The sequence below is a fragment of the Arthrobacter rhamnosi genome (assembly GCF_054510855.1).
Genome location: NZ_JBTNDT010000010.1, coordinates 1 through 101499, shown reverse-complemented (window position 1 = coordinate 101499; position 101499 = coordinate 1). Strand labels below are relative to the sequence as shown.

The window sequence follows — 101499 nt, the reverse complement described above, 5'->3', positions numbered from 1 at the left end:
CGGCACGGCGGCCGTCGTCGTGCACCCGGCGCGGCGGCCCCGATCGGCCGTACCTGCGCCACGGCTCTGCGCACCCGGCGCGGCGACACCGATCCGAACGGCACGGCGGCCCGGAGCGGACCCGATGTAACCGAACCGAAACGCGACCGGAGTAGCCTAGGTGGATGCGTGAACTCCAGGCACAGATCATTGAGGAAATGGGCGTCCAGCCCACCATCGACCCCGCTGCGGAGGTCCGCCGCAGGGTCGGGTTCCTGAAGGACTACGTCCGGTCGTCGGGTACCCGCGGGTTCGTCCTCGGCATCAGCGGCGGACTGGACTCCACCCTGGCCGGCAAGCTGGCCCAGCTCGCGGTCGACGAACTGCGGTCCGAGGGCATGGACGCCGACTTCATCGCGATGCGCCTCCCCTACAACGTCCAGAAGGACGAGGAGGACGCGCAGGCCGCCCTCGCCTTCATCCAGCCCCGCACCTCGAAGGTGTTCAACGTGGCCCCCGCCGTCAACGGCATCCAGCATGAGTACGCGGACACCACCGGTGAGCCCATCTCGGACTTCACCAAGGGCAACACGAAGGCCCGTGCCCGCATGGTGGCACAGTACGCCGTCGCGGGGCAGCACAACCTCCTCGTGATCGGGACGGACCACGGCGCCGAGTCCGTCACCGGCTTCTTCACGAAGTTCGGCGACGGCGGAGCGGACATCCTGCCCCTCTTCGGGCTCAACAAGCGCCAGAACCGCGCCCTGCTCCAGGAACTGGGAGCGCCGTCGGCCCTCTACAACAAGATCCCGACGGCGGACCTCCTGGACGACCTTCCCGGCCGGGCCGATGAACACGAGCTCGGGCTCACCTACGAGCAGATCGACGACTACCTCGAGGGGCGCGAGATCGATCCCGACGCCGCGAAGTCGATCGAACACCGCTACTGGATCACACGGCACAAGCGGACGGCGCCCGTGACCCTGTTCGATTCGTGGTGGCGGGAGTAAACACCGCCGTTGGTAACGTAGGGTCCGTGAAGATCGCCACCTGGAACGTCAATTCCCTCCGCGCCCGCGCCGACCGTGTCGAAGCCTGGCTGAACAGGTCCGACGTCGATGTCCTGGCCATCCAGGAGACGAAGTGCAAGGACGACAACTTCCCCTGGGAGTTGTTCGAGAACAGCGGCTTCGAAGTGGCGCACTTCGGCCTCAGCCAGTGGAACGGCGTCGCGATCGCCTCCCGCGTGGGGCTCGACGACGTCGAGCGCACCTTTCCCGACCAGCCCACCTTCGGCAAGCCCGGCACCGAGGCGGTGCAGGAAGCACGGGCCATCGCCGCTACCTGCGGAGGTGTCCGCGTCTGGAGCCTGTACGTCCCCAACGGGCGGGCCCTCGACGACCCGCACATGCCGTACAAGATCGAGTGGCTCGACACGCTCCGTGGCCACGCCCGGCAGTGGATCACCGAGGACCCGCAGGCGCAGATCGCCCTGATGGGCGACTGGAACATCGCCCCACAGGACGAGGACGTCTGGGACATCGACCTCTTCGTCAATGGCGGCTACACCCACGTCAGTCCGCCCGAGCGCGCCGCGTTCCAGGCCTTCCTCGATTCCGGGTTCGCCGACCTCGCGCGTCCGTTCACGCCCGGGCCCGGCTCCTACACCTACTGGGACTACAAGCAGCTGCGGTTCCCCAAGAAGGAGGGTATGCGCATCGACTTCGTCCTCGGCTCGCCCGCCCTGGCCGCCCGTGCCGCCAACGCCTTCGTGGATCGCGAGGAGCGCAAGGGCAAGGGTGCCTCGGACCACGCCCCCGTCGTCGTGGAACTCAGCGAGCCGTGAGCCGGATGGGCGGTGGTGCCCGGCCGTTTCCCTACGTCTCCTATCTCCGCGTCTACGAGCCCCTCGACGCCTTCTCCGATTCGCAGCAGCTCGCCATCCTGGAACAGCGCGGGCGGGAGCGCGAACTGACCGAGGCGATCGAGCACGAGCAGTCCCTGCGGCGCATTCTGCGCACGGTGTCGGATCCGTTCCCGCACCATGAACCGGACCTCGTCCGGGTGACGCACTTCCCCAGCCTGAACGGGACGACGGCGCCGTACTACTGCCCCAACCAGCTGGCCGTCCGCACCACGCTCGCCGCCGAGTCACTCGACCACAGCCTGCGCGGACCCCTGATCGATGTCCTCGTTCCCGACGTGGCCCGCGAGGCCCACCAGGCGAGGCTGGACCCCGACACGTTCGCCGATTCCGTCGCGAAGCTGCACACGCGATCAGCGACGTGGGGGGTGCCGTTCGCCTGGTTCGCGCTGATCCACGAGGACGACCTCACGGAGGTCGTCGAGGATGACGGCCGGGTCTCCACCGTGCGGATCACGGCGAGGATCGGCGACTGCATCGACCGTGGACGGCGCTCGGTCGCCCAGCTCGCCATCGGCGCACCGGAGATGGACCTGCTCGATGAGCTCACCGAGATCGTCGAGTGGCTGGAGGCCTTCCGGCGCGACGCCGTCGTGGAGGTGGACTACGGCCCCGTGGCGGACAGGGTCTTCCCGGACGATTCGCCGATGGACGTCCGGCTGGGCATCGAGAGCCTCGCCGAAGCGGACATGATGGGCGCGGCCGCGTCCTACCGCCGCCTCGCGTCACGGTGGATCCCGATCCGCCAGCTCGCGCGCGCCTCCTGACGCACGGGGCGGCCTGCTCCTCCTGAGCAGGCGGAGCCCGCTGATCGACCCGGGCCGCTCAGCCCCTGGCCGGTCCCGTCGAGTGCCGCTCGACGAGCAGGTGCGGCCGCGGGGGCGGGTAGTCGGCGGGCTCGTTGCGCAGCAGTTCACCGAGCAGGAGCTCGGCTGCGTACGCCCCCTGGTCCTCGGGGTCCTGCCGGATGGTGGTCAGGCCCATGGGCTCGGAGAATTCGTGGTCGTCGATGCCGATGACCGACAGTTCACCGGGAACGTCGATGCCGAGCTCCGCCGCGGCCTTCAGCACGCCGAACGCCATCTCGTCGGACGAGCAGAACACCGCCGTCGGCCGGTCCGCCGGGTCGGCGAGCAGCGCGAGCGCGGACACGCGCGACGTGGCGAACCGGAAGTCACCGAAGGCCGACCAGTCCTCGCGCACCGGGAGCCCGTGGTCGGTCATCACCTGCTGGAAGGCCTGCTGGCGGATCCTCGGCACCTGGAAGTCGATGTCGAAGGAGCCGCCGCCCCGCATGTGCGCGATCCGCGTGTGGCCGAGGCCGATCAGGTGCTCCACGGCGTCGCGGGCCGCCTTCGCGTCGTCGATGCCGACGTGCCGGACACCCTCCACAGCGCCGCCCACCACGATGTTGGGGTACTCGAGCTGCTGGACGGCCTTCCGCTCCTCGTCCGTCAGGTGCATGGACATCACCAGCAGGGCGTCGATGCGCTTGCGGAGGATGGAGCGGTGGAACACCCGGTCCCGGTTCACGCCGTCGCCGCCGAGGCTGAACAGGATCAGGTCGTACCCAGCGGCGCGCAGCTGGCGGTCGACGCCCTCGAGAACGGCGGAGAAGTACCAGCGGTCGATCACCGGGACGAGGACGCCCATCGCCATGGTGCGTCCGGAGGCGAGTCCGGAGGCGGACGACGACGGCACGTACCCCAGCTCCTTCGCGGTCGCGTTGACCCGCGCGCGCGTCTCCTCGGCCACCCCCGGCAGCCCGCGCAGGGCGCGGGACACGGTGGCCGTGGAGACACCGAGGTACGCAGCGACGTCGTCGATGCTGGTCATGCTCTCAGCCCTTCAGGCCGCCGGCCAGCAGACCCCGCACGAAGTAGCGCTGCAGACCGAAGAACACTGCCAGCGGAACGATGATGGACACGAAGGCCCCCGCCGTCAGACGCTGCCACTCCCCGCCGCGGGAGCCCTGGATCTCGGCCAGACGCTGCGTGATAGGCGCGACGTCGGCCCCACCACCGGAGAACACCAGCGCCACGAGGAGGTCGTTCCACAACCAGAGGAACTGGAAGATCCCGAAGGAGGCCAGCGCGGGCGTGGCGAGCGGAATGATGATGCGCCAGAAGATGGTGCTGTGTCCGGCCCCGTCCACGCGGGCTGCCTCGATGACCTCGCCCGGGATCTCCGCGATGAAGTTGTGCAGGAGGAAGATGGCCAGCGGCAGTCCGAAGATCGTGTGGGCGACCCAGAGCTGCGCATAGGTACCACTCGGCAGTACCTGGAAGTCGCCGAACTTGAGCACCTTCGTGAACAGCTGGAGGAGCGGGATCAGGGCCATCTGCAGGGGGACGATCTGCAGGGCGAAGACGAAGATGAACAGGCCGTCCTTCCCCTTGAACCGGCCCCACGCGAACATGTACGCCGCCATGGCGCCGAGGACCAGCGTGAAGACGGTCCCGGGAATGACGATGGCCAGCGAGTTCACGAAATAGGAGAGCAGGTTGGGCGACTGACTTCCTCCGGGGCTGAGGACGTCGGCGTAGTTCTCCAGCGTGAACTGGCGGTCGATGAGGACGTTCCACCAGCCGTTGCCCTTGATGTTGTCCTCGGGGCGGAAGGACGAGATCAGCAGTCCGAACGTCGGGACGGTCCAGATTACGGCGATGCTGATCGCCGCGGCAGTGGCGCGCCGCGACGTCAGCCGCTGCTTGACCCGTTTCTGCATGGTGGGCCGCCCCTGGGTCGCGTCATCCTTGACGTCCGGCAGGAGCCCGTTCGTGTTGTCCAGCGGCACAGTGCTCATCGGATCTCCTTCTGCTTGCGGAGCAGCCGGGCGTTGTAGACGACCACGGGCAGCACCATCAGGAACAGGACCAGCGCCAGCGCGGCGCCCCTGCCTGGCTCACCTGCCCGAAACGCCTGGGTGTACATCTCGTTGGCGACCACTGACGTCTCGTACTGGCCTGCGGTCATGGTCCGGACGATGTCGAAGACCTTGAGGGTCCCGATGGTGATGGTCGTGATGACGACGATCAGGGAACCGCGGATGGTGGGGATGGTGACGTTGCGGAACTGCTGCCAGGCGCTGGCGCCGTCGAGCCGTGCGGCCTCCACGATCTCCGTGGGGATGCCCTTGATGGCCGCCGACAGCACCACCATCGCGAAACCCGTCTGGATCCAGATCATGACGGCGATGAGGAAGAAGGTGTTCTCCGGGGCATCGAGCAGGAACTGCTTGGGCTCCTGGCCCGCCCAGACCAGGATCTGGTTGAGGAGCCCGATCTGGTCCTGCTCGGCGCCCTTGTAGGCGTAGACGAAGCGCCAGATCACGCCGGCACCGACGAACGAGATGGCCATGGGCATGAAGACCAGCGCCTTCAGCGCCTTCTCGCCGCGCGCGCGGTCGATGAACACCGCGTAGGCGAGTCCGATCGAGGAGGCGAGCAGCGGGACGAGGACCACCCAGATCAGCGTGTTCCTCAGGGTCACCAGCGCCTCCGGCTGCGTGAACATCCAGACGAAGTTGTCCAGTCCGACGAACTCCCCCTTGGGGTTGGTCAGGGAGAGGTACGACGTCTGGAGCGCCGGGAACACGAGCCCGGCCAGCAGCAGGATCAGGGCCGGGGCGAGGAAGGCTGCGACCTGGACCTTCTCGCGTCCGGATTTCGGCGCCCGGTCCACGACCAGCATGATGAGTCCGATGATGGCCGCGAAGATGGCGAGCCCCACCACCACCTGTAAACCTTTGTCAGCAAAATCTTCCACAGCCCAGCCTCCTTGGTGCGCGTGATGAAAGTGATCTCGGGGAAGCGCGGAACCGCAAGGCCTCGAAGGGGTGCGGCCTGCAGTACCGACGGCGGCTGGTGCCACCACCTGTCGTCAGGGCGGTGGCACCAGCCGTCAGTGCATCAGGACGCGGGCCAGCTGTCCTCGACCGTCTGCGTGACTTCCTCCGTGGAGGAACCGTTGATCCAGTTCACGATGCCACTCCAGAAGGAGTTGGAACCGACGGCGCCCGGCATCAGGTCGGAGGCATCGAAGCGGAACACCGTGTTGGGATCCTGCAGCAGCTCGATGGACTGGCGGTCGAGGTCCGATCCGGCGAGCTCGGGGTCCAGCCCCTTGTTCGCGCTGATCGCACCACCCTGGGATACGCGGGCGTTGGCGAACTCGGCAGTGGCGAGGTACGTCTGCAGTGCGACGACCTCGGGGCGGTCCGCGTACGCACCGATCATTTCACCGCCACCGGTGATGGCGGTGCCATCGGCCGGGTCGACGGGAGGGGTCATGAAAGCCCAGACGTCTCCGTCTTCGGCGACGTTCGTTCCTTCGGGCCAGTTGGCCGCCTGGAAGGATGCCTGGTGGTGCATGGCGCACTGGCCGTCGAGGACGGGCTGACCGGCCTCGGCGAAGGCGGTGGAGAGGATGGAACGGGAGTCCCCGAAACCGCCGTTGACGTAGTCGTCGTTCTTGAGGATGTCGCCGACGCGGTCGAACGACTTGACGATCTGCGGATCGTTGAACGGGATCTCGTGGGCAACCCACTGGTCGTAGACCTCGGGGCCGTTGTCGCGGAGCACTGCGTCCTCGACCCAGTCGGTTCCCGGCCAGCCGGTCGCTTCACCGGATTCGAAGCCTGCACACCAGGGCTTGATGTCTTCTTCCTCGCTGGCGATCTTCTCCGTCAGCTCGGTCATCTCGTCCCAGGTGGTGGGGACTTCCCAGCCCTTCTCCTCGAAGGTCGCGGGGACGTACCAGACGTAGCCCTTGATGTTCGCGAGCATCGGCGCGGCGAAGAAGGTGCCGTCGACGGTGCCGTACTTCTTCCAGTCCGCGGACCAGCCCTCGTCCACGAGATCGGAGACCTCCTGGGGGGCCGGCTTCAGGTTGCCCGCCTGGGCTGCCAGGAGACCCGGCTGCGGGAAGATGGCGAGATCCGGTGCGGTGCCACCCTGCGCGCGGACGCCGATCTGGGTCTCGAACTCCTTGGACCCCTCGTAGGCGACCTCGATGCCGGTGCACTCGGAGAAGTCGGCCCATGAGTTCTCGAGCCGCTCGGCCTCGACGTCGACGATGGTCGAGTACACGCTGACCTCGGCGTCCTCGAACGTCCCGTACGACTCGTAGGCGGCGCAGTCCGCATCCCCCGATCCGCCCGCGCTCTCCGAGCCGCCTGATCCGCACCCGGCGAGCGCGAGGAGGGAAACACTGAGTGCTGCAGCGGGCAGCACCAACTTCCGTGAGCGAGTTTTCGCCATTGAAACAGACTCCTTTGTCCAGCGGCCCCCAATGCTTCGGATCCACGGCGAACGTCGCCGTGGACCAGGATTGTGCCGCCTCACTGTATGGGTATCGCAACAGTAAGCGCTTACATGCACCGTCACAAGCTTCGCGCCCTGCTTCCGGCATTCGATACCGAAACGTGACACGGCTGCTGGTCAGGTGACGCGCTCGACCCTCGTGAAGCGCACACGGGCACCGGATCGGATGCTGATGAGGACCGGGGTGCGGTATCCCGTGACCACGTCCAAGGCCTCGACGAGCCGGGAGACCTCGGCAGCGGTCGCGTAGGGCGGCACGCCCTTCCTCGGGAACACCCGGACGCGCAGTCCCGGGACCCCACGGACCTCCCAGGTGCTGACGGAGGCGCCCGCGAGGTCGGTGCGCTCGAGCAACGCGGCCTTCAGGGCCTGCTCCACGGCTGCGGCCGTGATGACGACCGAACCCGCCGTCCCGCCGTCGCCCGTGTCCCGGCCGCCCGTACCCCGGCCGCGAGCGTCCCGGCCGCCGGAAGAACTACCGGCGCGCCCGTCGACGGACGCGAAGAGTCCTGTCCTGCCCCTGCCCTGCGCAGCGATCCACAGTGCGAGCAGCACGATCAGGACCAGGAGTGCGGCCGCGAGCGCGAGCCACAGCCACGTGTCCGACTGGCCTTCGAGCGTGGTTGCCCGCCGCACCCGGTCGATCCCTCCGCCCACACGGGGAGCGGTGGACCCCCACCAGGCGGCGACGGCGGGCAGCGTGAGGACGGAGAGGCCTGCGGCCCCTGCGGCAAGCAGAAGGAGTCCGATGACGGCGAGGACGAGTCGGTTGAGCAACCGCGGCGTGGTGTTCACTGCCCGATCACCCCCGATTCCGCCACGGCGACGATGATCCTCGGTGCCGGCTCGACGCTCGAGAGCCGCAGGTCGTCCGCGACGGCAGTGCGGACGGCCTCGACGTCGACGGGGACACCCGAGGTCGGCCGGACCTGTACCCGCACCGAGGCGCGGCTGATCGTCACCAGGACCTGTTCCGGTGCCACTCCTGCCGCAACCCGCGCCCGGCGCGCCAGCGAGGACGCCACGACCTCGGCGTCGACGACGATGGCGGCCCGACCGTCCGGGATGGTGTAGCGGGCCTGCCTGCCGGGCAGGACCGCGAGGAGGAGAAGCAGGGCGCCGAGGACGAGCAGGAGGACGGATCCCGCTCCGAGAAGGGAGGCGGGTGCCGCGCCGGGCAGGGCGCCGAGCCAGGCGGCCGCAGCTTCGACGTCGAGCAGGAACGGCTCGTCCCCCACGCCCTTGAGGATGGCCTCGAACAGCAGGACCAGGCAGGCCGCGATCAGGAGGGCACCCGTCACCACCGACGCCACGGCCCGCGACGAATACAGTTCCCGGCGGACGAGGCGGGCCGTGGATGCCGGCGTCGACCGGTCGAGCGGATCGGGACTCACTGCACCCTCACCCCCTTGGTGACGGTGCTGCCGATGATGCGGATGTCCACTCGGCTCAGGCGCGCTCCCGTGAGCTCCTGGACGCGCTCGAGGATCGGCATGCGCGCGGCATCGGCACGCGCCCAGAGCGGCCCTCCGAACGACTCGACGATCCCGGGGTCGTCGAGGACCCGGGTGAGCGGAGGCACCGGCAGCGGCAGTGCGAGCAGGAGCGCAAGGAGCCCCCGGTCGTCGGAGAACGAGGCCCGGATCTGGGCGGGCTGCACCCCGAGTACTTCCGCGGCGGCGGCCTGCGCCGTGCTGGTGAGGGCCTGGGTGGTGATGCGGTTGTGCCCCGACGTGGCGCTCGGGGGCAGGGGGGCGGCCGTCATGCGCGGACAGGAGGGAGGGACTCGGCTGTCACGAGGACGAGCGTCGGCCGGAGAGGGCGTCGACGACGCCGCGCAGGTCGAGCTTGCCTTCGAGTGTGCGCCCCACGAGGGCTCCGCAGAGCACCAGGACGAGGGTCAGCACGAAGCCCCAGAATCCGAAGATCAGGGCCGCGAAGGCGAGCACCGCTCCTGCGGCCATACCGATGGTGGTGGGAGTCATGAGTACCTCACTCGGCTCGGTGCTGGACCTGGGAGGAGCCCGTAGGACGGACGCGTTCGATCGTCCTGGGTTCTGCCGGTGGCGGGAGATGCACGTCGAGGACCTCCACGTTGACCTCGATGACCTCGAGCCCGACCAGTTGCGTGAGGGCGTCGTACACGGCAGCGCGGACGGCATCGGCGAGGGCATGGAGTGCATAGCCGTACTCCGCGACGAGGCTGACGTCGACGGCGAGCTGCGTCAGGCCGACTTCGACCTTCACCCCCTGCGAGAGGTCATTGGCTCCGACGGCGTCCCGGATCGCGCCGAGCGCGCGGCCGGCCCCGAGTCCGAGCGAATGGACACCCGGCACCGCCCGTGCGGCGATGGCGGCGATCTTGACCGCGGCCTGGTCACCGATGACGGTCCGTCCGGCAGCCGTGTCCTGCAGGACGGGCAACGGACGTCCCGTGGGTTGCTCGATCATCGAAGAAGGCCCCTTTCGCTTGTGCCCAGCCTAAGCCACGCCACCGGGACCCGGATGGAGCAGCGGGGAGCGGTGCCCCTGCCGGCCGCAGGACGATCAGGAGCGGGTACAGTGCCGGGCGAGCCAGTCCTGCACAGGCACCATGGAATGGCGGAAAGCCTTCTCATCGAAGGTGCCGGACCCCTCGGGCGGCGCCTCCACCGAATGGGCGAGAGTGGTGAAATCGTCGTACAGCTCGGCCGGCACCTTGTCCCGCAGGTCGAGGATCTGCTGCTCGAGGGCGAGGAGTTCCTCCGGATCCGATGTGGAGCGGAGACTCAGGGGGGCGAGCATGGCCGTGGTGACTCCGCCCGCTACGAGAACGCAGGAGGCCGAGGGATCCTGGCCGGCAGCTGCCCCCGTCTCCCGACCCGTCGCCGCGCCCTCCCCCGGCAGGGCGGGGTCCTGCGGCGGTTCGGAGGGTGCATCCGGCTCCGGGGAGGGGCTGGCGGGCATGGTGAGCATCGTCTGGGCCGGTACGGGCCCGCCCTGACTGCACCCTGCGAGGGCGAGGGCCAGCACGCCCAGACAGGCAGCGGTGTGCAGGAGTCTCACGTATGCCCTTTCGTCTCGGTGCGGGGCCGGAGGTTCAACGCTCGGAACCCCGACTAGTATCCCGGGTGGCACCGGGCGGCGCGGGCTTGCCGCGACACCACGGCCCGTCCGCGCGATGCTACGACCTCAACCCCGGCCTTTGCTGGGAGCGGGCGCACGAAAAAACCCCGCGTTCCCTGGGGAACTGCGGGGTTTTCAGCAGTGGCTCCGACCGGCGTCGATCCGGTGACCTTTCGATTTTCAGTCGAACGCTCTACCAACTGAGCTACAGAGCCTTGCGACCATCTTCCGATGATCACCGTATCCAGCCCGGCCGGACTCCCCGAGGGGATCCAGCCGCCTGAGCGACCCTGACGGGACTTGAACCCGCGACCTCCGCCGTGACAGGGCGGCGCGCTAACCAACTGCGCTACAGGGCCTTGCTAACTTCCTTGCTGTTTTGCAAGAGTTCCAGCCTACCAGCACTTTTCGTTCCGGTTGACCGCCCGTGAAGGCGTCTCCTGCGTACCCCCAACGGGATTCGAACCCGTGCCGCCGCCGTGAAAGGGCGGTGTCCTAGGCCGCTAGACGATGGGGGCCTGGACCACAGTTCGGGTTCCTGCGACCTTCCGGAGAGCAAGCATTTCCGGCGGATCATTCCCTGTCGTGGACCTATAAAACTATAGGGGCAGATTCTCGATTCCACAAAATCGGCGGGACCGGGCACGCGGGACGCGGCCCCGCTCCCGACGGGAGCCTCCTGCGGCAGGTCAGCAGGTCGGGCGGTCTGTACGATCTTCTCGTGCCATTCGAGATCCCACGGGAAGAGTTCGACGACGCCGTCGACGACGCCATCGACAGGATCCCCGACGACCTCGCCCGTGCGATGGACAACGTGGCCATCTTCGTCGTCGAGGAGTACGAGCCCAGGCCGGGGGAGCCCGCCGATACGGAGCTGCTGGGACTGTACGAAGGGACGCCCCTCACGGAGCGGGACTCGTGGTGGGACGCGGGGTCCCTGCCGGACCGCATCAGCATCTTCCGCGGGCCCCTCATGCGGCTGTGCTCCACGCGGGAGGAATTGGTGGAGGAGATCCTCGTGACCGTGGTGCACGAGGTGGCCCACCACTTCGGCATCGACGACGACCGGCTCCACGAACTGGGGTGGAGCTGACCCGGCCCGCTCCACGGAGCGGGCCGCCGGGCGTCGCCCGGCCCGATCAGCGGACCGGTGCGATCATCGGACCGAACGAGCTCCGGTCCTCGAGCCGCGGGTCCGGCCTGTCAGGAACCACCAGCACGGGTCCACGCGCGTGATGCAGCACTCCCTGGCTCGTCGACCCCATGAGCATGCCCGCGAAGCCGCCGCGGCCCCGCGTGCCCACCACCAGCAGCTCCGAGGTCGCCGACGCCTCGATGAGCACCTCGGCGGGGGGCCCGTCCATCAGGTCCACCCGGATGTCCACGTCGGGGTAGTGGCTCTTGAGCCAGTCGCGGCCGGCCGCGAGCTGCACCGCGAGGTCCGCATGGAGCGCCTCCCGGTCCACGGGTGCGGGCACCCAGGCGAGCGATCCGTTGAAGGGTGCGACCGAGCAGATCACGCGCAGGGACAGACCCCTGGACCGCGCCTCCTCCGCGGCGGCGAGCGACGCCATGCGGGCCTGCTCCGAACCGTCCACGCCCACCACCACGACCGGTTCAACGGGGGCGGCCGGCTTGTCCTTCCCCGGTTTCCGGCCGAGCTCCGGATGCCCCAGGCGTGCTCCCGTGCACACCGGGATGACCGCCGTCGGGCACTTGGCATGCGCGGGCAGGGCGCTGCTGACCGAACCCAGCAGGCGACCCACGAAACCGCCGCGGCCGCGGGAGCCCACGACCATCAGTTCGGCCTCCTCGGAGAGATCCAGCAGCACCCCGGCGGCGTCACCGGTCTCGATCCGCGGGTGCACGTCCACGGCGATGCCCTCGAGGTGGGCGACCGCCTCGTTCAGCACGCTCTGCGCGCTCTCACGGATGACCTCGTCGTCCACTGTCGCGTAGCCCGCATCCATGCTCGACGCCGCGAACACCGGCACGGTGTAGGCGGTCACGACGTACAGCGGAGCCTTGCGCCTCTCGGCCTCCCGCGCGGCCCACAGCAGGGCGCAGGTGCTCTGGTCGGAGCCGTCCACGCCGACCACGATCCCGTGCTGCGCCAGCCCCTGCGACGATTCTTCTGCGTGCCCTCTGCCCACGGCAGGCCTCCCTCGGTCGCGTGCCCCAGCCGCCCGAAGCGGCCGGTCCCCCATTTGTAGCGCACTGGGGTTCGCCGGTCTATCCACGGTCTGAAAAGTTATATAGGCTTCAGGGACCCGTAGCGGGGGCCGGCCCTCAAGAGCCGGGACACCCCTGTGCGTAGTGCTCTTGACTGACCCGTTCGCAGCCAAGAGTCCGTACGGCCCGGAAGAGGCGCCGGGCCGTACGGGATTCTGCTTCGTGTGGAGGTAACTCGGTGGATTCCTTGCCGCTTGACGCTGTCCGCTCTGCCTCCGCAATGTCCGCGGCCACGGAGCACACGAGCACCGTCGTCATCGGTTCCGGCCTGTCCGGTCTCGCCGTCGCGAGCGAGCTCAGCCGCCGAGGCATCGACTCGATCGTGGTGGAAAGCCTCGAATGCTTCGACTCCGGCGCCATGCGCACGGTCATGACGGATTCCGTCTCCCTCTCGGAGCGCACAGAACTCATGCGGCTCCTCCGCGGCTATGCCGCCGCGCACCATCTCGATGTCCGGCAGACCACGGTCGCGGAACACCTCAGCATCATCGGACACCCGAAGCTGATCACGGGCCCTGTGGGCCGCAAGAAGTGGGCGGTGCAGACGGCCGACGGCGTCCTCCTCGCCGACCACGTCGTGCTCACCAAGTACCCCCAGAACGAGCTGCGGAAGTTCCTGCGCTCCATGGGCATCGCGATCGGCCGCGACTTCAAGACGGCCCTCCGCGCGATCGGGCTGCACCTCGTCGGCGTCGGCGAACTGCTGACGCCGACCACTAGAGAGATCGTGCGCCAGGCGAAGCTCGTGAGTGACGCCATCGTCGAGCAGGGGCCGGCCGCCCTCAACCGCATCACCCCGCCCCGCGTGGCCCTCTCGCCGCTCAGCGCCTAGCCCCCTACTTGCCGGCTCCTACTTGCCGGCGCCGAGCCGCTTCCGGGCCGTCACGGCGAGCGCGACGGTGATCGCCACCAGCGCCACGATCATCAGCAGAATGCTCCAGGGGAAGTCGCTGACTCCGGCCGTCTGCGTCTCTGCGGCCGGAGCGTCCTCCACATCCACCGGGCCCTGCGTGGTCGCGGCGTCCGGAACCGTCGTCGAGCCCTGCTGGGTGGTGAAGGCGAAGGTGCCCTCGATGGGGTGCGAATCCGAGGACACGACGCGCCAGTTGACGGTGTACTCCCCGGCCTGTGCACCCGGGCGCAGGGGCTGGGTGGCCGTCCGGTCGACGATCTGCACGGGCCCGTCGGCCCAGTCCGTGCCGGACGCGTCGAGGACCTGCACCTGGGCGCCGATCCCGGACGGCACGTTCGAGAAGCTGAGTTCCAGGCTGGGCGGCAGCACCTCGATGGTGGCGCCCGACGCCGGATTGCTGCCCGCCAGTTCGTCGTGGGCGTTCGCGGTGGCCCCGCCTCCGAGGAGGAGGGCGAGTGCCAGCAGGACGGCCCCGACGAGGGCTCCGCCCGACAGGGCAGGACGACCCCGTCCGCCGTGCGCGGTCACCGGGTACTGGACGGGCAGAAGAGGAAAGGCAGCCATGAGCCAACCCTACGCGGAGACCCTGATGAGGTGCTGGACCTCCTACAGGAGGCCGGCGGGGAGATGTCCCGTGACGGCCGTCACGGGACATCTCCCCGCTGCATGCTCGGGATAGAATTCATCGCGATTGCTCCCCGACCCTTCCGCCCTAGGATCCCCCATGCTCAAAACTGGTTCCGCGCTGGATCGCTACTTCGACATCACGCAGCGGGGGTCGACGTTCTCACGCGAGATCCGCGGCGGCCTCGCCACCTTCTTCGCCATGAGCTACATCGTGGTGCTCAACCCGCTCATCCTCGCCGGCGCCGATTCCTCGGGCGCTGAACTCGGCTTCGAACGGGTCGCCGCCGTGACCGCGCTGGTGGCCGGCATCCTGACCATCGTCATGGGCGCGTGGGCCAAATACCCGTTCGCGCTCGCCACGGGACTCGGCGTCAACGCGTTCGTGGCCATCACGGTCGCGACCAACCCCGGCCTGACCTGGCCGGACATCATGGGCCTCGTCATGCTCGCCGGCGTCACCATGCTCGTCCTGGTGCTGACCGGGTTCCGGACGGCGGTCTTCAATGCCGTCCCCGAGAGCCTCAAGACGGCGATCGTCGTAGGCATCGGCCTGTTCATCGCCCTGATCGGCCTGGTCAACGCGGGCTTCGTGCGCCGTGTGCCCGACGTCGCCAACACCACCGTCCCCGTCGGCCTCGGATTCGGTGGGGTCCTCATCGGCTGGCCGACCCTGGTCTTCGTCTTCGGCCTCATCCTGACCATCGCACTCGTGGTCCGGAAGGTGCGCGGGGCGATCCTCATCGGCGTCCTGGCCGCGACGGTACTCGCCGTCGTCATCGAAGCCGTCGTCAACGTCGGCCCGAGCGTCGCGCCTGGCCAGGAGCCCAACCCCGCAGGCTGGTCCCTCGTGGTTCCCGAGCTGCCCACCGGTTCATGGGTCGGTGTACCGGACCTGAGCCTGATCGGCAACGTGAGCCCGTTCGGCGCCTTCGGGCACCTCGGCGGGACCGCTGCGATCCTGCTGACCTTCACGATCCTCCTCAGCATCTTCTTCGACGCGATGGGCACGATGGTCGGTCTCGCCAACGAGGCGAAGCTCGTCGACGCCAGGGGGAACATCCCGGGCGTCAACCGGGTCCTCGTGGTCGACGCCCTGGGCGCGGTCGCCGGTGGTGCCGGTTCGGTGTCGTCCAACCAGATCTACGTCGAGTCCGGCGCGGGCATCGGAGAGGGTGCCCGGACGGGCCTCGCGAACGTGGTCACCGGCCTGCTGTTCCTCCTCGCGATGTTCTTCACCCCGCTCATCAGCCTCGTGCCGTTCGAGGCCGTCGCGCCCGCCCTCGTGGTCGTCGGTTTCATGATGGTGTCGCAGGTCGGCCGCATCGACTTCGAGGACTGGGGTGTCGCCCTGCCGGCCTTCCTCACCTTCACGCTCATGCCGTTCACCTACTCGATCGCGAACGGCCTCGGTGCCGGCTTCATCGCCTTCGTGCTGATCCGCGCCATCCAGGGCCGTGCGCGCGAGGTGCACCCGCTGATGTGGGCCGTGGCCGCGGCCTTCGTGGTCTTCTTCGGCATCGGGCCCATCGAGGAACTCCTCGGCATCTGATCGCTACGCCCCGGCAGGAGCGACGACGGCGGCTGGGGGACCGCCGTCGTCGCCCGTTGATGGGGCGCCTGCCCTTCGGGGCGCCTGCCCTTCGGGGCGCCTGACCTTGGCGCGCTGCATTTCAGTGCGCCTGTCCTTCGGCGGCACCGTCACCGTCGGCGGCACCGTCGGGACCGGTGCAGGTCAGCGGGCCGACCAGCCGCCGTCCATGACGTAGGACGAGCCCGTGACCATGCCGGCGTCGTCGCCCGCGAGCCACGCGACCAGGGAGGCGACCTCCTCGGGCTCCACGAGGCGTTTGATCGCGGACTCGGTGAGCATAATCTTCGACAGCACCTCGTCCTCACTGATGCCGTGCAGGCGCGCCTGGTCCGAGAGCTGGTTCTCGACCAGGGGCGTGCGCACGTAGCCCGGATTCACGCAGTTGCTCGTGACGCCGTGCTCCCCGCCTTCGAGGGCGGTGACCTTCGAGAGCCCTTCCAGTGCGTGCTTCGCCGTGACGTAGGCCGACTTGAAGGGCGAGGCTCGCAGGCCGTGGACGGAGGAGATGTTGATGATCCGCCCGAAGCCCCGCGCGTACATCCCCGGCAGCGCGGCACGGATCAGCAGGAACGGCACCTCGACCATGAGCTTCTGGATCCGGCGGAAGTCCTCCGGGCGGAAGTCCTGGATGGGACTGACCGTCTGGATGCCGGCGTTGTTCACGAGGATGTCCGCGTCGAGCGTGAGGTCCTCGAGGGCTCGAGTGTCGAGCAGGTCGACCGCCCAGGACTCCCCCTCCAGCTCCTCCGCGAGGGCCGACGCGCCCCGTGCATCGCGGTCGGCGACGACCACCTCGGCCCCCCGGGCGGCGAGGGCCCGCGCGCAGGCCGCGCCGATGCCGCTCGCCCCTCCGGTGATCACCGCCCGCCGGCCGGCAAGGCCGCCCGCCTGCTGCCCGAGGGTCTCGGAACGGTTGTGCGCTGCAGGACCGGGGCGCGCCGCAGCCGCTTCGTCGAGGCTCATGGCTCTCCTTCCCGTACGTGGTGGCGGGGGCGCTCCCCGCACTCCTCCTGAGTATTCCTGCAGGGCGGGGACCGACCAATGACCACTTCGGCACCCCTCGTCTGCGATACTGCACAGATGGTTGCCCCCAATGCCCAGGATCTCCTCGTCCTGCGGGCCGTCGCCCAGAGCGGGCGGTTCACCACCGCGGCCGATTCCCTGGGCCTGAACCACACGACCGTCTCCCGCAGGATCGCGGCCCTCGAGAAGGCGCTGGGAGGCCATGTCCTCTCCCGCAGCGCGGGTGGGTGGGAACTGACGGACCTGGGCCGGCGCGCTGCCGATGCGGCGGCGGGCGTGGCTGCGGCCGTCGCCGAACTGTCCGGCGACGACGCCGGGACGTTGACCGGCGTCGTGCGCATGAGTGCCACGGACGGTTTCAGTGCCTTCATCGCCGCCCCGGCCTTCGCCCGCCTGCGGGCCGCCAATCCCCGGCTCAGCATCGAGATCGTCGCCGCCACGCGCAGGGCCTCGCAGACGCGCACGGGACTCGACTTCGAGGTGGTGGTCGGGGAACCGCAGGTGCACCGTGCCGAGGCGACGCGGCTCGGCGCCTACGTGCTCGGGCTCTACGCGTCACGGGACTACCTCGAGGCGCACGGCTCGCCGTCCGACCTGGCCGAGGCGGTCACCCATCCGCTCGTCTACTTCATCGACTCGATGCTGCAGGTCGACAGCCTGGACGCGCCGCGGCGCCTGCTGCCCTCCATGCGTGATGCCCTGAGCTCCACCAACGTGTTCGTCCACGTCGAGGCAACGCGGGCCGGCGCGGGGCTCGGCCTCCTCCCGTGCTTCATGGCGAACCGTCATCCGGACCTCGTGCGCCTCCTCCCGGACCTGGTCGCAGAGCAGCTCGACTACTGGCTCGTGGTCCGGCCCGACTCGCTGCGCCAGCCCGCTGTCGCCGCCGTCGTCGAGGCGCTGCGGGAGCGGACGCGGTCGCTGGAACCGCAGCTCCTGGGCCGGTCCGCTTCCACCGGCGCGCCGCACCACTGACGTCCCCGACCCGTCCCGCTCCGCGAATCGCGGGACGACGGACCGCGCGGACGACTAGGACGAACCGCCCCGGGGGCGGAGGCGCGTCTCCTCGACGTCCAGGATGCGCTGGGCCTTCGCCAGCACCCGCGACGAATAGGTCCCGCGTGACCGCGCCGCGAGCAGTGCCTCACGCTCTGCCGCGAGCACGGCGAGCCGGAGATCCCGGTACTGGCGGTGCGGCGAGCGCACGAGCTTCTGCTCCGGCAGCCGGGCCTTCTCCCACTCGAATTCGCTGCGCATGCCCGTGTCCGTCCGCACGCGGTCCAGCACGTCGTCGTCCACCTGGACGTCCTCCCCCATGACGGCCTGCGGATCCTCCAGCACGCGCAGCCCCTCGGTGCGCAGCTCGTCGAACAGCGTCGCCGCCTCCTCGCGGTCGGTGTCGACGTCGATGCCCTCGATCCTGAGCACCCGGATGAGCGCCGGCAGCGTGCTGCCCTGCACCAGGAGCGTGGTGACGGCGACGGTGAAGGCGATCAGCACGAGTTGCTCCCGGTAGGCGAACGACGACGGCAGGGATTGCGCCGCGGCGAGCGTCACCACCCCGCGCATGCCCGACCAGCCGAGCACCGTGGCCCCCTTCCAGCCGAACCCTTCGCGCCGTTCGAGTTCGAGGTCCGCCTGACGGCGGTGGTACATCCTCGTCAGGGCCCGTTTACGGCGCTCCTGCCGCGCATCGAGGGTCCGCTGCTTCTTCAGCCGGCCGAGGCCGCGGCGCAGCTGCAGCGTCCGGCGCTCCGCCCTGCTCGGCAGCCGCCGCATCAGCAGCACGAGGGGGAACACCCAGAGGAACCGCAGGACGATCAGGGCGAGGGTCGCGACGAGGCCGATCACCACCGTCTGCTGCACCGTCAGCAGGGACTCGTCGATGTCCTGCAGCAGGCCCCGGAGCTCCAGGCCGATCAGCAGGAACACGCCGTTCTCCAGCAGGAACTGGACGGTCCGCCAGTTCACGTTCTCGCTGATGCGTGCGCGTGCGTCGAAGTGGCTCGCACTGCGGTGACCCGTGTAGATCCCGGCCACCACGACGGCCAGCACACCCGAGGCGCCGAGCTCCTCGACGGGGAGGAACGCGATGAACGGCACGGCGAGGGACAGCGCGGTGTCCAGGACGGGGTCGTCGAGCTTCGAGCGGACGAACACCGTCACCACCCCGACGGCGTAGCCCACCACGGCTGCCACGGTGACGGCGTAGGCGAAGTCGCCCACCGCGGAACCGAAGCCGGTCAGGGCTCCTGCCGAGGCGGCGATGGCACTGCGCAGGAGGACGAGCGCCGTGGCGTCGTTGACCAGCCCTTCGCCCTCCAGCACGGTCAGCAGGCGGGGCGGCAGTCCGAGCCGCCGCCCGATCGACGTGGCGGCGACGGCGTCGGGCGGGCTGATGACGGCGCCGAGGGCGATCGCCGCGGCGAGGCCGAGGTCTGGCAGCAGGTCATGGAGGAGCAACCCCGTGGCCAGGGCCGAGACGACGACGAGCGCCACGGACAGGCTCGCGATCGGCGTGAGGTTGCGGCGGAAGTCCGTGACGGGCGTCTTGATCGCCGCGGCGTAGAGCAGGGGCGGCAGGACGCCGGCCAGGATCCACTCGTCCGGGATGCGGAAGCTCGGCACCCCCGGGACGAAGGAGAGGACGATGCCGACGACGACGAGGATGAGCGGGGCCGCCACGCCGACGCGCTTCGACAGGACGGCGACCGCCACGAGGACGGCGATTCCGATGATGCCCAGCAGTCCCAGTTCCACCGTGCAAGCCTAGTGGTCGTCGACCCTCGCGAAACCCCGCGCGGCTGCGGGGGCAGCCCTTCCGGGGTGACCGTCAGGGCGCTAGGGACTCCTCGCTGTCAGTCCTCGAGGACCTGCGCGCCCGCGGCGAACGCCCGCACCCTCGCGTCCTGCCAGATCTGCGCGGGCACTCCCCCGCCCAGCAGTGCGCGGGCCAGCCCCGGGTCCTCGCCGAGGGGGGTGTCACTGCCTGCGATGATCACGTTGCCGTAGCGTCTGCCCTTGAGCATCGCCGGGTCGGCGATGATCGCGGTGCACGCGAACTCGGCACCGATGGTCGCGGCTTCCCGCCTCGCCATCGCCAGGTTGGGGCTGTCGCCGCAGTTGACCACGTAGACACCGTCGGCCCCGAGCACGCGCTTGGCGGCGCGCGTGAACTCCCGGGTCGTGAGCGGGACGGGCGTCACGGCTCCGGCGAAGACGTCACGGATGATGAGGTCGCGGCTGCCCTCGCTCAGGGACTCCGTCACGGCGCGGGCCTCGCCGACGCGGATACGCACGAGCGGTGCCCGCGGGAGGTCGAACCACTCCCGCACCAGGTCGGCCAGCCGCCCGTCGAGTTCGACGACGACCTGCCGCGCCTGGGGGTGGGAAGCGGCGAAGCGGCGGGCGAGCGAGCATGCTCCTCCCCCGAGATGGAGCGCGCGGAGCCGGTCCGACGCCGCCCACCGGGAATCGACGAGCGAGGCGATCCACCGCATGTATTCGAAGTCGAGCTGCAGCGGATCGGCCAGGTCGATGTGCGAACTGGGGACACCGTTGATGCGCAGCACCCAGCCGTTCGGGTTGTACGGATCGGGTTCGAGTTCGCACGTCCCGGTGTCGATGGGGAACTCCCCGATCTCGGGCCGCGGGCCCGCGGTCTTCGCCATCAGGACCGGGCCGCCGGCGGGTGACGCTGCTGGGCGGGACGGACGGAAGGCATGGGTTCCATGCTAGCCGCGTGCGGGAACCGGCTGGTCGGGCCGGTGCATGCGGAACATGGGCTTGTAGTGCCAGGTCGGCCCGCAGAGCATGGAGGTGCCGTCCGGGGCGAACCCGTTCCGGACGTAGAACCGCTCGGCCCGCGGGTTGCCGTCGAGGATCCAGAGGTAGGCCCCCCGCCTGCCGATGGCGGTGTCGAGCAGGCGCTGCCCGAGGCCCGTGCCGTGCGTCGACCTCAGCGTGTAGATGTGGTGCAGTTCGAAGTCCGGCCGGTCCTCGTCGCGTCCCGGCCCCGACGTCGCGACCGCCACCGGCTCGCCGTGCTCGTCGAACGCCAGCCAGCTCCGCGCGCTGCCGGGCGTCCGTTCCGCGTCCTCGAACGCCGCCCGCCGGCGCTCGATCATCGCCGGCAGCTCGGCGTCGTAGAACTCGTGGTACTCCCGCGGCATGATGTGCTCGTACGTCTCGTGGAGCGCGGCGACGTGCGTGCGCGCGTAGGCCTCGGCGTCGTCGACGGTGGCCGGCCGGATCAGGTAGGGCAGCGTCAGCAGGGGCTGTGTCACGGCTCCAGTTTAGTGTCCTGGGGCCACCGAGTGGCGGGAGATCCGGAGGTCAGGAATGGCCCTCGAACTGCTGCTGATCCGCGAGCGCCGCCTCGAGCCGCTCCACCTTGCCGGTCAGCTCGCCGGTCCGCCCGGGCCGGATGTCGGCCTTGAGCACCAGGGAGACGCGGCTGCCGTACCGGCCCACGGCCTCGGTGGCGTTCTTGATCACGGCCATCACCTCGTCCCACTCCCCCTCGATGGTGGTGAACATGGAGTCGGTGGAGTTCGGCAGGCCGGATTCGCGCACGATCGCGACCGCGGCGGCGACGGCGTCGTGCACCGACCCGTCGGGGTTCTCGCGGGAGAGGTCGGAGGATCCGGACGGGGCGACGCTGAAGGCTACGAGCATGCTCCCAGTCTGGCACGCGGGCGTCCGCCGCGGGAGGGCAGGTTGCCGCAGACTCGCGGCCGAGGTTCGGTTGCCGCAGACCCGCGGCGGAGGCCCGGACCCGGTGGGGAGAACCAACGGGTCCGGGCACCCGGCGCGGCGGCCCGCCCCGAAGGGGCATGCGCCCCACGAAGGCCGCCGGGCAGCGCCGCGGCCGGACGCCGGGTACCTGCGTCGGATGCCGCCTGCCCTCGCCGAGTACGCCCCGGACCCCGATCCGCGTCGCACGCCGTAACTCTGCGGTCCCGTCCCCCGCCCGTCGGTGGACGCACTAGGTTCTTAAGGGGCACCCGGGCGGGACCGCCCGATGCGTAGGGAGAGAACATGCTGGGAGTACTGGGGGGATTCGCCGTCGTCGGCGCGGTGATCGTCATCGGCTACATCGCTGGACGCCTCGTCATCGGTGGACCGCAGGCCGGGTTCGCACTGAACCAGATGGCGTTCTTCGTGACCAACCCGGCGCTGCTCTTCACCGTCCTGGCCGACGCGGACCTCGGTTCGGTGTTCTCCGAGTACATGCCGATCGCGCTCATCTCCTCCCTGGCCATCGCCGTCCTCTACGTCCTCATCAGCAGGTTCCTGTTCCGCAGGCCGGCGGCCGAGACGGCCATCGGCGCGATGGCGAGTTCCTACGTGAATGCCAACAACATCGGCATCCCCATCGCGCTCTACGCCCTCGGCGATGTCACGCCGGTCGCCCCCGTGCTGCTCGTGCAGCTCCTGCTGCTCGCTCCCCTCTACCTGACGGTCCTCGACCTCACCTCGAGCCGGAAACCCTCGTTCCGGGCCTTCCTGACCCAGCCCTTCCGGAATCCGATGATCATCGCGTCCCTGCTGGGCGTCGCGGTCGCCACCACGGGATTCCGCCCGCCGGGCCCGGCCTGGGATTCCCTGGTGCTCCTCGGCGGCGCCGCCGTGCCCATGGTCCTCCTGTCCTTCGGGATGTCCCTGCCGGGGAGCCGGCCCCTTCGGCGCAGCCCGGACCGCCTGCAGGTCCTCACGGCCACGGCGCTCAAGAGCGCCCTCATGCCTGTGGCCGCCTACCTGACCGCGCACCACCTCTTCGGGCTCGACGGCCACAAGCTGCTCGCCGCCGTCGTCGTATCGGCGCTGCCCACCGCACAGAACGTCTTCATGTTCGCCAGCCGGTACGGCCGCGGTATCCCGCTGGCCCGGGACACGGTGCTGCTGTCCTCCGTGCTCGCGATCCCGGCGCTCATCGTCGTCGCCGCGCTCCTCGCCTGAGCGGACACCCCCGGTTCCCCGGTCGGGGCGAAAGAACCAAGGGGACTGCTTGTCGCGGTCGCCGACGGCATCTACTCTTTTCCCGGTCGCCGTGCACCCACGGCCAGTAGATTGGACAGGCATGAGCAGCAGGATCTCCCCGGACGAACCGTTCCCCGCCGACCTCGGCCGGCTGCGGGACCAGGAGGTCGAGGTCCTGAACAGCAAGGTCCACCGGGAGATCGAGCACGAGTGGGCGGAGGACGGCGACGTCGATCCCGAGACGGCGTCCCGCAAGGACGAGATCACCGATGAGCTCGACGACCGCGATGCGGGGCCGCGCCTGACACTCGTGCCCCGGCAGGACGACGCCGAGGGCTACGGCGAGGACGAGGGCGCCGGACGCGCGACGGCAGCCCTCGCCGGGAGCCCGAACCCCGCCCGCGGCGGGACGGGCGCCGCCGGCGGGGCGTAGGTCAGGACCGGAGGCCTTCCCCGGGGCAGCAGGAATGCCCTGCGTCCCCGCGGTGTTGTTGCAGGAGTCGAAGCCGTCTCTCGGCTTGACTGGAGTATGCCCTTCGGTTTTCAACGGAGCAGCCAGGGCCCTGACCGCCGTAAGACCTCTGATTGGTGTCCCTTGTCTGTTTCCTCCGTGCCGGTGAAGACCGCCGTGCCCTTCCCCTACATCGGGCTGCTGTCCCTTGCAGGGGCGATCTTCGTCTCCGTGACCAGCGAGTTCCTGCCCACCGGCCTCCTGCCGGCGATGGCCCGCGACCTGAACGTGGGCCTCTCGACGGCCGGCTACCTCGTGACGATCTTCGCGGGGACCGTCGTCGTCGCCACCACGCCCCTGGCCGCCCTGACCCAGCGGTACTCACGCAAGTCACTGATCGTCGTCGTGCTCCTCGTGATCGCCGTGGCGAACATCATCGCGGCGATCGCCCCGACCTACGGCGTCCTGGTCGCAGCGCGTATCCTCGGCGGGCTGGCGCACGGGCTCTTCTGGGCCGTCGTCGCAGCCTACGCCGCGCACCTCGTCCCGGCCCACCAGCTCGGCAAGGCCATCGCCATCACCGCCGGCGGTGGCACGGCGGCGTTCGTCCTCGGCGTCCCGGTCGGGACCGCGATCGGCAACGCCCTCGGCTGGCGTACGGCCTTCACCATCATCGGGGTGGCCGTCGCCGCCCTGGCCCTCGTCATCGTGAAGTTCCTGCCCCCGGTCAACCACCACGGAGAGCGGAAGGCCGGCGAGGAGCATGTCCCGCTGCGCCGGGACCCCAGCTTCAGGGCCGTGATCCTGCTGTGCACCGTCATCCTGATCCTGTTGACCGGGCAGAACACCTTCTACACGTACATCGCCCCCTGGCTGACGGACGTCTCCACCTTCGAGCCCGGGTCGGTCGCCCTCGTCCTGTTCCTCTACGGCGGCGCAGGCATCATCGGTCTCGTGGGGGCCGGTTACGCGGCCGACCGCTTCCCCCGCAAGGCGTTCGCGGGCGTCGTCCTGGTGGTCATGGCAGCAGTCCTCACCCTCGCGCTGGCCACCGCCAATACGGTGGTGGTCCTCATCGCGGTCATCGTCTGGGGCGCCGCGTTCGGCGGCATCCCCGCCCTGCTGCAGACCCGCATGCTCCGGACGGCGTCCTTCCGGACCCGCGACCTCTCCGCTGCCCTGCAGACGACGGCGTTCAACGTCGGCATCGGCGGGGGCGCCCTTCTCGGCGGTCTCCTGCTGGACGGCATCGGTCTCGAGGTGCTCCCGTTCGTCATGATCCTGCTCGTCGCCGTGGGCCTCTCCCTCAGCCTCGCCACCGACACCGCCAAGGACCGCAGGGAGCGGCACCGCCTCCGCGCCGACTGACCTGCCGCAGGCCGCCGGGGATCCGGATCCAGCACGCCGTCCGCCCCGCCCGGGTGGGAACTTCGTCACATCCGGCCGCCGGCACTGGTGGGACGTGCGGGCGCCGAACCTCCGGTGTCAGGGAGCGTCACCGGCCTCGGCGTCGGGACTGTCCGCAACCGTGGGAGATCGCCGCCGTTGCAGGGAAGCAGGCGCATCGGGGGTGTCCGCCCGCAGCCCTGGCCGTGCTCCCGCCACGGAGGGCCGGTCCCGCCGGGGAAGGCCCGGGCAAGCGGGATTTCGGGCTGGAATCCGCCCGGACCCGGCGGCGGGCCGCGCGTACCCTAAGCCCTATGTCTAACTCCACCGAGCCCATTGAAGGATCACCACCCGGCGAGGAGACGCCGTTCGAGGCCCCTCCCGGGGAGGCGGCCGCGAAGGCCGTGCTGGACCGGCCGGTCCTCTTCGTCTCGCTCTCCATCGTCATCCTCCTGATGCTGGCCGCGGTCCTCTTCCCCGGGGCGTTCTCGGACGTGACCTCGTCGATGCTGAAGGGCCTCGTGGCCACCTTCGGCTGGGCCTTCGTCGCCACGGCCACCGGATTCGTGGTCTTCGCCCTCTTCCTCGCGTTCAGCAAGTACGGCCGTATCCCCCTCGGCAGGGACGGCGAGAAGCCCGAGTACTCGAGGGTCTCCTGGATCGCCATGATGTTCAGTGCCGGCATGGGCATCGGGCTCATGTTCTACGGCGTCACCGAGCCCATCTCCCACTACCTCACCCCGCCCCTCGACGGGATTCAGCCCGCGACGCCGGAGGCGGCCCGCCAGGCCATGAACTACACGCTGTTCCACTGGGCCATCCACCCCTGGGCCATCTACGCCGTCGTCGGCCTGGCGCTCGCCTATTCGGCCTTCCGCAAGGGCCGTGGTGCGGGCTTCAGCGGTGCCTTCACCGCCCTGTTCCGCGGCCGTCCCGCGCCGAAGGGCCTGCGCGCCATCGACGTCTTCGCGATCTTCGCGACCCTCTTCGGCTCCGCCACGTCCCTCGGCCTCGGCGTCCTGCAGATCAACGGCGGACTCTCGAAGGTCTTCGGCGTGGGCAGCAGCCTGGGACTGCAGATCACGCTGATCGCCGTCCTCACCGTCTGCTTCGTCCTGTCGGCCGTCAGTGGCGTCAGCCGCGGGATCAAGTGGCTCTCCAACGGCAACATGATCCTCGCCCTCGCCCTGCTGTTCTTCCTGTTCGTCGTGGGGCCCACGGTCTTCATCCTCGAGCTCATCCCGGCCTCGGCGGGCAGCTACCTCATCGGTCTCCCCCAGATGGCCTCACGCACGGGCGCCTTCGGCGGCCACGAATGGCTCGCGGCCTGGACCATCTTCTACTGGGCCTGGTGGGTCTCCTGGACGCCCTTCGTGGGCTCGTTCCTCGCGAAGATCTCCCGCGGACGCACCATCCGCGAGTTCGTCATCGGCGTCGTGGCCGTGCCCAGCGTCATCAGCCTCATCTGGTTCAGTGTCTGGGGCGGTTCGGCCCTGACCCTGCAGGACAACGGGGTCGACATCGCGGCCGCGAACGCGGAGAGCCAGGAATCGGCGATGTTCGCCCTCCTGTCGCAGTACCCGCTGGCGTCCGTCACCTCGATCCTGGTGGTCGTCCTCGTAGCGGTCTTCTTCATCTCGGGCGCCGATGCGTCCTCGATCGTGCTGGGCTCACTGTCCTCCTTCGGTGCTGCCGTTCCGCGCAAGTGGCTCACCATCCTCTGGGGCGCCCTGACGGGCGGGGTGGCCGCCGTCCTGCTCTCGGTGGGAAGCCTCGAGGCGCTGCAGACGCTGACCATCATCGCCGCAGCCCCGTTCCTGCTCGTGATGATCGGACTGTGCGTGGCGCTGATGATGGACCTCTCGAAGGACCCGCTCATCACCGGTGCACGCCGCACCGGATCCCGCGCCGGAGTGCAGACCGGAGTGCGCACCCGTTTGCGCACCGGCTCCCGTACCGGATCCCGCACCGGATCCCGCACCGGACTGCAGATCGGGTTGCGCACCGGAGCGCGCACCGGATCGCGCACCGGATCGCGCACTGCCCGGAGGGCTCCCCAGGCGAAGTCCTGACGCCCCCGAGGGTCGGTGCGGCGGATCCGCGGGGCAGAATGGTGTGATGCGCGCTGTCTGCTTCGATGAGTTCTCCGCCCGCCCTGTCCTCCGGGACGTCCCCGAGCCCCTTCCGTCGCCGGGGGGCGTCGTCGTCCGCGTCGAGGCCACGGGCCTGTGCCGCAGCGACGTGCACGGGTGGCTGGGACACGACGACGGCATCACCCTCCCGCATGTCCCCGGCCACGAGCTGGTGGGCACCATCACCGCGGTCGGCGACGACGTCCGGCTCTTCGCCGTGGGCGACCGCGTCACCACGCCGTTCGTCTGCGCCTGCGGGCGCTGCCCGGAGTGCCTGTCCGGCAATGGGCAGGTGTGCCGCAACCAGACGCAGCCGGGTTTCACGCACTGGGGCTCCTTCGCCGACCTCGTGGCCCTGCACGACGCCGACATCAACCTGATCGCCGTGCCCAGTTCCCTCGACAGCGGGGCCGCCGCGCTGCTCGGCTGCCGGTTCGCGACGTCCTACCGCGGCCTCGTGCACCAGGCGCGCCTCGGAGCCGGCGAGACCCTCGTGGTGGTCGGCTGCGGCGGTGTGGGCCTCAGTGCCGTGATGATCGGTGCGGCCCTGGGCGCGGAGGTGGTCGCCGTCGACATCGACGCCGCCGCGCTGGAGCGGGCCAGGAGGTTCGGCGCCGCCAGGACCGTGAATTCCTCCGGCCTGCCGCGCGACGCCGTGCTCGGGGCCCTGCGCGAGACGGCGCCGTCGGGCTTCGACGTCTCCGTGGACGCCCTCGGCCGCGAGGAGACGGCCGCCGTCGGGATCCTCTCGCTGCGCCCGCGCGGCCGCCACGTCCAGATCGGCCTCTTCCCCTCGGACCCCGTTCTCCCCATGGGCGCGGTCATCGGCAAGGAGCTCTCCGTCCTGGGCAGCCACGGCATGCCGGCGCGGGACTACCCCGGGCTGCTCGACCTGGTGGCGGCGGACCGCCTGCGTCCGCAGGACCTCATCGAACGGACCATCCCCCTGGCGGATGTGCCGGACGCCCTCGTGGCCATGGCGGGCGACCGATCGGCGGGCGGTGTCACCGTCGTCGACCTCCGGTTGTGACAGCCGCGCGGGGGCTGCATTACCGCTTGAGTCTCCCGGGTGGGGATACTGGGGCATGAATGCTTTCTCGCCCACCGCGGAGGCAGCGCACTCCGTCACCCTGCGGTTCCTCGCCTCCCCCACCGACCTCGGCCACAGCGGATCGGTCGACGCCGGCACGGTGCTCGAGTGGGTGGACAAGGCCGCCTACGCCGCCGCCGTCGGCTGGGCGAAGACCTACTGCGTCACCGCCTACGTGGGCAACATCCACTTCGCGGACCCCGTGGTGGTGGGCGACCTCGTGGAGGTCGAGGCCACCATCGTCCACACCGGCACGTCCTCCATGCACATCCGGACCGTCGTCTCGTCAGGGTCCGTCTCGGGGAACGATGGCGGACGGCGCAGCGAATGCCTGGTGATCTTCGTGGCGGTGGGGCCCGATGGGAAACCCGTGCCCGTTCCCGCATTCGAGCCCCGGACCGACGCCGAACGCCTGGACAGCGACCACGCCGTGGCCCGCATCGACGTGCGCAGGGAGATCGTGGAAGAGATGAGCCGCCAGGAGTACACGGACGCCGGGACCGCCGAACGTACCGTCCTCCGGTTCCTCGCCGCACCGACCGACGTCAACTGGGGCGGAAAGGTCCACGGCGGCACGGTCATGGACTGGATCGACGAGGCCGCCTACGTCTGCTCCACGCGCTACTGCGGGCTGGACACCGTCGCGGTCTTCTCCGGCGGCGTGCGGTTCCTGAAGCCGCTGCACATCGGCGATGTCGTCGAGGTGGAAGCCCGCCTGGTCTACACCGGGCACAAAGGGATGCACGTGGCGGTCCACGTCCGCTCCGGCAGCCCGCGGTCGCGGGAGATGGCCCTGACCACCACGTGCCTCACGGTCATGGTGGCGCGCGACGACGAGGGCACGGCTGTCCCGGTCCCGCCCTGGGTACCGCGCTCGGACGAGGACCGGCGCCTCCACGAGCACGCGCGGAACCTGCTGCTCATCCGCAGCCGGGCGCCCGGCAGCATCCTGCCCACCCACCTGCGGCCGGAGGCTTCCGGCGCCGCAGGGAGTGTCAGCCGATCGTCGCCGACCGCGCCGGGACGCTGAGGGTCCTGCCATACGCGGTGACGGAGCGCGTGATGGTCGTGGTGTTGACCGCCACCACCTTCCCGTCGGACAGCCGCACCACATTGACTCCGGCGAACCGAAGCGGCGCCGCCGTGGCGTAGGCACCCGACGTCACCGCCGTGGTTAGCGCGGTGACCTGGGCATCGGTGGAGCTGACCGACGCCGTGGTGACCGTCTCGAGGTTCGCGTCGTCGTCCCAGGCGTTGTCCTGGCAGGTGGGCTCGGCCTGCGAGAGGGTCGCCGTCATCCGGAGGGCGCTGCCCGTGCGGGTCTGCAGCAGGTGTCCCAGCGTCATGCGGTGGTCCAGGGTACGTCGGGTCTTCGCCGCGGCGACCACGGATGACCGGGTGCCGAACCCGTCGCGCAGGCACGGGGCGGAGGTCCCGATGTCGTTGCCCTGGCGGTAGGCGGTCGTCGGCAGTTCGCGCAGCGGCACCGAGTAGTCGTGCTCCACCACGGGCATCCCCGCTGCGGTGATGGCCTGGTACGCCGCGCTCGCCTGGTCCAGGTCGATCGCCGGCAGCGGCCGGCCCGTGCCGGTCGCGACGACGTGCTCGCGGAGTGCGAAGTCGACGGATCGGGTGGCCGCCAGCGTTTTGGCGAGGTTCACCTGGTTGGTCCACGCCGGGTAGACGCCGAGGTTCACGGCGACGGGAACGTCCCGGCCCATGGTGCGCGTGAGCGTCGCGTCGAAGCGCTGCACGGCGGCGATCAGGGCGCGGCCGTAGGCGTCGTCGTCGGGCCAGGGGCCCCACTGCCCGACGTCGACCATGTCCTGGCCGTGGGAGGGGGACATGGACGCGTCGTCGAGGAAGATGCCGTCGAACCGGGCGGGGGCCGCGTCGGTGGTCCCACGCTGCGCATCGGTGCTCAGGAGCGTGTGTGCCGTGGCCGCGCAGGCGTCGGCGTACGCCGGGGAGAGGTCGGCGACCGTCAGGTAGGAGAACCCAGGGTAGCTCGCCAGGCCGTCCTCGTTACGGGCCACCCTGGAGTTCGACGTGGTGACCCCGAACTGCTTCCCGGCGTCGGTCGCGGTGTCGGCGCAGGAGTTCTGGAAGACGCCGTTCCAGGACTCGAAGTCCCTCATCGCACCGATGTTCAGGTAGGCGAGGAAGGTGGTCCCCGGGTTGGCTGCCTTCATGTCGGAGAGCGTGCAGTCCCCGGGGGCATCCGTGGTGGCCATCATCGGATCGACGATGGCCACGGAGACCTTGCCCGTGAGTGCCGCTCCCGGGCAGAGCAGCTGGCCCTGCCGGTAGCCCTGCAGATAGGCGGGCAGTTGCTGCCCCGTGCTCGTGGTCAGGCTGCCGGCACTCGCGGGCGTGGCGAGTGAGCAGACGGCGAAGGCGACAGCGAGTGCCGCGGAAACGAAAGTTGCCCCAGCGGCATTCAGTTTCATACCCACATAATGGGGCACTCCCGGGGACGGTCACCCGCCGCGGTCCTGATCGGGTCGAATCCTGCGGAGAACCTGACAAAAGGGCGGTTCCAGCTTGCGGATGGCTGCCGCAAGCCCGCGGCTGACCGCTGCTCAGTCGGGGCGTCGGTAGAGGACCCCGCGCTGCGGCGGGAGCACCACCGACGATGGAGCAGGCCGGCCGTCGGCGTCCACGAGGCCTGCAGGAATCCGCACCTTGCGGCGCCGCCTGCCGTCCCGGTTGAAGTTCACCGCCGCGAAGCCGCCGTCGAACTCCCGCCACCAGGCGTGGTTCCTGCCCTTGGGCTCCGTGCGCGGGGCGCCGAGCTGCCAGTCGAGCTCCGGGGCGTACTGGGTGCGGCTGTAGTCGTCGTGGGCCGTGGCGGAATAGGCGCCCCTGCCCTCGCCGAAGATCCAGAACGCCGACAGCCCGTACGCGAAGTTGGGGTGGCGGTCGTCGCCGTCGGTGGGCACGCGGAGGATGGAGAGTCCCGGGCCTGCCGCCTGTGCGAGCTGCGCCTCGGCGGTCACCGGATCGAAGAGGTCCACCGGACTGTAGCCGAGCCACACCTCCTCGAAGCCCCCACCGTAGGCGGCGTGGGCCTGCCACCTGCCCGGCTCACGGCGCGACTCGGCGATGTTCGGCACGAGGATCTTCCCGACGCCGTTCAGCGCCGCACCCGCGGCGGCCACGAGGTCGCCGAGCGCGGAGCGGAGCGCGGCCATGTCCGCGGCGCCGGAAATGGGCAGCTGCAGCCCGTAGTAGTCCTCGAAGACGTCGTTGTCCGCCATGACGCCGTCGAACGGTGAATCCCGCAGTTCGGTGACCACGTTGTCCACCCAGCGGCGCTGGTACGCGGGGTCCCAGACGCGCATCTGCCAGTGGCCCGCATAGCGCTCCCACTCGATGCGGCTGCCGTCCAGCCGGGTGGCGAACCAGCCGCCGTCCGTCCCGCTGCCGGCAGGCGCGCCGGCCTGCTTCTCCGCCTCGGCATAGGAGACGCCGGAGGTGTAGACCGGCCCGGGCTCATAGCTCCGCGTCGAGGACAGGCACTTGTAGCAGAGCACCGTCATGTCGGGACGGCGGCGCTTGAGCTCCTCCGCGGCGGCGGTCTCCCAGGGCTGCAGGATCGCCACGCGGTAGTGCTCCGCGGCGAACTCGAGCTGCCCCGGCAGCAGCGGGTCTCCGTACCGGATCCACGCGCCGACCCCGGTCATGAGTCGATCCGGCTGACGTCCTCGAACCGGGCCGTGTCCAGGTCGCGGAGGTCGGTGATGTCACCGACGGTCCGGTAGATCTCGTTGTAGGAGGACATGATCTCGTGCATCTGGAAGAACTCCTGCACGCGGGTCCGGGCGTTGGCCGCGTACTCCGCGTAGAGTGCCCGGTTGCCGATCACGGCGCGGATGTTCTCCGCCATCTGCTCCACGTCGCCGGCGACCACCAGCTCGCCGCAGGAGCCCACGGTCCGGCCGTCGGAGGTGTACAGCTCGTCGCCGATCAGCTGGCGCATGCCGCCGACGTCGGTCCCGACCGTGGGGATGCCTGCGGCCATGGCTTCGAGGACCACGATGGGCTGGCCCTCGTTGTAGCTCGGCAGCACCAGGAGGTCGAACTGGTCGAGCATGTCCCGGACGTTGACCGTCCCGTGGATGGTCACGTGGTCGTGCAGCCCCAGGCTCTCGATCTTGGCCAGGCACGCCTCGTAGTACTCGGGTACGTGCTCGGTGGGGCCGAGGACCTCGAGGTGGAGGTTCGGGAAGCCGTGGCGACGCAGGAGGTCCATGCTCGACAGGAGGTCGAGGAGTCCCTTGATCGGCACGACGCGGGCGATGTAGACGAGGCTCCACGTGTGGTCGTCCCCGTGCTGCTCCAGGTGTTCCTGCGCGGCGAGCCGTGCGCGGTACTTGTCATCGAATTCCTCGATGACCATGGCGTTGGGCACGACGACGGCCTTGTCGATGTCGGTGCCGAGGCGGGCGGCCTCGGTGATCGCCGTCGGGTACAGGTAGGTGATCAGGGCGGCGCTGGGGTAGCAGAAGTGCCCCATCTCGGTCCACCACGCCATCCAGGCCCGCTGCTCGGGGGTGACGTCGAACGTCCGGTAGTCCTCGGAGGTGATCGACAGCGCCATGTTGCGGTCCAGCAGCGTGTTGACGGTGTCGCGCACGTAGAGGTTGTGCTCGGTCAGCAGGAACGACGTCCCGTGGTCCCGCGCGGCGGCGGCACCGAGCAGCGAGGCGTAGCCCGTGGTGTGTGCGTGGTAGACGCGCGCCCTCGGCATCGTGTCCCCGAGGACGGCGTAGGCGAGCGAGAGGAAGTTGCGCAGCGTCCAGAAGGAGTCCGCCAGGGACAGGTCGAGCTGGGGCATGCGCACGGAGAGCGCCTCCATGAACTCGCGCGTCCCCAGCAGGGCCCAGAGCGGATAGGTCCGCGTGCGTTCGTTGAACCCCTCGTCGACGAGTTCCCAGAGCGGCTCCACCTCGCGCCGCTCGGACAGTGCGTAGAGCGCATCGAAGAGCCGGTCGGCGAGCGCCGCGCGCTCCCCCGGGGTCATACCGAGGTCCTTCGCGGACACGGCCATGAAGTCGTGCCGGTGCTCCTGCATGCTCAGGTAGACGGGGCGCACCCAGACCACATTGTCGGGCATCCCGTAGAGGTCCTCATGGGGAGCGTCGGAGTCCCAGGTGATGTGGATGATCCCGTAGGTCAGGTCCGGGTTGTGGGTGACGATGTCGTGCACCACGGCGGAGACGCCGCCCTTGAGGTAGGGGTAGGTGGACTCCATGACGATCGCGACGTCGACGTCCTCGTAGTGGCGCTGCCGTGCGGCCTGGGCCGGAGGGACGACGGCGGCGGGTTGCTCGAGTGCTGCGCGGCGGGCCTTCGGGGTCTTGAACACGTACATCGTTCTTCCTTCGTGGGCTGAAAGCGGGTGGAGACTGGCGGGTGTGCGGCGGTGCTACCAGGACGTGGCGTGGCGCCAGAACAGCGTGTACTCGGGCTGCGACCAGTGGCGCTTGTACAGCACCCACGCGACGACGACGAGCACGAGGTCCGCCACCACGAGGGCTCCGTACGCGAGCGCCGCGCCTGTGGAGGTCTGTGTGGCACCGATCAGCAGGAAGGCGCCGGCACAGAGCGCGAGGTGGATCCCACCGAGCACCTGCGGCACGATCTTCTCGCCGATGTAATCCAGTTCGTAGCTGAGGAGCGTGAGGATCATGAACGCCCAGGATGCGACGCCGACGGAGACCGCGAGCAGCACGTTGGTGGGCTGGATTCCCTCGAGGAGCAGGGAGATGACGAGCGTGAGCACCATGCCGACGGCGCCGGTGCTGAGGACGGCGCGGTCCACGGTCCGGCTCAGTCGCCTGGACCGCGTGGCGAGGACGGTGAGCGGCTCCTCGGCGATCGTCCGGTGCAGGGTGGCGACGGCCTTGTCCACCCGCGGGGCGAGGTTCACGAAGTAGTAGTTGTAGGCGACGACGGCGGGCAGCATCGCGAGGAACACGATCACCACCTGGAAGTCACCGTCCGTGACGAGGAACAGCACGAACTTGTCGGCCCAGAGCACGGCCCCGAGCAGGAGCCCGCGGACGAGGTCCGAGGAGAAGTCCCGCGCGCCGAGGCGCCGGCTGAGGCGGACGGATGCCAGTCCGCGACCCATGGCGGCGATCTGCGTGAGCGCCCCGAGCAGCGGCGGAAGCCACCAGATGGTGGGGGCGACGAAGAGGGCGGCTGCGTAGGCGATCCAGGCGATGGCCCAGAGGCCGCGGCGGTCGCCGACGTTCGCGAGGACGAGGGACTGGACGAAGAGCAGGTGGAGTGCGCAGAGGGCCGCGTAGGTGGCGAGGGCCGTGAAGGACCAGCGGGTGGCAAGCCAGAGCGGGAGGGCGAAGACGACGACGAGCGGCAGCGCCTGCACGAACATCGCCGGCCAGGTGGTGCAGAACCGGCGGGTGATGGCGCCCATGTCCCGTTCCGCCATGAGGTCCCCGATGGCCCGGTAGGCCGGGAGGCAGGCGGCCTGCGCGAGCCACGGCACCGTGATCGAGGAGGCGAGCACCACGAGGGTGAGCTGCACGCCCCCGACGTTGACGGCGGCCATGGCCGGGCTGACCAGCGGGTACACGAGGTTCAGGAGGATCACGGGCGAGAGATACAGCAGGAGCCCGGCACCGGGACGCGCACCGCCGTCGGGTACCACCCGCTCGCCGCTGGAGGCGGCGGGACGCGCGAGCATAAGCAGGGTGACCATGACCAGCAGGACCCCGCCGGCCAGCAGGGCGTAGGACCAGCCGGCGGGAAGGATCGTGTCGGCAAGCGGCACGAGGGCCGTCAGGATGAGCGCGACGACGATGACCAGTGCCCGGCGTCGGGCAATGGAGTCCTGAAGGAGGGACTGCAGAGATGTCATGGGTTTTCCTTGGGCCCGCCGGCGCGGCGGGATGAGCCGGTCGGCGGCCTCGTGTGAGGCGTGAGTGAGACAGTGTGGGACGGGATCTTCCAGCTGAGCTGTAGCCGCGCACCTGGGATGCCAGCAGATGGCAGGTCCGGTCGTTGTCCCGCCCGAAGGGCATGGGTGCGTCGTCGCCGGCTCTGCCAGCGAGCACCTCGATCAAGGTATCGGCCGAAGCCGGGCACGGACACGAGTAGGTCCTACCTACCCGTCCGCCGTTCCACTGCCTTGAGCCGACCTGCCTACGTGAAGGAGGGCCTCGCGCTACTCGCTCGGCAGGGCCCTGACTACTTGGGTCCGCTTATCGGCGCGGTTTCCGGGAGATGTCAGGGAGGCACTGGAGGTGACATATTGCACAAGCGTCCCAACCGTGACAAAGAACACCCCCGGAACGGCAGAGCAGCCGATACGCTTCTGGGCTCGCCGGGTGGGTTCTGCCGGCTCGTCGGATCGGTGCGTCCGAGCGGCCGGAGGACCTGGTCGGGCAGCAGGAACGACCGGCGCAGCATCACGAACCATCAACGAACACGCAACGGTTCGACGACGCCGGCAACGGTTCCATTGCGGCTCTGTCGCCTGCACCCGTTCGGGCTCACCATGGAGCGATCCATTCACGATACGAAGGAGTAACCATGGGTCGCCCAGCAACACCAGTACTGCTGTCATCAGGGGCACTGTGCCTCGCCTTGATCATCTCCGGCTGCGGCTCCCCCGAGGCCGGCGCCGGCACTCCCGAGGCCTCGGACGAAGCCCAGCCCGTCACGGCCACCTCCTCCGGGGAACCGGTGCCGTCCGGGCAGTCGTCCGACCAGCCCTCGGAGCAGCCGACCGGGCAGCCCGGCGGGTCCGGAGCTCCGACCCCGTCACCCGCGGGACCTGTACCGTCCGGGAAGCCGTCGGACCCCGCCGCGGACGGGAACTGGGCGACCTACACGACGTCGGACGGGAGCCTGTCCTTCGACCACCCTGCGGACTGGGACGTCTCCGACGCGCCGGAAGCACCCCCTGAGGGGGTGCTGGTCGTCGTCGACGATGCCTCCGGCCGACGACTCGCAACGCTGCGCACGCACCTCGTGACCGGTGCCGTCTGCCCCGAGGAACTCCCCTACTCGCTCCTCGATTCGGAGGTGCTCCCCGCCCTCACCCAGGACTCCGGAACACCGCGCTTCGTGTTCGAGGGACGGACGGATCCCTCCGTGGCCGATCCGGTGGCCGCCTCCACGCTCGCGTACGGGATCACCTCCGGGCCCGAGCCCACGGGCCCGACAGCGTGCCCCATCGCCCACTTCTTCACGTGGCCGCCGTCGGGGGCTGCCTTCGGAGGGACCTATGACCCCTTCGAGATCTACCCGGGGAAGCCCCAGCACATCGACACCCCGCAGGCCTACATGGAGACGGAGGAGTACCAGGACATCAGGGCGATGATCACGTCGCTGCGGCCGGCCGGTTAACCGTCCTGCCGACGATTCAGCCGGGGAACTGGATGATCAACGGGCGATCGCGGCCGAATGCCGGGCTGCCGGCAGGAGGAATGCGGAGATGGCCGCGGCGATCTTCCTGCCGCCCTGGACCGAGGGCTCGATGGGATTCGCGTAATCGCCGTCGTCGTCGCACACCAGGCGGAGGTCCACGACGGATACGCCCCGTGAGAACGCCGCCCGCGTGATGCAGTCGTTGAAGAACGCGAGCGCCGTGCGGATCACCGCGTAGCCCGGTTCCGAGGACGGTGTGTCGTAGATCGTGCAGACCTCCGTGGGCAGGCCCACCGCCGTGACGGCGTCGATCATGGCGTCGTAGTCCCCTGCGAAGTCCTGCTGGGCGGAGGAGAAGGCGAGCAGCGCGTCGGCGACGCCGCGCACGGGCCGCTGCAGCAGGTGCTGGTAGCCGAGCGCATCGTTCCCGCCGACGCTGACCACGAGGTGCGTGGCGTCCGGCGGCAGTGCGCGCAGCTGGCGTACGACGCCCGAGGTGACGTCCCCGTCCACCGCCAGGAGCGTCGCCTTCCAGCCCTGCGGCAGGGCATCGCGGACCTGCTCGACGACGTCGGGCCCGCCATCGACGTACCGCCCGTTGTCGAAGATGGAATCCCCGAGCAGCACCACGTGTCCCATACGGCCTCCTGGTTGGTCGGTCCCTCCATCGTCGCTGCAGCGCGGCTCGGCCACCACCGCTTGCCGCGGTGGCCGAGGAGGGCAAGATGGAGTAGAAGCCTCCGCCGGCACCTTCGGCGTCGGGACCGATCCGAGAGGAGGACACGTGGGTCCAGCCCTCGTCGTCACCGGACCGCAGGACCTCGTGCCACTCGCCCCTGCTCCGACGGACGGCAGGCGTGTGCTGATCGGGATCGTCGGACCGCCAGGGGCGGGGAAGTCGACGGTGTCCCGCGCCCTCGCCGCGCTCGATCCGGGCACCCGGGCGCACGTGCCCATGGACGGCTTCCACCTGGCGGATGCCGAGCTCGCACGGCAGGGACTGCTGGACCGCAAGGGCGCCCCGGAGACCTTCGACGCGCACGGCTACGCCGCCCTGCTCGCCAGGCTGCGGAGCCGCCCGGACCACCGGGTCTATGCGCCGGCCTTCGAGCGCACCCTCGAGCAACCCCTGGCCAACGCACTCGCGGTGGCTCCCTCAATGTCGCTCGTGGTGACGGAGGGGAACTACCTGCTGCTGGACTGGCCGGGCTGGCGCGAGGCACGCCGGCAGCTCGACGAGGTGTGGTTCGTGGACCTCGACGCCGACGTCCGCCGTCGCCGGCTGATCGACCGGCACGTCCGCTTCGGGAAGTCGCCGGGGGACGCCGAGGATTGGGTGCAGCGCGTGGACGAACCGAACGCCGGCCTTGTCGATGCCACCAGAGGCGCTGCCGACCGCATCCTCGACGTCTCGGGCTGGCGGATCGGCTAGCTGTACTGCCCAGGGACAGCTAGCCCGCCAGGAACCAGTCGCGCGCAGGGTTCCCGACGCCGGGTGCGGCGCGGTCGACGCCGGGCTGTGCCACCCAGTCGACGCCGTTGGCGATCACGCGCTGGACCTGGGGATGGTGGTAGACCGGGTACTCCTGGTCGCCGGGGCTGAAGTAGAAGATCCGGCCCTTGCCGCGCGAGAAGGTCACGCCGGACCGGAACACCTCCCCGCCCTCGAAGGAGCTGATGAAGATCAGATCGTCGGGTTCCGGGATGTCGAAGAGCTCACCGTACATCTCCTGCTCCGGGATGACGATAGGACTCGGAATTCCCGCGGCGATGGGGTGGGACGGCTTGACCGTCCACACGAGCTCGCGTTCGCCGTCGTTCCGCCACTTCAGGGAGCACGTGGTGCCGAGGAGCCGCGTGAGGATCTTCGAGAAATGGCCGGAATGCAGCACCACGAAGCCCATGCCACCGAGGACGTGCCGGTGCACGCGGTCGACGACGTCGTCCGACACCTCTCCGTGGGCGATGTGCCCCCACCAGAGCAGCACATCGGTGCCCGCGAGCCGGTCCTCGGTGAGTCCGTGCTCCGGGTCCGCCAGGGTCGCCGTCGTGATGTCCGAGCCCGGAAAGTAGCGGGCGAGGGATTCCGCGATGGCCCCGTGGATGCCCCGCGGATACATGGCGCCGATGGTCGCGGGTTCATTGCGGGCCTCGTGGACGCCCTCGTTCCACACGACGATGGCGGGCGTGCTGTCGAACACCCTGCCGTTCTCCCTGTCGCTCTTCGTGTCGTTCTCCCTGTCGTGTGCCTCTTCGTGTGCCATCAGAGCTGGACCTCCCGGTGCTGGGCTGCGGATGCGTAGCAGGCGTCGATGATGCGGGCCCGGGCGAGCGCGAGTGAGCCGTCGTGCCTGCCCCACTCGGACTCGCCCGCGCGGATGGCGGCGAGGAAATCGTCGACCACTCCCCGGTGGCCCAGGGGCGCACCGATCTCCGGGACGTAGTCGCCGTCCTCCGTGAACACGTGCAGGGTCTCCACGGCGTCGCCCGCCGCACCGGTCCGGGTCATCTCGGCGCCGCCGTCGGTCCCGTAGACCCGGAAATCCATGAGGTCGTCCGCATCGCGATAGGCGGCCCAGCCGGCCTCGACGAGGAGGGTCGCGCCGCCTTCGAGCCGGAGGAAGGCCGAGGCGAAATCCTCCACCTCGAACGCCGAGCCCGCCGCCTGAGCCCCGTAGGTTCCCCCGCCCCGGCCCCGCGTGCCCAGTTCGGCGTAGGTCGACGCCGAGACGGAGAGGACCGTCGGCTCGCCGAGCAGGTACAGCGCGTAGTCGAGCACATGGACGCCGATGTCCACGAGGGGCCCGCCGCCCGCCATCTCCCGATTGGTGAACCAGCTCCCCAGCGATGGGATGCCGGAGCGGCGGAGCCAGGACGCCTTGGCGTAGTAGGGACGGCCGAGTCCGCCGTCGTCGATGATGCGCTTGAGGGCAGAGATGGCGCCCCGCCGGCGGTGGTTGAACGCGACGTCGAGCACGCGACCGGCTCTGCGTGCCGCGTCCACCATGAGCCGGCCCTCGTCTCCGTTGCGTGCGAGCGGCTTCTCGCTGAGCACATGGAGGCCGCGGTCGAGCGCGGCGACCGTGATCGGTGCGTGGAGGAACGTGGGAACGGCGACACTCACGGCGTCGAGCCCGTCGAGCGCGATGAGGTCCTCCCACCGCGCGACCGCATGCGGGATGCCGTACTCGTCACGGAGCTCGGCGAGGAGTACGGGCTCCATACCGGCCACCCCGACGAGCTCGACGTCCTTCCGGTTCCCGTAGGCCGCGAGGTGCTGGCGTCCGGCCCAGCCGATGCCCACCACGCCCACCCTGAGGCGGCGTTGCCCGTGCGGTACATGCTCGTCCACGGATGCGGTCCTTCGCTCTCGGGTCCGGCGGCTACGGCGTGAGCCCCTCCAGTAGTCCTACCGTCCGTCCGCGGGTGCTGTCCACGAGCCCCTGGAACCGGTGGGGCAGTGGCACGGGGCGGCCGGCCATGCCGACGCCCAGGAGGGGACATGCCCGGAAGTGCATCCCGGGAAGGGTTTCGGCCCCCGCCTCGTTACCGCCTGTACACGCACCGAACGGGTGCCGAACAGGAGGACACCCATGACCATCGTCATCACCGGAGCCACCGGACACCTCGGCCGCAAGGTCGTCGAGCAGCTGCTGGCGCGCGGCGTCGACCCCTCGACCGTCGTGGCGGGCGGCCGCAACGAGGATGCGCTGGGCAAGCTGGCCGCATCCGGCGTCCGCACGGCCCGGATCGACTACGCGGACGCGTCGACCCTCGATGCCGCCTTCGCGGGTGCCGGGAAGATCCTCCTCATCTCCGGCAACGAGGTGGGACAGCGCTCCGTACAGCACAAGGCCGTCATCGACGCCGCCCGCAAAGTGGGCGTGGAACTGGTGTACACGAGCGCGCCGAAGGCCACGACGTCGGACCTCGTCCTGGCACCCGAGCACAAGGCGACCGAGGGGCTCCTCGAGGGTTCCGGCCTCACCTACACCGTGCTGCGCAACAACTGGTACACCGAGAACTACGACGACACGATCCGCCAGGCGGCCTCGACCGGCAGCATCCTCACCAGCACCGGCAGCGGCAGGATCGCGAGCGCGACCCGCCAGGACTACGCCGAGGCCGCCGCCGTCGTGCTGCTGTCCGACGAGTACGCGGGCGAGATCCTCGAACTCGGAGGGGACGAGCCCTGGACCTTCGACGAGCTCGCCGCCACCGTCTCCGAGGTCGCCGGCATCTCCGTCACGGTGAACCAGGTGTCCACCGAGGAGCACATCGCCGCCCTGAAGGATCTCGGGCTGGACGGGGGCACGGCAGGTTTCGTCGCGGCGCTCGATGCGAACATCGCCGCCGGGTTGCTCGCCGAGAGCGACGGCACCCTGTCGCGCATCATCGGCCGGCCCACGACTCCGCTGCGGCAGCACGTCCGCGAGCTCCTCGGCACGTAGCCCGACGGCGCCGCCCGCACCTGCGGCATCGTGCACGCGTTTCGGGTGCGAAGTGCGTGTCGCAGGGCAACACGCCGACGGATCGGGCCACCGGGCCGCACAAGCCGTGCACGACGCCACAGGCCGCCGCCGGCGTCGCGGCTACGACGGCGGGAACGCGGACTGCAGCAGGAAGGAGCACGATGGCCGGCGACCAGGACCTCTCCGTGGGACAACTGGCAGCCCGCAGCGGCATGAGCGTCTCCGCCCTGCATTTCTACGAGCGCCAGGGCCTGATCCGTAGCCGCAGGACCTCGGGCAACCAGCGCCGCTACGACCGGTCGGTCCTGCGCAGGGTCGCCGTCATCGGAGCGGCCCAGCGCGCCGGCATCCCGCTCGCCACCGTCGCACGAGCCTTCGCAGAACTCCCCAGCGACGGCGTGCCCGACCAGGAGGACTGGCAGCGGCTGTCGGCCGCGTGGCAGCAGGAGATCCAGGCGCGCATCGCCCAGCTGGAACACCTGCGGGACAGGCTGGGCGGGTGCATCGGCTGCGGCTGCCTGTCGCTGGCGGCCTGCGGCTTCGTCAATCCGAACGACACGGCAGGCTCCAGGGGCGTCCCGTCGACCCTCCTCGACCCGTGAGAGCCGATTTGACCTCAACCTTCGTTGAGGTTCTAGCGTTGACTGCATGACAGCCCCCACCGGCCACGCCGCCCCTCCCGCGGAACTCTTCAAGGATGCCTTCCGCGCCCATCCGGCCGGTATCGCCGTCATCACCGCCCAGGGTCCGGACGGCCCGGTGGGGCTGACGGCATCCTCCGTGTCGTCGGTCTCGGCAGAGCCGCCCGTCCTCGCCTTCTCCGTGTCGACGGCCTCGTCGTCGGCCGCCGCCCTGGTCCGGGCGGACACCCTCGTGGTGCACCTGCTCGGCGCCGACCAGCTCGCCATCGCCCGCCTCTTCGCCACGCAGGGCACCGACCGTTTCGGGGGCGCCGTGGACTGGCACCCGCTCCCCTCCGGTGAGCCACTCCTGACCGACGCTCCCTGGGCCCTGCGCTGCCGCATCCTGCACCGCCTGCCCGTCGGCGGATCGATGATCCTCGCAGCCGAGGTCCTGTCCATCGAGCAGGGCACACAGGACGACGTCGCGCCACTGGTCTACCACAACCGCTCCTACCACCGGCTGGACGACCGGTCGCTGCTGGGCTGACCCGCCAGGATTCGGCTGCGGACGCTCCTCGCGGAAGGGTTTTCGGGCATGGCCGGGCCTCGCCCCCACCCGACCGCGAGGGCGAAGGGCGCTGGTCCTCCGGCACTTGACCCGGTCGGCGTCCCGCCCTAGGTTGGGCAGGACGTGAGGCGTAGATCACACTCCGCACCCACCGGCGCCACTCCTTCTCGTTCCACCCGGGAGAACCTGCGGCGTCCTGAAAATTGAAGCGCTTCAAAGCTGAAGTGTCAAGGAGGACACATGAAGAATCCCACCCGACGCAGGCCGCTCGCGGTCATCGCCGTCGCGAGCCTGCTCGCGTCAGCCCCGCTCGCGGCAGCCGTGCCGGCAGCGGACGCCACGCCCGGCGCACCCTATCCCGCCGACTGTCCATGGATGGACACCTCGCGCTCCCCGGACGAGCGGGCCCGGATCCTGCTGGATGCGAGCACCCTCGGCCAGAAGTACCGGTGGCTCGTCGAGCAGCCCGCCAATGACCCCGCCACCACCTCGTTCAGCGGCGTGGCCTACGAACCGCAGTTGCCCTGCACGCCGCGGGTCGTCTACACCGACGGCCCGGACGGCGTGCGGTTCACGCAGGGGGTCACGGCCTTCCCTGCGCCCATCGCCCTCGGTGCCAGCTGGAACCGGGACCTCGTGTACGAGAAGAGCGCGGCGCAGGGGTCCGAGGCCTTCGACAAGGGCAAGAACGTGGTCCTCGGCCCCGGGATCGCCAGCGGGCGGACGCCGCTGTCCGGCCGGACCGCCGAGTACTTCGGGGAGGACTCGCTCCTCAGCGGATCGCTCGCCGGTGCTGCCATCCGCGGCATCGAGGAGGGCAATCCCGGCAAGCCCGTACTGTCCAACGTGAAGCACTTCGTGGCGAACGAGCAGGAGCTCTCGAGGAACGCGAGCTCCTCGAACATCGACGAACGGACGCTGCGCGAGGCCTACGACCTGCCCTTCGAGATCGCGATCGCCGAGGGCGGCCCGGAGAGCATCATGTGCTCCTACAACCAGATCAACGGCGTGTACGGATGCGAGAACCCGCTCCTGAAGGACACCCTGCGCTCGAAGCTCGGCTTCGACGGGTACGTCATGTCGGACTTCGGGGCCGTGCACTCCACCGGGGCGTCCATCGACGCCGGGCTGGACCAGGAACTGAACCGGCCCATCTACTTCACCCCGAAGCTGCTCGACCAGGCGCTGGCGAGCGGCGAGATCACGGAGGAGCAGGTCGACGGCGCCGCGTTCAACGTCGTCCGGTCCTACATCCGGGGAGGCCTGTTCGACACCCCGTTGCCGACCCCCGCGACCGCGTCGGTCTCCTCGGCCGAGCACAAGGACATCGCCCGCCGGGCCGTCGAGGAGGGCACAGTGCTCCTCAAGAACGACGGCGTCCTGCCGCTGTCCTCGGAGCCGAAGAGCATCGCCGTCATCGGCCCCACCGCCTCCCGCACCACGACCAACGGCGTCAGCGCCCAGACGACCTGCAGCATGAAGTGGCCCTTCGGCTCGCCGAACACGCTCGACTGCTCGCAGGTCGTTTCGATCGAGGACGCGCTCCGCGAGCGGGCGGCGACCGAAGGGTCGACCGTCGTCTTCAACGACGGGTCGGACCCGGCGGCAGCCGCAGCGGTGGCCGCGCAGGCGGATGTCACCGTCGTCGTCGGGTACTACACCTCCGGCGAGTTCAACGACCTGGCGGATCTCCGGCTCGACGGCAACGGCGACGCGCTCGTCCAGGCCGTTGCGGCAGCCAGCCCCGCGACCGTCGCCGTCCTCCAGACGGGCAGCGCGGTGGAGATGCCGTGGCTGGACGACGCGGAAGCCGTCCTGGAGACCTGGTACGCCGGCGAACAGCAGGGACCCGCACTCGCCAACCTCCTCTGGGGGGACGTCAACCCGTCCGGGAAACTGCCGATGACGTTCCCGGCGTCGCTCGCCGACACCCCCACGCGCACCGCCGAGCAGTACCCCGGCGTCTACTCGAACGGCACCACGACGGCGCCCGCCGGCTCGCGGGAGATCCGCCAGGTGAACTACACCGAGGGCCTTGCCATCGGGCACAAGTGGTACGACGCGCAGGGCATCGATCCGCTCTTCGCCTTCGGGCACGGCCTGTCCTACACGGACTTCGACTACCGGAACCTGCGGGTCAGGCCCGTGGTGGACAGGAAGACCGGGACCACGTCGCTGGACATCACGTTCCAGATCACGAACACCGGATCCGTGGCGGGAGCCGAGGTGGGCCAGGTCTACCTGACGCTGCCGGAAGCCTCCGACGAGCCCGGCAAGCGCCTGATGGGCTTCGAGAAGGTGACGCTGAAGCCTCATCAGACGACGCAGGTGCACGTCGTCGTGGATGCCGCAGGTCCTGACCATCCCCTGTCGGTGTGGGACGCCACCCGGGACACGTGGACCGTGCCCGGCGGGACGTTCGGCGTCGAGGTGGGCGGCTCCTCGCAGGAGCTGCCGCTGCGCTCCGCGCTGACCCTTCGCTGAACCCCGGCTGACCACCCCGAGCAAGGCCCCGCGCGTCACCCGTGACGGGCGGGGCCTTGCTGCGTGCGCGGCCGGCCCCCTCCCCGCCGCTGATCGCCCGTCAGGAGTGCTCCCTCCGGAGTCCGGTGTGACAGTTGACACACTCCACCGACGGCCCTACTCTCGGTTATTGAAACGCTTCAAAAACGGGGCGCACACTTTCAAGGAGGAAAACGTGGCCACCATGCGGACCAAGAACCGGATGCTGCTTCTGGGCGTAGGACTCAGCACCGCATCGCTCCTGCTGACCGCTTGCGGCGCAGGCAGCTCGGACAACGGCGGGGGCGGCGGTGAGGCAACGGCCGGAGAGTTCTCCTTCCTCACGAACGTCGAGAACACCACGATTTCCACCGAGCTGGAGACCCTGGCCGGCGACCAGTGCAAGACCGCCGCCGATGCCATGCCACTCAAGGTGGACACCGTCCCCCAGACCAACCTGGACCAGCAGCTCCAGCTGCTCGCCGGACAGGATGCCCTGCCGGTGCAGTTCGCGGCCGGCAACGCCCCCGCACTGACGAAGGAACTGGCGGCATCGGGGAACGTCCTCGACCTTGAGGCAACCCTGACCGACCTGGACGTCCTCGACCAGGTGGAGCCCGCGGCGATCGACACGATCAAGGCCCTGTACGGAGGCTTCAACGTGCTGCCCTACCAGTACAACGTCGAGGGCATCTGGTACAACAAGCAGCTCTTCGCGGACAACGGCATCGAGGTCCCGCAGACCTGGGACGACTTCACTGCGGCCGCCGAGACGCTCAACACCGCCGGCGTCACGCCTCTCTCCGCATCGGGAGAGCAGGGCTGGCCGCTCACCCGCCTCATCAGCGGCTACCTCTTCAGCAACCTCGGCAAGGACGCGCTGCAGAAGGTCGCCGACGGCGAAGCCAAGCTCACCGACCCCGAGTACGTCGAAGCCGCGGCTGCCGTCGCGGACCTCGGCCAGAAGGGCTACTTCGGCGAGGGTGTCGGGTCGATCGACTACGACACCGCCATCAACCAGTTCCTCAACGGCAAGGCCGGCATGCTCTACATGGGCAGCTGGGTGCTCGCCAACTTCAACGACGAGGCAGCCAACCAGATCGGCACGGAGAACATCGGCTTCATGCCGTTCCCCAAGGTCGAGGGCGGCGCCGGGATCGACAACCAGTACGCGGCCAACGTGGGCCTGCCCATGGCCATCTCGCAGAAGGCCTACAACGAGCAGACCGGCGAGTGGCTGAAGTGCATCACCGAGAACTACGGCAGCTCGGCCCTCGAGAACCAGGGCTCGATCTCGGGCTTCAAGGTCAACGAGGAGGTCGACGTCGACCCGCTCACGCAGACCGTCCAGGAGACCATCTCCTCGACCGACGAGAGCGTCCTCTGGTTCGAGGCCCTCTTCGGCACCCAGGCGACGACGGCGAGCCAGACCAACGCCGCGCCGCTGGTGACGGGGAGCATGAGCCCCGAGCAGTTCATGGAGACCGTGCAGTCCGCCCTCAAGTAGGGCCGCCCGCGCCGGGGAGGAGGAGACGGACTCCTCCCCGGCGCACCCCTCACCGCGTCCCCCGCGACGCGGGTCACAAGACGTAGACAAAGGACCACCATGCAGTCAGTACTGGGCGACAAGAAAGCCCTCGCCATCCTCCTGGGCCCAGCACTGCTGGTGTATTCCCTGGTGATGCTCGTCCCCATCATCTGGTCGATGGGCTACACGTTCTTCAGCGGCAACGCGATCTCCGGCTTCACCTTCGCCGGCACGGACAACCTCACCCGGCTGTTCACCGACCCCGAGGTCCGCACGGCCCTCTCCTTTACGGTCCGGTACGCCATCGTCATCACGGTCGGCCAGATCGTCATGGGCTACCTGCTCTCGCTGATGTACGTGTTCATCCTGAAGAAGTCCTCGAACATCATCCGCACCCTCGTGTTCTTCCCCGTGGTCCTGCCGACCGTCGCCGTCGCACTCCTCTTCCAGAAGATGTTCGAGATCGCCCCGCAGAACGGGCTCGTGAACAGCCTGCTCAACGGGGTGGGCGTCGAATCCGTCGACTGGTTCGGCAACGCCTCCAGCGCCTTCTGGGTCATCGTCCTCATGGACATCTGGCGCTCCATGGGCTTCTACGCCGTCCTGCTCTACGCGGGCCTCGTTGACATCCCGGAGGACATGCTCGAATCGGCCCGACTCGACGGCGCCACCGGCTGGCGGCTCATTCGGAGCATCGTGCTGCCGCTGTCCATGCCCGTCCTGCTGTCCTCGATCATCTTCAGCATCAACGGCACCCTCAAGGTCTTCGATTCCATCGTGGCCCTGACCAACGGCGGCCCGGGTTCCTCGACCACCCCCCTGACGCTGTACATGTTCCGCACATCCTTCGCCTTCGGCGACTACGGGTACGGCAGCTCGATCGCCCTGCTGCTGACGCTGCTGTGCCTCATCGTCACCATATTCATCTTCCGGTCCTCGCGCCGCGACCTCACCAAGGACTGAGCCATGAGCACCCAGGTACCCGCCCGCAAGGCCCCGCTCCAGGCGATGCAGCGCCAGGAGCCCCGCCGCTCCCGCTCCCGCGCCGGCAAGCGCCTCGCCAGGCTTCCCATCCACCTGCTGATCGCCCTCCTGCTCGTCGTCGAGCTCTACCCGCTGCTGTGGCTGGTGCTCGGTTCGTTCAAGACGCAGCAGGAGTTCCTCAACGACCCCGTCTGGGCCCTGCCCGGGTCCCTGAACTTCGACAACTACATCGAGGCCTGGACCACCGGCAACATCGCGGTCTTCGTGGCCAACTCGCTCATGGCCACCCTGCCGTCGCTGGCCCTGATCATCGTCCTCGGCGTGGCCGCCGGGTTCGCGCTCGAGGTCATGGTGTGGAAGGGACGCAATGGCGTCCTGCTGATCTTCCTGACCGGCATCATGGTGCCGGGCCAGATGATCCTGCTCCCCCTCTTCTCGGCCTACTTCAAGACCGGGCTGACCGGGACGCTGTGGCCGCTCATCATCACCTACACCGCCACCGGCCTCCCGCTCACGGTGTTCATGATGGCCACGTACTTCCGCGCCGTGCCGCGTGAGGTGTTCGAGGCGTCGACGCTGGACGGCGCGAGCATCATCCGGTCCTTCCTCTCGATCGGATTCCCGATGGTCCGCAACGCGGTGTTCACCGTGGCGCTCGTCCAGTTCTTCTTCATCTGGAACGACCTCCTGATCGCCCTGACGTTCGCGAACAACAGCGACCTCAGCACCATCCAGGTCGGCCTGCTCAACTTCACCGGACAGTTCGGGGCGGTGCAGTACGGCCCGCTGTTCGCGGCCATCTGCATCAACGTCTTCGGGACCCTGGCCATCTACCTCTTCCTCAACCAGCGCGTGATGAAGGGCCTGGCCGCCGGCTCCGTCAAGGGCTGAGTGCCCGCCCCCGTGACACCGCACCATCTCCGCCTGCCCGGCGACCCACACCAGAAGGAAATCTCCATGCCGATCACCGTCAGCCCCGTCTCGTTCGAGCACCACCGCGAGCCCCTGGGGATCGGAGAGCGACGGCCCCGCCTGAGCTGGAAGACCGCGGCGGAGCCCGGCTGGGTGCAGCAGCGCTATGAGATCGAGGTGGTCCACGGCAGCGACACCTGGTCCTCGCTGGTGGTCACCTCCCCCGACTCGGTCCTGGTGCCCTGGCCGGCAGCCGACCTCCCCTCGCGCACGGCGGTCACGGTGCGCGTCCGGGTGTGGGGGGCGGACGACGTCGCACCGAGCGCGTGGAGCCCTGCCTCCACCGCGGAGACCGGGCTGCTCGAGCCGACCGACTGGTCGGCCCGTGCCGTGGCACCGGCGTGGGACGAGGACCCGGAGGCGCTGCGCCGACCGCCCCTCGTCCGCCGCGACTTCCCGGTGGAGAAGGCCGTCCGCGAGGCGCGCCTGTATGTCACGGCACACGGGCTCTACGAGGTCGAGATCAACGGGCAGCGGATCGGCCACGAGGCGCTCGCACCCGGCTGGACCGTGTACGGCCAGCGCCTGCGGTACTCCACCTATGACGTGACCGACGCGCTGGTCCCCGGCAGTAACGCGATCGGCGCATGGCTCGCCGACGGCTGGTACCGCGGCCGCCTCGGATTCCACGGCGGCTACGCGAACCTGTACGGCAGCGACGTCGCCCTTCTGGCCCAGCTGCACATCACGCACGACGACGGTTCCACCACCGTGCTCGGCACGGACGAGACCTGGCGTGCCGGCTTCGGACCGATCCTCAGCACCGGGCTGTACGAGGGCGAGCACTACGACGCCCGGCAGGAGCCGGCGGGCTGGTCCTCGCCCGGGTTCGACGACTCCGCCTGGTCTCCCGTGCGGATCGTCCCCCGCGACCCCGCGACACTCGTGGCACCCGATGGTCCGCCCGTGCGCTGCACCGAGGAACTGTCGCCGATCGCGGTGACCACCTCGCCGTCGGGCAGGACGCTCCTCGACTTCGGGCAGAACCTCGTGGGCCGGCTCCGGCTCCGAGTGTCCGGTCTCGCCCACGGGCAGGAGATCCGCCTGCGCCATGCCGAGGTCCTGGAGAACGGCGAGCTGGGCACGCGTCCGCTGCGCGGTGCTGCGGCGACCGACGTCTACACCGCATCGGGTGACGACGTCGAGTGGGAGCCCCGCTTCACCATCCACGGCTTCCGCTACGCGGAGCTCACGGGCTGGACCGGCGAGAATCCGATGGCAGCCATCACCGCCCGCGTCTACCACACGGACATGGAGCGGACGGGCTGGTTCGAGAGCTCGCACGACGGGGTCAACCGCCTGCACGAGAACGTGCGCTGGAGCATGCGCGGCAACTTCGTGGACATCCCCACGGACTGCCCGCAGCGCGACGAGCGGCTGGGCTGGACGGGCGACCTGCAGGTCTTCGCTCCGACCGCCACCTTCCTCTACGACTGCTCCGGCATGCTCGGTTCGTGGCTCAAGGACGTCGCGGCCGAACAGCTCGAGGACGGCACCGTGCCCTGGTACGTCCCCGTGATCCCCGGCGGGGACGAGTGGACGCCCATCCAGCCGGGCGCGGTCTGGGGCGACGTCGCCGTCCTGACTCCGTGGAAACTGTACGAGCGCTTCGGCGACACCGGCATCCTCGCCACCCAGTACGCCAGCGCCAAGGCGTGGGTGGACCTGATGGCCGAGCGCGCCGGGACGTCCTACCTCTGGAACACCGGGATGCAACTCGGGGACTGGCTTGATCCTGCCGCGCCACCCCACGATCCGGCCGACGCCACCACGGACCGCTACCTCGTCTCGACCGCGTACTTCGCGTGGTCCACCCAGCACCTCGCCGAGATGGCGAGCGTCCTCGGGAACACCACCGACGAGCTCCACTACCGCGAGCTGGCCCGCAAGGTCCGCGACGCCTTCGCCCGCGAGTTCATCTCCCCGTCCGGCCGCGTCGTCAGCGACGCCCAGACGGCGTACGCACTCGTCCTGGCCTTCGGGCTCGCACCCACCGAGGAACAGCGGCGCCGCGGCGGCGAGCGGCTGGCGGAACTCGTGGGCCACGCCGGGAACCGGATCGCCACCGGGTTCGCCGGGACACCGCTCGTCACCGACGCCCTCACGAGCGTGGGCGACGTCGAGACCGCCTACGCCCTGCTGCTCGAGGAGGAGTGCCCCTCCTGGCTCTACGCCGTGGGACAGGGAGCCACGACGATCTGGGAACGGTGGGACAGCATGCTGCCCGACGGTTCCATCAATCCCGGCAACATGACCTCGTTCAACCACTATGCGCTCGGCGCCGTGGCCGACTGGCTGCACCGCGTGGTCGCCGGTCTCGCCCCTGCGGCTCCCGGGTACCGCTCCATCCTGTTCCGCCCGCGGCCCGGGGGCGGCCTCACCTCGGCGAGCGCCCGGCACGAGACGCCGTACGGAACGGCGTCGATCTCCTGGTCGCTCGATGCCGGCAACCTGTCCGTGGAGGTCACCGTTCCCACCGGTTCCACCGCCGTCGTCGACCTCCCGAACCAGGCCCCCGTGTCGGTGGGCTCCGGCACGCACACGTTCACGCACGTGGCTGCCGCTTTGTAGAGGTCGCCTACCATAAGGGAAAACGTGCCGCCCCAGCCGGGGTGGTCCCCCACACCGAAACCCTGATCGAGGTGCCGTGACAGCCGCCCAGCCAGCGAGCGATGACCCCGCCGTTGCTCCCAGCATGAACGACGTCGCGCGCCGCGCAGGCGTCTCGCTCGGCACGGTCTCGCACGTCCTCAACAAGCCGGAGATCGTGTCGGCGAAGACGATCGCCCGCGTCGCGGCCGCCATCGACGAACTGGGATTCGTCCGCAACGACGCCGCACGCTCGCTGGCAGCGGGCAGGAGCAACACGGTCGGCCTGATCCTGACCGACGTCGGCAACTCGCTGTTCGTGGACATCGCACGCGGCGCCGAGGGTGCCGCCAGTACCGCCGGTCGCTCGCTGCTCCTGGCCAACAGCGATGTGACGTTCCAGAAGCAGGAGTCCTACCTCGACATCTTCGACGAGGCCCGCGTCGCGGGGATCATCCTCGCTCCGCTGGACGCCGGACTCGACGGGGTGGACCGGGTACGGCGGCACGGCCGGAACATCGTGCTCGTCAACTATGCCGGTGACCGCACGGACTGCTGCAGCGTGGTGGTCGACGAGGAGCACGGCGGCTACCTCGCCGCGACGCACCTCATGGACATCGGCCGCACCCGGTTGCTGTTCGCAGGGGGCCCGGAGGACCTCCACGCCGTCAACGCCCGCCGCGAGGGTGCGCGGCGCGCCGTGCGGGAACGTGGAAACGGCGTCAGCTTGGAGGTCATCCCGAGCCGCAACCTGAAGAGTGCCAGCGGCCGCTCCATCGCCCGGCAACTGCTCGACGACGGTGCGCTCCCCGACGGCATCCTCGCCCCGGCCGACCAGCTTGCAGCGGGGCTCATCCACGAACTGACGGACGCCGGCGTCTCCGTGCCCGGCGACGTCGCCGTCATCGGGTACGACAACAACCAGTTCGCCTCCGAGGCCGCCATCCCCATGTCCACGGTCAGCCAGCCGGGCCACGAGATGGGAGAGGAAGCCCTGCGCCTCCTCCTCGACGAGATCGACAATCCCCGGAACCACGAACACCGCCGCATCACCCTTGACCCCTCGCTCATCGTGCGCAGGAGCACCGTCTCCCGATAGCCACGGTCCTAACCGAAGGACTGCTGCCGTTCGTCCGTGACGCGGATTAGTTGCTTAGGCGACCTAAGGAGTAAACTGGTCCGTCACCAGGAAAGGAAGTACAGCGGTGCGCGAAGCCCTGCAGCGGCTCGGATCCTTCACGGTCGTCGGTACGGTCGCCTTCATCGTGGACATCTCCGTCTACAACATCCTCGCCTCGGGGTTCGGCATCGGCCCCATCACCTCGAAGGTCGTGTCCGTCACGCTGGCCACCGGCGTCTCCTGGCTCGGCAGCCACTACGTGACATTCCGTCAGTTCGCCGGACGTCCGAAGCACGAGGAGGCCCTGCTTTTCGGCCTCACGAACCTCGTGGGGCTCGGCATCGCCGCGGCGTGCCTCGTCGTCTCGCACTACCTCCTGGGGCTCACGAGCCCCCTGGCGAACAACATCTCGGCGAACGTCGTCGGCGTCCTCCTCGGCAACGTCTTCCGTTATATCGCCTACCGGTTCTTCGTCTTCCGCCCCGTGCTGCAGGAAGCCGCCGAGCCCTCGTTTGCCGCCTGACCGCGCGGGCCGGGGTTTCCCGCCCCTGATATCCCGGGCGGCCGGCAAGGGGGTGTCGGCACGTCACGCGGGACTGGGAACGGGCAGCGCCCCATCGTAGGATGGGGAGCGATAGTCAGCATGCTTCCGACGACTCCCCGTCACCGATGCCGCCGATCCCCGCCTTCCGAAAAGACTCCTCCATGCGTGTCCCCACTGCCCTTCCAGCCCTGGCCCTCAGCAGCGGACTCCTGCTTGCCGGCCCGGGAGCAGCCGCCGCGCTGCCGCCCCTGCCGTCGCTGCGGACCGCAGGGGAGGTAGTCCCGGTCGTCCCCGACCCGGTGGTGGTCGTCCCGCCACCTGCCGAGACGGCACCGCCCGCCCCTTCTCCCGAGCCCCCGCCCGCATCCGACGCGCCCGTGCAGCCTCCGGTGCCGTCCGACCCTCCGCCGCCCGTGGAGCCGCCGCCAGCCCCGTCACCGGCGGACCCGGCACCCTCCGAGCCGCCCATCGAGGAGTCACCCGGCGACGAGCCGGAACCGGCGCCCTCCGCGACCGGTCCGGCGCCCGACGCGTCGCCCTCGGCCACGCCGTCAACGAGTGCCACGGAGAGCAGCCCGGCGCCGGCGGCCCCCGCCCCCGCGGAGCCGTCGACCGGCAACGCAGCCCTCGGCGTGGTCGGCGTGGAGGCGCCGGCGCCTGCGCCCGCATCGACCGATCCGTTCTCCGCGTCCGTCCCGGCAGGGCCGACGGACACCGGCACCGCCCAGCCGCAGGCCGAGGAGGTCCTCGCGCAGACGCCGACCCGGACCGCCGGTGGACCGCCCCTGCGCTACGTGGCCGCCGGCGTCCTGAGCCTCGTGGCCCTCGGGCTGGCGATCGCGATCGCCGTCGTCGCGCAGCCCCGCAGGAGCCGGCGCACCCATTAGGACGGAAAGCAGTAGGACGGACAGCAGAAGGACGGGAACGCAGAAGGAGCCGGGAGTGACCTCCCGGCTCCTTCTGCCTCCAGCTGTCTCCAGCTGGCGGCCCTAGCGGACCTGCAGGGTCAGGACTCCGGTCGAGTTGGACTGGACGACCTCGATCTTCGTCCCGGCGCCGGCCACGACGACGGAGCCCTGCGGGTTCGCGGCGTCATAGTAGGCATTCGGATCAGTATCGTCGAACACGGCGACGCCCGGCCGGGACGGCGCGGTGAGCGTAGCCACGCCCGCCGCAGTCTCCCGGTGGAGGCTCAGCGCATCGGTGGCCTGCTTGCCGAAGGTGGCGTCGAAGCTCTGGATGCGGTTGCGCACAATGGTGCCGTCGGACCAGGTGAGGGCCTTCGGGTGTGCGTCCACGGGCAGGGCCAGACCGGCACCGGGGTGCTGGCGCGTGTTGTTGTTGCGCTGCGCGGTGTTCCAGTAGGTGATGCTCAGGCCGTTCTGGTACGCGTAGTGCTCCACGGTGTCGGGCGCGGTGACGCCCCAGCCGAAGTTGTACGGGCCGGTCGCGAGCGTGGCGTCATACCCTCCGTACACGCGGTTCTCCGCGATGTAGAAGCGGTTGTTGCCCGCGGCGTCCTTGGGGAGGGTGACGACGACGGCCTGCGGGGCCTTCGTGGCGTGGAACGAGGGGCCGATGTTGTGGATCGACTTCACGCCGGCGGTGGCGACGTCGTAATCCAGCCAGCCGAGCTGCAGCTTCTCCCAGGCGCCCATGTTGTTCGGGGTGGTGCCGATGGAGCCCTTCCCGTGGCCGAGCCACGACCCGGAGCTCATGAGGGTCCAGAAGCCGGTACCGTTCTCGCCGCCGCTCGTGTCGTACAGGTCGGGCAGGCCGAGGTCGTGGCCGTACTCGTGCGCGAAGACGCCGAGGCCGCCGTTCTCCGGCTCCGTGGTGTAGTCACGGATCCAGAGGTTCGAGTTGCCGATCTTGATGCCGCCGTAGGGGTTGGCTGCAGGGCCGGCCGTGCCGCGGCCCGCCTGACCTACTGCCCAGCGGTGCGACCAGATGGCCGACGACGCGGCGCCGGCCTCCTCGCCCTCGCCCGCGTGGATCGCCTGGAAGTGGTCGATGTAGCCGTCGGCCTCGTCGAAGTCGCCGTCCTTGTCGAAGTCGTAGCGGTCCCACTGGTCGAAGGTCGCGAGGTAGGCGTCGATCTCGGCGGGCGTCTTGCCCGCCGCGACCTGGGAGTCGTACCAGGCGTTCGCCGTGTCCTGGACGAAGCGGGTCATGTCCGCCTGGCTCTCGGTCTCGCCGTAGCTGGCCGAGTTGTAGGGCACGGTGACCCAGTCGCTGACGTCGCCGTCGACCGTGTACCGGCCGCTCGACATCTCTCCGTAGACGCCCTTCAGCGACTCGCCCTCCTCGCCGAAGAACATGTCGAGGTAGTGCTCGCGGTCGAAGGTGTCGGACCAGTAGGTGGAGTTGTCCACCGCACGGTTCGGTTCCCGAATGGTGTTGTGCGTGGGACCGGCCGTGGAGGTGGGGAAGCGTGGGTCCACCTTGTCGCCGAAATCGACGAGGAAGGACAGGATCTGGTCGCTGTCCTGCAGTCCGTACTGCGCCCACTGGCCGGGGGCGACCTTCACGGCCTTGGAACCGTTGCGGTCCTCAACCTTCGCTTCGCCCGAGATCACCTGCTCCACGGCCTGCTGGTTGATTTCGCGGCGCTCGTCGGCCGCGGGGTCCGAGCGGTCATCGAGCCTCTCCGCAGCGCCGCCCGCGCTGGGCGAGAAGGTGGACGACGACGTCGGAGCCGTCGGTCCGGTGGTGGCCTGCGCGCTCATGGGAGCAAGCACGACGGCGCTGGTCACGGCGAGCGTCATCGCGCACCGCAGCCCCCGGATACGTGGAGTGGAATTCAAGGGTTCTCCTTAGTGAAATGTCCCAGCGAAAATGCAAAGCACGCTCAGGTTAGGTGCCTGAGGTTACGAACATGTTGCCTGAGTCACACGCTCTGGCTGGCACGCTAGCACCGCGCCCGGACACTTCCGAGGATTTGGTTGCATATGGTCAACCATGTCCGGCGTGTCGGCATGACGCGGCCCTCAGGCGAAGGCCGCCAGCACTTCCGCCGCCTCGCCGAGGACCTCAGAGCGGGTGGTCGCGTGCACGGCGAGCCGGATGCGGTCCGGTCCGTGCAGCGTCACGGAGATCCCGGCGGCGGCGAGCGCCGCATGCGCTTCGGCCGCCCGCCCCGGAAGGCCCGCGACCACGATCCCCGCCCGGTCCTCGCGCTCCCGGGGCGAGAGGACCGGCACCCGCGCGGTGTCGAGATGGTCGATCAGTGCCTTCGCGTGCGTCGCGATGATGCCCTCGATGGCCGGCACACCCACCGACTCGATCAGTTCGAGAGCCTCCGCGAACGCCCCGCTCGCGTACGGGGACAGATTCGAGATGGAGAAACGCCCCGCCCCCGGCAGCGGCGGGTGCTCCTCGCCGTCGTACCGGCGCGCATCGGTGACCCCCGTCCAGCCGGTGAGCAGGGGCTCGATGCGCTCGATTCCTTGCGGCGACATGGCGATCCCGGCCACACCCCAGCCGCCGCGGACCCACTTCTGGGCGCCAGCGATGAGCACGTCGGCGAGTGTCCATTCCAGGTCGGCGACACCGAAGCCCTGGATGCCGTCGACCACGAGGAGGCGATCGGCGCCGATCACCTCACGGATTCCTGCAAGATCGGCCCGGTAGCCGGTACGGAAGTCGACGGCGCTGACGCTCACGGCAACGGTGTCGTCCGTCAGGTGGCGGGCGACGAGGTCGGGCGTCACCGGGGTGCCGGGTGCCCCGATCAGGTCGACGCGCGCACGGCCCACTGCCCCGGTGCGCAGCCAGGGGTAGGTGTTGGACGGGAACTCGCCGGCGCCGACGAGCACTGTTCCACCGGACAGGCCGAAGGCCACCTGGAACAGGCCGAGAGATGTACTACCGGTCAGTCCCACCTGGTCGAGCGGAAAACCGCTGAGCCGGGAGAAGGCCTCCCGCGCCCGGTTGTCCTCGCCCTCGAGCGTGCCGCTCGCGCCGACGGCCGCCTCGCGGGCCGTCTCCAGGAGGTGCGCCACATGGTCACGAACCGCGCTCGACGGCGGGCCGAAGCTCGCGAAGTTCAGGTACCCGGGAGCCTCCGAGAAGGACGACTGGTAGGCGGTGAAGAGTGCGGCGTCGTTCTCGGTGGCTCCCATGCAGCTCACCCTACGGTCCGCGACGACCGGAAGGCGCGCGTCAGCGTCGCTTCTTCCTGCCCTTCAGGAGCGCGTTCGTGCTGTTCGTCGCGATCCTCGTCGACGCGTCGGCATCCATACCGGCGGTGGTTCCACGGTTGGAGGAACCGAGCCCCCGGCCGCTGCCGACCGACGCAGCCCCGTCGGCACTGCTGGCGATGCGCTCCTTGCGCACTTCCTCCCGCACGGTGGTCCTGCCGGTCACCTCGACCGTCTTCATGCTCACGCGTTCGACGGGCACCGTCTCCTTGCTCAGGACGGCGAGTTCCTCGCGTGCCACGAGCTCCACGGACTGCTCCTGGAACGGCACGTCTTCGGCCTCCAGGCGCACGGGCGACGAGATGGGCTCGACCTCGATCCGGAGCTCCTCCCGCTTCAGCGGGACGGTCATCGTGGCCTCCTCGGTCACGACGTACTTCCGGAGACGCACGCGTGCGGCCTCGTACTGCTCGGTCCCGACGCGCAGTCGCTCCTCCGAGCGGACCACCCAGGGGGTGCCGCCCTCGTCCTGCGAGTGCGTTCCGCCCTGCGTCGGGGCGGTCGCGGGCGTCGGCGTCGCGTCGGACGATCCTGCCGTGTGCATCCCGCGTGCTGCGGTCTCCCCCGTCGCCGCCTCCGGAGCAGCCGACGAAGCAGCCGACGGAGCGACCTCCGGAGCAGGCGGCGTCGTGCGCGCGTCGGCGTGTCCGGTTGCCGGCTCGGCGGTGGCGGGCCGAGGGACCGGAGCCACTCCGCGCAGCCCGTAGTGCCGGTACAGCGCGGCCTCGTCCTCGGGGCTCAGGTGGCCGTCACGGTCGACGGACGGCGCGTGCCTGATGAGGTCACGCGGATAGGCCACCACGAGGTCGTGCCCCTGCACCGATGCCCCCTCGAGGGGCACGAATGACTCCCGGGTCCCGAAGAGGCCCGTGTGGACGGTCACCCACGACGGCCGGTCATCGGCATCGTCGAGGTACACCACGCCCACCGTGCCCACCTTGTCCCCCTCGCCGGTGACCACCGTGCTGCGGCGCCTGAGCAACGGGTCGAGGTCGTTCATCGTGAGCATGCGGAGTCCTGTCGTCGGTATCGGCCGCGAGGAGCGGGTGAACCTCAGGGTAGGACCGGCGCACCCGCTATAGCAAGCATGCTTACTAATCGGCGTGGCGGTGGACACCTCCGCGGGCGAACGGGCCACGGCGCCTCCGGAACGGGACAGCACACCAGTTCGACTCCGGGCAGCGCCGTCACCATGGGGTCGAGGAGGGCTAGGCGGCCGCGAGTTCCGCGAGCAGCTCATCGGACGCGGCCTGCCCCTCGAGATCGAATGCCCCGCCGCTGACCAGCAGCTCGTCGGCACCCGTGCGCGCCTGGAGCTCCGTGAGCTGCCGCGCCACGTCCGCCGGAGTCCCGTGGACGGCGCTGGCGAGCGAGTCCTGGACGAATCCCTCTTCCCGGGCCGAGAGGGGTTCGTCTCCCACGGCCTCCAGCGGCGGGAAGTGTCCTCTGGTCCGCGAGACGGCGAGCGCGCGGGCTTCGGGCAGCAGCAGGTGGCGTGCCTCGGACGTCGTCCCTGCGACTGCGATGTTCACCGACACCAGCACCTTCGGCCCGTCCCACCACGGGGACGGACGGAACTGCTCCCGGTAGCGCTCGAGCACGGGGATCCGGTCCCGGAACAGCACGGGCCCGCCGAGCACGACGGCGAGACCGGAGCGGGCCGCGATGTCCACACCCTGGCCGGTGGCGAGGACGAAGACGGGCGTCCGCCCACCGTCCTGGGGACGAGCTGTCACGGGAGCGGTACCACCGAGGAAGGCGAGCAACTCGGCGATGTCCTGCTCGAACCGGCCGGCGTCCTCCTTCCCGGTCCGCAGCGCGGACCGCACGGCCTGCGTGAAACCGAGCGAGCGGCCGATTCCCAGGTCGAAGCGGCCATCGAACAGGGCACCGAGCGTGGCGGCCTGCTCGGCGACGACCAGGGGCTGGTGGTTCGGCAGCATGATCCCGCCCGTGCCGACGCGGATCGTGCTCGTGCGTGCGGCAACCGCGGCCGCCAGCACGGCGGGTACCGACCCCGCGATGCCGGGTACGCCGTGGTGCTCGGCGACCCAGAACCTCCGGTACCCGAGCCGCTCGGCCCGCTGCGCGCGCTCCCCGACGCGCTGCAGCGTGTCCGCCTCGGAGGAGCCGAGCCGGGACTGTGCGCGGTCGAGGATGGACAGGCCATCGAAAGGAAGGGACATACTCCGTGGAACTCCTAGGGGGCGGGCGACATTCCGGGTACTCTTGCGGGACGGACGGCGGCGTCGCCGTCCGAGTCTGCCGAACAACGGGGTCCGGCGGGCCGAGAACACCACCGGAGCATCATGAGGATCTTCACCGGAATCCGCCGTCGCAGGCAGCAACCGTCCGCACCCGCTCCTGGCCGCGTGCCCGTGAGCGAGCTCGACACCCTCGCCGCCAGCATCGCCGATTCCCAGGCACGCCTGCTCATGATCGCCGATCGTGTTGCCGACGGCCGCGCCCAGCCCGGCGACGAGAGCCGGCTGCGCATCCAGCGACAGATGACCGCCAGTTTCCAGAAGCGCCTCGAGAAGGTCGCGCTGCCCGTCGGCACGGGCGACGACGCCGAGGCCTGGTTGCGCTCCGTCACCGACCCTTCCGGCCTGGGCACCCGGCAGAAGGACTCGCACTAGCAGTCCTGCGAGGGGCGGGCTGCCGGCTTCCGAATAATGCACTTCGGATGATGGCATTCGAATAATGACAGTGGCGCGCGTCAGGATGAGGCTCTGCCGCCGGTTGGACACCCGCAGCCGGCGTGGTCTCACCGAAAGGACTTCCCGTCATGATGGGCGCCCACCATGCTGCCTGCGGCGCTGCCGCCTGGGTCGCTGCCACCACCCGGATCGAACTGGGGACCGGCCCCCTGGCCGCCGTACTGCCGGCCCTGCCGGAGTCCGTCACCCTCGGATTCGGTCTCCTCGATGTCAGCCCCGTGGGCGTCGTCACGGGAGCCCTGGTCACGGCGGGCGCCGCGCTCCTGCCCGACGCCGACCATCACAGCGCCACCATCGCCCATTCGCTGCCGCCGCTGTCCAACCTGTTATGCGCCGGCGTGGGCGCCATCTCCGGCGGCCACCGGCGCGGCACCCATTCGCTGCTCGGCGTCGCCGCGTTCGTCGCCGTCGCGTTCGTCGCGGGGCTCTGGACGGTCGAGACCGCCGCTTTCGGCACCATCTACCCGGGTGCGGGCCTGCTGACGGTTCTCCTCGTCTCCTTCGCCGCCAAAGCCCTGAAGATCATCCCGGACAGCATGCGCAGGTCCCCGTGGGCGGTCGGTCTGACCGCCGGGGCGTTCGTCACCGCGTTCGCGCCGGAGGAGCAGTTCTGGTTCCCCCTCGCCGTCGGCGTCGGCGTCGTGGTCCACATCCTCGGCGACATGCTCACGACCGGCGGGTGCAACCCCGTCTACCCGTTCCGGCTCCGGCGTCCGCGCAGCCTGGCGAAACTGCCGGTGGTCGCGCAGGTGTGGCGGCCGAACGGCAACATCGCGGTGCCCGTCCTCGGCAATGCCGGTTCCCTCCGCGAGTGGTGCCTGCTCGTGCCGGTCTCGCTCTACGCGCTCGGCGGCATCGGCTGGGCCGTTCTCCGGATCGACGACGGCGGGGCGGCGGTCGCACACCTGCCCGGACTGGGGTGAGGGAGAGTGGGAGGCGAGCCGAGGGAGATACGAAAGAAGCCGGAAACACAGCCGCGCTAGTGTCGGAGCTGACACCGGAAGCTGGAGGAGTTTCTATGCATCGCGACGGTTTGTTCTTCGATCCCCTGCAGGACGAGGCGGACGTCCCGCCCGCGGCACCCGAGCCTGCGCGGCACCGCCGGCCGAGCGCCGAGGAACTGCAGGTCCAGCGTCAACGCGAGCTCGCGCGCGTCCAGGACGAGCTGAAGCGGATGGCCCGGGGGTCCGGACGCCGCTGACGACGGCGGGACTTGAGCCCGCCGGCGTCGTCCAGGACCACCGTCCAGGACCTAGCACTCAGGGCCTACTGCCCAGTTGTGCCGTTCACGGGCCGAGGCCTAGCAGCCGTCGGGACCGCAGGCCGGACCGTCGGCGGAGGGGGTGAGCGACACCAGGGGGTGGGACTCCTGCCATGCCTGGTCGAGGGCCTGCCGGAACAGCTCGGTCGGCTGGGCGCCGGAAATCCCGTACTTGCGGTCGACCACGAAGAACGGCACGCCCTGCACGCCGAGGGTCCGTGCCTCGTCGATGTCGCGCCGGACGTCGTCGGCGAAGCGGTCACCGCCCACGGTCTCGCGGACCTCGTCCTCGTCCAGACCGATGCCCGCACCGAGGGAGACCAGGACGTCGACGTCGGACGTGTCCAGTCCCTGCTCGAAGTGGGCGGACATGATGGCTTCCTTAGCGGCGTCGCCCCGGCCGTGGGATTTCGCGAGGTGCAGGAAGCGGTGTGCCGTGAAGCTGTTGCCCACGACGATGCGGTCGAAGTCGAAGTTCAGGCCCTCGCCTGCGGCCTGCTGGCCGAGGTGCTGCCACATCTGCCGGACCTGCTCGGGGGCGATCCCCTTGCGCTCGGCGAGGTACTGCTGCTCGGTGCCGTCGTAGTGGTCGGGCAGACCCGGGTCGAGCTGGTAGCTCTTCCAGGTCACCTCGACACTGTCCCGATGGGGGAAGTCCGCGAGGGCCTTCTCGAAACGGCGCTTGCCCACGTAGCACCACGGGCACTTCACATCGGACCAAATCTCAATCTGCATGCCTGATGCAACCGTGTCGGGCCCGGGTCCTATTCCCCGAAAGGCAGGACCCGGGCCGCGCCGTCACCGCCGGTTGAGGAGGCCGCGCAGCATCCTGCCGACGCCGCCCGAGCCGGATGCCGGCGTTCCGGTGGTCCGCCCCCGCGTGTTCATGCCGCCGGCCCTGGTGCGTCCGGTGGCCGACGTGGTGCCGGTCCCGGACCTGCCGAGGTAGCGGCCCGCCGCGTTCTTGACCATGTTGCTGATGCCCATGATGATCTCCTTCGGTCTCGCCTCTGCACCCGAAACATCAGGTGGCTTATTACTTTACTCTGGCCACCCTATGCCGACCAGAGCGGGCCCAGGGTCGGGCTAGACCGTCCCCGGAGGCTCGACGGTCAGGCCCGACCGCCGAAGCAGCGCGTACGTCTTCGGGTGCTTGGGCCGGAAGAAGACCTCGTCCGGCGTCCCCTTCTCGACGATGACGCCCTGGTCCATGACCACGATGATGTCCGCGATGTCGCGGGCGAACTGCATCTCGTGCGTGACGATCACCATGGTGGTGCCCTGGGCGGCAATGGACTTGATCACCGCGAGGACTTCCTCCACCAGCTCCGGATCCAGCGCCGACGTGGGCTCGTCGAACAGCATGACGCTCGGATCCATGGCGAGGGCCCGGGCGATCGCGACACGCTGCTTCTGCCCGCCGGACAGCCTCGACGGATAGTTGTCCTTCCGGTCCAGCAGCCCGACCCTCTTCAGGTTCTCGAGGGCGTGCTGCTGCGCCTCCTCCCGGGACATCTTCTTGACGTCCTGCAGGGGCGCCATGACGTTGCCCAGGGCGGTCTTGTTCAGGAAGAGGTTGAACTGCTGGAAGACCATGCCGAGGTCGGTCCGCTTCTTCGCCGTGATGGAGGCCTTCTCGTCCACGAGCTTCCCGCCGCGCTCCTCATAGCCCACGAGGTGCCCGTTGACCAGGATCCGGCCGTCGTCGATCGTCTCGAGCTTGTTCATGCAGCGCAGCAGGGTGCTCTTGCCGGATCCGCTGGAGCCGAGGATGACGACCGTCTCCCCCTTGTGGACATCCAGGTCGACGCCCTTGAGGACCTCGATCCGGTTGACCTCCCGCCGCTGTCCGCGGAGTCGCTGCAGCAGGCTCGGGGTCTTGGTCACCACGAACGTCTTATGGACGTCCCGGGCACTCACGATCACTTCGTCAGACATGGACCCTCGCTCTCTTCTCCAGGGCACTCACGATGCGGGACAACGGGAGGCTGATCAGCAGGTACAGCAGTGCGGCCGCCGTGTAGACCTGCGTCGTCTCGAACGTCTGCGCGTTGATGACGTTCGCCGTCTTCAGGATCTCGGTCACGGCGATGACCGAGGTCAGGGCCGTGTCCTTCACCATCGCGATGAAGTAGTTGCCGATCGGCCCCAGCGACACGATGAAGGACTGCGGCAGGACGACCTTCCAGAGGGCCCTGCCCGGCGTATAGCCGAGCGACAGTGCCGCTTCCGTCTGGCCCGCCTCGACCGCGAGGATGGCCGAGCGGAACACTTCCGACAGGTAGGCCGCGTAGTTCAGGCCCAGACCCAGGATGCCCGCGGGCACCGGATCGATGTTCACCCCGATGGCCGGCAGGACGAAGAAGATGTAGACCAGCTGCACGAGGAGGGGTGTCCCCCTCATGACCTCGACGTAGACCAGGGCTATCCCGCGCAGGACCCTCGACTTGGAGATCCTCGCGAGGGCCAGCAGCATGCCGAGGACGAGGGCCAGTGCCATCGCTCCCAGGGCGAGTTGGATGACGATCGGCGCTGCCGCCAGCAGCCGGGGGAAGTAGCTGAGCGTGCTTGTGATGAAATCGATGGCCGGACCTTCCTTTCAGCGCAGGAACAACGGGGAAGGAACGGTCAGTCGACGGCGTTGCTCTCGGTCAGCCCGTACTTGGTGAGGATCTCCATGTAGTCGGGAGAGGCCTTCAGCTCCGCGAGGCCGGAGTTCAGTTCGTCGAGCAGTTGCGTGTTCTCCTTCGGCACTGCCGCACCGATCAGGCCGGGGAAGTAGGGCTCGTACGGGTCCACGATCTTGATGGCGTCGTTCGGGTTCTGCACGAGGCTGTACGCGACGACGGCCGCGTCGGTGAAGACGACGTCGACCTGCTTGTTCTCCACGGCCTTCAGCAGTGCCGCCTGCGAATCGAAGTACTTGATCTCCTTGGGCTCCAGGGACTCCGCCAGCTCGATGAAGGTGGTGCCGGTCTGGACGCCGATCACGGTGCCCTTCGCGTCGTCGCGGCTGGTCATGGTCGAGTCTCCCGGGACCACCATGCCCTCACCCTGCTGGTACCAGGTGTCCGTGAAGTTGACCTCCTCCTTGCGGACGTCCGTGATGTACATGGCGTCGACGACGGCGTCGGCCTTGCCCGCCTTGATGGCGGGGATCAGGGTGGCGAATTCGGATACGAAGACCTCCACCTCCCAGCCCTTCTTGTCCGCGATCCAGTTGATCATCTCGCCGTCGATACCCTGCAGGTCGCCGGCGTCGTCGGTGAAGGAGAAGGGAGCGTCGTTGGAGGTCGCGATGGTGATCTTCTCGATCGCCTCACCGTCGCCCCCTCCGCCCTCACTGCCGCCGGAGTCCCCTCCGCCGCACGCGGTCAGTGTCAGTGCGATCCCCAGTGCACCGGCTGCGAAGGACGTGAATGCGCGCCTGCTGTTCATGGTTGCTCCTTGGTCGATGCTGATTGGTTCTCGAATCGGGTGATGCGGAGGTCGGCCGTCCGCTGGTGCGCCTCCATTGCCTCGTAGGCGGAGATCTCGGACACGAGGGGGGCCAGCTGCATGGTCGCCGAGCGGTCGATGCGCTGGAAGGTGAGGGGTTTCAGGAACCGGGCGACGGACAGGCCGGCCGACGAGCGCGCCCCGCCGCCGGTGGGCAGCACGTGGTTGGTCCCGGTGATGCCCTTGTCGGAGTACGCGACCGTGGACCAGGGCCCCAGGAAGAGCGACCCGTAGTTGGTGAGGTTTTTCTGGAAGTAGTCGTCGTCGGCGGTGATGACCTCCAGGTGCTCGGGCGCGAGCACGTCCATCAGTTCGACGGCGGTCGCGTTGTCCTCCGCGAGGTACACGGTCCCGTAGTCCCGCCAGGCCGCGCCGGCGATGTCGCGGGTGCTGAGGTCCACGAGCTGGCGGTCCACCTCGGCGATCACCGCGACGGCGAGGTCCCGCGACGTCGTGACGAGCGCGGCGGGCGACTGCGGGCCGTGCTCGGCCTGCCCGAGCAGGTCCGCGGCGACGAGAACGGGGTCGGCTGTGTCGTCGGCGATCACGGCGACCTCCGACGGCCCGGCAAGCAGATCCATGCCGACCCGGCCGAAGAGCTGCCGCTTCGCCTCGGTGACGTAGGCGTTGCCGGCGCCCACGAGCATGTCCATCGGTTGTTCCCCCAGCAGCCCGAAGGCCATGGCGGCCAGGGCCTGGACGCCTCCGACGACGAACGCCCGGTCGACGCCGGAGAGGTAGGCGGAGTAGAACACCGCCGGGTTGCCCGCGGTCGGCGAGGTGGGTGGCGAGCAGGCGATCACCGTGGGCACGCCCGCCGTCTTCGCGACACCGACGGTCATGAACGCGCTCGCGAGGATGGGGAACCGTCCGGCCGGCAGGTAGGCCCCGACGCGCTGGACCGGGATGTACCGGTGGCCCACCACCACCCCGGGCATCACTTCGGCCTCGAAGTCCTGCAGGTGCCGGAGCTGGAGTCCGGCAAATTTCCGGGTCCGTTCCGCCCCGGCCTCGAGAGCCGCGCGCAGTTCCGGCGTCAGCGCGTCGCCGGTCCTCCGGAGGGAGTCGGAGTCCAGCTCGACGTCGCCGCCCGCCCAGCCGTCAAGGACCCTGGAGTACTCGGCGACGGCGTCGCGCCCGCCCTTCTCGATGGTCGACAGCATCTCCGACACCGTCTCGACGACCTTCGGCAGCCGCTGCGCCGGTACGCCGCCGATCTCGGCACTCTTCAGGCATTCGTAGGACCCCCCGATGAAGGAGGCGTACTGGGCATTCAGTTCCATGGGGGAAGCCTAGGACCGGACGCAGCATAGGGGAACCCACCCTTTCCCGACAGAAGATATAGGTTTGCCCTATGACGCTGAACCAGCTCCGGGCCTTCCTCGCCGCCTACAGCTGCCGGTCGCTGAGTGCTGCCGCGAAGGAGCTCGGCATCAGCCAGGCGTCCGCGTCCGAGCTGATCTCGCGGCTGGAGCAGGAACTGGGCTCTCCCCTGTTCACCCGCACGTCCAGGGGCCTCTCCCCCGCCCCCGCGGCCGAGGAGCTCCATGCCCACGCCCTCGACTGCGTCAACTCGGCCCGGCGCGGCGTCGAGGCCGTGCGGGCCCTGCAGACGCTCAGCGGCGGGGTGTCGACCTTCGGCGTGCTCCGGTACGCCGCCAACTACGACCTCGCGGACCTCGTGGTGCAGTTCCACCAGCAGCACCCGGAGGTACGGGTGCGCATGATCGGGCTGAACTCCCACGTCGTCGCCGCGTCGGTGGCGAGCGGGGAGATCGAGTGCGGCCTGGTTGTACTGCCGGTGGACAGCGAGAACCTCGAGGTCCGGCAGCTCGCGCGGGACGAGGTGTGCTTCATCTCGTCCACCCGTCCCGCGGACGCGGGACCGGTGAGCATCCAGGAACTGGCCGCCGCGAAACTCGTCCTCTACGACGCCCATGCCGGCTGGAAGGATCCCACGCGCCGCCAGCTGCTGGACCGGGCGAACCTCGCGGGCCTGTCCATCGAGGCGGACATGGAGGTGGAACACGCCGAGACGGCCTACAGCCTCGTGGCGGCGGGAGCCGGCGATTCCTTCATGGCCAGCGGCATCCTCGAATCCCTGCGGCGCGACGACGACGTCAGGAGTTTCCCGTTCGCCGAGCCCCTCTACGACACCATCGCCCTCGTGCAGCGGAAGCACGGCTATCTCTCGCCCGCGACGCGCCGGTTCTCCGCCTTCGCGGAGCGTGCCGTGGCCGCGCAGGGCGGGCTGACCAGCCTGGTGTGATCAGCCCGCCCTGTCCGGCTACGAGGCCGCGATGTCCGCGCCGGTCAGGAGCGGAGCCAGTTCTCGGCAGCGGACGGTTCAGAGGTGGGTGGTGAGGTCTCCATCCAGTGCGGCGCGGGGGTTGTGCGAGTGCCGGACCCCCACCGTGAAGGCGCCGAGCTCCCTGCCCAGTGCGAGGTAGGCGTCGCTGTCCTCCAGCACCACGCACGGGGGCACGCACAACTCACGGAACAGGGCTTCCTTGTCGCGGCCGGCGTCGCGGCGTGCCACGCGCACGAACGGGTCGAGGCCCCACTTCCCGAGCAGCGCCGCGATGAGGTCCGGGTCGCCGTTGGAGACCACCACCTGCTCGGCGGCGACCTCCGCCAGCGCCGGCATGAGGCGGGCGGCGAGCCAGGACGGCGAGAGGCCCTTCAGGGCCGAGACGGCGACGACCTCGCCGCGTTCCCTGTGGAGCGCGGCGATGTCCTCCTCCGCGGCAGGGAATCCTTCGGAGATCACACGCTCCCAGATCCACTGCTCGGTGTGCCCCACGAGGTTGCCGAAGAAATCGGGGCCGAAACGGTAGCTCCGGCGTTCCGCCAGGTCCCGGTAGCTGGCCTCGTGCAGCGGTTCGGTATGCCCGACGACGCCGTCGAAGTCCCAGATGACGCGCGCACCTGCCGCCTCCTGCAGCACCCTCTCCGCCAGTCGTGCCGCGTCATCGCCGTTCACCATTGGACCCTTATCCCTGGACCACCCGTGCCAGCCGGAAGGCGGCGCCTGATGTCGGCCATCCTAGGGTGACCGCCGCGAGTCGGCCAACCAGGCATTGCGCAAGCGCGTCATGCACGGCCCGGGCCGTGCCAATGCCGCAGCCGCCGGGCGTACGGTGGAGAGATGAGCGTGCCTACAGATTCCAGGGTCACTTTCGACGGTCGCTTCGCACGGGAACTGCCGGAGATGGCGGTCGCGTGGCAGGCGGACGAGGCTCCCGAGCCGCAGCTGCTCGCCCTCAACGACCAGCTCGCCGCGGAACTCGGCGTCGATCCCGGGTTCCTCCGGTCCCCTGAGGGCCTCGCCCTGCTGATCGGCACCTCGGTGCCGGACGGCGCGACGCCGGTGGCCCAGGCCTACTCCGGGCACCAGTTCGGGAGCTTCAACCCGAGGCTCGGCGACGGGCGCGCACTCCTCCTCGGCGAGATCACCGACACCCAGGGGCGCCTGCGCGACATCCACCTCAAGGGCTCGGGCCGCACGCCCTTCGCACGCGGCGGAGACGGGCTCGCCGCCGTCGGGCCGATGCTCCGCGAGTACATCCTCAGCGAGGCCATGCAGGCGCTCGGGATACCGACGACGCGCTCCCTCGCCGTCGTCGCGACCGGGCGCGCCGTGCGCCGCGAGACGATGCTGCCCGGTGCCGTCCTGACGCGCGTCGCGAGCAGCCACCTGCGCGTGGGCAGCTTCCAGTACGCGGCGGCCACCGGCAACCAGGACCTCCTCAGGCGCCTCGCCGATCACGCCATCAGCCGGCACTACCCCGAGGCCGCCGCCGCCGAGCGCCCCTACCTCGCCCTGTTCGAGTCGGTCGTGTCAGCGCAGGCCTCGCTTGTAGCGCAATGGATGCTCGTGGGGTTCATCCACGGGGTGATGAACACCGACAACATGACCATCTCGGGCGAGACCATCGACTACGGACCCTGCGCCTTCATGGACGTCTTCGACTACTCCAGCGTCTACAGCTCCATCGACCACGGCGGACGCTACGCCTATGCCAACCAGCCACTCATCGCGGAGTGGAACCTCGCACGCCTCGCGGAGACCCTGCTGCCGCTTCTCCACGACGACCAGGAGCAGGCGGTCGCACTCGCCGTCGGCGTGCTCGAGACCTTCCGCCCCCGGTACAGCGGCGCGTGGCTCACCGGGATGAAGGCCAAGCTGGGACTGCCGGAGGACACCGCCGACGACGTGGCGTCGCCCCTCGCCAACGACGTGCTCACCCTCCTGCAGGAGAACCACGTCGACTACACGTCCTTCTTCCGGGGCCTCAGCTCCGTGGTCCGCGGTGACGTGCGGCCGGCTCGCGACAAGGTGCTCGACGTCGCCGCCTTCGATGCCTGGACGGCCCGGTGGCTGCCGCTCGCCCCCGATGCCGACGCCATGGACCGCGTCAACCCCGTCTACATCCCGAGGAACCACCTCGTCGAGGAGGCGCTCGCAGCCGCGACGGCCGGCGACCTCGAACCGCTGGACCGGCTCGTCGACGTCGTCCGCGCACCCTTCGACGAGCGACCCGGCCTGGAGCGCTACGCTGCGGGAGCACCGGACGACTTCGGCTCGTACACGACGTACTGCGGGACCTGAGGCCGGCACACCAGCGCCGGCGAAATTCCGCCCCACCCGGTTCCACACGTGAAAACTCCCCCGGGACGAAGAGATCGTCCCGGGGGAGCTCCGTTTGGCGGAACCTTGGTGAGGGCGGCGAAATAGATGATTCCCAGGGTCAGCCCCGCGAGGCGCAGCGGGATGGGGGTCGTGCTGGGAGACGACGAAACCCAGAACCGAACGCTTCCCGTGCTTCCGTTCGCTGATGGAGTAGGCGATGACGCGGACATCGACCATCGCGAACGTCAGGAATGCCCCGTTCTGGCACACTGCTGACGGCCAGTGCGGACCGGCATGACCAGGACTACCGACCGGCCGCGCGGAGGCGCGGCCGGTCGGTGAGGTCGCCGCTGCCTAGGTGGCGAGGGACGACACCGGCTCCGACAGCGACGTGAGCGCGACCGCCGCCGGCCGTTCCGCCGTGCTGAGCACCGGTACCGAGCTACCGTCCGCTGCTGACCGCAGGAGCGACTCCATGACATCGAGCACGTGGTAGGCGAGCTGCCCGCTGGCGCGGTGCTGATCGCCGGCGGGGGTGAGCGCCATGTCCGCCAGCCCGTAGCCCCTGCCCGCCCCGATGTAGCCTGCGCTGGTGGGGATGACCTCCCACCCGACCTCCCTATCGTTCTCCCTGTTCGCCAGGGTGCAGATCGACACCTCGCCGTCGAAGTAGTTCGGGTCGGGGACGGTCAGGCTCGCCTGCTCACCGTGGATCTCGATGTTGGAGGAACGGGTCTGCACGGCGTCGAAGCTCATCACCAGTGTGGAGAGCGCCCCTGATTCGTGGACGAGCACGCCCGTGACATGGGTGTCGATGGAGACGGGAATCGTCTCGTCGGCCCTCGGGCCTCCGCCGATGGTGCGCTCCTTCCGGGTGTGGCTCGCGGCACCGATGACGGAGGTGACGGGGCCCAGCAGGGTGACCAGCGCCGTCACGTAGTACGGGCCCATGTCCAGGAGGGGTCCGCCGCCGGGCACGTAGTAGAAGTCCGGGTTGGGGTGCCAGCGTTCATGCCCTGGCGTGACCATCGTGGCGGTGGCCGAGATGGGCCGGCCGATCATCCCGCTGTCGATGGCGTGGCGCGCCGTCTGGATCCCGGTGCCGAGCACCGTGTCGGGGGCACACCCGACGCGGACTCCGGCTTCGTCCGCGAGCGCGAGGACCTTCCGGGCCTGGCTCGTGTTCGCGGCCAGGGGCTTCTCTCCGTAGACGTGCTTCCCGGCGGCGATCGCACGGGTGGCCACGTCGGCGTGTGCGGCAGGGATGGTGAGGTTCAGGACGGTGTCGATCTCAGGGTCGGCCAGAAGTTCATCGACGGTCAGGGCCCGCACGCCCTCCTGGGATGCCGCGACGGCCTCGGCGCGGCTGAAGTCGAGGTCGGCGACCGCCCGGAGGCTGACGGACGGCAGCGACGGCAGGGTTTTCAGGTACTGGGCTACGATCGCTCCGCAGCCGATGATTCCGACGTTCAACGGCTCGCCCACAGCAAACCCCTTTCGATGATGGTTCTGACATTCGGGTCGTCGAGGATCTCGACGTGGTGGCCGGGGGTCGCCACGAAGATGCGGCCCTTGCCCCACTGGCGGGTCCAGATGGCGGGGGACGTCACCGGACGGTTCCAGGGGTCCCAGGCGCGGGCGGCCTGGGTGGTCGTCGCGAGCACGTCGATGTAGTCGTCCGCGAGCACCCAGTACTGTTCGGTCACGAGGTCGAAGTCCCCGATGCCGCGGGTGATCGGGTGATCCGCCGCAGCCGGGAGCATGTTCACCCGGTACGGCACGTAGTTGTCGGACTGTTCCCCGATCCTCTCGTCCGGGTGCTTGCCCGGATGGCAGGCGAACTGCCCGCCGATGAGGTGGAGGTAATCGGATTCGTTGCGGTACGAGTCGGCGATCCCGCCGTGCCAGCCCGCCAACCCGGTCCCCGCCTCGATCGCTGCACGGAGACCGGCGAATTCGTCCTTCTCGATGGTGTTCATCGTGTTGCACTGGAGGATCAGGCTGACGGTCGCCATGTAGTCGGCGTCCGCATAGATCTTCGGTGACTCCTCGATCCGGACGCTGTACCCGTTGTCCCGGAGGAACGGGAGAAAGCGGTCCGTGGCCTCGACGGGCTGGTGACCGTCCCATCCGCCGCGGACGACGAGTGCTTCCTTGCTGGTCATGGTGTCTCTTTCGTGGTGGATTGGCGGGAAAAGGCGGCGTCGAAGGACGCCGCGGACGGCGCGATGGTGGCCAGGTCCCGCACGAGGGCCAGGGCCTGCGGTGCGCCGACGAGCCGGTCCATCCCGGCGTCCTCCCATTCGATGCTGGTGGGCCCCTGGTAGCCGATCGAGTTGAGCATGCGGAAGATCGGCTTCCACGGGACGTCCCCGTGGCCGGCCGTGACGAAGTCCCAGCCCCGCCGCGGGTCGCCCCACGGCAGGTGCGACCCGAGGCGGCCGTTGCGGCCGTTCAGTTGCCGGACGGATTCCTTCACGTGGACGTGGAAGATGTGCGGTGCGAAATCCTGCAGGAACATCACCGGATCCAGGTCCTGCCAGATGAAGTGCGAGGGGTCGAAGTTGATCCCGAAGCCGGGGCGGTCCCGCATGACCTCCAGGGTGCGCTGCGTGGTCCAGTAGTCGTAGGCGACCTCGGAGGGATGCACCTCGAGCGCGAAGCGGACCCCCTCGGCGTCGAACACGTCCATGATGGGATTCCACCGGGCCGCGAAGTCCTCGTAGCCGCGGGCGATCATCTGCTCGGACGCCGGAGGGAACATCGCGACGTACTTCCAGACGGACGAACCGGTGAATCCCGTGACGACCGACGCTCCGAGCCGGGCTGCTGCCCGGGCGGTGTCCTTGACGACGTCGGCGGCCCGCCGGCGGACCCCCTCGGGATCACCGTCCCCCCAGACCTCGGGGGTGAGGATGTCCTGGTGGCGTTCGTCGATCGGGTCGTCGCACACGGCCTGCCCGGTGAGGTGGATGGCGATCGCGTCGACCGTGAGGTTGTTCTCCTTGAGGATCCGGAGCCGATCCTGGACGTAGTCGTCGTCCTGCGCGGCCCTCACCGGGTCCAGGTGGTCTCCCCAGCAGGCGATCTCGAGGCCGTCGAATCCCCACTCGCCGGCCATCCTCGCCACGTCCTCGAACGGCAGGTCGGCCCACTGCCCGGTGAACAGGGTCACCGGGCGTGGGGTGGCACCTCCGGTCGCGAAGGCCTCAGACATGCTGCCACCCCGATTCGGTCGCGGCGGACTGCTCGATGGCGTGCAGGACCTTCTGGACCCGCAGGGCCTCGTCGAAGGACGGCGACGGCGTGGTGCCGTCCGCGATCGCCTGCACCAGGTCCACGACCTGGTGCGTGAAGCCGTGCTCGTACCCGAGGCCGTGCCCGGCCGGCCACCAGTTGCCGGTGTAGGGGTGCACGGAATCGGTGACGTTGATGGTGCTGAATCCCGCGGTCTCGGGAGGCTGCGTGGCGTCGTAGAACTCCAGGGAGTTCATGTTCTCGAAGTCGAAGGCCAGCGAGCCGAGGCTGCCGTTGACCTCCAGGCGCATGTTGTTCTTCCTGCCGGTCGCGAAGCGGGTGGCTTCGAAGACGCCGATCGCTCCTCCCTCGAAGCGCGCACTGAAGATCGCGGCGTCGTCGACCGTGACCGTGCCGGTCCCGCCGTCGCTGGCGCCCGAGCCGCCGAGGCCCACCCGGGTTCCTCCGAGGGGGCGTTCGTGCACGAAGGTGGTGAGGAGACCGGAGACTCCCTGGATCGGCAGCCCGGTCACGTACTGCGCTGCGTCGATGCTGTGCGCTCCGATGTCCCCGAGGGCGCCCGACCCCGACTTGCTTTTGTCCAGGCGCCAGGTCATCGGGGCGTTCTCGTCCGTCAGCCAGTCCTGGAGGTACTGCGCCCGGATGTGCCGGATCGTCCCCAGCCTCCCCTGCTCGACGAGCCGGCGGGCGAGGGTCAGGGCGGGCGTGCGGCGGTAGGAGAACCCGCACATCGCGAAGACCCCGTTCGCCTCGGCGGCCCGGGCGGCCGCCGTCATGCGTTCCGCCTCCTCGACCGAATTGGCGAGCGGTTTCTCGCAGAGCACGTGCTTGCCGGCTTCGAGGGCTGCGATGGCGATGTCGGCGTGCGTGTCCCCGGGGGTGCAGATGTCGATCAGGTCGACGTCGTCGCGCTCCACCAGAGCCCGCCAGTCCGTCTCGGTGTCTCGCCAGCCCAGCTTCCCGGCCGCGGTCTTCACGGCCGCCTGGTCGCGGCCGGCGAGGACCGCGAGTTCGGGCTGGAGCGGGAGGTCGAAGAAGCGTGGCGCGGTGCGCCAGGCGTGGGAGTGCATCGCGCCCATGAAGGCGTAGCCGACCATGCCGACCCTCAGCGCGTTCTGCTGCGTGGAAGTCATCAGGCTGCAGGTTCCTTTCGGTCTACTTGTTGAATCCGGCGGTCAGTCCGCTCACGAGCTGGCGACGGGCCAGCACGTAGAGGACGACCAGCGGGAGTGTGGAGAGCACGACGGCGGCGAGGACCGCCGGGATGTTCACGGTGAACTCGTCCTGGAAGGCCCAGAGCGAGAGGGGCAGGACCCGCTTGTCGGGGCTCTGGGTCAGGATCAGCGGGAAGAGGAAGCCGTTCCAGACGTGGAGTGCGTTGTAGATGGCGATGGTGACGACCGCAGGACGGACCAGCGGCAGGGCCAGGCGCCACATCATCGTGAACTCCGAGCAGCCGTCGAGCCTCATGGATTCGAAGAGCTCCCGCGGAACGTCCCGGAGGAAGTTCGACAGGATCAGCACCGAGATGGGGATGGCGAAGGCGATCGACGGCAGGATCAGCGCCAGCAGGGTGTCGTAGAGGTGCGCTTTCGTGATCATGAAGTAGATGGGGATGATCGTCGCCTGCAGCGGGATGGCGAGTCCCATCAGGAACAGCGTGTGCGCGGAGCCGATGATGCGCCCGCTCCCCCTCACCACCGCATACGCGGCCATGAAGGACACGACGACGGCGGGAATGACGCTTCCCAGCGTCACGATCACGCTGTTCAGGAAGTAGCGGACGAAGTTCGCCTCGAGGACCGTCCGGTAGTTGACCAGGGTCGGTGAGGTGGACGGCGCCAGCGGGTTCGACCCGAAGAACCCCGCCTGGTTCTTCAGGCTCGTGATGACCACGTAGTAGACGGGCAGGATGATCAGGGCAAGCCACACCCACCCGCCGAGCCCGCCCAGGAGGTTGGGCGTACTCCTGCCCAACCGCTTCCCCTGGGAGCGCTGCTTCACTCGCGTTGCGGTCCCCTGCGCCGCGTCGGTTGCCAGTGCCATGACTACGCTCCTTCCAGTTGGCTTGCGCTGCGGCTGTTGCCGCCGAGCCGCTGCAGCACCAGGGCGAGACCCAGGCCGATGACCACGAGGATCACGCCGAGGGCGCTCGCTGCTCCCATGTCATTGGCCCGGAACCCCGTGAGGTACATGTGCAGCGGGAGGAGCCGGGTCGCATACCCCGGGCCGCCGGCCGTGAGGACGAAGATCAGGTCGAAGTACGCCAGCGATCCCAGGACCATGAGGGTGGACGAGGTGATGATGGTGTATTTCAGCTGGGGCAGCGTGATGTGGAAGAACTGCTGGATCCGTCCGGCCCCGTCGATCTGGGCCGCTTCGTAGAAGGAGGCCGGGATCTGGCGCACGCCGCCCTGGTAGATGAGCGTGTGGAAAGGGACGAACTGCCAGGCGATGACGAAGATGACCACGAACAGCACCAGGTCGGCGCTGCCGAGCCAGTTCTGGGCGAGGACCGGGATGTGCAGGCCCGGCCCCATCCCGAAGTTGGGGTCCAGCAGCGCCTTGAACGCGATCGCCACGGCCGCCGATGAGAGCAGGAGCGGGACGAAGTACAGGACGGCGAGCACTGCCCGGTAGCGCTGGTTGCCCGCCGTGAACACCCCCAGGAGGAGGCTGATCGGGACCTGCACCACGAGCGAGTAGACCATGATCTTCAGCGTGACGATCAGGGCGTTCAGCGTCACCGAGTCCGTGAGGGCGGTGCGCCAGCTCTCCAGGCCGGCCCAGGTGATCGCGCCCAGCCCGTTCCAGTGGGTGAAGCTGAGGAACAGCACGCCGAGCAGGGGCACGACGGCGAAGGTCACGAAGAAGACCAGCGCCGGGACGACCATCCACGCCGAGGGCCCTTCGGCCCGCGCACCCCGCACCTTCATCGCGGGTTTCGGCTTCAGCAGGGTGCTCATTTGCCCAGGGTTGCGTTCATGTTCTCGGCGAACTCTTCCGGCGTGATCTCGCCGATGAAGATCTGATCGAGGTTCGCGAGCATGGCGTCGCCCTGGGCGGGGCTCAGTGCCTGGTCCCAGGAGAGCTGGAAGCTCGGGGCATCCTGCGCCAGCCCGTAGACGAACTGGACGAAGTCCTTGTCATCGGAGGCTGCCAGCTGGTCCTCGATGCCGTTGACCGCGGGGACCGCGCCGGAATCGATCATGGCCTGGGTGTACTCCTCGCTGAACAGCCCGTCCTTGAGGTAGTTCAGGGCGGACTCCTTCTGCTCGTCCGATGCCGTCGAGGAGAGGGACCACATGTTCGCCGGGTTGCCCACGATGTTGGCGGGATCGCCCTCCCCGCCTTCGACCGAGGGGAAGGTGGTGAAGCCGACCTCTCCCGACTCGACGAACTCCGGGGCGTCGTTCTTCAGGTTCTGGTAGACCCAGCCGCCGTGGAGCATCATCGCTGCCTTGTCGGTGTACAGGAGGGCGCTGTCCGCTCCGGCGTCAGCGGCAATGGAGGAGAAGCCGTTGACGAATCCGCCGGCGTCGACCAGGTCCTGGATCATCGTGAGGGCCTCGATCACGGCGGGGTCGGACCAGGCGTTCTCCTTGCCGTCCAGGATAGCCTGGAAGACCTCGGGGCCGCCGACGCGGTCCACGAGGTATTCCAGCCACATCAGGTTCGGCCACTTGGACTGACCGGCCAGGGAGAAGGGTGCGATTCCCGCGTCGTTGAACTTGGGGACCAGTGCCATCAGGTCGTCCCACGTCTTGGGAGGCTCGGCGCCGATCTTCTCGAAGACCTCCTTGTTGTAGTACAGGACGATTGGCTGCATGTTGTTGTTGGGCAGGGCGTAGGTCTTGCCGTCGATCACACCGTTCTCGAGCACCGAGGGGATGTAGCGGTCCTTCACCTCGGGGTTCTCGGCCAGGAACTCGTCCAGTTCGCTGACGTGGCCGGCGTCGACGTAGGACTTCAGCACGCCGCCGCCCCAGCCGTAGATGAACGTGGGTCCCTCACCGGCTCCGACGGCGGTGCGGACCTTGGTCTTGTAGGCATCGTTCGCGAAGAATTCCTGGTTGATCTTGTCGTCCGCGTGCTCCTCGTTCCACGTCTCGACGGACGAGCGAAAGATCTTCTCGCTGCTGCCGGTCAGTGCCCACATCGTCGGGGACGCGGAGTCTGCAGCAGGGTCCTGGGGGCCGCTGGAGCCGCAGGCGGAGAGGCTGAGGGCCAGGGTGATGGCGGAGACCGCCGAGATCAGGGAGGTGGTTGTTCGCATCTTCATCAGTTCTTCCGTAAGTCGACTCAGCTCGAGGCACCAGTGCCGGCTGAGATGGGCAGGTCAACTCCGCGGGTATGCGGTCGCTGACCGCCACGCTGCGGAAGAGATTCGAAATGTTTTCGATAACAACAAACTAACAAGCGTAAAGTTACCTGCGTCACACCGATCGGTCAATGCCCTCTCCGGCAGCAATTCCGCGGACCTGCTTCCGCACCCCTCGACTCTTCCGCCGGGCTCGGGCAGGATGGGGGCAGGCCCATCCCGGAGAGGATTTCGAAACATTGTCGGAAACTGAAGTTCGAACGAGGGCCACGCTGGCGTCCGTCGCAGCTCTTGCCGGAGTGTCCACTCCGACGGTGTCGAAGGTGATCAACGGTCGGGAGGATGTTGCCCCGGCCACCAGGAAGCGTGTCCTGGAAGCACTCCGGACGTCCGAGTATCAGCCGCCCGGTCAGCGCCTCGCCCTTGCGCCTCCGGCGTCCACGCTGATCGACGTCGCCGTGGACAGCGTGGCGACCGCGTACTACTCGGAGGTGATGGACGGGATCCTCGAGTGCGCGGAGCTGCACGGCGCCGAGGTCGTCCTGTCCAAGACGGGTCTCACGCATCTTCCTGCCGGTGAGCGGGCCGAGAAGATGCAGGCGTCAGGCCGCCGTGGCCTGCTCCTCGTCACGTCCCGGTGGTCTCCACGCGAGATCAAGGAAGTGAAGAAGCGAGGCATCGCCGTGGTGCTCATCGACCCCATCAATCCTCCCGGGCCGGGTGTGGCGAGCGTGGGTGCGACGAACTGGGCCGGAGGGAAAGCCGCGACGGAGCATCTGCTGGGCCTCGGCCATACCCGCATCGCATTCATCGGTGGACCTGCCAGCGCAGAATGCAGCCAGGACCGTGAGCACGGCTATGTCGCCGCCCTCCTCGAACGCGGCATCCTGATCTCGGAGGACTACGTCCTGGCGGGCAACTTCGACTCGGAGACGGGGCGGCGCAGCCTGGTCCAGCTCCTCACCCTGGACCACCCACCGCAGGCCATCTTCGCGGCCTCCGACAGCATCGCCGTGGGCGTGCTCGCCGAGGCGCACGCACTGGGCATCTCGGTGCCCGGGGAATTGAGCGTGGTGGGCTTCGACGGGACCTACATCAGTGAACAGACCTCACCGCAGCTCACCACCGTTGCGCAGCCCCTGCGGGAGATGGGCCGGACGGCCGTCCGGGCGCTGCTCCGCGAGATGGACGGCGAGAAGCCGGACGGCACCCGTGTCGAACTGGCCACGCAGCTGGTGGTCCGCTCATCGACGGCGCCGGCGGCTCCCTAGTTCCCCTCGGGTACCAGCACGGTGACTCCGGCGGCGTCGAGCGCCGCGGCCAGCTCCGTCGACGGCGCCCTGTCGGTAACCAGGTAGTCAGCGCCCTCCAGCGGAACGATCTGCGCGAACAGCCGCCGGTCGAGCTTCGTGGAGTCGGCGAGGATGGCGGTGCGCTCGGCCCGGCTGATCATTTCCGCCATCATGGCGGCATCGCCCAGGTTCGACGTCGAACAGCCTGATGCGTCCACGGCACCGACGGCGATGAGCGCCATGTCGCAGCGAATGTCCACCTCGGGTGTGCTCCCGCTCATCCCGAGCGTCACGGGGCCCGTCGTCGCCTGGGTGAGGGTGCGCACGGCCCCGCCGAACATGTAGAGGTCACGGAACACCACCGGCGAGATCTCCGCCGGGATGCGGAGGTTGTTGGTGGCGATCGTCAGGTTGCGGTGGTTCCGCAGCGCCCGCGCGACGGCAAGGCTGGTGGTCCCCGCGTTGATCATGAGGACGGAGCCGTCGGTCACCAGGCCCACGGCGAGTTGGGCGATCGCCTCCTTCTCCGCCGTCTGCATGCTGAGCCGGACGTCGATCTCGCGGTCCCGGCCGGCTCGCTCACTGGTGCTGACTGCACCCCCGTGCGTCCGGATGAGGATGTTCTCGCGATCCAGCTGATCGAGGTCGCGGCGGATCGTGTCGATCGACACCTTGAAGTGTGCGGCGAGGTCGGCCACCGTCACGCGCCCCACCTCGTCCACATAGGCGGCAAGGTCGGCCTTCCGCCCGGCGGGGAGCTGGCGGACGTGCTGCAGTTCTTGCGATGTCATGCCCTCATCTGTAACACACAGACTTCGCGCGGGCCGCAGAAACGGCAGGAAACTGCAAAATCTTGCGGCCTAGCCTCGCTTTTGACCGATGCTGTTGCCGCTTTACGCGGTTTTACCCCGGAAACCCTTGACGCAATGCTGTGATAGGGCGCACACTCGTGGTGAAAGCAGCAAGAAAACGCATAATCAAGCGAAATATCGCACCATCTCAACGAGGAGACCTGATGTCCCATCGGCGCATGCGTTCCCGCGCAACCCTGCTCACCGGCATCGCAACCACCGCAGTCTCGATCGTCGCTCTCACCGGCTGCGGTTCGGGCGGGTCTGGTACGGAGGAGGCCGGCGGTGATGTCACCATCGAGTTCGCACAGTGGTGGGAGCCCGAACTTCCCGACGGCGAGTTCCGCGCACTGATCGATACATTCGAAGAGGAGAACCCCGGGATCACCGTGGACCTCGTCAGCGGGCCCTACGCCTCCACCAAGGAGCAGCTGTTCGCCGGTGCGGCGTCGGGCACCATGCCGGACGTCGTTGGCCTCGACGGCGCCTGGGTGAGCGACTTCGCCGAGCAGGGCGTCATCGCCGACCTCGGTCCGCTGCTGGAGGGCGCCGGCTTCGACGACAGCCAGCTCGTCAGCCAGGTCAAGGTCGAGGACAAGACCTACATGGTCCCGGTCGTGAACTTCGTCTATCCCATGTTCACGAATGACGACCTGCTGTCGCAGGCCGGCGTGACCGCTCCCCCGGAGACCCGCAGCGAGTTCGCCGATGCCGCCAAGAAGGTCTCCGACCTCGACGGCGACGCCTCCGGCTGGGTCCTCCCCCTCTCCCTCGAGGCGCCGAACGGTGTGCAGAACGATGTCATGTCCTGGGCCTGGGCCTCGGGCGGCACCATGCTCAAGGACGGCAAGCCGGACCTCACGAACGAGGACGTCACCTCCGCCGTCGAGTTCATCGGCGGCATGTGGGATGACGGTGTGATCGCCCCGGGCAGCTTCACCATGAAGGAACAGGACAAGGTGGAGGAGTTCACCAACGGCCGCGTCGGCATGATGATCGACTCCCTCGCGCACATCAACCTGATCCGCGAGACCAACCCGGACCTCAAGTTCTCCATCTCCGCGGTCCCCGCTGAGGATGGCTACACCGGCGAGCGCGGCATCCCCTACGCCTCCTGGGGAATCGGCGTCGCCGAGAACTCCGAGAACAAGGACGCCGCCGCCAAGCTGGTCTCCTTCCTGATGAGTGAGGAGACGAACTCCGAGCTCTCGACCATGGCCAACGCCTTCCCCGGTAACACCGAGTCCGTCCCCGCCTTCGTCGAGGACGACGACCTGTTCAAGGAGGCCTTCGACATCTACCAGGCGGGCTACCCGGCCAACGAGTTCGTCGGCCTTCCCGTCGCAGAGGAACTGATGCGCCAGCTCGGTGCCCAGCTGCAGTCCGCCTTCGACGGCCAGCAGTCCCTCTCCGAAGCGCTCCAGAAGGCGCAGACGGAGTGGGAAGGCGAGTTCTAGGTCCTCCCCCCGCACCGGATCGGGCACCGCTGTCCCCCCGCGGTGCCCGATCCCCCACAAAGGTCACCCCCATGAGCCTCCGCACGTTCACCCCGCCCGACCCCGAGACCCTCCAGGGGGCACCGCCCCGGAAGCGCCGCCAGCTGCGCCGCGCCGGCGAGTCCTACGGATTCCTCGCCCCCACCCTGATCCTGTTGTTCGTCCTCATGATCGTGCCGATCGTGATGGTGATCGGCTACTCCTTCCAGGACAACGTGATCCTGAAGAAGTCCTCCGAGTTCACCGGGACGGCCAACTACGTCACCGTGCTGACGGATCCGGCGTTCTGGAAGGCGACCGGCAACACGTTCTTCTTCTCCACCGTCAGCGTCGCCGTCCACCTGGTCCTCGGCCTCACCTTCGCGATGCTGCTGAACAGCCCGCTGATCAGCGTGACGTCCCGGGCCGTGTTCCGCGCCCTGTACGTCCTGCCATGGCTGTTCACCGCGGCCGTCATCGCCGTGCTGTGGCGCATGCTCCTCTCACCCAACGGGATCGTGAACTTCCTGCTGAGCACGGACGTGGAGTGGCTCGCCGATCCGCAGCTCGCGCTCGGCACGGTGACCTTCATCAACATCTGGGCCGGCTACCCGTTCTTCATGGTCAGCCTCCTGGCGGGCCTCCAGGGTATCCCGCAGGACCTCCACGAGGCTGCGAGCATCGACGGCGCCAGCCAGGTGCAGCGCTTCTGGAACGTGACCATCCCCCAACTCCGACCCATCATCATCAGCCTCCTGCTGCTCGACCTCATCTGGACCTCCCAGCAGTTCGCGCTGATCTGGCTGACCACGGGCGGCGGGCCGATCGACGTCACCGAGATGCTCAGCACCTACACCTACAAGCTCGCCTTCGCCAACTACGACTTCTCCCTTGCCGCGACCGCCGCGGTACTGATCCTGCTGATGTCGCTGGTGCTGGCTGTCCTCTACGTCCGCCACCAGAAAGCAAGGGATTGACATGGCGATGACCACGCAACGCCGCACCCTCCTGGCGAAGTCCGGCGTCCTGGCGGGCCTGGTCCTGGGGGCCGTGTTCGCCGCAGGACCCGTTCTCTGGATGCTGTCCAGCTCGTTCAAGTCCAACACCGAGATCTTCGAACTGCCGCCCAGGCTCATCACGAACTCGTTCTCGTTCGACGCCTATGCCGCGATCCTGACGAACTCCGAGACGCTGCGGTTCTTCTTCAACAGCTACCTCGTGGCAGGCGCGGTCACCATCCTGACGTTGCTGGTCGCGATCCACGCCGCCTACGCGTTCAGCCGGTTCCAGTTCCGCGGCAAGCGGGTCCTGAACGTCGTCATCATCAGCGTCCAGGCTGTCCCGCCCATCACCCTGCTCATACCGTACTTCGGTCTGGTGGTAGGCCTCGGCCTCTACAACACCTACCCGGGGCTCATCCTCACGTACATGGTCTTCACGCTGCCCTACGCGATCATCATGATGACCGGCTACATGAACACCCTGCCCCGCGAACTGGACGAGGCCGTGCGGGTGGACGGCGCCGGGTCGCTCACCGCGCTGTGGCGTGTGCTCGTGCCCATCTCGGTCCCCGGCATCGTGTCCGTGGGCATCTACACCTTCATGATCGCCTGGAACGAGTACCTCTTCGCTTTGACCCTGACGAGGACCACCGAGATGCGCACGGTGCCGATCGGCATCCAGCTCCTCATGGGGCAGCACTCGTACGAGTGGAACCAGATCATGGCGATGAGCATCCTCGGGTCCATCCCCGTGCTGATCCTCTTTCTGGTCCTCCAGCGCTTCTTCATCAGCGGCCTCACCGCCGGCTCCGTCAAGAACTGACCCTCGCTCCCCCTCGATCCACCTCTCGTACGTCATCTATCAAGGAGAATCACAGTGCTGTACACCGGTAAGTCCATCCTCGACGTCGCCAACGAACACAACTTCGCCATTCCCGCCTTCAACATCAGCGACTGGGCGATGTTCAACGGCGTCATGGACATCAGCGAGGAGAAGGAGGCTCCGGTCATCATCGCCATCCACCCGGACGAGGTCTCCCACATCACCACCGACCTGGTCGCCGCGATGCGCAGCCGCGCCCACCGCTCGAGCGTCCCCGTCGCCATCCACTGGGACCACGGTGGGACGTTCGAGCAGATGATCACCGCCATCCAGGCCGGCTTCACGTCGGTCATGATCGACGCGTCCCTGCTGCCCTTCGACGAGAACGTCGCGCTGACCCGCAAGGTCGTCGAGGCGGCACACGCCGTCGGCATCCAGGTGGAGGGTGAGCTCGGCACCATCGGCGCCAATGACAGCTACGGGGAGTCCGGTGCCGCGGAGATCATCTACACCAACACCGACGACGCCGTCCGCTTCGTCAAGGAGACCGGCGTGGACAGCCTGGCGATCGCCATCGGCACCTCGCACGGCCTGTACCCGGCGGAGAAGAACCCGGAGCTGCGCCACGACCTCCTCGAGGAGATCAAGGCCGCCGTCCGCATCCCCCTCGTGCTGCACGGCGGCTCGGCGAACCCCGACAGCGAGCTGGCACGCGCGGTGAGCCTGGGCATCAACAAGATCAACATCTCGAGTGACATCAAGGTCTCCTACCACAACGCCATGCGGAAGATCCTCGGGACCGACGAACGCCTGCGCGAGCCGAACGCCATCCAGCCCGGGGCCATCGCCGCCCTGAAGGTCACTGCTGCGGAGAAGATCGAGCTGTTCGGCGCGGACGGGAAGGCCAAACTGTACTGAGAACACGTGACGGCTGAGGGAAAGGGAATCGGTGCCATGGGAACCACGCTCGTGCTCGGGCTCGGCGGGACCGTCGACTACGAGGTGCACTGGGACGCGTCGGTCGTCGAATCGCTGGCCTTGCGGTTCGGCATCCGGCGGGCGGAACTCACCACCAGGACACCGATCGTCGACGAGCGCTCGCTGGTGGTGACCATCCTCGACTTCGTCAGGGACGGCGCCGGCGGCGAGCGCTTTGTCGAGTCCTCGGAGGTGGTCAAGCAGTTCGCGGACCGCTTCACCACTCGGATCACCCTCGGTGGGACCGGCGTGCGGGCGGGGATCGCCCTGGACCGGCTCGGCATCCCGAGCGTCCAGCACCTCGTGAGCATCGACGACAACGTGCGCCGGCTTCTGCCGGCATCGATGTCCTACGTCAGTTCTGCGACCGAGGACACCCTCGATCCGCACCTGATCGTGCAGTACCCGGCCGGGACGACCATCCGGCTCGACGACGGCGAGATCGTGTCGCCGTCGTCGAACCGACTGATCTTCGCGAACGATCCGCCGAACCGCAGCATGGCGATCGCGCCGGAACTGGGTGACGCGCTCGACGACGCCGCGGCACTGCTGATCTCGGGCTTCAACACCATGCAGGACGAGGGCCTCCTGGAGCGGCGCCTCACCGAGCTCGAAGCGGCGATGGACCACCTCCCGTCCGCCGCGCTCGTGTACTACGAGGATGCGGGCTTTTACGTGCGGAGGTTCGCTGAGCGGATCTGGGCGCACCTGCTGCCGCGCATCCACGTGTACGGCATGAATGAGGACGAGCTGCAGGAGTACGTGGCGCGGCCCGTCGATCTGCTGGATCCCGCCGACGTCGCCGCCGCGCTCCGGGAGGTCCACCGGCTCATCCCGGTGCCGGCGCTCCTCGTGCACACGCAGCACTGGGCCGTCATGCTCGGGACCGGGGCGGAGCGGCACCGGGAGGCACTGAAGAGTGCCGTGCAGATGGCAGCGACCCGCTTCCGGCTCGGTGACGGCTTCACGGCGGCGGACTTCGAGGCCACCCGGGACCTGCCGCGCAACACGGGCGGCGAGGCCGTGGTCAACGGCGTCGAGCGGCTGATCCCGGGAGCGGTGGGCGTTCCGGCCTTTCGCATCGAGACGGCGTCGCCGACCACCATCGGGCTCGGCGACAGCTTCGTGGGCGGCTTCCTGGCTGTCTACGCGCCGATTCGGCAGCCGCAGCCATGATCGAACGGCTGCCCTCGAACCGGCCGCCGGAGCGCTTCTACCGTGGCGGGGCGCGCATCTCCGCCTTCCGCAACGAGCCGGCCGCGGCCGAATTCGAGCCGGAGGACTGGATCGGCTCGACGACCACGATCTTCGATGAGGAGCAGCTCGGCCTCACCCGGCTGGCGGACGGCGCACTCCTGCGCGACGCCGTGGCCCGGGACCCCGGTTACTGGCTCGGCGCGGAGCATGTGGCCCGCTGGGGCAGCGACGTCCGGCTGCTGGTGAAACTGCTCGACGCCGGCCAGCGCCTTCCCGTGCATGCCCACCCCGACGACACCTTCGCCGCCCGGCATCTCGGGCACAGCCACGGCAAGGCCGAGGCCTGGTACATCCTGCAGGGCGGCACCGTCCACCTCGGCCTCACACGGGACGTGAGTGACGCCGAGCTGGCATCCCTCGTCGAGGCGCAGGACGTCGACGAGCTGCTCGGACTGCTGCACGAGGTCGATGTCTCACCGGGCGACGTGGTGTGGGTGCCGCCGGGCATGCTGCACGCGATCGGCGCCGGCGTGCTGCTGCTGGAACTGCAGCAGCCCGAGGACCTCTCGATCCTGCTCGAGTGGCGGGACTTCGCGCTCGACGGCATTGCTGACGGCCATCTGGGCCTCGGCTTCGACGTGGCCCTGACAGCGGTCCAGCGGACGGCGGTATCCCGCGAAGCGCTTCCGGACCTCGTGCGGACGGCGCCGCCCACCGGATCGGTGTTTCCGCCCGACGCCGACGCATTCTTCCGCCTCGAGCGCGTACCCGTCGAGGGGCACGTGTCCCTCGAGCCCGGCTTCGCGGTACTGGTTGTCAGCGAGGGCTCGATCCACCTCGCCGGCCAGTCCGCTCCCCGCGGCAGTACCTGGCTGATCCCCGCGGGCGTCGGTGCGATCGTCCTCGACGGCGGCGGTGAAGTCCTGGTGGCACGGCCTCCCGCCGCCTGAGCCGGAACGGACCGGCTCCGGCCACCAGGAGCCGGTGACCGGGAGCCGTTGTCGGTGCGGCAGCTACTCGGCGGTCCCTGCCGTCGAGCTAGTGGTCTCGTCGAGCCGGGGATCCTCGGTCCGGTCCTTGGAGCCCACCTCGACCGGCCTGCCGTGCACCTGGTCGCGGTCGTCGTCGTCGCCCCTGGTCTTGAGCAGGCTTGCGACGGTGGCGACGGCGACCGTCGCGGCGATGAAGAGCAGCGAGAACCAGATGGGGATCTCGGGCACCCAGAGCAGGGGCTCGCCGCCGTTGATGAAGGACAGCTCGTTGACGTGCAGGGCGTGGAAGACGAGCTTCACGCCGATGAACGCGAGGATGACGGCGAGCCCCTGGGCCAGGTACACCAGGCGCTCGAGCAGTCCGCCGATGAGGAAGAACAGCTGGCGCAGGCCCATCAGCGCGAACGCGTTGGCCGTGAAGACGATGTACGCCTCACTGGTCAGGCCGTAGATCGCGGGGATGGAGTCGACGGCGAAGATGAGGTCCACGAAGCCGATCGCGATGATGGTGAGCAGCATCGGCGTGACGAAGCGCTTGCCGCCCTTGGTCACCGTGAGCCTGTCCCGGTGGTACTCGTCCGTGACGGGAAGGACGCGGCGGACGAGCTGCATGAATCGGCCGTCAGCGGGGTTGGCGTCGTGGCTGCCGAATGCCTGCTTGTAGGCCAGGACGAGCAGCAGGGCGCCGAAGATGTAGAAGACCCAGGAGAAGTTCTCGATCAGGCCGGCTCCGATGGCGATGAATCCGCCGCGGAGGATCAGGGCGATGATGATGCCGATCATCAGCACCTTCTGCTGGTACTTCTTGGGGACGGCGAAGCCCGTCATCACGATGAGGAACACGAAGAGGTTGTCGATCGACAGGGCCTTCTCGGTGAGGTAGCCGGCGAAGTACTCGCCGCTGAACGTCCAGCCCGACATCACTCCGATGCCGACGCCGAACAGCAGGGCGAGGCCGATGTAGAAGGCGGACCAGCGGGCCGATTCGGCAATGGTCGGTTCGTGGGGTGTGCGCACGTGCGCGAAGAACTCGTAGACGAAGAAGAGGATCGTCACGGCGATGGTGATCAACCAGATCAGAGGTGTGACCTGCATGAGGGGTGCTCCCAAGGGTAGGCGTCGGACAGATACGCCAAGGTCTCCTCCGCCCGGTCGGAACCGGAACCGATGGCCCGGAATGCTTCAGTGCATCCGTATTGACGGGCCGATCACAGACGGGAGTACTCCCCTTGATACATAGAGCCTAACGCACGGGCGCCCGGATCGATTCCCGTGATGCTGCTCGACCCGACGTGGCCGGCGCTGTCATGGCGTGAGCTGACCGACGGCGCATCCTCCGAGGTGGATGCGCCGTCGGGCGGATGACTAGGCTGGGCGGATGGCGACAGTAATCCTCGTGCGGCACGGCCGCACCACAGCGAATGCCTCCGGACTGCTGGCCGGACGGGCCGACGGCGTGGGCCTGGACGAGATCGGGCGCGACCAGGCTGCCGCGACCGGTGACCGGCTCGCGGCGGTGCCCGTCGTCGGCGTGGTGTCGAGCCCCCTCGAGCGCTGTCGGCAGACCGCCCGGTTCATCCTCGACCGCCAGTCCGGTACCCCGTATGCGCCGCTCGATCCCGATCTCACCGAGTGCGATTACGGCCAGTGGCAGGGCCGCATGCTCAGTGAGCTCGCAACGGAGGATCTGTGGCCGGTGGTGCAGTCGCAACCGTCCGCCGTCATTTTTCCCGGTGGTGAATCCATGGCCGGGATGCAGGCCCGGTCGGTGGCAGCGATCCGGCGCCACGATGCTGCCTTCGAAGCCGAGCACGGGCCAGGGGCTGTGTGGGTGGCGGTGAGTCACGGCGACATCATCAAGTCCATCCTCGCCGACGCACTCGGCATGCACCTCGACCTGTTCCAGCGCATCACCGTGGGCCCGGCCTCCGTATCGATCGTGCGCTACGGCACGAGCCGGCCGAGTGTCTACGCGACCAACACCGACGCGGGGGATCTCTCGTGGTTGTCGAACAGCGCCGCCTCGAACGATGCCCCGGTGGGCGGTGGCGCAGGACACGAGGCGCGCGGGACCTCGGGAGCCTAAAGTAGTCCCATGCCTACAACTGTTCACGAGTTCGCCTGGCCTGACCGGGTCGTCGTCGGCACCATCGGCGTTCCGGGCGCGCGCACGTTCTACCTGCAGGTACGCACAGGGAAACAGATCGTGAGTATCGCGATGGAGAAGCAGCAGTCGGCCCAGCTCGCCGAGAAGATCGACGAGATCCTGGACCAGCTCATCACCCTCGACGGCAACCCCTTCAGCGTTCCCAGGACCACCCCCATCGAACTCGTCGACAACGACCAGCTCGAGGCCGTCCAGGAGCAGTTCCGGACCGGCGTCATGAGCCTGGGGTGGGACCCGACGACGGCGCAGATCGTCATCGAGGCCTACCCGATCACCGAGGTCGATGAGGAAGACGACGACGAATTGCTGCACGACGACGCCGACGCGGCCGAAATGCTGCGGGTGCGCATGCCGGTCGGCACCGCCCGCGCCTTCGCCAAGCGCGCCCGCGAGGTCGTGGGCGCCGGGCGTCCGATCTGCCCGCTCTGCGGCTACCCCATCGACGCCGACGGGCACATCTGCACCCTTCCCGAGGTCTGATGCCGGCGCCCGACCTGGTCACCGCCGAGCTGACGCTCACCGGCCGCATCACGACGGCATCGAACGCCACGTTCCTGGGCAGCATCGGCGGCGCGGCCGTCGTCTACAAGCCGATAGCAGGCGAGAAACCGCTGTGGGACTTCCCCGATGGCACTCTCGCCGAACGGGAAGTGGCCGCCTACCTCGTCTCGGAGGTCTTCGGCTGGAACATCGTGCCGCAGACCTGGTTGCGCGATGGTCCGTTCGGCGAGGGAATGGTGCAGCTCTGGCAGGAGACGGACCCCGACCAGACCGCGGTGGATCTGGTCGCGACCGATGACGTGCCGGAGACCGGCTGGAAACAGGTCCTCGAGGGCCGGGACGACACGGGACGGATGATCGCCCTCATTCACGAGGACTCCCCCGCACTGAGGCGCATGGCCGTGTTCGACGTCGTCGTCAACAACGCCGACCGCAAGGGCGACCACATCCTTGCCATGGGTGACGGACACCGGCACGGCGTGGACCATGGGCTCACGTTCCACAGTGACCACAAGCTGCGTACGGTGCTGTGGGGGTGGCTGGGAGATCCGCTGACCGCCGAGGAACTCGACGGCGTCGATCGTGTCAGCGACGAATTGAACGGTGAGCTGGGACGAACCCTGGCGGACCTGCTCACCGCGGACGAGATCGCTGCGCTCGCCGCACGCTGCGCCCGGTTGCGCTCGGCCGGCCGGTTTCCCGCTCCGAGCGGTGAGATGTCGGCGGTGCCCTGGCCGCTGTTCTAGGGACGCGCAACGCCACGCACTGGACCGGAGCGGCATGTCATGCGTTCAGAGATCGCGCAGCCCGAGGCCCTGGTCATCGAGGCAGGGCGATCGTTTCCCCGCTGGGGGGCCGATGGACCGGAGGCAGGTGCAGGCGGGTCCCTTGACCGTCGGCAGGGCCGACCAGACAAAGCGCTCCATCTTGTTGTAGCTGCCGAAGTCCAGCGTGGCCCCGTCGAGTTTCGCAGCCAATTCGTGGCTGACGCTGATGACGATCCCTTCATCCCCCACGAGATCATCCTGCCCGCGGGGCCGCCGCTCCCGACGCGATCCTCCCTCGCCCGGGCCACTGAGAATGCAGCGCAGGGCCTTCTTGGGTTCCGTGCGCGAGAAGTACAGGCCCTGTTTCCGGCAGCCACCGTTTCCCTGGTAACAGTGCAACAGGCCGCCGAATATGCTGACCATCGCAGCCGCCTCGCTCGTCACGAAGAAGCTTCCGTGACCGGGAATCCGTGCCAGCATGTCTTCCCCGGCAGAGATGCTGTCCACAGTGATTCATTCCCACCCGTTCTCGTTGGCTGCCTCGTCGCCTCAGTCTAGGCACCCCTTGCGGCTGGATCGGGGACAGCCCCGTCCGCTCATGCTGGTCAGAGGGCGCGGCATCATCCCAGATGCCGGGCGAAGAACCTGGCCGCGTCATCCCCCGCGAACTGGGGGACGCCGGTGTGCCCGCCCAGATTGGCCTGCAGTGTCTTCTCCTGGGAACCGAAGGCGTCGAACAGATCCAGAGCGTGCTGCCGATCGTTTCCTTCGTCATCCCACTGCAGCAGGACGTGCAGCGGGATGGTGATCCGACGGGCCTCGTCGAACATGGCACGGGGAACAAAGCTTCCGGCGAAGAGACCGGCGGCCGCGATCCGCGGCTCCACCAGCGCCAGCCGTATACCGACGGCAATCACCCCGCCCGAGTACCCGACCGGGTCGCTGATCTCGGGCAGGGAAAGGAGTGCGTCCAGGGTCGTCTGCCATTCCGGGACCGCTTCGTCGACCAGCGGGAGAACCAGACGGTCGACGATGTCGTCGACCGGTTCGCCTGCTGCCAATGCCCGGCGCAGATCGGCACGAGCCTGCTCGGCGTCAGCCGATGGAGTCCGGTCACCGCTCCAGGGGAGTTCGATGGTGGCAGCGGCAAAGCCGTCCGCCGTGGAGCGCTGGGCTCGCGCCACCAGCCGGGGGTACATCCTGCGGAGTCCGCCCGGGTGGCCAATCAGGATCAGTGGGGCCGGTGGGGATGCGGGCGTCGTCCACAGGATGCCGGTGATCTCGCCGAGGGTGAACTCGCGTTCGAGGACGCCGTCGTCGAGGCTGTTCTTCGAAGTGAAGTGCATGGTCGTGCCTTTCGGGAGTGCTTCCTGAACGGCGCTCCCGGACGTCCTACCGCCCGACCGTGACCCCGGAGAGGAGCACCCATGGTCCATCGTTCACGGGTACCACCTCCTCGTTCTCTCGCACAGCCTGCGGAGAGAGTAGCAGTAATCCCGGCGCTGGGCCCGGGTAGATCTCGGACGTCCAATCCGGTGGCTGGTCGTGCCGACTCGCGGTGAACCTACATCTGCATCTGCACCAGCGAGGCCAAACGCCGGAGTGCCTGCGCGTCATGCTCGGTGAAGGTCCGCGGTCGATCATCCATGAGGCAGAGGGTGCCGATGCGCCAGCCCTCCGCGGTGCAGACAGGGTGCCCGGCGTAGAAGCGGACTCTGGGCCCACCGGAGACGAGGGGATGATCCCGCCACTCAGGGTCGGTGCCGGCATCAGCGATGACGAGGGTACGGTCCTGCTCGATGGTCCTCGCGCACAGGGAGAGGCTCCGGGGAAGGTCCTGGCCCAGGGGTCCGACGACGGATTTGATGACCTGCAGATCCTCCGTGATCAATGTGATCGACGCCGAGCTGACCCCGAAATGCTCCCGGGCGTGCCGGGTGATCCGGTCGAAGCGCTCTTCCGTCCCGGACTCGAGCAACCGCGACTCGTACAACGCGTGCAGGCGCCAGAACTCGACATCATCCAGAAGAGGATCGCACCCTGATGGATCCGTGGCATGGGCGGCACAAAAAGCAGCGGCTCCGGAGCCGGTGCTATGGTCCCCAGCGGGTGGGGCGCTGAAGTCGTAATGGTCCGGGGAGAGATTCAGGGGGCGAAGGTAATCGCCGTACCCGGAAAGGGACGCCGCGTACTGGTCGCTGTAATGTGCACCGTCGGCAGTGGATCCGGTGCCGTCGAGCAGTTCATTGATGGCCTGCGCCATCAGGTCGCGCTGCGGCGCCGGGAGCATCATGATGCCGGAAAGATACCCCTCGACCTCCAATTCGTCAGCATTCCCAGCAAGAGCGAAGAACGTCATGAAGACATCTTCGAGGTTCAAACGGGCCGCCCGTATCGTCTGGATCGCGGTCCACTGCTGCACGTGTTCATCTAGCACGTCTCGTCCTCCGCCGACTTCTTCCGTGTTGTCCTGGGTATTTCCCCGGGTGCCGGAGAGTTGCCGGCATGGTGTCCGTTGCTGCCGGGTATCGGACCGGAGGGCTTTTCATCCGTGACGCATCCGGCAGTAGCGTCTTCATGCTTGAAGTGCCAGGTGCGTTGTAGATTGTCGGTGCAACCATGCGAGCGCCTCAGCTCGGTCCTCGAAGTACTCGATGGGATATGAGGGGCAATGGACTGCCTGGAAGTGCGTGATCAGCACCCTCTCGACTGGGGAACGACCAACTGCTGCGACGACCGGTACGTCCCTCAGCCCGGCGAGCAGGGTAAGAGCCTGCCGGGTCAGGGTGACCATGCTGTTGAGATCGACCAGCAGCAAAGAGCAATCACGAGCGCCCAGTAGTTGCATGGAGTCCACCAGCGCCCAGACGTCCTCGACGGTTACGCGAGCACATTCCGTCCATCGCAGCGTCAGCACGCTCTCCTCGGTGCGCTCGAACTGAAACTTCGCAGTGGCAATCCGTGATGCAGCCATGAACCGTGCCTCACTTACCAGTCCGGAATTCAACTCAGGTGTCCCGTTCGAGGGGTGCCGGTGCCGACGGCACATTTCTGAACCACCGGCACCGGGGATCGGGTATTACGCCTCTCCAACCCCGACTGCTGGGGGAACAGCGGGATGTTCCAGCATACCGGCAGGACAGACCAGTCTGTCTACCCCTAGGATTGGGAAGAGGACAGCAGCGGAGGAAGCCATGGTTACAGGAGCGGTACGGCCACCCACGGATGCACGGGAGCGGATCCTCGCGACGTCCTACGACCTCTTCCTGCAGCAGGGCGTCCGGGCCGTCGGCGTGAACGAGATCATCGCCACGGCCGGCGTCGCCAAAGCGACTTTCTATCACCACTTCCCGTCGAAGGACGATCTGGTTCTGGCGTTCTTCGAACGCCGCCAGCAGCTCTTCACTGTCGGCTATCTCTCCGCTGAATGCGAGCGCCGGGCCGATACTCCCCGGGGACAGTTGCTGGCGATCTTCGACATCTTCGATGAATGGTTCCACGCGCCGGACTTCGCAGGCTGCCCCTACATCCGCGCCCTGCTCGAGACCGGACCGCGCCATGCCATCGGAGCTGCCGCTCTCCTCTACCTGGACGACATCCGCTCGAGCGTCGAGAAAGCCGCCACGGCACTGGGACTGACCAACCCGGAGGACTTCTCCTACTGTTGGCTGATCCTCATGCAGGGCGCCATCGTCTCCGGTGTCGGCATCGACCCGGGCAGCAGTTCAAGAATCAAGAAGCTGGGCGAGCACCTCATCGGCCTTCACACACCTGCCGATGCCCGATCGGTCAGCTGAACCGGCGGAAGTTCCTCGAAGGCCGGCTTCGCGAACCAGTACCCCTGGAACAGGCGGATTCCTGCCGCCTTTAGGACCAGGAACTCCGGCTCGGTCTCGATGCCTTCTGCAAGCACCGTGATGCCGAGTTCCTCGGCGATGCCCACGATGCCGGCGACGACGGCCCGGCGAGCCGGGCTGGTGTCGACTCCCCGGACGAGTTTCATGTCGATCTTGATCAGATCGGGCTGGAAGTCGACCAGAAGCCCCAGTCCCGCATGACCGGCACCGAAATCATCGATGGCGGTGGTGAACCCGTGCTTGCGGTACTCCGTGATGATGTTCGTCAAGTGGGCGGTGTCGGTGACCTCCTCATTCTCCGTGAACTCGAACATGATCGACGACGTCGGGAAGTCGCACCGTCGGGCCGCGAGCAACGTCGCGCGAAGGCAGGCAGCCGGTTCGTAGACCGCGTTCGGCATGAAATTTATCGACAATCTCAAATGCTCGCCCGCAGGAAACAGGTGCGCGGCCAACTCGATCGCCTTGACGCGACAGTCCTGGTCGAAGCGGTACTTCTGCTGCGGCGAGATTTTGGACAGTACCTCGTGGGCGCCCTCGCCCGACATGCCTCTTACCAGCGCTTCATACCCCCACACGCGATCGTCCACCGCGTCATAGATCGGCTGGAAGGCCATGCTGAAATCGAAGTCGAGTTCCGAAGAAGTCGTGCAGCCGTTGCATGCCATGTGGAGCCCCCTCACTGGTTACGTCCACCCTAAGTCACACATGCGGCGCACCGCCTTGATGGATCCGGGCGAAGAGAAGTGCTCCCCTTCACGCCAGGCAGTTCCGGCTCCGAGTATCACCCCGGAGGCTGTTGGAGCACGGTGGGGATGTACTCGAGCAACTGGAGCCGGCCGTCGAAAGTCCTACTGTCCACCATCTCGAGCGAGACGTCCGGGTAGCCGTCATAGATCCGCTCCTTCCCGGTGCGTCCCGTGATCACAGGGAAGACAACCAGCCGGAAGCGATCTACGAGGCCCGCCGTCAGCAATGATCGGCACAGGCTGAGGCTGCCCAGCGTGCTCAGGGGCCCGGTCGCGGTCCGTTTCATCTCCGTCACGGCTTCCACGGCGTCTCCTGCGACCAGTTCCGAATTCGGCCAGGCCAGGGGCGCCTGAAGGGTGGAAGAGAAGATGACCTTGGGCACGGCAGCGAGGCCTGTCAGGCTGGCCCCTTCATCCTCGGAGAATCCCGACCCTTCGGCCGCCGCCGCCGACATGCCGGACATCAGCCGATACGTCCTCGCCCCCATGAGGAAGGTGTAGCCCGCTTCCCCCTCCTGTTCGAGCCACGCCAGGTACTCCGGCCCCTCCAGCCCCCACCAGCCGGGCCACCCCTCGGCCGAGGCATACCCGTCCAGGGAGATGATCAGGTCGACCATCAGGTCTGCTGATGACGTCCCTGCAGATTGCTCATCCATCGCCGCCACCTCGATCTGATCGACGTCAGCAGGGTATGCCCCGCAGACCGGGCATTCAAGAGCATCCGGACGAGACACCGCCGAAGAGCCGAGCCGCCCCGGAAGGACCACGAGTCCCCGAGACGCCGGACGCCTCCCCAGCATCGCGACACGACTGACGCCAGGACACTCTGGAGAGGTTCTTCGTCAGGCCGGGACGATGTGCCGGGCGGGAACGGGGCTCGAGTAGACGACGCTGGTGGTGATGCCGCCCAGGGTGGCAAGTTTTCCGGTGATCCGCTCGAGGTCACGCATGGAGCGGGCGAGAACCTTGATGATGAAGCAGTCGGCGCCTGTGACGTGGTGGGCTTCGATGAACTCGGGCAGCGAGCCGGCGACCGTGCGGTGATTCATGCCCGTGTTTTACAGGACGAGCGTCCGATTGATGACCTGCTGTGCGGTGTCGTTGAGGGTTTGGCGGGTTGATCGGGCATGGGTACGCAGACGGTCGAAAGCTTCCGCCATGGTGAGGGTTGAGGTTTGGGCGATGACGCCTTTTGCTTGCTCGATCATGACCCGGCTGTTCAGCGCTCGCTGTAGCTGGTCATTGACGATTTGGGACTCCCGGATCGTGCGTTCTTGCAGGAGGCTGATCGTTGCAACGGAGGCCAGGGCTTGGGCGATGACGGCATCTTCCTGCTCGAGCTCTCCTGCGGTGGTGCCGAAGAGTCCCATGGCACCGATAATTCGGTCATGGATGCGTAAGGGGACGACGTGGACGGACGCGAAACCCTGCCGGAGGCAGGCTTGGCGGAAGACGGGCCATTTATCCAGTGGCGTGACGTCGGCGATGCTGACGACGGCACCGGAGTGATAGCACTCAATGCATGGTCCTTCGCCGGCCTGCAATTGCAGCATTTCGACGAGTTCTGCTTCCTCACTGGTGGATGCAACGACTTGCAGGTCCCCCTGCGGGCTGGCCAGAAGAAGACCGACCTGATCGACTTGCAGGAGGTCAACGCATTCCTCGGCGAGGGTGTGGAGGAGATCCAGGACGTCGTAGTCGGCGACGAGCGTGTCAGCGAGTCTGACGAACGCGGTGCTGACTTTCTCGGGTCGTGTTCGGGTCACCATTGTTCTGCCCTCCGCACCGCTTCGTATCGGCGCCCTGGTGGCGGGGATCAAGAAGTACTTCCACTAGTGTTCCTCACCACCGACCTGATCCGACACCGCATCAGACTCCGACTCCGACTCCGGTACATGTTCTGCCTTAGCACCTGTACCGGTTGAGGAATCACGCCTGGTATCGCTGTCGGCATCGCGCCTCTCCATGAACGTGACGGTACGGCTGATCACTGCCTGTGCTGCTTCTTCGAGGGTTTGGTTGTGGGAGAAGGCGTGTGCGCGCAGCAGCATGAGCGCGTCAGCTGCGGGAACGTCCGCTTGCACGAGGATCATCCCGGTCGCCTGGTGGATCTCCCGCCGGGTCAGTGATTCAGATCCGTGCGCCGCTTCGGTCAATGGGTAATCGGTGTCGCTGAGGATCGAGCGCAGCAGTATCCACGCTGTTCTCCCGGCCAGGAGTTGCGCGTGCGCGAAGACGGGATCACTGAGTGGGCCAGGATCGGTGCGGTAGAGCTCAACGACACCGATATCAATGGCCCCGACCCTCAATGGCAGGACGAACACGGCAGCCGCTCCCGCGTCAGCAAGCGCAGTACCCAGTGCGGGCCAGGTCAGGTAAGCGGTGCGAGTGTCAGGGACGGTGATCGGGACACGGGTTCGGGCGGCGTCCCACCGCGGACCTTCTCCTACGGAGAACTGAGCTTCATCCAAGGCAAGGGCACAGTCGTCGGTCGCCGTGATCCGGGTCTCATTGCCGGTTCCCACGAAAATCGAGACCGCAGCTCCTGTCATGGGCAGCTCTCTCAAGAACATTCCGCACAGGTCATCGACAGCGTCACCGACGTTCATCGTGCACACCTGCACGAGGAGGTGGACGGAAGGGCTGGAGGATCACTGCCGGCCGGCAAATATGCGGCTTCAGGTTCCGATCTGCCCTGAAGGCGGGGATGGGCGACAGTGGATTTGGTGTTCATGGTCGGTCTCGGATCGCTGGTTTTGGCCCTACGGCCGCAGGCACTGATCGTTCTGAAAGCCCTTCAACAACCCGCCGGTGATTCCTGAATGCCACAAAGTACTGATACAACCATAGCCCGCGCTCCTCCACGAAGACGCTCCTGATGATCACCCATTCCCCGTCATCGAGATCACGTGCCCGACCGCACCACGTCGACGACCTCCCCAGTAGCAACACACAAAGCACCATGGGGCAGCACGGCGGGGCAAAGCCACCGTAGAGATGAGCTAGTTCGCTCCAAGCGGTAGCTCCTGTGGTGGTGAAGCAATGCGGGACGGGTGATGGCGTCGAAATTCGACTTGATTGACGGGAGGAATGGTTTAGCGCAGTGTTGTACATAGCACCCCGGACCCTGGTGGTATGTCTTTCCTCTGCCGCCAAGGAGTCTCACCGTGTTACCTGCACTGAATCCCGTACTCCCGCTGGTTGATTCCCGCCGGAGAACTGCCGAGCATTCGGGGCGCCCCAACCCACAGTCGGGCACTGACGCGGAGCCGGTGGATATCCCGCGCATACTGACGGACCGCCAGGAGTCGATCGCGGCGATGATTGCTCACGGGCTGACATGTCAGGACATCGCCGAAGCGTTGCACGTTCCGCTGCGCACTATTGAGGGGCATGCCGACCGCGTCCTCGAAACCCTCGGCCTTCGTCGCCTGGAAGATCTGACCGATGACGCGATTGGTCGTTACCGTAGGTCCGCCGCGGGTGTGCATTACGGGGAACTCGCCCACCCCCACCTGGTCGCTGATCCTCCTGATCAGCCGACATCACCTGCCTGTCCTGCTTCACAGGACCCTCCTTCACCTCTTGCGCAACACAGTGCGAACGAAGACCCGCACAACACCTCAGGGCTCGGCCCTGACCAAGCAGCACCACCCGTGACCAAGCAAGCGTTCGCGCATACGCCCCTTGACGCTCCCCTTCGAACGTCAGGGCGGACCTTAGGGCGGACTTCAGAGACAGCTCGGTTCGGGCGATGAGCACGCGTCCTGCCGGCAATCAAACTTTCCACGACCCTGCAAGTGCATTGCACCGCCTTGTCCTGCAACACCATGACCTCACTGATTTCGGTGAAGCGCTGGCACTCCTTGCCCATGATCATCTGTCCCAGCACACCAGGTCCGATACAGGCACAAACACAACCGTGAGCCCAGGTCTAGGCGGGCTCGTGGGGTGCATGCTGTATGTCCGGCCAGTAAGGGGAAGCGATCTCGTTGCAGCGAGCACACCGGACGTGTTGGTTCTAGCCCGCCAGCATGCCGGGAGACTGGTGGATCAATGCACTTCCACGGAAAGCAGGGCTGGGATCGGTGTCCATGACCCTAAGGACCGGCAGGGCTCAGCGGATGTCCGCGGGGTAACCCACCACAGCACAGTCAACTCGTGCTCCGACACCCTGAGCCCCGTCACCGTGAGCCCAGCCAATGACGGCCGTGTCACTAGGCGCCCCATCCATATGGGCCCTGTGGACGTGAACTCTGTAGATGTGGGCTCTGTCGATGTGGGCTCTGCCGACAGGGATGTTGGTGCTGAAGGCGGGCTGGATGGGTGGAACTCGTTCCGGGCAGCGGCGAGGGCCCTGCACATTGCCTCGGTCATGACGGTGGTTCTTGATCTCGAGGACGAGGGCGTTGCGGTCTTCTCCTTCTACGCGGCCGATAGTAACGCCTTCCCGGCAGGGTGTCGCCAAGTAGCTGAGGCTTTCGCCGGTGTGGCTGCACGGTCGCTGCAGCTCGTCCTCCGGTGGGGTTCGACCACGCAACGGGAAGCTAACCTGCGGGCAGCCCTGGAGTCCCGAACGGTGATCGACCTCGCGCTCGGGATGATCATGGCCCAGAACAGGTGCACCCACGAGCAGGCCATCTCGATTCTCAAACGTGCCTCCAACACGCAGAACACGCGACTGCACACCATCGCCGAACGGATCGTTCATGCCTACAACCCGGACCCGCCAACCACCCATTTCACGAACTAACCAGGCAGAGGGCTCGTACCTCTCAGTAGAGATCGGTATACGTCATGGTCACGACACCGCCACCTCCGTTCGAACTGTCCACGATCCTCGGGCGCACCAAGGGTCACCTCTTGACCGAGCAGACCGCCCACGGCGCAGTCGGTGGGCTCGCGGAGGTCGCGGCAGACGTCATCGCCGCCGCATACGGGGCGGGCGCAAGCCTCATTGATGAAAACGGCCAGCGCTTGAGCGTCGGAGCGACCAGTAACGGTGTGCTCGAAGCTGATCACCTGCAGTACACGTTCAGCCAAGGACCATGCTTGACCGCGTGGGCGTCCGGGACCCCCGTCTACATCGCTGACACCCACATCGATGACCGGTGGGAGAAGTGGATGACCGCAGCAGCAAAGAACGGCATCCGATCCTGCTTGAGCGTTCCCCTGCTCAAAAAACCGGTTGCGCTGGGAGCGATGAAAGTCTATTCGGACAGCCCCGACGCGTTTTCCGACCAGGACCACAAGCTTCTGCTGAACCTCGCCCGATCCGCTGCGGCACTGCTCGGCCACATCCAGGCCAGCGACCTCCCGCAGCGCATCAGCAATGACATGAGAATGTCCCTAGCCAGCCGTGACAGCGTCAGTATTGCTCGTGGCATCCTCATGGAACGTCACAGCATCAACAAGGAGAAAGCCATGCAGCAGATCATCGATTTGGCGACCAGCACGGGCACCACCATGAACCACCAGGCCCGAATCATCAGTGAGAGCAGTGACAACAGCAACACTGACAACAGCAGCTCATGATGAGCGTGACACTTCCTCCCGAGGAGCAACGCCAGCACACCCTGCACGCCATGCAGGCAGCCGGCCTCACCGTCCAGGAACTCTGGATCCACTATTTCGCGCTCAGCGGCGACGCCGACGAGTTCGACCTTGATGCCTACCTCCACGGTGTCGCTCCCCTCCAGCAACTCGACCGGGACCTTGTCTCCCACGCCGTCAACGAACTCATCGCCCAAACGCCGCCACCTACCGCTCCCTACAGCGAAGAACTCTGATTCGGGCGCCTGAATTATCAACCGCAGGAAATGCAATAGCCGCGCTGGCAGTTGCCCTGCCGTACAGCCCTGCCGTACGGCCCTGCCGTACAGCCATAAGTCAGGGCCGGTCAATCAGGATTAACGGCCCATCACTAGTGGCCTGCTTCTACTGATGGTGGTCTGCTGGAGAGCAGGGCTTGAGCGGTAGTCAAGCAGTCGGCTGGTGTTCCTAGCCTCGCGGGCAGGGGTGGAGCCCTCGGTGAAAAGTGGATTGATCCCTGCCTCGCCCCTCTCCCCGCCGTCGTGAAGTAGAGCCCAAGGGACCGATTCTGAAATTAAGCCGAAAGGATTGAGCGCGAAGGTTTTGTTTGAACGAGGCGGCTAGCTTCCCGGGCCAGTACACCTAGCCCGCCGGATCTTGGACGCTGTGGTCCCCTCCAAGGAGTTGCTCGACGAGGCCTACGATGGTCCGGCGATCAGCGAGGAGGAGCACGAAGTGATTTTGCACGCCGAACGTCCCGTCGTGGAGAAGGAAATAGTGCCTGTTGAACGCGTCCGCCTCGACAAGGAAACCGTCACCGAGCAGGAAACCGTTTCGGAGCAGGTACGCAAGGAGCGTATCGAGCTCCTCGACGCCGACGGCACCACCACCGACAGCACGGATACCACTGACACCAGCGGCCGCCGCTAGGTAGACCCCCGGCACTCAACCCGCCGGTAGTAAGTCAACCAACAGAACCAGGAACGCTGAGGGGCGCTGCACATGCAGCGCCCCTCGGCGCGTTCCCGGCAGGCAGCCGGGCGTGCACTTAGTGACAGGTCTGAGCGAGTGTCGAGAATGTATAGGCGAGAGAAGGTGGGCGCCGGTGAATGCACGAAATCCTGCTGTCCGACGACAGGGAAAGGACGCGCGGCTGCAGCTCGATGCGTTAGCGCTTCAGGTTTGCGACACCCTCATCGCCTCCGAGGAGCTCCCCACTATGGATGAGGTGATCGACGACCGTCCGAAGCTTCGTGTTGGTCCGCTGGCTGGCCTCGGACAGTGCGATGAAGGCCTGTGGTCCTTTGATTTTGTGACGTTCCATGAGGATGCCCTTGGCCTGACCGATGAGGTCCCTGGAGTCGATAGCTTCCCTCAGCTGCCGAGATTCCTCGGCCTCTGCGAACGCGACGGCGGCATGGGACGCGATCAGCAGGCCGATGTTCTCGGACTCATCGGTGAACGCATTCGCTTCGTACGAGTACAGATTCAAGGCACCGAGATCATCACCGGTCACCCAGATCTGGATGGACAGCATCCCTCGAGCACCCGCCTCGCTGGCACGCCGGGCGAACAGGGGCCAGCGTTCCTCGGCTCCCATGTCCGGGACACGTACCGTTCGGTGTTCGTACGCCGCCTCCAGGCACGGGCCCTCACCGGTCTCCATCTGCAGTGCATCGATCCGCTTCGGGAGATCACTGGACGGTGCACGGGAACCGACGTTCTCCCGGCCCCGAACCACACTGACAGACCCCTCATCGGCGCCCGGCACCAGCTCCAGGGCTGCGCGGACGAACCCGGTGAGGATCGCATCCCCATCACGTTCCTGCTGCAGCGACCGGGCGAGGTCCGCCAGTTCCGTCGCAAGGTTACGCTCCCGATCAGACCCGCCGTGATGGGAGGACGGCATACCCCGGTCCACGCCAGGATCCTCGCTCATCGGGCACCCTTCCGAACCGTTGCGTCGTCGCCGGCTGCTACTTCCTGCGCTGAAGGCATCGTCTCTCTCATCCCGACAGTGTGCCAGACACCTCGTCCGAGGGCAGAGGCCGAGCTGCGAGGCACGACCGGTTGCGCACCCCTGTTGGCCACACCCTGCACTATCTGACCACCGCAGAAGCACATCACCCCAGGTAACGCCCACCCATCAGGTGCCGTTGCATATGGGCGCTACCTGCTGTCGACTGTGGGAAGAGGCTCACTGTGTCAAGCAGCCGGCCCGATGGGTCTCGACGGGAGTTGCAGGGCGGCTAAGGCCGCCCTGCAACTCTTTCACTTTCCGGTTGACGCATTGCTTTCCAATAATTCACTACGCCCGCCGCACCAAAAGCAACTGTCTTGCAACAGTTGGGTTGCAACACACTAGGACGAGACACTGCCACTCCCCCACCACGACTGCTCTTGCTATGTCTTGCTACCCTGTCTTGCAAGCAGTGGTCAGTTTCCGAGACGGAATGGTTGGATGCGAGACACTTTTGGGTTGGCGGAGGGGCGGAAGCGGAAATGAGCAAGCTGATTGGGTATGCGAGGGTCTCAACCCGAGCCCAGGACACGGATCGGCAAATCGCCGACCTCCTGACCGCCGGCGTCCGCCGCGATGACCTCTATGTCGATCACGGGGTCAGTGGCGCCCATGCCCGTCGACCGCAGTTCGACAAAGCGCTCAAGGCGGTGCATGAGGGTGACACGCTGATTGTCACGACTCTGGATCGGCTCGGTCGATCGACGTCGAACATGCTCGCCCTCGCCGATGAACTGAGGGCTCAGAAGGTGAACCTCCGGGTGTTGAACCTAGGAGGTGGGAACGTCGACACGGGCACCCCTATGGGGTCCATGGTCTTCACCGTGATGGCAGCCCTCGCCCAAATGGAGTTGGAGATCAAACGAGAACGCGTCAACGATTCCAACACCAAACGCCGAGACGCCGGCCTGGACCTCGGCGGCCGACGCCCACTCTTCTCCGACAGCCAGATCGCCAACGCCCGTCGGCTCATCGAGCAGGGCCAACCCGCATCCCATGTCGCCCGAGACCTCGGCATGTCACGGGCGACCCTGTACCGGCGCATCGCACACCTCGAGGCCCAGCAATGGGTGATCACGCACCAAGGACAGACCAGTTCTTAAATCCAAGCGCAGGTCCTCGGCATTATGGATAACCCCGTCAGACGAGAGCGGCAACAGCTCGAATGCACCCGATTCACAGTCGGTACCGTTCCAGCTCCCCTACCGACTCGACCCGAGTCTCACCGACTAGCTGTACTGGGCCATCAGGTTGGTGACACTCGGGTGATGGGTGTGGTTCCGATGCCGGTGTGGATGCGTTCAGTGTTGTAGTGCTGGAGCCAGGGTGCAAGGGCTGCT

The 101499-nt window shown here is 68.2% G+C and carries 101 protein-coding genes, 3 tRNA genes and 2 pseudogenes; 48 read left to right on the top strand and 58 right to left on the bottom strand.

Annotated features, from left to right (window positions below; translation table 11 throughout):
* The first annotated feature begins 164 nt into the window (after nucleotides 1–164).
* From nadE to ACX80I_RS16365, 3 genes are read left to right on the top strand one after another with little or no spacing between them, the layout of a single operon-like run.
* On the top strand, nucleotides 165–989 hold the full coding sequence (gene nadE, locus ACX80I_RS16375; protein ID WP_459346167.1) for an NAD(+) synthase: 825 nt from the start codon (nucleotides 165–167) through the stop codon (nucleotides 987–989).
* 26 nt (nucleotides 990–1015) lie between these two features.
* Nucleotides 1016–1825: an exodeoxyribonuclease III gene (locus ACX80I_RS16370; protein WP_459346166.1), complete on the top strand. Its 810-nt coding sequence runs from the start codon at nucleotides 1016–1018 to the stop codon at nucleotides 1823–1825.
* Nucleotides 1826–1830: 5 nt separating this feature from the next.
* Nucleotides 1831–2670, top strand: coding sequence for a DUF8083 family protein (locus ACX80I_RS16365; RefSeq protein ID WP_459346172.1), 840 nt, complete (start codon nucleotides 1831–1833; stop codon nucleotides 2668–2670).
* Between the two features lie 58 nt (nucleotides 2671–2728).
* Here the strand turns inward: ACX80I_RS16365 and ACX80I_RS16360 are convergent, their stop codons facing one another.
* The 13 genes from ACX80I_RS16360 to ACX80I_RS16300 form a co-directional block, all read right to left on the bottom strand.
* The gene (locus ACX80I_RS16360) at nucleotides 2729–3739 is read right to left on the bottom strand and encodes a LacI family DNA-binding transcriptional regulator (RefSeq protein WP_459346165.1); all 1011 of its coding nucleotides are present in this window, start codon (nucleotides 3737–3739) and stop codon (nucleotides 2729–2731) included.
* Nucleotides 3740–3743: 4 nt separating this feature from the next.
* Nucleotides 3744–4631: a carbohydrate ABC transporter permease gene (locus ACX80I_RS16355; RefSeq protein ID WP_459346171.1), complete on the bottom strand. Its 888-nt coding sequence runs from the start codon at nucleotides 4629–4631 to the stop codon at nucleotides 3744–3746.
* A 74-nt stretch (nucleotides 4632–4705) separates the two neighbouring features.
* The gene (locus tag ACX80I_RS16350) at nucleotides 4706–5671 is read right to left on the bottom strand and encodes a carbohydrate ABC transporter permease (RefSeq protein ID WP_459346164.1); all 966 of its coding nucleotides are present in this window, start codon (nucleotides 5669–5671) and stop codon (nucleotides 4706–4708) included.
* A gap of 143 nt (nucleotides 5672–5814) precedes the next feature.
* Nucleotides 5815–7164 (bottom strand): ABC transporter substrate-binding protein, encoded by a 1350-nt coding sequence (locus tag ACX80I_RS16345; RefSeq protein WP_459346163.1) that lies wholly within the window; start codon nucleotides 7162–7164, stop codon nucleotides 5815–5817.
* 180 nt (nucleotides 7165–7344) lie between these two features.
* On the bottom strand, nucleotides 7345–8022 hold the full coding sequence (locus ACX80I_RS16340) for a hypothetical protein (RefSeq protein WP_459346162.1): 678 nt from the start codon (nucleotides 8020–8022) through the stop codon (nucleotides 7345–7347).
* A complete protein-coding gene (locus ACX80I_RS16335; protein WP_459346161.1) occupies nucleotides 8019–8621 on the bottom strand; it encodes a DUF6286 domain-containing protein in 603 nt (200 codons plus the stop codon). The genes ACX80I_RS16340 and ACX80I_RS16335 overlap by 4 nt, the downstream gene beginning before the upstream one ends.
* The gene (locus ACX80I_RS16330; RefSeq protein WP_459346160.1) at nucleotides 8618–8992 is read right to left on the bottom strand and encodes a hypothetical protein; all 375 of its coding nucleotides are present in this window, start codon (nucleotides 8990–8992) and stop codon (nucleotides 8618–8620) included. Before ACX80I_RS16330 ends, ACX80I_RS16335 begins: the two co-directional genes overlap by 4 nt.
* A 28-nt stretch (nucleotides 8993–9020) precedes the next feature.
* Nucleotides 9021–9212 carry a DUF2273 domain-containing protein gene (locus ACX80I_RS16325; protein ID WP_087072727.1) on the bottom strand — a complete coding sequence of 64 codons (192 nt, stop codon included), beginning with the start codon at nucleotides 9210–9212 and terminating at the stop codon, nucleotides 9021–9023.
* Nucleotides 9213–9219: 7 nt separating this feature from the next.
* Nucleotides 9220–9678, bottom strand: a complete 459-nt coding sequence (locus ACX80I_RS16320; protein ID WP_459346159.1) for an Asp23/Gls24 family envelope stress response protein — start codon at nucleotides 9676–9678, stop codon at nucleotides 9220–9222.
* A gap of 96 nt (nucleotides 9679–9774) precedes the next feature.
* Nucleotides 9775–10272, bottom strand: a complete 498-nt coding sequence (locus ACX80I_RS16315; RefSeq protein WP_459346158.1) for a hypothetical protein — start codon at nucleotides 10270–10272, stop codon at nucleotides 9775–9777.
* A gap of 202 nt (nucleotides 10273–10474) precedes the next feature.
* A tRNA-Phe gene (locus ACX80I_RS16310) sits at nucleotides 10475–10547 on the bottom strand.
* A 70-nt stretch (nucleotides 10548–10617) separates the two neighbouring features.
* Nucleotides 10618–10691, bottom strand: a tRNA-Asp gene (locus tag ACX80I_RS16305).
* An 86-nt stretch (nucleotides 10692–10777) separates the two neighbouring features.
* Nucleotides 10778–10850 (bottom strand) — tRNA-Glu (locus tag ACX80I_RS16300).
* 203 nt (nucleotides 10851–11053) lie between these two features.
* On the opposite strand from ACX80I_RS16300, the gene ACX80I_RS16295 reads away from it, so the two are divergent.
* Nucleotides 11054–11425 carry a metallopeptidase family protein gene (locus ACX80I_RS16295; RefSeq protein ID WP_459346157.1) on the top strand — a complete coding sequence of 124 codons (372 nt, stop codon included), beginning with the start codon at nucleotides 11054–11056 and terminating at the stop codon, nucleotides 11423–11425.
* 46 nt (nucleotides 11426–11471) lie between these two features.
* Here ACX80I_RS16295 and ACX80I_RS16290 read toward each other — a convergent pair whose 3' ends face one another.
* Nucleotides 11472–12485 (bottom strand): universal stress protein, encoded by a 1014-nt coding sequence (locus ACX80I_RS16290; protein ID WP_459346156.1) that lies wholly within the window; start codon nucleotides 12483–12485, stop codon nucleotides 11472–11474.
* Between the two features lie 299 nt (nucleotides 12486–12784).
* Between ACX80I_RS16290 and ACX80I_RS16285 the strand changes: the two genes are divergently transcribed.
* Nucleotides 12785–13396 (top strand): FAD-dependent monooxygenase, encoded by a 612-nt coding sequence (locus ACX80I_RS16285; RefSeq protein ID WP_459346155.1) that lies wholly within the window; start codon nucleotides 12785–12787, stop codon nucleotides 13394–13396.
* A gap of 18 nt (nucleotides 13397–13414) precedes the next feature.
* Here ACX80I_RS16285 and ACX80I_RS16280 read toward each other — a convergent pair whose 3' ends face one another.
* A complete protein-coding gene (locus ACX80I_RS16280) occupies nucleotides 13415–14041 on the bottom strand; it encodes a copper resistance CopC family protein (RefSeq protein WP_459346154.1) in 627 nt (208 codons plus the stop codon).
* A gap of 160 nt (nucleotides 14042–14201) precedes the next feature.
* Between ACX80I_RS16280 and ACX80I_RS16275 the strand changes: the two genes are divergently transcribed.
* Nucleotides 14202–15653 (top strand): NCS2 family permease, encoded by a 1452-nt coding sequence (locus ACX80I_RS16275; protein WP_459346153.1) that lies wholly within the window; start codon nucleotides 14202–14204, stop codon nucleotides 15651–15653.
* Between the two features lie 183 nt (nucleotides 15654–15836).
* On the opposite strand, the gene ACX80I_RS16270 is transcribed toward ACX80I_RS16275, so the two are convergent.
* Entirely contained in the window at nucleotides 15837–16658 is an 822-nt protein-coding gene (locus ACX80I_RS16270; RefSeq protein ID WP_459346152.1) for a 3-hydroxybutyrate dehydrogenase, read from the bottom strand.
* A gap of 117 nt (nucleotides 16659–16775) precedes the next feature.
* On the opposite strand from ACX80I_RS16270, the gene ACX80I_RS16265 reads away from it, so the two are divergent.
* A complete protein-coding gene (locus ACX80I_RS16265) occupies nucleotides 16776–17693 on the top strand; it encodes a LysR family transcriptional regulator (RefSeq protein WP_459346151.1) in 918 nt (305 codons plus the stop codon).
* A gap of 54 nt (nucleotides 17694–17747) precedes the next feature.
* Here the strand turns inward: ACX80I_RS16265 and ACX80I_RS16260 are convergent, their stop codons facing one another.
* From ACX80I_RS16260 to ACX80I_RS16245, 4 genes are all read right to left on the bottom strand, one after another.
* Nucleotides 17748–19478 carry a cation:proton antiporter gene (locus ACX80I_RS16260; protein ID WP_459346150.1) on the bottom strand — a complete coding sequence of 577 codons (1731 nt, stop codon included), beginning with the start codon at nucleotides 19476–19478 and terminating at the stop codon, nucleotides 17748–17750.
* A gap of 98 nt (nucleotides 19479–19576) precedes the next feature.
* The gene (locus ACX80I_RS16255) at nucleotides 19577–20389 is read right to left on the bottom strand and encodes a spermidine synthase (RefSeq protein ID WP_459346149.1); all 813 of its coding nucleotides are present in this window, start codon (nucleotides 20387–20389) and stop codon (nucleotides 19577–19579) included.
* A gap of 63 nt (nucleotides 20390–20452) precedes the next feature.
* Nucleotides 20453–21004: a GNAT family N-acetyltransferase gene (locus ACX80I_RS16250; RefSeq protein WP_459346148.1), complete on the bottom strand. Its 552-nt coding sequence runs from the start codon at nucleotides 21002–21004 to the stop codon at nucleotides 20453–20455.
* A 49-nt stretch (nucleotides 21005–21053) separates the two neighbouring features.
* A complete protein-coding gene (locus ACX80I_RS16245; RefSeq protein WP_459346147.1) occupies nucleotides 21054–21395 on the bottom strand; it encodes a thiamine-binding protein in 342 nt (113 codons plus the stop codon).
* 363 nt (nucleotides 21396–21758) lie between these two features.
* Between ACX80I_RS16245 and ACX80I_RS16240 the strand changes: the two genes are divergently transcribed.
* The 6 genes from ACX80I_RS16240 (at nucleotide 21759) to ACX80I_RS16215 (ending at nucleotide 28789) form a co-directional block, all read left to right on the top strand.
* Nucleotides 21759–22679: an AEC family transporter gene (locus tag ACX80I_RS16240; protein WP_459346146.1), complete on the top strand. Its 921-nt coding sequence runs from the start codon at nucleotides 21759–21761 to the stop codon at nucleotides 22677–22679.
* 121 nt (nucleotides 22680–22800) lie between these two features.
* The gene (locus tag ACX80I_RS16235; protein ID WP_459346145.1) at nucleotides 22801–23133 is read left to right on the top strand and encodes a hypothetical protein; all 333 of its coding nucleotides are present in this window, start codon (nucleotides 22801–22803) and stop codon (nucleotides 23131–23133) included.
* Nucleotides 23134–23310: 177 nt separating this feature from the next.
* On the top strand, nucleotides 23311–24519 hold the full coding sequence (locus tag ACX80I_RS16230) for an MFS transporter (RefSeq protein ID WP_459346144.1): 1209 nt from the start codon (nucleotides 23311–23313) through the stop codon (nucleotides 24517–24519).
* A gap of 332 nt (nucleotides 24520–24851) precedes the next feature.
* Nucleotides 24852–26609: a BCCT family transporter gene (locus ACX80I_RS16225; protein ID WP_459346143.1), complete on the top strand. Its 1758-nt coding sequence runs from the start codon at nucleotides 24852–24854 to the stop codon at nucleotides 26607–26609.
* A gap of 46 nt (nucleotides 26610–26655) precedes the next feature.
* Nucleotides 26656–27699: an alcohol dehydrogenase catalytic domain-containing protein gene (locus tag ACX80I_RS16220; protein WP_459346142.1), complete on the top strand. Its 1044-nt coding sequence runs from the start codon at nucleotides 26656–26658 to the stop codon at nucleotides 27697–27699.
* A gap of 55 nt (nucleotides 27700–27754) precedes the next feature.
* Nucleotides 27755–28789, top strand: a complete 1035-nt coding sequence (locus tag ACX80I_RS16215; RefSeq protein ID WP_459346141.1) for an acyl-CoA thioesterase — start codon at nucleotides 27755–27757, stop codon at nucleotides 28787–28789.
* On the opposite strand, the gene ACX80I_RS16210 is transcribed toward ACX80I_RS16215, so the two are convergent.
* The 4 genes from ACX80I_RS16210 to ACX80I_RS16195 form a co-directional block, all read right to left on the bottom strand.
* Nucleotides 28755–30209 carry a hypothetical protein gene (locus tag ACX80I_RS16210; RefSeq protein WP_459346140.1) on the bottom strand — a complete coding sequence of 485 codons (1455 nt, stop codon included), beginning with the start codon at nucleotides 30207–30209 and terminating at the stop codon, nucleotides 28755–28757. The two genes, ACX80I_RS16215 and ACX80I_RS16210, sit on opposite strands and share 35 nt — an antisense overlap.
* Before the next feature lie 132 nt (nucleotides 30210–30341).
* On the bottom strand, nucleotides 30342–31445 hold the full coding sequence (locus ACX80I_RS16205) for a putative glycoside hydrolase (protein ID WP_459346139.1): 1104 nt from the start codon (nucleotides 31443–31445) through the stop codon (nucleotides 30342–30344).
* Nucleotides 31442–33136 carry a GT4 family glycosyltransferase PelF gene (gene pelF, locus ACX80I_RS16200; protein WP_459346138.1) on the bottom strand — a complete coding sequence of 565 codons (1695 nt, stop codon included), beginning with the start codon at nucleotides 33134–33136 and terminating at the stop codon, nucleotides 31442–31444. The genes ACX80I_RS16205 and pelF overlap by 4 nt, the downstream gene beginning before the upstream one ends.
* A gap of 54 nt (nucleotides 33137–33190) precedes the next feature.
* Nucleotides 33191–34648 carry a hypothetical protein gene (locus ACX80I_RS16195; protein WP_459346137.1) on the bottom strand — a complete coding sequence of 486 codons (1458 nt, stop codon included), beginning with the start codon at nucleotides 34646–34648 and terminating at the stop codon, nucleotides 33191–33193.
* A gap of 674 nt (nucleotides 34649–35322) precedes the next feature.
* Between ACX80I_RS16195 and ACX80I_RS16190 the strand changes: the two genes are divergently transcribed.
* Complete coding sequence (locus ACX80I_RS16190) at nucleotides 35323–36141, top strand: hypothetical protein (RefSeq protein WP_459346136.1); 819 nt, start codon at nucleotides 35323–35325, stop codon at nucleotides 36139–36141.
* 36 nt (nucleotides 36142–36177) lie between these two features.
* On the opposite strand, the gene ACX80I_RS16185 is transcribed toward ACX80I_RS16190, so the two are convergent.
* Complete coding sequence (locus ACX80I_RS16185; protein WP_459346135.1) at nucleotides 36178–36801, bottom strand: SGNH/GDSL hydrolase family protein; 624 nt, start codon at nucleotides 36799–36801, stop codon at nucleotides 36178–36180.
* Between the two features lie 145 nt (nucleotides 36802–36946).
* Between ACX80I_RS16185 and ACX80I_RS16180 the strand changes: the two genes are divergently transcribed.
* The gene (locus ACX80I_RS16180; protein ID WP_459346134.1) at nucleotides 36947–37594 is read left to right on the top strand and encodes a nucleoside/nucleotide kinase family protein; all 648 of its coding nucleotides are present in this window, start codon (nucleotides 36947–36949) and stop codon (nucleotides 37592–37594) included.
* Between the two features lie 19 nt (nucleotides 37595–37613).
* On the opposite strand, the gene ACX80I_RS16175 is transcribed toward ACX80I_RS16180, so the two are convergent.
* The 3 genes and pseudogenes from ACX80I_RS16175 to ACX80I_RS17295 all read right to left on the bottom strand — a co-directional run.
* Complete coding sequence (locus ACX80I_RS16175) at nucleotides 37614–38426, bottom strand: ThuA domain-containing protein (RefSeq protein ID WP_459346133.1); 813 nt, start codon at nucleotides 38424–38426, stop codon at nucleotides 37614–37616.
* Nucleotides 38426–39169, bottom strand: a complete 744-nt coding sequence (locus ACX80I_RS16170; RefSeq protein ID WP_525929869.1) for a Gfo/Idh/MocA family protein — start codon at nucleotides 39167–39169, stop codon at nucleotides 38426–38428. Before ACX80I_RS16170 ends, ACX80I_RS16175 begins: the two co-directional genes overlap by 1 nt.
* Nucleotides 39170–39181: 12 nt before the next feature.
* Nucleotides 39182–39466 (bottom strand): annotated as a pseudogene (locus tag ACX80I_RS17295) (Gfo/Idh/MocA family protein); the annotation flags it as partial.
* A gap of 289 nt (nucleotides 39467–39755) precedes the next feature.
* Here ACX80I_RS17295 and ACX80I_RS16165 point away from each other — a divergent pair.
* The 11 genes from ACX80I_RS16165 (at nucleotide 39756) to ACX80I_RS16115 (ending at nucleotide 52951) form a co-directional block, all read left to right on the top strand.
* Nucleotides 39756–40613: an SDR family oxidoreductase gene (locus tag ACX80I_RS16165; RefSeq protein ID WP_459346131.1), complete on the top strand. Its 858-nt coding sequence runs from the start codon at nucleotides 39756–39758 to the stop codon at nucleotides 40611–40613.
* A gap of 182 nt (nucleotides 40614–40795) precedes the next feature.
* Nucleotides 40796–41236: a redox-sensitive transcriptional activator SoxR gene (gene soxR / locus ACX80I_RS16160; protein ID WP_459346130.1), complete on the top strand. Its 441-nt coding sequence runs from the start codon at nucleotides 40796–40798 to the stop codon at nucleotides 41234–41236.
* Nucleotides 41237–41282: 46 nt separating this feature from the next.
* A complete protein-coding gene (locus ACX80I_RS16155; RefSeq protein WP_459346129.1) occupies nucleotides 41283–41804 on the top strand; it encodes a flavin reductase family protein in 522 nt (173 codons plus the stop codon).
* 261 nt (nucleotides 41805–42065) lie between these two features.
* Entirely contained in the window at nucleotides 42066–44309 is a 2244-nt protein-coding gene (locus ACX80I_RS16150; protein ID WP_459346128.1) for a beta-glucosidase, read from the top strand.
* Between the two features lie 223 nt (nucleotides 44310–44532).
* Nucleotides 44533–45834 carry an ABC transporter substrate-binding protein gene (locus ACX80I_RS16145; RefSeq protein ID WP_459346170.1) on the top strand — a complete coding sequence of 434 codons (1302 nt, stop codon included), beginning with the start codon at nucleotides 44533–44535 and terminating at the stop codon, nucleotides 45832–45834.
* Nucleotides 45835–45933: 99 nt separating this feature from the next.
* Nucleotides 45934–46818 carry a carbohydrate ABC transporter permease gene (locus ACX80I_RS16140; RefSeq protein ID WP_459346127.1) on the top strand — a complete coding sequence of 295 codons (885 nt, stop codon included), beginning with the start codon at nucleotides 45934–45936 and terminating at the stop codon, nucleotides 46816–46818.
* 3 nt (nucleotides 46819–46821) lie between these two features.
* On the top strand, nucleotides 46822–47730 hold the full coding sequence (locus ACX80I_RS16135; protein WP_459346126.1) for a carbohydrate ABC transporter permease: 909 nt from the start codon (nucleotides 46822–46824) through the stop codon (nucleotides 47728–47730).
* Nucleotides 47731–47796: 66 nt separating this feature from the next.
* Nucleotides 47797–50382, top strand: a complete 2586-nt coding sequence (locus ACX80I_RS16130; RefSeq protein ID WP_459346125.1) for a family 78 glycoside hydrolase catalytic domain — start codon at nucleotides 47797–47799, stop codon at nucleotides 50380–50382.
* A 76-nt stretch (nucleotides 50383–50458) separates the two neighbouring features.
* Nucleotides 50459–51499, top strand: coding sequence for a LacI family DNA-binding transcriptional regulator (locus ACX80I_RS16125; RefSeq protein WP_459346124.1), 1041 nt, complete (start codon nucleotides 50459–50461; stop codon nucleotides 51497–51499).
* A gap of 106 nt (nucleotides 51500–51605) precedes the next feature.
* Entirely contained in the window at nucleotides 51606–52043 is a 438-nt protein-coding gene (locus ACX80I_RS16120) for a GtrA family protein (RefSeq protein WP_459346123.1), read from the top strand.
* A gap of 182 nt (nucleotides 52044–52225) precedes the next feature.
* Nucleotides 52226–52951, top strand: coding sequence for a hypothetical protein (locus tag ACX80I_RS16115; protein WP_459346122.1), 726 nt, complete (start codon nucleotides 52226–52228; stop codon nucleotides 52949–52951).
* A gap of 102 nt (nucleotides 52952–53053) precedes the next feature.
* Here the strand turns inward: ACX80I_RS16115 and ACX80I_RS16110 are convergent, their stop codons facing one another.
* The 4 genes from ACX80I_RS16110 to ACX80I_RS16095 form a co-directional block, all read right to left on the bottom strand.
* Nucleotides 53054–54871, bottom strand: a complete 1818-nt coding sequence (locus tag ACX80I_RS16110) for an immune inhibitor A domain-containing protein (protein WP_459346121.1) — start codon at nucleotides 54869–54871, stop codon at nucleotides 53054–53056.
* Nucleotides 54872–55054: 183 nt separating this feature from the next.
* Nucleotides 55055–56188, bottom strand: a complete 1134-nt coding sequence (locus ACX80I_RS16105) for an aminotransferase class V-fold PLP-dependent enzyme (protein WP_459346120.1) — start codon at nucleotides 56186–56188, stop codon at nucleotides 55055–55057.
* Nucleotides 56189–56228: 40 nt separating this feature from the next.
* Entirely contained in the window at nucleotides 56229–57275 is a 1047-nt protein-coding gene (locus ACX80I_RS16100) for a PRC and DUF2382 domain-containing protein (RefSeq protein ID WP_459346119.1), read from the bottom strand.
* Nucleotides 57276–57474: 199 nt separating this feature from the next.
* Complete coding sequence (locus ACX80I_RS16095; RefSeq protein ID WP_459346118.1) at nucleotides 57475–58452, bottom strand: MsnO8 family LLM class oxidoreductase; 978 nt, start codon at nucleotides 58450–58452, stop codon at nucleotides 57475–57477.
* Nucleotides 58453–58575: 123 nt separating this feature from the next.
* On the opposite strand from ACX80I_RS16095, the gene ACX80I_RS16090 reads away from it, so the two are divergent.
* The 3 genes from ACX80I_RS16090 to ACX80I_RS16080 all read left to right on the top strand — a co-directional run bounded on the left by ACX80I_RS16090 (nucleotide 58576) and on the right by ACX80I_RS16080 (nucleotide 60187).
* Entirely contained in the window at nucleotides 58576–58905 is a 330-nt protein-coding gene (locus ACX80I_RS16090) for a hypothetical protein (protein WP_459346117.1), read from the top strand.
* Between the two features lie 149 nt (nucleotides 58906–59054).
* Entirely contained in the window at nucleotides 59055–59909 is an 855-nt protein-coding gene (locus ACX80I_RS16085) for a metal-dependent hydrolase (RefSeq protein WP_459346116.1), read from the top strand.
* Nucleotides 59910–60004: 95 nt separating this feature from the next.
* Nucleotides 60005–60187, top strand: a complete 183-nt coding sequence (locus tag ACX80I_RS16080) for a hypothetical protein (RefSeq protein WP_459346115.1) — start codon at nucleotides 60005–60007, stop codon at nucleotides 60185–60187.
* A 99-nt stretch (nucleotides 60188–60286) separates the two neighbouring features.
* Here ACX80I_RS16080 and ACX80I_RS16075 read toward each other — a convergent pair whose 3' ends face one another.
* From ACX80I_RS16075 to hisD, 6 genes are all read right to left on the bottom strand, one after another.
* Complete coding sequence (locus ACX80I_RS16075; RefSeq protein WP_459346114.1) at nucleotides 60287–60982, bottom strand: DsbA family oxidoreductase; 696 nt, start codon at nucleotides 60980–60982, stop codon at nucleotides 60287–60289.
* 63 nt (nucleotides 60983–61045) lie between these two features.
* Nucleotides 61046–61234: a hypothetical protein gene (locus ACX80I_RS16070; RefSeq protein WP_459346113.1), complete on the bottom strand. Its 189-nt coding sequence runs from the start codon at nucleotides 61232–61234 to the stop codon at nucleotides 61046–61048.
* A 99-nt stretch (nucleotides 61235–61333) separates the two neighbouring features.
* Nucleotides 61334–62185, bottom strand: a complete 852-nt coding sequence (locus tag ACX80I_RS16065) for an amino acid ABC transporter ATP-binding protein (protein WP_459346112.1) — start codon at nucleotides 62183–62185, stop codon at nucleotides 61334–61336.
* A complete protein-coding gene (locus ACX80I_RS16060) occupies nucleotides 62178–62789 on the bottom strand; it encodes an amino acid ABC transporter permease (RefSeq protein ID WP_459346169.1) in 612 nt (203 codons plus the stop codon). Before ACX80I_RS16060 ends, ACX80I_RS16065 begins: the two co-directional genes overlap by 8 nt.
* 86 nt (nucleotides 62790–62875) lie before the next feature.
* A complete protein-coding gene (locus ACX80I_RS16055; protein WP_459346111.1) occupies nucleotides 62876–63685 on the bottom strand; it encodes an ABC transporter substrate-binding protein in 810 nt (269 codons plus the stop codon).
* A complete protein-coding gene (gene hisD, locus ACX80I_RS16050) occupies nucleotides 63682–65028 on the bottom strand; it encodes a histidinol dehydrogenase (protein ID WP_459346110.1) in 1347 nt (448 codons plus the stop codon). Before hisD ends, ACX80I_RS16055 begins: the two co-directional genes overlap by 4 nt.
* A 71-nt stretch (nucleotides 65029–65099) precedes the next feature.
* Between hisD and ACX80I_RS16045 the strand changes: the two genes are divergently transcribed.
* On the top strand, nucleotides 65100–66014 hold the full coding sequence (locus tag ACX80I_RS16045) for a LysR family transcriptional regulator (RefSeq protein WP_459346109.1): 915 nt from the start codon (nucleotides 65100–65102) through the stop codon (nucleotides 66012–66014).
* A gap of 78 nt (nucleotides 66015–66092) precedes the next feature.
* Here the strand turns inward: ACX80I_RS16045 and ACX80I_RS16040 are convergent, their stop codons facing one another.
* Nucleotides 66093–66731, bottom strand: coding sequence for an HAD family hydrolase (locus tag ACX80I_RS16040; RefSeq protein WP_459346108.1), 639 nt, complete (start codon nucleotides 66729–66731; stop codon nucleotides 66093–66095).
* A gap of 162 nt (nucleotides 66732–66893) precedes the next feature.
* On the opposite strand from ACX80I_RS16040, the gene ACX80I_RS16035 reads away from it, so the two are divergent.
* A complete protein-coding gene (locus ACX80I_RS16035; protein ID WP_459346107.1) occupies nucleotides 66894–68357 on the top strand; it encodes a protein adenylyltransferase SelO in 1464 nt (487 codons plus the stop codon).
* Nucleotides 68358–68732: 375 nt separating this feature from the next.
* Here the strand turns inward: ACX80I_RS16035 and ACX80I_RS16030 are convergent, their stop codons facing one another.
* From ACX80I_RS16030 to ACX80I_RS16000, 7 genes are read right to left on the bottom strand one after another with little or no spacing between them, the layout of a single operon-like run.
* A complete protein-coding gene (locus ACX80I_RS16030) occupies nucleotides 68733–69863 on the bottom strand; it encodes a Gfo/Idh/MocA family protein (protein ID WP_459346106.1) in 1131 nt (376 codons plus the stop codon).
* A complete protein-coding gene (locus ACX80I_RS16025) occupies nucleotides 69848–70543 on the bottom strand; it encodes a ThuA domain-containing protein (protein WP_459346105.1) in 696 nt (231 codons plus the stop codon). The genes ACX80I_RS16030 and ACX80I_RS16025 overlap by 16 nt, the downstream gene beginning before the upstream one ends.
* A complete protein-coding gene (locus ACX80I_RS16020; protein WP_459346104.1) occupies nucleotides 70540–71595 on the bottom strand; it encodes a sugar phosphate isomerase/epimerase family protein in 1056 nt (351 codons plus the stop codon). Before ACX80I_RS16020 ends, ACX80I_RS16025 begins: the two co-directional genes overlap by 4 nt.
* On the bottom strand, nucleotides 71588–72769 hold the full coding sequence (locus ACX80I_RS16015; protein WP_459346103.1) for a Gfo/Idh/MocA family protein: 1182 nt from the start codon (nucleotides 72767–72769) through the stop codon (nucleotides 71588–71590). The genes ACX80I_RS16020 and ACX80I_RS16015 overlap by 8 nt, the downstream gene beginning before the upstream one ends.
* A gap of 22 nt (nucleotides 72770–72791) precedes the next feature.
* On the bottom strand, nucleotides 72792–73682 hold the full coding sequence (locus ACX80I_RS16010) for a carbohydrate ABC transporter permease (protein ID WP_459346102.1): 891 nt from the start codon (nucleotides 73680–73682) through the stop codon (nucleotides 72792–72794).
* A gap of 2 nt (nucleotides 73683–73684) precedes the next feature.
* Entirely contained in the window at nucleotides 73685–74572 is an 888-nt protein-coding gene (locus ACX80I_RS16005; protein ID WP_459346168.1) for a carbohydrate ABC transporter permease, read from the bottom strand.
* A 26-nt stretch (nucleotides 74573–74598) separates the two neighbouring features.
* Nucleotides 74599–75918, bottom strand: a complete 1320-nt coding sequence (locus ACX80I_RS16000) for an extracellular solute-binding protein (protein WP_459346101.1) — start codon at nucleotides 75916–75918, stop codon at nucleotides 74599–74601.
* 278 nt (nucleotides 75919–76196) lie between these two features.
* On the opposite strand from ACX80I_RS16000, the gene ACX80I_RS15995 reads away from it, so the two are divergent.
* The gene (locus ACX80I_RS15995) at nucleotides 76197–77228 is read left to right on the top strand and encodes a LacI family DNA-binding transcriptional regulator (RefSeq protein WP_459346100.1); all 1032 of its coding nucleotides are present in this window, start codon (nucleotides 76197–76199) and stop codon (nucleotides 77226–77228) included.
* Here ACX80I_RS15995 and ACX80I_RS15990 read toward each other — a convergent pair.
* Entirely contained in the window at nucleotides 77225–78040 is an 816-nt protein-coding gene (locus ACX80I_RS15990; RefSeq protein ID WP_459346099.1) for a DeoR/GlpR family DNA-binding transcription regulator, read from the bottom strand. The genes ACX80I_RS15995 and ACX80I_RS15990 overlap by 4 nt on opposite strands.
* A gap of 239 nt (nucleotides 78041–78279) precedes the next feature.
* On the opposite strand from ACX80I_RS15990, the gene ACX80I_RS15985 reads away from it, so the two are divergent.
* The 6 genes from ACX80I_RS15985 to ACX80I_RS15960 all read left to right on the top strand — a co-directional run bounded on the left by ACX80I_RS15985 (nucleotide 78280) and on the right by ACX80I_RS15960 (nucleotide 84524).
* Nucleotides 78280–79557: an ABC transporter substrate-binding protein gene (locus ACX80I_RS15985; protein ID WP_459346098.1), complete on the top strand. Its 1278-nt coding sequence runs from the start codon at nucleotides 78280–78282 to the stop codon at nucleotides 79555–79557.
* Between the two features lie 71 nt (nucleotides 79558–79628).
* Entirely contained in the window at nucleotides 79629–80552 is a 924-nt protein-coding gene (locus tag ACX80I_RS15980) for a carbohydrate ABC transporter permease (RefSeq protein ID WP_459346097.1), read from the top strand.
* Between the two features lies 1 nt (nucleotide 80553).
* A complete protein-coding gene (locus tag ACX80I_RS15975) occupies nucleotides 80554–81399 on the top strand; it encodes a carbohydrate ABC transporter permease (RefSeq protein WP_459346096.1) in 846 nt (281 codons plus the stop codon).
* 54 nt (nucleotides 81400–81453) lie between these two features.
* Nucleotides 81454–82317, top strand: coding sequence for a ketose-bisphosphate aldolase (locus ACX80I_RS15970; protein ID WP_459346095.1), 864 nt, complete (start codon nucleotides 81454–81456; stop codon nucleotides 82315–82317).
* Between the two features lie 6 nt (nucleotides 82318–82323).
* Entirely contained in the window at nucleotides 82324–83553 is a 1230-nt protein-coding gene (locus ACX80I_RS15965; RefSeq protein WP_459346094.1) for an ADP-dependent glucokinase/phosphofructokinase, read from the top strand.
* Nucleotides 83550–84524, top strand: coding sequence for a class I mannose-6-phosphate isomerase (locus ACX80I_RS15960; RefSeq protein ID WP_459346093.1), 975 nt, complete (start codon nucleotides 83550–83552; stop codon nucleotides 84522–84524). The genes ACX80I_RS15965 and ACX80I_RS15960 overlap by 4 nt, the downstream gene beginning before the upstream one ends.
* 63 nt (nucleotides 84525–84587) lie before the next feature.
* On the opposite strand, the gene ACX80I_RS15955 is transcribed toward ACX80I_RS15960, so the two are convergent.
* On the bottom strand, nucleotides 84588–85661 hold the full coding sequence (locus tag ACX80I_RS15955; RefSeq protein WP_459346092.1) for a TerC family protein: 1074 nt from the start codon (nucleotides 85659–85661) through the stop codon (nucleotides 84588–84590).
* Nucleotides 85662–85944: 283 nt separating this feature from the next.
* Between ACX80I_RS15955 and ACX80I_RS15950 the strand changes: the two genes are divergently transcribed.
* The 3 genes from ACX80I_RS15950 to ACX80I_RS15940 are packed head-to-tail and all read left to right on the top strand — an operon-like array spanning nucleotide 85945 to nucleotide 87980.
* A complete protein-coding gene (locus ACX80I_RS15950; protein WP_459346091.1) occupies nucleotides 85945–86652 on the top strand; it encodes a histidine phosphatase family protein in 708 nt (235 codons plus the stop codon).
* Between the two features lie 9 nt (nucleotides 86653–86661).
* Nucleotides 86662–87213: an Rv2134c family protein gene (locus ACX80I_RS15945; protein ID WP_459346090.1), complete on the top strand. Its 552-nt coding sequence runs from the start codon at nucleotides 86662–86664 to the stop codon at nucleotides 87211–87213.
* A complete protein-coding gene (locus ACX80I_RS15940; protein WP_459346089.1) occupies nucleotides 87213–87980 on the top strand; it encodes an Rv2133c family protein in 768 nt (255 codons plus the stop codon). Before ACX80I_RS15945 ends, ACX80I_RS15940 begins: the two co-directional genes overlap by 1 nt.
* A gap of 45 nt (nucleotides 87981–88025) precedes the next feature.
* Here ACX80I_RS15940 and ACX80I_RS15935 read toward each other — a convergent pair whose 3' ends face one another.
* From ACX80I_RS15935 to ACX80I_RS15920, 4 genes are all read right to left on the bottom strand, one after another.
* A complete protein-coding gene (locus tag ACX80I_RS15935; RefSeq protein WP_459346088.1) occupies nucleotides 88026–88508 on the bottom strand; it encodes a peptidase in 483 nt (160 codons plus the stop codon).
* 113 nt (nucleotides 88509–88621) lie between these two features.
* Nucleotides 88622–89347: a dienelactone hydrolase family protein gene (locus ACX80I_RS15930; RefSeq protein WP_459346087.1), complete on the bottom strand. Its 726-nt coding sequence runs from the start codon at nucleotides 89345–89347 to the stop codon at nucleotides 88622–88624.
* A 218-nt stretch (nucleotides 89348–89565) separates the two neighbouring features.
* Nucleotides 89566–90438 (bottom strand): GAF domain-containing protein, encoded by an 873-nt coding sequence (locus ACX80I_RS15925; protein WP_459346086.1) that lies wholly within the window; start codon nucleotides 90436–90438, stop codon nucleotides 89566–89568.
* Nucleotides 90439–90576: 138 nt separating this feature from the next.
* A complete protein-coding gene (locus tag ACX80I_RS15920; protein WP_459346085.1) occupies nucleotides 90577–90975 on the bottom strand; it encodes a DUF7793 family protein in 399 nt (132 codons plus the stop codon).
* A 220-nt stretch (nucleotides 90976–91195) separates the two neighbouring features.
* Here ACX80I_RS15920 and ACX80I_RS15915 point away from each other — a divergent pair, with 220 nt between their 5' ends.
* Complete coding sequence (locus tag ACX80I_RS15915) at nucleotides 91196–91798, top strand: TetR/AcrR family transcriptional regulator (RefSeq protein ID WP_459346084.1); 603 nt, start codon at nucleotides 91196–91198, stop codon at nucleotides 91796–91798.
* Here the strand turns inward: ACX80I_RS15915 and ACX80I_RS15910 are convergent.
* From ACX80I_RS15910 to ACX80I_RS15890, 5 genes are all read right to left on the bottom strand, one after another.
* The gene (locus ACX80I_RS15910; protein ID WP_459346083.1) at nucleotides 91765–92526 is read right to left on the bottom strand and encodes an EAL domain-containing protein; all 762 of its coding nucleotides are present in this window, start codon (nucleotides 92524–92526) and stop codon (nucleotides 91765–91767) included. The genes ACX80I_RS15915 and ACX80I_RS15910 overlap by 34 nt on opposite strands.
* A gap of 116 nt (nucleotides 92527–92642) precedes the next feature.
* On the bottom strand, nucleotides 92643–93263 hold the full coding sequence (locus ACX80I_RS15905) for a dihydrofolate reductase family protein (RefSeq protein WP_459346082.1): 621 nt from the start codon (nucleotides 93261–93263) through the stop codon (nucleotides 92643–92645).
* A gap of 186 nt (nucleotides 93264–93449) precedes the next feature.
* The gene (locus ACX80I_RS15900; protein ID WP_459346081.1) at nucleotides 93450–93656 is read right to left on the bottom strand and encodes an Lrp/AsnC ligand binding domain-containing protein; all 207 of its coding nucleotides are present in this window, start codon (nucleotides 93654–93656) and stop codon (nucleotides 93450–93452) included.
* Between the two features lie 9 nt (nucleotides 93657–93665).
* Entirely contained in the window at nucleotides 93666–94376 is a 711-nt protein-coding gene (locus ACX80I_RS15895; RefSeq protein WP_459346080.1) for an ANTAR domain-containing protein, read from the bottom strand.
* A gap of 63 nt (nucleotides 94377–94439) precedes the next feature.
* Complete coding sequence (locus ACX80I_RS15890) at nucleotides 94440–95216, bottom strand: GAF and ANTAR domain-containing protein (protein ID WP_459346079.1); 777 nt, start codon at nucleotides 95214–95216, stop codon at nucleotides 94440–94442.
* A 558-nt stretch (nucleotides 95217–95774) separates the two neighbouring features.
* On the opposite strand from ACX80I_RS15890, the gene ACX80I_RS15885 reads away from it, so the two are divergent.
* The 5 genes and pseudogenes from ACX80I_RS15885 to ACX80I_RS15865 all read left to right on the top strand — a co-directional run.
* On the top strand, nucleotides 95775–96365 hold the full coding sequence (locus tag ACX80I_RS15885; RefSeq protein ID WP_459346078.1) for a response regulator transcription factor: 591 nt from the start codon (nucleotides 95775–95777) through the stop codon (nucleotides 96363–96365).
* Between the two features lie 506 nt (nucleotides 96366–96871).
* A complete protein-coding gene (locus ACX80I_RS15880) occupies nucleotides 96872–97360 on the top strand; it encodes an ANTAR domain-containing protein (protein ID WP_459346077.1) in 489 nt (162 codons plus the stop codon).
* Between the two features lie 110 nt (nucleotides 97361–97470).
* Nucleotides 97471–98142 (top strand): GAF and ANTAR domain-containing protein, encoded by a 672-nt coding sequence (locus ACX80I_RS15875; protein ID WP_459346076.1) that lies wholly within the window; start codon nucleotides 97471–97473, stop codon nucleotides 98140–98142.
* Between the two features lie 5 nt (nucleotides 98143–98147).
* The gene (locus tag ACX80I_RS15870) at nucleotides 98148–98396 is read left to right on the top strand and encodes a hypothetical protein (RefSeq protein ID WP_459346075.1); all 249 of its coding nucleotides are present in this window, start codon (nucleotides 98148–98150) and stop codon (nucleotides 98394–98396) included.
* A gap of 439 nt (nucleotides 98397–98835) precedes the next feature.
* A pseudogene (locus ACX80I_RS15865) lies at nucleotides 98836–99069 on the top strand (DUF2382 domain-containing protein); the annotation flags it as partial.
* A 238-nt stretch (nucleotides 99070–99307) separates the two neighbouring features.
* Here the strand turns inward: ACX80I_RS15865 and ACX80I_RS15860 are convergent.
* Nucleotides 99308–100078, bottom strand: coding sequence for a GAF and ANTAR domain-containing protein (locus ACX80I_RS15860; protein WP_459346074.1), 771 nt, complete (start codon nucleotides 100076–100078; stop codon nucleotides 99308–99310).
* Nucleotides 100079–100641: 563 nt separating this feature from the next.
* Between ACX80I_RS15860 and ACX80I_RS15855 the strand changes: the two genes are divergently transcribed.
* Entirely contained in the window at nucleotides 100642–101262 is a 621-nt protein-coding gene (locus ACX80I_RS15855) for a recombinase family protein (RefSeq protein WP_459346073.1), read from the top strand.
* Nucleotides 101263–101499: the final 237 nt, after the last annotated feature.

What these genes read in the sequence shown, in the direction of transcription:
- nadE (WP_459346167.1), top strand. Translation starts at nt 165, where the DNA reads ATGCGTGAACTCCAGGCACAGATCATTGAGGAAATGGGCGTCCAGCCC.
- ACX80I_RS16365 (WP_459346172.1), top strand. Translation starts at nt 1,831, where the DNA reads ATGGGCGGTGGTGCCCGGCCGTTTCCCTACGTCTCCTATCTCCGCGTC.
- ACX80I_RS16360 (WP_459346165.1), bottom strand. Translation starts at nt 3,739, where the DNA reads ATGACCAGCATCGACGACGTCGCTGCGTACCTCGGTGTCTCCACGGCC.
- ACX80I_RS16355 (WP_459346171.1), bottom strand. Translation starts at nt 4,631, where the DNA reads ATGCAGAAACGGGTCAAGCAGCGGCTGACGTCGCGGCGCGCCACTGCC.
- ACX80I_RS16345 (WP_459346163.1), bottom strand. Translation starts at nt 7,164, where the DNA reads ATGGCGAAAACTCGCTCACGGAAGTTGGTGCTGCCCGCTGCAGCACTC.
- ACX80I_RS16330 (WP_459346160.1), bottom strand. Translation starts at nt 8,992, where the DNA reads ATGACGGCCGCCCCCCTGCCCCCGAGCGCCACGTCGGGGCACAACCGC.
- ACX80I_RS16325 (WP_087072727.1), bottom strand. Translation starts at nt 9,212, where the DNA reads ATGACTCCCACCACCATCGGTATGGCCGCAGGAGCGGTGCTCGCCTTC.
- ACX80I_RS16320 (WP_459346159.1), bottom strand. Translation starts at nt 9,678, where the DNA reads ATGATCGAGCAACCCACGGGACGTCCGTTGCCCGTCCTGCAGGACACG.
- ACX80I_RS16285 (WP_459346155.1), top strand. Translation starts at nt 12,785, where the DNA reads ATGTCCGCGGCCACGGAGCACACGAGCACCGTCGTCATCGGTTCCGGC.
- ACX80I_RS16280 (WP_459346154.1), bottom strand. Translation starts at nt 14,041, where the DNA reads ATGGCTGCCTTTCCTCTTCTGCCCGTCCAGTACCCGGTGACCGCGCAC.
- ACX80I_RS16275 (WP_459346153.1), top strand. Translation starts at nt 14,202, where the DNA reads ATGCTCAAAACTGGTTCCGCGCTGGATCGCTACTTCGACATCACGCAG.
- ACX80I_RS16270 (WP_459346152.1), bottom strand. Translation starts at nt 16,658, where the DNA reads ATGAGCCTCGACGAAGCGGCTGCGGCGCGCCCCGGTCCTGCAGCGCAC.
- ACX80I_RS16265 (WP_459346151.1), top strand. Translation starts at nt 16,776, where the DNA reads ATGGTTGCCCCCAATGCCCAGGATCTCCTCGTCCTGCGGGCCGTCGCC.
- ACX80I_RS16255 (WP_459346149.1), bottom strand. Translation starts at nt 20,389, where the DNA reads ATGGCGAAGACCGCGGGCCCGCGGCCCGAGATCGGGGAGTTCCCCATC.
- ACX80I_RS16245 (WP_459346147.1), bottom strand. Translation starts at nt 21,395, where the DNA reads ATGCTCGTAGCCTTCAGCGTCGCCCCGTCCGGATCCTCCGACCTCTCC.
- ACX80I_RS16240 (WP_459346146.1), top strand. Translation starts at nt 21,759, where the DNA reads ATGCTGGGAGTACTGGGGGGATTCGCCGTCGTCGGCGCGGTGATCGTC.
- ACX80I_RS16235 (WP_459346145.1), top strand. Translation starts at nt 22,801, where the DNA reads ATGAGCAGCAGGATCTCCCCGGACGAACCGTTCCCCGCCGACCTCGGC.
- ACX80I_RS16225 (WP_459346143.1), top strand. Translation starts at nt 24,852, where the DNA reads ATGTCTAACTCCACCGAGCCCATTGAAGGATCACCACCCGGCGAGGAG.
- ACX80I_RS16220 (WP_459346142.1), top strand. Translation starts at nt 26,656, where the DNA reads ATGCGCGCTGTCTGCTTCGATGAGTTCTCCGCCCGCCCTGTCCTCCGG.
- ACX80I_RS16215 (WP_459346141.1), top strand. Translation starts at nt 27,755, where the DNA reads ATGAATGCTTTCTCGCCCACCGCGGAGGCAGCGCACTCCGTCACCCTG.
- ACX80I_RS16210 (WP_459346140.1), bottom strand. Translation starts at nt 30,209, where the DNA reads ATGAAACTGAATGCCGCTGGGGCAACTTTCGTTTCCGCGGCACTCGCT.
- ACX80I_RS16205 (WP_459346139.1), bottom strand. Translation starts at nt 31,445, where the DNA reads ATGACCGGGGTCGGCGCGTGGATCCGGTACGGAGACCCGCTGCTGCCG.
- pelF (WP_459346138.1), bottom strand. Translation starts at nt 33,136, where the DNA reads ATGTACGTGTTCAAGACCCCGAAGGCCCGCCGCGCAGCACTCGAGCAA.
- ACX80I_RS16195 (WP_459346137.1), bottom strand. Translation starts at nt 34,648, where the DNA reads ATGACATCTCTGCAGTCCCTCCTTCAGGACTCCATTGCCCGACGCCGG.
- ACX80I_RS16190 (WP_459346136.1), top strand. Translation starts at nt 35,323, where the DNA reads ATGGGTCGCCCAGCAACACCAGTACTGCTGTCATCAGGGGCACTGTGC.
- ACX80I_RS16185 (WP_459346135.1), bottom strand. Translation starts at nt 36,801, where the DNA reads ATGGGACACGTGGTGCTGCTCGGGGATTCCATCTTCGACAACGGGCGG.
- ACX80I_RS16175 (WP_459346133.1), bottom strand. Translation starts at nt 38,426, where the DNA reads ATGGCACACGAAGAGGCACACGACAGGGAGAACGACACGAAGAGCGAC.
- ACX80I_RS16170 (WP_525929869.1), bottom strand. Translation starts at nt 39,169, where the DNA reads ATGGTGGACGCGGCACGCAGAGCCGGTCGCGTGCTCGACGTCGCGTTC.
- ACX80I_RS16165 (WP_459346131.1), top strand. Translation starts at nt 39,756, where the DNA reads ATGACCATCGTCATCACCGGAGCCACCGGACACCTCGGCCGCAAGGTC.
- soxR (WP_459346130.1), top strand. Translation starts at nt 40,796, where the DNA reads ATGGCCGGCGACCAGGACCTCTCCGTGGGACAACTGGCAGCCCGCAGC.
- ACX80I_RS16155 (WP_459346129.1), top strand. Translation starts at nt 41,283, where the DNA reads ATGACAGCCCCCACCGGCCACGCCGCCCCTCCCGCGGAACTCTTCAAG.
- ACX80I_RS16150 (WP_459346128.1), top strand. Translation starts at nt 42,066, where the DNA reads ATGAAGAATCCCACCCGACGCAGGCCGCTCGCGGTCATCGCCGTCGCG.
- ACX80I_RS16145 (WP_459346170.1), top strand. Translation starts at nt 44,533, where the DNA reads ATGCGGACCAAGAACCGGATGCTGCTTCTGGGCGTAGGACTCAGCACC.
- ACX80I_RS16140 (WP_459346127.1), top strand. Translation starts at nt 45,934, where the DNA reads ATGCAGTCAGTACTGGGCGACAAGAAAGCCCTCGCCATCCTCCTGGGC.
- ACX80I_RS16135 (WP_459346126.1), top strand. Translation starts at nt 46,822, where the DNA reads ATGAGCACCCAGGTACCCGCCCGCAAGGCCCCGCTCCAGGCGATGCAG.
- ACX80I_RS16130 (WP_459346125.1), top strand. Translation starts at nt 47,797, where the DNA reads ATGCCGATCACCGTCAGCCCCGTCTCGTTCGAGCACCACCGCGAGCCC.
- ACX80I_RS16115 (WP_459346122.1), top strand. Translation starts at nt 52,226, where the DNA reads ATGCGTGTCCCCACTGCCCTTCCAGCCCTGGCCCTCAGCAGCGGACTC.
- ACX80I_RS16105 (WP_459346120.1), bottom strand. Translation starts at nt 56,188, where the DNA reads ATGGGAGCCACCGAGAACGACGCCGCACTCTTCACCGCCTACCAGTCG.
- ACX80I_RS16100 (WP_459346119.1), bottom strand. Translation starts at nt 57,275, where the DNA reads ATGCTCACGATGAACGACCTCGACCCGTTGCTCAGGCGCCGCAGCACG.
- ACX80I_RS16095 (WP_459346118.1), bottom strand. Translation starts at nt 58,452, where the DNA reads ATGTCCCTTCCTTTCGATGGCCTGTCCATCCTCGACCGCGCACAGTCC.
- ACX80I_RS16090 (WP_459346117.1), top strand. Translation starts at nt 58,576, where the DNA reads ATGAGGATCTTCACCGGAATCCGCCGTCGCAGGCAGCAACCGTCCGCA.
- ACX80I_RS16085 (WP_459346116.1), top strand. Translation starts at nt 59,055, where the DNA reads ATGATGGGCGCCCACCATGCTGCCTGCGGCGCTGCCGCCTGGGTCGCT.
- ACX80I_RS16080 (WP_459346115.1), top strand. Translation starts at nt 60,005, where the DNA reads ATGCATCGCGACGGTTTGTTCTTCGATCCCCTGCAGGACGAGGCGGAC.
- ACX80I_RS16075 (WP_459346114.1), bottom strand. Translation starts at nt 60,982, where the DNA reads ATGCAGATTGAGATTTGGTCCGATGTGAAGTGCCCGTGGTGCTACGTG.
- ACX80I_RS16070 (WP_459346113.1), bottom strand. Translation starts at nt 61,234, where the DNA reads ATGGGCATCAGCAACATGGTCAAGAACGCGGCGGGCCGCTACCTCGGC.
- ACX80I_RS16065 (WP_459346112.1), bottom strand. Translation starts at nt 62,185, where the DNA reads ATGTCTGACGAAGTGATCGTGAGTGCCCGGGACGTCCATAAGACGTTC.
- ACX80I_RS16055 (WP_459346111.1), bottom strand. Translation starts at nt 63,685, where the DNA reads ATGAACAGCAGGCGCGCATTCACGTCCTTCGCAGCCGGTGCACTGGGG.
- hisD (WP_459346110.1), bottom strand. Translation starts at nt 65,028, where the DNA reads ATGGAACTGAATGCCCAGTACGCCTCCTTCATCGGGGGGTCCTACGAA.
- ACX80I_RS16045 (WP_459346109.1), top strand. Translation starts at nt 65,100, where the DNA reads ATGACGCTGAACCAGCTCCGGGCCTTCCTCGCCGCCTACAGCTGCCGG.
- ACX80I_RS16040 (WP_459346108.1), bottom strand. Translation starts at nt 66,731, where the DNA reads ATGGTGAACGGCGATGACGCGGCACGACTGGCGGAGAGGGTGCTGCAG.
- ACX80I_RS16035 (WP_459346107.1), top strand. Translation starts at nt 66,894, where the DNA reads ATGAGCGTGCCTACAGATTCCAGGGTCACTTTCGACGGTCGCTTCGCA.
- ACX80I_RS16025 (WP_459346105.1), bottom strand. Translation starts at nt 70,543, where the DNA reads ATGACCAGCAAGGAAGCACTCGTCGTCCGCGGCGGATGGGACGGTCAC.
- ACX80I_RS16020 (WP_459346104.1), bottom strand. Translation starts at nt 71,595, where the DNA reads ATGTCTGAGGCCTTCGCGACCGGAGGTGCCACCCCACGCCCGGTGACC.
- ACX80I_RS16015 (WP_459346103.1), bottom strand. Translation starts at nt 72,769, where the DNA reads ATGACTTCCACGCAGCAGAACGCGCTGAGGGTCGGCATGGTCGGCTAC.
- ACX80I_RS16010 (WP_459346102.1), bottom strand. Translation starts at nt 73,682, where the DNA reads ATGGCACTGGCAACCGACGCGGCGCAGGGGACCGCAACGCGAGTGAAG.
- ACX80I_RS16005 (WP_459346168.1), bottom strand. Translation starts at nt 74,572, where the DNA reads ATGAAGGTGCGGGGTGCGCGGGCCGAAGGGCCCTCGGCGTGGATGGTC.
- ACX80I_RS16000 (WP_459346101.1), bottom strand. Translation starts at nt 75,918, where the DNA reads ATGAAGATGCGAACAACCACCTCCCTGATCTCGGCGGTCTCCGCCATC.
- ACX80I_RS15990 (WP_459346099.1), bottom strand. Translation starts at nt 78,040, where the DNA reads ATGACATCGCAAGAACTGCAGCACGTCCGCCAGCTCCCCGCCGGGCGG.
- ACX80I_RS15985 (WP_459346098.1), top strand. Translation starts at nt 78,280, where the DNA reads ATGCGTTCCCGCGCAACCCTGCTCACCGGCATCGCAACCACCGCAGTC.
- ACX80I_RS15980 (WP_459346097.1), top strand. Translation starts at nt 79,629, where the DNA reads ATGAGCCTCCGCACGTTCACCCCGCCCGACCCCGAGACCCTCCAGGGG.
- ACX80I_RS15975 (WP_459346096.1), top strand. Translation starts at nt 80,554, where the DNA reads ATGGCGATGACCACGCAACGCCGCACCCTCCTGGCGAAGTCCGGCGTC.
- ACX80I_RS15960 (WP_459346093.1), top strand. Translation starts at nt 83,550, where the DNA reads ATGATCGAACGGCTGCCCTCGAACCGGCCGCCGGAGCGCTTCTACCGT.
- ACX80I_RS15955 (WP_459346092.1), bottom strand. Translation starts at nt 85,661, where the DNA reads ATGCAGGTCACACCTCTGATCTGGTTGATCACCATCGCCGTGACGATC.
- ACX80I_RS15950 (WP_459346091.1), top strand. Translation starts at nt 85,945, where the DNA reads ATGGCGACAGTAATCCTCGTGCGGCACGGCCGCACCACAGCGAATGCC.
- ACX80I_RS15945 (WP_459346090.1), top strand. Translation starts at nt 86,662, where the DNA reads ATGCCTACAACTGTTCACGAGTTCGCCTGGCCTGACCGGGTCGTCGTC.
- ACX80I_RS15940 (WP_459346089.1), top strand. Translation starts at nt 87,213, where the DNA reads ATGCCGGCGCCCGACCTGGTCACCGCCGAGCTGACGCTCACCGGCCGC.
- ACX80I_RS15930 (WP_459346087.1), bottom strand. Translation starts at nt 89,347, where the DNA reads ATGCACTTCACTTCGAAGAACAGCCTCGACGACGGCGTCCTCGAACGC.
- ACX80I_RS15920 (WP_459346085.1), bottom strand. Translation starts at nt 90,975, where the DNA reads ATGGCTGCATCACGGATTGCCACTGCGAAGTTTCAGTTCGAGCGCACC.
- ACX80I_RS15915 (WP_459346084.1), top strand. Translation starts at nt 91,196, where the DNA reads ATGGTTACAGGAGCGGTACGGCCACCCACGGATGCACGGGAGCGGATC.
- ACX80I_RS15910 (WP_459346083.1), bottom strand. Translation starts at nt 92,526, where the DNA reads ATGGCATGCAACGGCTGCACGACTTCTTCGGAACTCGACTTCGATTTC.
- ACX80I_RS15905 (WP_459346082.1), bottom strand. Translation starts at nt 93,263, where the DNA reads ATGGATGAGCAATCTGCAGGGACGTCATCAGCAGACCTGATGGTCGAC.
- ACX80I_RS15900 (WP_459346081.1), bottom strand. Translation starts at nt 93,656, where the DNA reads ATGAATCACCGCACGGTCGCCGGCTCGCTGCCCGAGTTCATCGAAGCC.
- ACX80I_RS15895 (WP_459346080.1), bottom strand. Translation starts at nt 94,376, where the DNA reads ATGGTGACCCGAACACGACCCGAGAAAGTCAGCACCGCGTTCGTCAGA.
- ACX80I_RS15890 (WP_459346079.1), bottom strand. Translation starts at nt 95,216, where the DNA reads ATGAACGTCGGTGACGCTGTCGATGACCTGTGCGGAATGTTCTTGAGA.
- ACX80I_RS15860 (WP_459346074.1), bottom strand. Translation starts at nt 100,078, where the DNA reads ATGAGCGAGGATCCTGGCGTGGACCGGGGTATGCCGTCCTCCCATCAC.
- ACX80I_RS15855 (WP_459346073.1), top strand. Translation starts at nt 100,642, where the DNA reads ATGAGCAAGCTGATTGGGTATGCGAGGGTCTCAACCCGAGCCCAGGAC.